Source organism: Sphingomonas sp. PP-F2F-G114-C0414, from assembly GCF_003688595.1.
In the GTDB taxonomy this organism is placed as follows: domain Bacteria; phylum Pseudomonadota; class Alphaproteobacteria; order Sphingomonadales; family Sphingomonadaceae; genus Sphingomonas.
In genome coordinates this window covers 1-115,343 of sequence record NZ_RCWT01000010.1, presented here as the reverse complement: position 1 = coordinate 115,343, position 115,343 = coordinate 1, and the positions used below count along the sequence as shown (strand labels likewise).

Sequence of the window (115,343 nt, the reverse complement as noted above, 5' to 3'; positions counted from 1 at the left end):
TCGACAAACAGTATTTCCAGAACCTGAGCACGACTGCGATCGTTGGTGCATCGCCGTTCGCCTATGCCGGACAATTGGGTACGCCACGCACCGCAGGTGGTACGCTGCGAGTCAACTTCTGACTTGCAGCGCTTTTGGTTCAGAGCATTCCGGCTGTGGTGGCAGACCGATTGTTCACTCTGTCGGCTGTGGGATAAGACCCACTATAGGTCAATTATCGTGCGCTGCCCGTGTCCCAACATCGGCCGTCCCGGAGTTGGGCATCGCGTGATGTCCGGTCCACAGGCCCCCGAGCGCTCGCTGACCGCCGGTAGGAGGCACCAAAGTTGAAAAGGCAAATAGCACGGGGATACTACTTGCTCCGCAGTTGACAGATAACTCTACTTAGATTGAGTAGGAGCATGGGCCGTAATCGTCGACCGTCGAAGCAGATGCTCCTCCTGTTGGAGGCGCTGTCTGCGCACACCCAGCAATGGCGCCACGGCTACGATCTGATGAAGGAAACCAGGCTCCTGTCGGGAACGCTGTACCCTTTACTGATCCGCATGACCGACCAAGGGCTCGTCGAGGCCGAGTGGCGCGAGCCGGAACATCCCGGCCGCCCTGCGCGCCATGCATACCGTTTAACGAATGCCGGCGTGGCATTTGCGCGGGCGGCGATACCTGCCGGTCCGATCACCTTCGCCAAGGCCTCCTTCGCATGACACAAGCTGTGTCGCGGGCTTTGCTGTCATTGGCCAGTCGGTCTCTCGGCTCGGATCGCCGAACGTGGGCGATGGCCATGGAAGCTGAGTTCGAAGAGGCAGTCGAAGATGGCAAGCCAATGATGTTCGCGATCGGCTGCCTGGTCGCAGCGTGGCGCGAGATCGGGAAGCACAGCGAAGGACGCTTGATCCTTGCGAACTACGCGCTCGCCCTGGGGTTACTCATCCCGATGGCAGCTCTGCAGTTCGAGCAAGCAGTTGGCTTCCTGTCCTCGGCAGCAGGTCCGCCTTTCGGCATGCCGGGCGCCGGACCGAATCTCTACCTGATCTGGTCTCAGAACAGCGCCATCCCGATATTGCTGATCACGTGGCTTCTCCTCGGCACGGCGCACCTTTGTCTTGCGTGGCTGCTCGTGGAGGGGGACTGGCCGCGCATCGTGAAGTGCGGCACGCTGATCGGGGCGGCAATGATCACGTTGACGCTGTTCATGAGCGTATTGATGCTCGATTTGTCGCCCTTGAGGGCGCAAGTCGCGGAGCTGGCGATCGAATTGGCCGCGGTGGTTTCTATTTCGCGATGGCACATTCGGGTTTTTGCAGACGTCTCGCGCGAAATGCTTGCTCGGTAGCTTGTAGGCAGCCTGCAATGGTTCATACGACTGGCTGGAAATCTGCAAACCCGCTTGACTCGTAAATCTACATATGTTGCTCTGTGCCCACGATTAGGTAGTCGAGGTTCGAAGCTTAGGCCGACGAAACGCCGGCTGGGCGTGTGCTGGCCGAGACGCGCGCGTCCGACGCAGCGAAAGGGTAGCGAATATGCGGCGTGTTATCAGCATAGGCGTCGTTGCGGCTGGCACTGTCTTGCTCATCGCTTTTCTCGTCTTTCTGCGTAAGCCTATCGTTGACGCCGGTGAGAACGGCATGTTCGCCAACGACTGCTGCGGCACGGTAAAGCTAGCCGACGGCGAGATGCTGCTCAACGGTCAGCGGACCATATCCTACATTGTCGCTAGAGATGCAGATGGACCGTACATCCTGCCCCGCTTTGACGTCGGCGTCGTATCCGATCAGGGGCTCGACGTGGATGGAACTCGCTCGGTGCGCAAGCTGCGCCTCGACAGGCTACCTTCAGCGACAAAGCTTACGTTACATGAGGGTTTGACCCCCTATGTCTTCAAAAGGCTGACGCCACATCTTCGCAACTAATCTCGAAGCGAGGGTTTATCAGCTTGAGTGATCTGGTCAGAGCCACCGTCAATTGACTCTTAGATCTACAGATGTCGTGGATGGCTGCCTAGAGGAGACGGCTATGCTCGCGATCACAGACCTGAGCCATGCCTACGCCAACGGCACGCGCGCGCTCGATCGCGTGCCCCTCTCATCCCTGCGGGCATCTTCGGCCTCCTGGGCCCCAACGGGGGCGGGCAGGTCGGCGCTGATGAGGATAGCGGCAGCGTTGCATTCGAGGGCATCTATGTCCTCAAGGAGCCGTGCGTGCTGCGCCGGACGCTCGGCTATCTGCTGCAGGAATTTGGCGTGTACCCGACCATTGTCGTGCTCCGCCCGGACGCGCTGTTCACTCTTCCACCCGCTAGGCTGCCTGGCTGAATTTATTATTAAGCAGCCCGGCGATACGGCCACTCTCAACCGGCCGACTGAATAGATAGCCCTGTATGTTACCGCAGCCCTCACCCCGCAGCAGGTCGAGCTGCCCGGTATCCTCGACGCCCTCGGCGGTCGTTTCCATGTTCAGCGCGGTCGCCAGGTCGACGATTGCGCGGACGATCGCCGCGGCGCTCGGATCGGTGGCGATGCTGGTGATGAACGAGCGGTCGATCTTGATCTTGTCGAACGGGAAGCTGCGCAGGTAGCTGAGCGACGAATACCCGGTGCCGAAATCGTCGAGCGCGACACGGATGCCCATCGCGCGCAGCGTGTGCAGCAATGCGATCACCGGGCCCTCGCCGTCGAGGAAGACCGATTCCGTGATCTCGATCTCGAGCCGATCGGGCGCCAAGCCGCTATGTGCGAGCGCCTGGAGAATGATCGCCTGCAACCCGCTGTTGCGGAACTGCAGCGGCGACACGTTGACCGCGACGCGGATATGCTCGGGCCAGTGCATCGCCTGTCGACAGGCCTCCTGCATCACCCATTCGCCGATCGCGATGATCAGCCCGGTATCCTCGGCGATCGGAATGAATTCGGCCGGAGGAACGATGCCGCGCTCCGGATGATGCCACCGCACGAGCGCTTCGAACCCGCCGATCCGGTCCGCCTTAAGGTCAAACACCGGCTGGTAGTTGAGCACGAACTGGCCTGCCTGGATCGCCTCGCGAAGGTCGAGTTCGACCTGCCGACGCCAGCGTGCCGCGGCGTCGAGCGCGGGTTCGAAAAACCGGAACACCCCGCGACCGTCTTCCTTCGCGAGATACAGAGCGAGATCGGCATTCTTGAGCAGTGCATCGGCGTCCTCGCCGTCGATCGGGCCGATCGCGATGCCGATGCTGACCGCGGTCGCGATGTGGTGGCCATCGGCCACGACCGGCTGGCGCATCATGTCGAGGATGCTCTGGGCGAGGACGCGCGGGCGATCGGCATCGAACTGGCCCGACAGGATCACCGCATATTCGTCGCCGCCGAGCCGCGAGACCAGCCCGTCGGGTGCGACCTCGCTCAGCATCGTGCCGATCGCCTTCAGCAACGCATCGCCGACCGGATGGCCGAGCGTGTCGTTCACACTCTTGAAGCGATCGAGATCGAGACACAGCACCGCGATCCCCCCGCCGGTGCGCCCCACCTGGAGGATTGCCTGGTCGAGCGATTGGCGAAAAAAGGTGCGGTTCGGCAGGCCGGTGAGGACATCGTGGAACGCGAGATGGGTGATCCGGTTCTCGCGTTCGAGAATGCCGGCCGACATCCGGTCGAAGCTGGCGGCGAGCCTGCTGATCTCGTCGCGCCCCTTCACGACGATATGCGCGCGGCTCCCCTCCTCCAGCGCTCGCGCCGCGGCATCCAGCGCGGCGATCGGTCCGGCGATCCCCATCGCCAGCCGCCGGCTGCCCAGCACGACGAGGATCAGCCCGGCCAACCCGGCGAGCGCGATGCCCGCCTGCAACGGCAGATACGGAGTCAGCGCAGCGTTGAGCGGATAGCGGATCAGGATCGCCGCCTGCGGTCGATTCGTCAGACCGGCCAGCGGCTTGGCGATCGCGAAAGCGCGGCCGGTCGAGAGATTCAGCATGGCGAGCGTCCGGGTCGACTGCGATGCGCCGACCAGGCGATCGACGTCGGCATCCAATCCGATCGACCGGTCCGCCGCATGCCAGCGCCCCGCGCCGTCGCTGCGCATGATCGTCGCGATTAGCGGGATCGCGGACAGCCGTTCGAGTGCATGCATCTCCGTGCCGTCGAGTCGCACAGCGAAGACGACCCAGCCAACCTGTGTCGGCGCCATCACCGGCGACAAGATCAGTCGGTATACCTGCCCCGCCACCACCACGACCGCGTCGCGCCGGTCGTCCGGCACCGCGAAGGGAAACCGAGCGACCGTCGCCGCAAGCGCGCCCGAGGGGCCGGTGACCCGGCCGTCCTGATCGACCACGAACGCGGCGGTAACCTCGGCCCGGTGGCTGATATTGGCGAGCGCGGATGTGATCGTCGGCCGATCCCCGCTGGCAACCGCGGCGCGGAATCCGAAATCTCGCGATAGCAGGTCGGCCGACGCGATCAGCGACTGCGACCTGAGCGTCCAGACCCGGTCGTAGACGCTGCCGCTGGCGATAAGTTCCTGGCGCACGGATTCGCGCGCGTGCGTCCAGATCATCGCCTGCGCGACGATCGCGAGCAGCACCATCGTTACCGCGAACAGGCTCGCGTACAGCACCGACAGCTTGGTCCGGAGATGGCGGAAACGCGGCGCGCGAAGACCCATCACCGGTGCAGCACGAAGGTCGTGGCAAAGCCCGTGGCGGCGACGTCGATCGGCTGCGACGCGGTGCTGCCGGGCGCGCGGATCGAAGGGTGCCAGACGCGGACCGTACCTGTCCCTGCCGGCACGCCGGTGATGCTGACATGCCCCGCCTGGTCGGTCAGTGCGGCAAACGGGGTGGCAGTCACGAACACGAACCCGCTCATCGAGTCATGGATGTTGCAGCCGAGCGGGACCACGCCCGGACGGTCGAACAGGACAGTCCGCGCATCCTCCTGCCCGTAGAGTTTCAAGTCGAACTTCTTGGTCTTCGAAAACGAATAGACGTGGTGACGCACCCGGTCGCGATTGGGGAAGCCGACCGTCGCGCCGACCGGGACGATCAGCACGTGCGGCTGAAACGCGATGTCGCGCTGTTCGATCATGTACGGCCCGCGCACCGTCACCCCCGGCGCCTTGGGCGTCTCGATCGTGACCACCGCGCCCGGCAGTGGCTTGCCGTCGAAGCCGCGGACATCGATCGCCACCGTGGCGGCATGCGCGGCCATGGGTAGCGCAAACGCGACGATCATCGAACTCAGGCGGAGGACGGATGCGTACATATAGCGACTTCTAACGGTCGGAAGATTGCCAATCCGTAAATGCCGCTCATGTCTTTTTCGCCCCGGCTCCGCGTGGAAAGCCGGGCTAGGGAAACCGAGATTTAACCAATGGTCTCCATGAGATACCGGATGATTCGCATGCCATCGACCGTCGCCGGATGCATCGCCAACTTCGTGGTGGCGATCACCGTCGTGACAGCGTCTCCCGCCGCAGCGCGCGATGGTCGCGCAGGCGGTAAGCTGATGCTGACCAACGGCGTTACCACGATCGAGGGCAGTTCGGGCGGAGGCATCTCCACCTGGGCGCTGATCGCCGGCAACGAGACCGTCGACGGGATCGGCGGGTCCGCGCATGTCTCGGTTATCCTGCTGCCGGACTATCGATGGGAAAGCCACGGCGCAGCTATCGGAGTCCGCGACCGACTGGAACTGAGCTACGCCCGACAGAATCTCGACACGCGCGACGTCGGTGCAAAGCTCGGTATCGGCCGCGGTTATACGCTCAACCAGGACGTGTTCGGTGCCAAGCTGCGGGTTGCCGGCGATGCCGTCTATGGCAGCGTCTACCTGCCGCAGATCGCGATCGGCGTGCAGTATAAACACAATCTCGATCCGCAGATCGTCGCCGCGGTCGGTGGACGCCACGCCAGCGGTACCGATATCTATGTAGCTGCCACCAAGCTCCTGCTGCGGCAGAGCATCCTGCTCGGCACCACGATCCGCTACACCAAGGCCAATCAGAACGGCCTGCTCGGGTTCGGCGGCGATCGCGGCGCACCTCGCACCGTCCAGATCGAGAGCACGCTCGGCTATCAGATCTCGCGCCAGTTGGTCGTCGGCGGCGAATACCGGTCGAAGCCCGACAATCTCGGGTTCGCCAAGGAGAGTGACTGGAAGTCCGTCTATGCCGCCTATGCAATCAACAAGAACCTGACCGCGACCGCGGCCTATGCCGACCTAGGATCGATCGCAACGGCCGAGCGCCAGCGCGGCGGCTTTCTGTCGCTCCAGACTGCCTTTTAGGGGACGTTTCCGATGCTCGTGCTTGCCTTGCTCGTCCTCCTCCAGACCGCGCCCGCGCCGCCGGGCGAGGACCCGGTCGCGCCCTATGCGATGAGCGATGCCAATGCCGGCGGCGGTCCGTTCAAGGGCGTTGCGATGCTCGAGGCGTTTCACGGCGTGGCCGGCATCGGCCGGATCGTCGACGATCTGGTGACGACGAGCCAGGCCGATCCGCGCATCGGCGACATCTTCAAGGGGCAGGACATGGTCCGCCTCCGCCGCACGCTGAAGGAGCAGTTCTGCGTCCTGTTGAACGGCGGCTGCCACTATACCGGCCGCGACATGGCGACCGCGCACAAGAGTCTCGGCATCCAGGCCAAGGACATGAACGCGCTGGTCGAAAACCTTCAAGCCGCGATGCGTCGCGAGGGTGTGACGTTTCCGGCTCAAAACGCCTTCCTCGGCAAGCTTGCCGCTATGAAGCCGTACGTGGTCACCCGTTAGAAAACCCGCAGACGGACGTTCGGTGCCCTTCCCCGCTTCCATCTTCAGCCATTCGTTCGTCGGGCTGGAGGGTAGCGCTCGACGGCCGATCCGTTGTCTGGACGGCTTGAAAGGACAGGAAAGCGGAAAGACGGCTGTCGAGAAGGCGGGTGGCAATAGCCGACATTCCGGAGCTACTGCTTTTACCAAAAAGGATCGCGTTTTGAGAAGGTCAGGTACAACGCAATGCGTTGACGAGCATACCATGCGATCTGCACGAACAGCGGACGGACACCGATCCTAACCCGGCATGCGCACATGTACGCCCAAGCGGCAAGCGACACTGCCAACGGGGCAGACATGCCATAATCATCGCCACGCCGGTAGCGACGCGTTGATCCAATGTTCGTTAGGCTTCAGCAGTAAGGTAGCGGACAAGCGACTTTCGGCCCCGCGAGATGGTTCGCCATCGGGGTATCGCCGCGTTGTATTCACGCTCGAGCGTCAGCGGATTGTGACGTTCATCGTGACGCGGCGGTTGACGGGGGCGACTTCCTCGTTGGCGGTCATGTCGAGTAGCGGTCGGCCGTCCGCGCTCCAGTGCGTGCGGCGCACGCGCGCGTTTCGGCCGTCACCGCCGACACCATTGCCCCAACTGTGATAGACGTAGAGGTCATTGCCGTCCTCGTCAGTGGTGAAGGCACCGTGGCCCGGCCCCTGTTCGTAGCGGCGATAATCGGTGACTCCTGCAGGCATCGGCACGCTTTTCTGGAGCGGTGCCGGCCACTTGCGCCACGAACTCGCCCTCGTCAGATCGGCGTCCAGCGCCGCGGAGATGCCGTTCACGACATAGGTCGGACTGACACCGGAACTGGAATAGACGAGCGTCAGCCGTCCGTCGTGCTGGAGTGCGAACGCGCCTTCGGCAAGGTTCTCTTCGACCGAGGTCTCGGGCGCGATGATCGGGGCCGGCTGACTGGCAAGGCGCGTCGGGTGCGTAGGGTCGACCTTGGCGATCCACGTCAGCGGGTCGCCCAGCGCTCCGGGGGCCGACAGATAACGTTGCGACCATATGTAATAACTCTGACCAGCGACTTCGACATAGGACATGTCGAGACTGATATTGCTCGGCATTTCGGCGCGGCCGAGCCGTGCGCCGTGGGTCTTGCGGATCGCCGCCGGTCTCGACCAGTCGGCAGGGTTGGCGGGGTCGCCATCGTCGCGCAGTTGCATGATGTGGGATTCGACCGTGAACCATGCGCCGCCTTCGTTCGACATGGTGTCCCGCGGATTGAAGCAGGGTGCGAACAGGATCGAGAGCTTGCCGCCAATCTCGTGCAGCTCCGGCGCCCAATAGCAGCCGGCGATGACGCGGCCGTCTGCGGTGCGATCGCGGCGGGTGCGGCGGTTGAGCAAGTCGACCTCGCGCGCGCGGCCGCCATTGTCGTCGGCGAGGTCGGCGATCGTGTCGGCGACCCGGATGGGCAGGTGCGCGGAGCCGACGTTGTCGTTGTTCGTGTCGTCGGTCGCGACGAAGAGGTAGCGGACGCGGCCGTTGCGCTCCCAGCGATAGATATCGGGATCGGCGCGATTATAGGCGAAGATCGCCGGATAGCTGCGCTGACGGACGGTGCCGTGGACGACGTAGCGGCCTCGATGGGTAAGGCGCGCGAGATCGGCGGCGTCCCAGTCGACGGCGCGGGTCGCAGTGGAGCCGTCCGAATACCCGAGCGTCACACGTGCGTCGCGCAGCGTAGCGGCTTGGTGAGCGGCGATCACCTGCGGCGCCACCGCGGCGGTGGTGTTGACGGTGCGGCCAAAGCGTTGGGTGAGCACGGTGGCTAGGGTGGCGTCGATCGGGAGCGTATCGTCGTCGGTGGTAACGATGCGGCCGTTGCGGGCGTCGCCGACGTTGCCGGCAGAGACGATCTGCTGACGACGACCACCGGGCTCGAAAGGCGTGTCGCGCCATTCGGTGCGCGTCAGATCGGCGGCTGTCGTCCAGCGCGGCTTCCCGGAGCGATCGGTCCACGACAGGACGTAGCGGCGGGTGGCGGAATCGTAACGCACGCGCGGCTTCGCGACGCCATCGGCTGTGTGGAGGTCAAGAGAGCCCAGTTCGACGAAGTCGCCCGGGTGCTTCAAACCGCTGCGGAAGACGATCGTCGCGGTGGGATCTGGATCTGGCGTGCCGGCCATGTCGACACGTGTCGCGATAACGCCCAACGAGCCGTCGGCGAAGTAGAACAATGACGGGTCGGCAACCCCGCGTAGCGCGACGCGATCCACTCCAACATACTTGCCACGCGCGAACAGGACGCCGTAGTCGTCGTTCAGCCGGACGGTGCTGCCGTCAGTGCCGGTAAGCGCGAGGTGAACGCTCCGCGCCACGGTCGGCTGGTTCGCGTCGTGCGCGGTCGTGGGCCCGCGCGCATAGGACTTGAGGCGGCCCGCCCCGGTGCCGAGCAGGCGGACGGTGAAGTGCTTGGCGACCGTCGTTCCGTCCAGACGCTTCAGGGTTCCGTCGAGATGGACGACGCCCGCCATCGCGTCGCGGTTGATGAGAACGCCGTCGGGCAGCACGCGGCCGTCGACGCGCCATGTGACGAGATGGCCGTCTGGTACCGGCAGGCGCGTACCCGAGGCCAGCACGGGAGGAACCACCCAGCTATCGGCGGCGGGCGCGGGCGCGGGGCGGTTCCAGTACGCAACGAGCCTGTCTCGTTCCGACGCGGTGATCGCCATGACCGTACCGTGCCGCGGCGATGCCGGCAGGCTGAAGGCGCGCGGGTAAGTCCAGGCGATCTTGCCGCTGAGGTCATTCGTCGCCAGCGGGATGTAGCCGACGCCGCCATAGTCATCGACCCACAGGAAGTACTTGAATCCGCTGGTGTCGCCCGGATTGGCGACGAACGCGCTCGGCCCCTCCACCTCCAGCGTGCCGGAGCGCCGGCCGACGCAGCGGTCGACGATCTTCCACGCGCCCGAAGCACCGGACGCGCGCAGTGATGGGGAGACCTGAGCCACGATATCGCTCGACTTGCACCCGCTGGCATCGCTGACTTTGGTGAAGCGATAATATTGATCGCCGACTTTCATGACGGTCGCATCGATCATGCCCTTGGCCTTGACCGCTCCCGGAACGTCGGCGGCCTTGAACCACGGTTTTGGAGAAGTAAACGTTCTGAAATCCCGGGTCATCGCAGTCAGGATCTGCGGCCCGTTGCCGTCCTCGCGCTTGTGCGCGGCATCCTTGAAAAGCGTTGACGTCCAATAGACGACGTAGGCGCCAATGGTGGGATCATAGGTGGCCTCGGGCGCCCAGGTCATGCCGGCGGCAGGCACGTTCACGCGAACGTGGCGCTGCTTGCCCCAATGGATCAGGTCGGTCGATTCCCAGATTTCCAAATGGCGGCTGCCGTGGTCGGTCGCCCCGCCCCAGCCGGTGCGGCCGGTCGAGAGATCGGTCGCCAGCAGGAAGAAACGGTCACCCTCTGCCGAGCGCATGATGAACGGATCGCGCAGGCCCCGCGTACCCTTGGTCGATTCGAGGATCGGCTGGGCGTCGTTCAACGTCTTCCATTGCAAGGCATTGTTGCCATCGGAGATCGCGAAGCGCAGCTTCTCGCCGTCGATCGTATTGCCGGTGAAGTAGACGAAGACATAAGCCGACAGCGGCGGCAGCGGGGCGGGCGCGGCGCCGATTAGGGGGACACCCGCAATCATGAGGAGTAAGAAACGAAGTGCCTGATTCATTCGGGTCCACCCAATCACCACCGGGGCCGGCGAGCTTGCAGGTTCCCTTCCAAAACGGAATATGTCCGACATTTAACAGGCTGCAAGGTTAATCGGAAAGCATCGTCCTTGCCGTGGGTGGCGCGTTCCCATCCCCTGCTTCACCACAGACCGAAGTGAGGAGCGTGGCTCTCCGGCCTATTGCGGCAAGAGAAGGCTTGGTTGAATTGGGTGAATATCTCGAGTTGTGGAAGGCCGGGCGCGCAGCATGGGCCTCGTGTGCTTCGAACCAGCCGCCGCCTCCCGACCGACAACCGTTCCCGGCGAGGTTGTCCAGCCATCAGCAGTCAATGCGACGACCAGATCCACGCAGAAAACGAGCGGATCCTGTGAAACAAACCGGTTCTTATGGTATCCGTCACGCCATCAAACCGACGAAATCGGCACTCATCTGGACTAAGTGCCAAGGATCATTTGCTTAGCCCGCCCGGCATAATCGACTGCCACGCCCCGGCTTACCGACAGCGCAGAGTTCCCAGGGCGCATCAGGTGAGTGCGGATCACCCGACTATTCGTCATGCCGGGATACGTGCCCCGCTGCGAACCCAAGGTGAGCACACCCGTTGCCTGCTTCCACTCCAGCGAAATCCGCGCCGCGGCGCCTTGCTCGTAGCGATAGGTGAGGCCGTCATCTTCGTACAACGAGGCGGTGCCGTCCCGACCCGGATAAACCAGGAGATCGAGCGCCCCGCCAAGCAGCCCGGCCGTCGATTGCCCAACCGGCCCTAGCGGCAGGATGCTACCCGCCCGCACGTGAAGCGGAATATGGTCCAGTGTCATCGGAACGGTGTGCGTCCGCCCGCCCTCACGATGCTCGCCTGTCCAGAAATCGTACCAGCCGCCCTCCGAAACCGGCAAGTAGACGTCCCAGGTCTTCACGCCGGCAGCCAGCACCGGCGCGACATGGATCGCGCTGCCGAACATGTACGCATGAACCTGATCGAGGGCCTTCGGGTCGTGTGGAAAGTCGAACACCAGCGGTCGGATGAGTGGCATGCCGGTCGCCGACGCTTCGGCTGCCAGAGCATAGGTGTAGGGCAGCAAGCGATAGCGAAGTTCGAGGTACAAACGGGCGATGCGCTCCACCGTCTCACCATATCGCCAGAACTCGGTATCGGTCATGTAGCCGTGGACGCGCGTCAACGGCAGGAACGTCGCGAACTGGAACCAGCGGAGGAACCGTTCCTGATAGGCAGGGTCGGTATACTGCCCTTTGCCCGGCCGGAAGAAGCCGCCTGCATCGACGGTCCACCAAGCTTGGCCCGCCGCCGCCATGTTGAGCCCGGCCGGGATCTGCCGTTTCAACGTCTCCCAGTCATGACCGATGTCGCCCGACCATGTCGCGGCACCATAGCGTTGCTGGCCCGGTGCCGCCGATCGGGTGAGGATCATCACACGCTTGTCCGGATAGGCGCGCCGCTGCTCCTCGTACACCGTTCGGCTGACTTGCAGCGGATAGAGGTTACGGCGCTTCTCGCCGGGCTGGGTCCTGCCCGGTGCCGCATAAATCGGTCGTCCGACGAGGTCGTCATTTTCTGGCTCTGTCGCGTCCTGCCACCAAGCGTCGATACCGAGCGAGGCGAGCTTCTGGTTCTGCTGTCGGGCATAGAAGCGGGCGGCGACCGGATTGAAGAAATCGATCCATTCGGTACCCGGAATGTAGAAGCCCTTCGCGGCCACGTCCTTGCCGAGCGCCGTTTCCTTGCCGACCTTGGACCAGACCGACAGCATCAGGCGCATGTCCATCGCATGCAGATCGCGAACGAGGCCCGCGGGGTCGGGATAATGCTCCTCGTCGAAGCGCATGGCGTTCCAGCCGTATTTTCCCCAATATTGCCAGTCCTGCACCATCATGTCGCAAGGGAGTTTTCGCGCGCGAAATTCGCGTGCCGTCGCGATGATCTCGTCCGACGAGTGAAACCGCTCGCGACAATGAATGTAGCCGAGCGCCCAGAGCGGCATCATCGGCTGTGGTCCCAGCAAAGCGTGATAGCCGGCCATGACCGCCGCCGCCGTCGGCCCGGCGATCACGACATAATCGATACCCTCGGAGACGGGCGACCACCAGGTCGTGCGATCTTCGACCGGCGCGAAGTTCAGCACCGGCATGTCCTCGTCACCCGCCCGCACCAGCACGCTGTGCTCTCCAGCGGCGAGTTCGCCGATGAAGCTGGCGGTCGGCGGCAGCCAGAGATTGGTGTGATCCGTCATGGGCTTGCCGTCGATCTCGACATAATGGCGCGACGACATCTTGCGGCCAAGATCGAGCAGGAACGCATAGCGCGCGCCCTGCGGGACCGTGAACTTGCCCGTGAACACGGCATCGCGGCGCTCGACGCGGGCATTGCCGGTGGATGTGGTGACATCGGCAATGCGCGCGTCGCCCGCTGCCGCCTGCCGGGTTAGCACGATAGGCCGGTCCGGCCGGTTCAGCTCCGCCATGCCGGGATTATGCCACAGCAGACCGTAGCCCTTGCTCGACAGCACGAACGGCTGGCTGATCTGCGTGTTCACCTGCGTCAGGCGTCGCGGCAGGCCCCGAATATCGAGATGGCCGTCCTGAAAACAGCCCGTGCCGAAGAGGCGTTCGTCGGCCGGGCTGGCAAAGCCTTGCGTCACTGCCAGAGTCGGCTCGTTTCCGATCGTCGATTGCGCGACATGGCGCGATCCAGAGGCTTCGCTGAGAAGCAGGTTGCCGGTACCGTCATGGAACGAGAGGCATCCAGTCGCTTCATCCCATACACACTGCGCCTGCGGAAGCATCAGGCGCGTTCGGCTGCCCTCCCGTATCCGCTTGGGGATTGGCGGCTTCGCGATGGGCGCCAGCATTTCGCTTGGCGTTTCTAGGGGCGCTCCCACAGGCGTGACGCGGACGCGGAACGCACGATCGCTCAGCGCCGTGACGGCAATCGACAGTTCGCCGGTGCGGATCACGAAATCGGTGGATGCAATTCTGGTTGCGGCGTGTAGCAGGCCGCTCGACACGATCGCCGCCCCCGCGCCGCTTCCCAGCAGCACGCGCCGGGTGATGGCGGCGCTACGCGGCGTTTTCTGATCGGTCACGCAACCTCCCCTTTGCTTTGTTTCCGCACGGCGCGGCCGTCAATCGGATCGTCCATCTTCCTCGATGATGGCCACATCCCACGCAGCAAGCTCGATCGGTCCGCCACGCTTGACCTTGCGCCCCTGCAACAGTTCAGTGCCCGCAGCCGGGGCCGCCATATGCTGTGGCACAGCCGAGTAGTTGAGCACGTACCGAACCGTATGGCCGTTCTTCAGCGTGCCACCGCGCACGATCAGCGGGAAACGCACGCCCGCGACCGATGGCACGACACCTGCGCGCGTGACTTCGGCGGCGACGATCTTCTCGGCCAGCGCGTCGCTCGGCATGAAACCGACATAGCTGACCTCGCCTTTGCCCCAGTGGTTGCGGGTCATCGCGGCAGCAGCCGGCCATGACGGATGCCGATAGCGCGCCACGACCTCGGCGGTGGTGGGCTTCAACATCTCCATCCACCAGCGCGGCGAGTTATCGGCGTCCGAAACCCCGAACGGATTGCCCGCCAGCGTGACCCCCTCGGGAATCGTGAACTCCTGGTAGGTGACGCCAGCCGCTTCGGCGATCGCACCCGGCTGTGACGCATAGCGGACCTTCGTGTTCTCGTCGGTAAAGCCACTCTTGAACGTGTAGAGCAGATGCCCGCCGCGCTTCGCATAGTCGTTCAGCCGCGCGATCTCGGCGTCGCTCGCCGCGTAAAGCGCCGGCACGACGATGAGCTTGTAATCATCGAGCTTCCGCGTGCTGTCGGGCGACACGATGTCGGCCTCGACGTTCATCCGGTAGAGCGCATCGTAGAAGGGGCGCATCACCTGGTTATACTCGATGCCCGTCGGCTTGAACGAATTAAACGCGGTCTGGGCGGCGTTGCTGACATAGACGGCGACCTGATTGCGCTTCGTCATGCCTGCCAGCTTCGGGCCGAGCCGCGCGATCTCGGCACCGATCACCTTTGCCGCCGCATATTCCGCATTGGGCTTGTAGTCCTGCGACAGCAGCCCGCGCCAATAGGTCTCGACCGCGTTGGCGGTGGTCGCCCAGTGCCAATATTCGACCATCTGCGCGCCCGAAGCGAGATGGCTGAACGCCTGCAGGCGAAGCTGGCCCGGATAGGGCGTCCATTGCGGGAACCCCTGCGCCTCGGTTTCCAGCACCAGATAATTCTGTCCATTGCGGATCGAGCGGGCTTCGTCACCACCAAAGGCGATTTCCGCGCCGGTCAGCTTGTCCTGCGTTGGATGATAGATGTCGATGCCGGCGATATCGAGCGACCTTGCCGCCTTCCAGTGATCGACTTCCGGCTGGATGCCGTAGGAGCCATCACGCCAGCCCAAGTCGAAGTTCTGCGTCATGAACTGGCCGGGCCGGGCATGGGCGCGCACGAGCTTGGCCTGCCACGCTAGGAAGTCGGTGACGAGGCTGCGCTGGTAGGCGGCGAAGGCGTTGGACATGCTGGCGTTGATCGAGCCGTTGGTCGACGGGAAGTCATCCCACCGATTGATCCGGTTCGACCAGTAATTGAGGCCCCACGCCTTGTTCAGGGCATCGAGGCTCGGCCATTTCGCCCTCAACGACTGGACAAACGCCGCCTGCACCGCAGGACCGCTGGTGTCATAAGGCTTGGTCTCGTTGTCGAGCTGGTAGCCGATCACCGCGGGATGATCCTTCACATGGTCCACCAGCGCCACGATCACCCGCTCGGCCGCCGCCCGGTAGTCTGGGTCGGTGATATCCATGTTCTGCCGGGTGCCGTATTGCGCGCGTACGCCGTCGGGGCGAACGACGAGAACATTGGGATGCTGGCGCGCGAGCCAGGTCGGTATCGCATAGGTCGGGGTTCCGACGATCACCTTGATGCCTTGCTTGTGCATCGCGGCGAGCATGCGATCGACATGGCTGAAATTGAAGACCCCGGGTTGCGGTTCCAGCGTGCCCCATGTCGACTCCGCGATGCGGACGACACTGATCCCCGCCGCCTTCATCATCCGCGCGTCTTCATCGACGCGGTCGACCGGGGTGTACTCGTCATAATAGGCGACGCCGTAAAGGATGGTATCGGGCACCTGCGCCTGCGTGACCGTCGGCAACGCCACCGTGGCCAATGCGAGTGCTTTCGCGAACCGCTGCATGTTCCTGCCTCTCATCGCCAATTCCTCCCCACGCCGTATCGTTTGCACGCTATCGGCGCGATCCTCGCCGGCTCAGCAGGCGAGCGCAAGCGGTCGATACGGAGCGGCGATCAGTCGCGATGGGCGAGCCGCCCGTATTTCAATCGCGTGGCGCGCGAGCGATCACTGCTTGGGCCGAACGAAGACGAGCCTTCCAGATTTTAACCGATGGGTGCCCCGAAGCCAGGCCGGCAAGCCGCCCTTCGATCTGCGCAGCCTCTCGCTTAGCGGCATCGAGCTCGGTGGCTGTCGGAGCAGGTTGGATATTGGCGCGCGCGCGTGCGCCGGTGCGTCCCTTGCTTTTGGTCATGGACGACGCGATGGTCTTAGAGACGGGATGCCGTCAATGCGGGATGGCATCGAAGACGCCGCGTTTCGCCAGATATCCATAGTCGGCCATTCGCGCCCCCTTCCCCGCTTCCCGACTTCAAACACTCGTTCATTGCCGCGCTGGCCGCTTTTGGCGCCTGTTCGTACGTCATGAATGTCGTGAAGGGAGAGGTCAGCCGACATTCCTGCCAACAAGGAGAAAGGCGTCTTAGCAGTCGATCCGTTCCGCGTTAAGTGATTGCCAAGCTCCTGCTCGTAGTGTGTGAAGGATGGGCAGGATGTCTTTCTTCGCCGGGATGTTTGGCCTTCCGCTGCTCGCGCCTCTGATAATCATTGGCTACCTAACCCCTCGCTACGTACCCAGCGCCTCGCTAGCGAGCGCGGCCGCCTCGACGCCGTGGCCGGAACTCGGGCGCGAACGCATGATTGCAAGCTTCGTCAAACGATGCCGCGGGGACTGGAACTTCGAAGGATTCGACCGCAGCGGTGAGGCGACTCTGTATTCCTGGGAAAGCGACGCCGGTCTCATCGCCCGGACCCGGATCAACTGCATGCCAGGCCGTCGATGCTCGGTCGCAGCGCAGGCGCTCATAAACTGGCCATTCCCGTCACAGTTAGGAGGCAAACCCGTACCTACCCACATCTGGGGCTGCGGTGCCGGCATCCCCGACTGGACTCGGCCCAGCCCTGTCACGTAGCGGGCGGCGTTCGCAGCCCCATGGCGCTGGTCTGTAACCTAAATGAGTACGTCGGATGTGATTACTTTGGATATCTAGCGCCACCGTCGATCACCGTATCCGTAAGCATAAATGCGACGATCATCGAAGTGGCCGCACTCGTGGGCATCTCCAACGCGTTTAACGCCAGAGTCCTCCGCGGCGCCGAGGAGGCCGCGCGCGATTCCACCCGCCGCTCACGACGATCGCCCAACCCAGATGCATGATTGGCCACCGCGCGGTCGAACTGCTGGTAGACATCATGCGGGGCGTCTACGACGTTCTCGAGCAAGTCACGCTCCGCCACGAACTCGTGTTTAGAAACAGTACCACGACTCCGCAGCCTATGATCCGAATATCCACCCGAAAATCCGCGATGCGCGCTGAGCGCGGCAATAGGGCAGGCCCGAACGGCACGCTGGTGATCTTCAGCGCCGGCGATTTCGCGTTCAACCTCTATTGGCAGGCGATCAGCCTGTACCTGTTATTCTACTATATCGATGCGCTGGCGTTGCCGCCCGCGACCGCCGGCCTGGTGTTCATGATCGGCGCGATCTGGGACGGTGTCGCCGATATCCTCGCCGGGGCGGCAGCGGAGCGGATGCGGCTTTCGTATCGTCGGCTGGTCGGATGGGGTGCGCTGCCGCTCGGGCTGACGTTCGTCGCGATGTTCTCGGTGCCGACCGGTGCCGCCGCCTTCGCGCTGGCGACGCAGATGATGTTCCGCACGCTCTACGCGTTCACCAACATCCCTTATGCGGCGTGGACGACACGCGTGGCGCAGACCAGTCGGGATCGCTCGCTGGTCGCCGGGCTGCGCATGGGGTTCGGCTCGGCAGCGGGAGCCCTCGTCGCGCTGCTGCTGCCCTGGCTGGTGGCGCGAGCCGGAAGCTACGGCGTGGCCTCCGCCATCCTCGCCGTCGTCGCGGTGCCCCTGCTCGCGATCATGGCGTGGCGCGTGCCCGAGCCGACGCCGAGTGCCGCACCGGCACAGCGACTCGCGATCTGGTCCGGACTGGCGGTACTCGCGCGCAACCGGGCCTTCGTCGTGCTCAACGTCGCGTCGGCCGCCGGCGGGGCCGCGACCGCGCTGACCAGCCAGTCGGTGCTCTATTTCTTCCGCTACGTTCTGCAGGACGCGCCGGGCGGTCCCCGCGCTCTGGCGGCGATGGCAGTCAGCAGCCTCGTCGCGGTACCGCTCTGGACGGCGCTCGCGCGTACCCGCGGCGCCCGCACCGCATGGTTGGGTGCCGGGGTCCTCGCGCTGATCGTGCCTGCGGTGTTCGCGCTAACCGGTTCGCCGGGCAGCACGGCGACGGCGGCATTCCTGCTGGCGATGCAGGCGGCATTCATCGGCTTCGCGCTCGCCGCCTGGACGCTGCTGCCCGATACCGTCGATTGGGGCGAAGCGCAGAGCGGCAAGCGGGTCGAGGCGCTCGCGTTCGGCACCTACGCGCTGATGCAGAAGATCGCGCTGGCGGGCACGGGCTTCGCGATCGGCATGATCTATCAGGCGAACGGCTTCGTCGCCGGCGCCGTCCAGGGCCCGGCCAGCCTCTACGCGATCCGCTGGCTGATGCTGGCGGGCCCCGCGCTGCTGATCGCGGCAATGCTGGCAGCGGTCCTCGCCATCCCGCTTAGCCGCGATACGATGGCCAGCCTCAGGCGAGCGTAAACTCGCCCGACACCCCCTCGGCCTGCGCGGACGGTGCGATCCAGATACGGAAGCGGCCGGGCTCGACCGTCGGCTTCAGGTCCCTCCCGACGAACAGAAGGTCCGCCTTGCGCAGCGTGAACGAGACGACCTGTAGCTCGCCGGGCTTGAGCATGATCTTCCGGAACGCCTTCAGTTCGCGGACCGGCCGCGTGATGCTCGCGGCTAGATCGTGGATGTAGAGTTGTACCGTTTCCTCGGCGGCCCGCGTGCCCGAATTGGCGATCGTCGCGCGGACCGTCAGTGCCCCGTCCCCGGCGATCTGTCCGGTGCCGAGATCGAGCCTGGCATACTCGATCGTGCCGTATGTCAGCCCGTGACCGAACGGGAACAGCGCTTCGTTGGCGAACTCGCGGTAATGCGCCTTGTATTCGAGGAGCGGTCCGGGCGGGTTCGGACGCCCCGTGCTCTTGTGATCGTAATGATACGGCTCCTGCCCCGTCGCGTGCGGGAACGAGACGGGCAACCGCGCCGAGGGCCCGGTCTTGCCGAACAGCACGTCCGCGATCGCCGGGCCGTCCTGCGACCCGAGAAACCATGTCACGAGGATCGCGGGCGCCGCCAGCACCGCGCCGCTCAGCACCAGGGCGCGGCCGGTGCGGAGCAACACGACGATCGGCTTGCCGGTCGCCGCGACCGCCTCGACGAGTGCGATCTGCGCCGGCGGGATGACGATGTCGACGCGCGACTGCGCCTCGCCCGACATCCGCTGGCTCTCGCCGATCGCCAGCACCACCACATCGGCCGCGCGCGCCGCGGCAACCGCCGCGGCAATCCCACCGGCCAGCGGCGCATCGACACCCGACCCGAGCGTGACGCTGACGCGCGACGGATCGGCGACCGTGGCGCGGACTCCGGTCGCGAGGTCGACCGCCTCGGCGTCGGTGCCGTACACGTTCCACGGCCCGATCAGATCGTGCTGCCCCGCCGCGAACGGACCGATCAGCGCGATTCCCTTACCCTGTCGCGGCAACGGCAGCAGGTCGCCGTCGTTCTTGAGCATCACGATCGACTTGGCGCCCGCCTCCCGCGCCAGCGCCAGCGTCTCGCGCGTGCGGATACGCGTCCGCTCGCGACGCGGGTCGATGCGGCGGAACGGATCGTCGAACAGACCAAGCTGCACCTTCAGCGCCAGCACGCGGCGCACCGCCTCGTCGAGCCGCGCCATCGGCACCTCGCCTGCCGCGACCAGATCGGGCAGATGCTCGATATAGAAACCGCTCTGCATGCTCATGTCGACGCCGGCCATGAAGGCAAGCTTGGTCGCCTCGCGCGCATCGGCGGCGAAACCATGCGCGATCAGTTCCTCGTCGCCGGTATAGTCGGAGACGACCAGCCCGCCGAACCCCCATTCACGGCGCAACACATCGGTCAGCAACCAGTCGTTCGCGGTCGCCGGGATACCGTTGATCTCGTTGAACGATGCCATCACGGTCGGTGCGCCGGCCTCGAAGGCGGACTCGAACGGCGGGAAATAGGTTTCACGCAACGTCCGCTCGGAGATGTCGACCGTGCTGTAATCAAGCCCCGCCTCGGCCGCGCCATAGGCGGCGAAATGCTTGGCGCAGGCGGCGACCGCATCGGCCGCGGCCAACCCATGCTCGCCTTGGAAACCACGAACGCGCGCGGCCGCCATCAGCCGGCCGAGCAGCACGTCCTCACCCGATCCCTCGACACCGCGCCCCCAGCGTGCGTCGCGGGCGATGTCGACCATCGGTGCGAACGTCCAGTCGATCCCCGACGCCGCGGCTTCCGCACCTGCCGCCCGCGCGGTGCGCCGTGCCAGCTCGGGATCGAAGCTCGCTGCTTCGGCCAGCGGCACCGGGAACACGGTACGCAGACCGTGGATCACGTCGGCTGCAAAGATCAGCGGGATCTTGAGACGCGATTCGCGCATCGCGACCGTCTGCATCCGCTTGGCCATGACCGCGCCATTGCCGTTGAACACACCTCCAAGCTTACCGGCCCTGACGTCGGCCAATTGCCCGTCGAAGCTTCCCGCGCCGCCGGCCGGATTGAGCGACGTCGCAGCGCCCCCCGCCCAAGCCGCCGCCATCAGCGTCAACTGCCCCGCCTTTTCGACCAGCGTCATGCGACCGATCAGCGCTTCGACGGAGGCGGGCAGCGCGGCCGTACCGACCTTCGCCTGCTGCAGCAGCGCACGTGCGGGGCTTGCCGCCCAAGCTGCGACCGCGCTTGCACCCATCAGCATCGCCCGTCGGGAAATCGTTGTTGCCGTCATTCGCTCATCCCTTGCCTATGCCTGCTGCAATCCCGTCCCGGCAGGTCGGAACGGCAATCGTCGCAAGGTTCTTGATCCATGTTTCTGGATCATGTAACCGGTTACATCAAGAACAAGATGCCGGTGGCAACACGTAAGACCGGTGCCAGAGGGGACCCTGACGCTTCATGCCGTACGCCACCGTCCGTGATATTGCCCGGGAAGCTGCGGTGTCGGTGGCGACCGTGTCGCGGGCGCTGAACGGGCACAGCAACGTCCGTCCGGAAGTCCGCGAGCACATCGAAAGCGTCGCCACGCGACTCGGCTACGTTCCCCACGCCGCGGCCCGACATCTGAGTTCGGCGCGGTCGGGGATGATCGGCGTCGTGGTCCCCGATCTGCACGGCGAATTCTTCTCCGAACTGTTGCGCGGCATGGACCGCGAGGCGTCGGAGCTCGGCCTCTTCCTCATGATGATGGTCATGCACGGCGACGCGCAGCGCGGCGTCGCAGCGTTGCACGCGATGCGTGGCCGGGTCGACGGGCTGGTGGTCATGGCGCCACAGGTGTCAGCCGGCGAGTTGCTCGCGCACCTGCCGCAGGGCATGCCCGCCATCCTGGTCAATTGCGCGCCCGGCCAAGTCGGCCGTTCGGAGCTGCGCATCGACAATGTCGCGGGCGCTACCGCGCTGGTCGAGCATCTGATCGCGGGCGGCCGGCGGCGGCTGGTCCACATCGCCGGCCCGGAGGGCAACATCGACGCCGAAGAGCGGCTGCGCGGCGCGCGCGATGCCTGCGCCCGCGCCGGACTCATGCTGCACGTCCTGCCGGGTGATTTCCGGGAGCCCGCCGGGGCTAGCGCGGTGGCGACGCTGCTCGACGACGGCACCGAATTCGACGCGATCTTCGCGGCCAACGACATGATGGCGATCGGCGCGATGATGGCGCTGAAGCGAGCCGGCGTCGCGGTCCCCGACCAGGTCGCGATCTGCGGCTTCGACGACGTTCCGCTGACCCGCCTCATCTCGCCGTCGCTGACCAGCGCCAGCATCGACATCGCGAGTTTCGGAGCGGGTGCCGTCGCGCGGCTGGTGAAGGCGATCGCGGGCGAAGACGACGGCCTGATCGAGCACCGCGTCCCGGTCGTGGTCGTCCGCGAGTCGACAGGTCAAATGCTTTTCAATGTCCACAACAAGACACCCGAACAATCGGGAAAAGGGGAACTACGATGAACAAGATGATGTTGCGTGCGGCGGTGGTATCGCTGACGGCGCTGTCCAGCGGGCTGCTGTTCGCGCCCGCGCCAGCTTCGGCACAGGTCGGTCAGGCGTCGTTGCGCGGCACACTCACGGCGCCGTCCGACAATCCGGTGATCGAAGTCGCCGCGGTCGAGATCTCGACCGGCATCCGCCGGGTCGTGCCCGCCGACGCAGCAGGCGCGTATAACTTCGCGTCGCTGCGCGCCGGCACCTACCGGCTCGAGATCAAGCAGCGCAACGGCACGCGCAATTCGGACGCGTTCACGCTCCGCGTCGGCCAGACCGCCGGCCTGGACCTCGATCTGTCCGCCGCGCCCACCCCGACTGCTCCCGCAACCGAAGGTGCCGCGCCCACCACGACACCAGAAGCCGGCACCGATACCGCGGCGGCAGGATCCGGCGGCGAGATCATCGTCACCGGCAACCGCATCCGATCGCTGTCGGGCGGCCAGGTCGGTAGCGTCATCTCGTCGCGCCTGATCGAGCAATTGCCGCAGAACAACCGCAACTTCCTCGCATTCGCCGATCTCGCCCCCGGCGTCCGCTTCATCGAGGACTCGAGCGGCTCGTCGCGCATCCAAGGCGGCGCGCAGGACAGCCGCACGGTCAACGTCTTCATCGACGGCGTCAGCCAGAAGGATTACGTCCTCAAGAACGGCATCACCGGTCAGGACACCAGCTCGGGCAATCCCTTCCCGCAGCTCGCGATCGGCGAGTATCAGGTGCTGTCGTCCAACTACAAGGCCGAGTTCGACCAGGTGAGCTCGGTCGCGATCACCGCAGGCACGAAGTCTGGAACCAACGAATTCCACGGCGAAGCGTTTTACGACTTCACCAATCAAGACCTGCGTGATCGTCGGCCGAGCGAGATATTTCCGACCTATATCCCCAAGACCGACACCAGCAACAAACAGTTCGGCGCCGCATTGGGTGGCCCGATCATCAAGGACAAGATGCACTTCTTCGGCACCTACGAAGGCAAGCGCATCTCCAGCCCGTACGATGTCCGCCCCAACAACAACTTCCCGATTTCGTCCGTCCCGGAGCAGTATCGCGACAATTTCGGGACGTTTGCGCAGCAGTTCAAGGAAGACCTGTATTTCGGCAAGATCGACATCGTGCCGACCGACAACGACCTGATCGAACTGTCCGGCAAGTACCGCAAGGAATCCGGGCTTCAGAACATCACCGGGATCGACGCGGCGAGCACCGCCACGCTGAACAAGGTCGAAGATAAGCGCGGGCTGCTCCGCTGGCAGCATACCGGCGATCAGTGGATCAACGATGTGCGGGTGTCCTATGAGAATGCGATCTTCTCACCGACGCCCTCGACCGATGGCATAACGCAGTTCTTCCAGTCGACCGAACGGTTCGGGACATCCGTCCAGCGGAATGACATCCTGCGGTTCGGCGCGGGCAGCAACTTTCAGTCGAAGGGCCAGAAGGGCTGGACCCTGCAGGATGATTTCACGTTCACCGGCTTCAAGGGCCACACGATCAAGGTGGGCGGCAAGGCCAAATGGGTGAAGCTCAACTCGCTCGAGCAGAACTTGACCAACCCGCTATACACCTACGACGTCAACGCGATTCCCGGCGTTGCGTTCAACGACACGCTGCCCTACCGGCTCCAGTTCGGTGCAACGACGGATGCGTCGGGTAACGCGACAGTCAGGTCCAACAACTTCCAGCTCGGGTTCTACGCGCAGGACGATTGGGACGTCACCAGCCACCTTACGCTGAACCTCGGCCTGCGCTGGGATTACGAGCGAACACCCGCTTATCTCGATTACGTGACGCCGGCGGTCAACGTGGCGGCGGTGTCGCTCGCCAATTATCCGAACCTCAGAAACGCCGATTACGACATCAACGACTTCATCACCGACGGCAGCAAGCGAAAGGCGTTCAAGGGCGCGTGGCAGCCGCGTCTCGGCTTCACCTATCGCTTCGACGAGGCGGGTCGCTTCTCGATGTTCGGTGGCTATGGCCGGTCGTACGACCGCAACCAGTTCGACTTCCTGCAGCAGGAGGTCAGCCAGGGCCGGTTCCAGGTCCGCAGCTTCAACTTCATCGGCAATGACTCGGTCAATCCCTGCACGCCAAGCCAGACCTGCATCGCGTGGAATCCGATCTACCTGACCGACGCCGGACGTCAGCAGTTGCTCGGCGCCGCGACCGGCGGCGGCAGCGAGTTCCGCTTCATGAACAACGATCTCAAAGTGCCCTATTCGGACCAGTTCAGCCTGGGCGTGCGCGGTCGCTTCTCGCCGGTCGAGCTCGAGGTCGGCGTCACCCACATCGAAAGCAAGGACGGGTTCGTCTTCCTCCTCGGCAATCGCAGGACGGACGGCTCGTTCTTCTTCAACGATCCGACCTCGGCGACCGACGTACCGCAATCGCCCATCACCTTCACGCCAAACGGTTATGGCTCGATCATTCTCGGCGGCAATGGCCTGAAGACCAACTCGGACGCTGCCTATTTCAAGCTGACCAAGGTCTATTCGGCGTCCTCGCCGTGGAGCATCGACGCCACCTACACCTACACCCGGGCAGACGAGAACCGGAAGTTCGGCGAGACCTATTCGCTCGATTACGCGCAGATCTCGGATTACCCCACGCTGCGCTCGTCGGCCGTGCCACGGCACCGGCTCGTGATCGCGGGCAGCGTCGACACGCCGATCGGCGTGACCTTCTCGAGCAAGTTCCAGATCGAATCGCCTGCATTTGTAAAGGGCTTCATCGACAATGCGGATCCGTTCGGGCGCATCCTTGTCGGGCGCCAGGTGGATAGCCTGGGCGATGTCTGGGGCCGCCGACAGCTGGATTTCGCGTTCACCAAATATGTGCCGATCGGCTTCGTCAGCGATCAGGCGCGGATCCGCATGCGCGTCGATATCCTGAACGTGATGAACGATCGCAACTATGTCGACTTCAACAGCAATGCGAGCGATCCGGCCTTTGGTCAGCGGTCGTCGTACAGCATCGGCGGCAACCCGCCGCGCACGGTCAAGCTGTCGGCGGGCTTCTCGTTCTGACCCCTTTGGTGGGTCGCGGCCTGTCCGCGACCCACCACGTTTCCGGGCGAAATCTCGCTATCGGAGGACGTCATGATTGATGTCAGGCTGAAGAAGCCGGTCCCGATGCCGACGGTGTCATTCGATGATGTACGCACTTGCGCTGATCGCAATCGCTCAACGCTGAAGCCACTCACTTTCGAGTGACCATCACCGCGCGGGCGGGGGCGTCGACCCATAAGCAGTCGTTTATGGGTAATTAGCGGCGTTCCAACTTTCGCCCTATATTAACGGCGATTGGCTTTATTTTTCAGCAGCTTAGAAAGGCGTTGAGGCGTAGATTTTTCAATGACAGTTTGGCTGTTTGGCGCAGCGATCGGTCTCAAGCCGTACTCGCTCTCTTCGCCTACTGTGCCAACCTAAATCGATGTGCCCTCGCCATGAGGATCGGTGCAGCATAAGACCGCCCGATGCGGATCGCGATCATCGACACGAGCAACACGCGGGCGGCGATCATCTCGGACGGCCTGCGCGAGGCGGGGCTCGACGATATCGTCGTGATCGACGGTACGTTGGGGATGGTCGCGGCGCTCGAGAGGGCGGCGCCCGAAGTGGTGTTGATCAACCTCGAGAACCCCAGCCGCGACGTGCTCGAGGAGTTCTTCGCGGTGTCGCGCGCACTGGCCCGCCCGATCGCGATGTTCGTCGACCAGAGCGACGCGGAATCCACCGCGGCTGCGGTCGATGCGGGGGTCTCGGCCTATATCGTCGACGGGCTGGCCAAGCAGCGGATCAAGCCGGTCATCGACCTCGCGATCCGCCGGTTCCAGGCGTTCGCGCGATTGCAGGCGGAGTTGCACGAGGCACGGAGCGCGCTGGCCGATCGCACCACCGTCGACCGCGCCAAGGCGATCCTGATGAAACGCCGCGGGATCGACGAGCCGACCGCGTACGGCCTGCTTCGCGCACAGGCGATGCGATCCAACCGCAGGATCGCCGAGATCGCCGACGCGATCATCACCAGCGATGCGCTCATGGGAGATTTGTGATGGCGCTCGACCGGGTCCGCATCGGTTTCCTCCCGCTCGTCGATGCGGCGCTGCCGATCCTCGTGCGCGAACGTGGGTTCGCCGAGGCCGAGGGACTGGAGATCGAGCTCGTCCGCGACATGACCTGGGCGACGGTACGCGATCGGCTGCTGTACGGTCACACCGATGCCGCCCACATGGTCGCGCCGCTGGCGATCGCGACGGCGCTGGGGCGTGGGCGGCCAGCGGTGCCGATGGCGGTGCCATTCGTGCTGGGGTTGAACGGCAACGCGATCACGCTGTCGCTGCCGCTCGCCGCGCTGGTGATGGACGGCGATACGCTCGGCGATCCGGTGGTGCTGGGTGCGCGACTGAAGTCAGTCGCAACCGAGCGTGCCGCGACGGGGCGGCGGCTGCGGTTCGGCGTGGTGCATCGCTATTCGAGCCATAACTACATGCTGCGCTACTGGCTCGCCGCGGTCGGCATCCGCCCGGATACCGACGTCGAGATCGTCACGACCAGCCCGACCTTCGCCGCCGATGCACTGGCGGCGGGCGAGGTCGACGGCATCTGCGTCGGCGAGCCCTGGAACGGCGTCGCGGTCGATCGCGGGGTCGGGCGGATCGCGCTGGTGACGGCGCAGGTCTGGCAGCGTGGCGTCGAGAAGGTGCTGGCAATGCGCGCCGAGACGCTGGTCGAGCGCGGCGACGTCGTCCACCGGCTGATCCGTGCGCTCCATGCCGCCGCCGCGCAGTTCGTCGATCCGGACACGCTTGAGGAGAATGCGGCGATCCTGTCTCGCCCTGAGTATCTCGATGCCCCGGTCGACGCGGTGTCGCGGGCGATCGGCGACCGGGTGCGGCTGGTGAAGGACGCGGTGCCGATCCACGTTCCCGACTTCATGTTCCAGTACCGCGAGGCGGCGAACTTCCCTTGGCGCAGCCAGGCAGCGTGGCTGTATTCGCAGATGGTGCGGTGGGACGGCACGCCGTTCTCGGCTGAGGAGGCGGACGTCGCGCAAGGCGTGTTCCGTCCTGACGTATATCGTGCGGCGCTGGCTGGCTCGGGCGCGCCGTTGCCCAATGCGAGTTCAAAGCTGGAGGGGGCGATCGGCGCGGACAGCATCGGCGCGGGATCGACGCAGGGGCGGTTGATCCTCGGGCGCGATGCGTTTTTCGATCGGCGGGCGTTCGATCCGGACGATATCGAGGGATATCTGGCTGGGTTGCCCTAAGCATTGCCTTCGCCCCTCCCTGGAAGGGAGGGGTTGGGGGTGGGTCGGCCAGCTTGAGCCACTGCGGTTCGCACTTGCGGAAGCCGACCCACCCCCTGCCCCTCCCTTTCAGGGAGGGGTGTTTTAGCGGTCAATCGCCCCGCCCAACCCAAATCTGCTGCACATGCGAAATGACGCTTGCGCGATACGGCCACTTCGGTCATCTTCGCATCGTCCGGCAAGGGAGTCGGACACGAAATCATCGCGAAACCGGTTCCAACGACGGGACCTGACCGCGTAGGACGATCCACCGATCGTCCATAGGCAACGAAGCCGCTCCGATGCGTCCGCAAGGTCGCCGTCGGGGCGGCTTTTTCTTTGTCCATCGCAGATGGGGGACCAGCCATGTTGTTCGCATCACCGGGTATCGACGTCACCGCGCCTCAGGCCACACGGATCGACCTGTTCAGCGCCGCCACGCCGCAGATGCGCGCGTTCCACGTTACGTGGCTCGCGTTCTTCGTGTGCTTCTTCGCGTGGTTCGCCGCCGCGCCGTTGATGCCGCTGATCAAGGCCGAGTTCGGGCTGAGCAAAGACCAGATCGCCAACATCAACATCGCCGCGGTCGCGGTGACGATCCTGGTGCGGCTGGTGGTCGGGCCGCTCTGCGACCGGTTCGGCCCCCGGCGCACCTATACGTGGCTGCTTCTTATCGGTGCGATTCCTGTGTTCGGACTGGCGTTCGCGCAGACCTACGAGACGTTCCTGTTCTTCCGCCTCGCGATCGGCGCGATCGGCGCGTCGTTCGTCATCACGCAATATCACACCAGCGTGATGTTCGCGCCCAACGTCGTCGGCACCGCCAACGCGACCGTCGGCGGCTGGGGCAATGCGGGCGGCGGTGCGGCGCAGAGCCTGATGCCGCTGGTCGTCGCGGCGCTCGTCGGCCTCGGTGTCGAGCACGCGTTCGGCTGGCGCGCGGCGATGTTCGTGCCGGGCGTCGCTATGGTCGCGATGGCGTTCGTCTATGCGCGCTACACGCAGGACACGCCGCAGGGCGACATCGTCGACCTCCGCGCGGCGGGTATCGAACTCGACGGCGGCAAGGCGACCGGGATGGCGATCTTCCGCCGCGCCGCCGCCAATTACCGGACCTGGATGCTGGCTGCGACGTACGGCGCGTGCTTCGGGGTGGAGATCTTCATCCATAACATCGCCGCGAGTTATTACGTCGACCGGTTCGGGCTTTCGCTGACGAGCGCAGGGCTGGCCGCCGGGATCTTCGGCGGGCTTGCGCTGTTCGCCCGTGCGCTCGGCGGGATCGCGAGCGACCGGATCGCGCTCGTGAAGGGCCTCGACGGCCGCGCGCTGCTGTTGTTCGCGCTGATGCTCGGCGAAGGCGTCGGGCTGGTGCTGTTCGGTCATGCCGGCAGCGTCACGCTCGCGATCCTGGCGATGACGATGTTCGGGCTGTTCACGCACATGGCGTGCGGCGCGACCTATGCGCTGGTGCCGTTCATCGACCGCAAGGCGCTGGGCGGTGTCGCCGGGCTGATCGGCGCAGGCGGCAACATCGGCGCGGTCGCGGCGGGGTTCCTCAACAAGGCGTCGGCCACCCCGCAGCAATGCCTCATCGTGCTCGGCTACGTCGTCGCAGGCACCGCGGTCTGCGCGCTCGCCGTCCGCTTCTCCGCCACGCACAAATCGAACGAGCGCGCGCTGCTCGACGCGGCGCTCGACGCACGCCGCACCAGCGACCGCTCGGTCAACGACGCGCTCCCCGCATGACCCTCCCTTCCCCGGCTCCAACCCGACTGGATGATCTGATGGAACACCAACCCCCCTTCCCCGACACCGTCTTTTCGAAGAGGCGCGAGCACCTCGTCGTGATCGGCAACGGCATGGCCGGCTGCCGCGCGGTCGAGGAACTGATCGCGCGCGATCCGACCCGGTACCGCGTGACGATCTTCGGTGCCGAGCCGCACGTGAACTACAACCGCATTATGCTGTCGCCGGTGCTAGCAGGCGAGAAGACGTTCGAGCAGATCGTCATCAACAACCACGCCTGGTACGCGACCAACACGATCGACCTGGTGACCAGCGACCCGGTGCAGGCGATCGACCGCGCCGCAAAGACCGTCACCGCACGATCGGGGCTGACGGTGTCGTACGACCGGCTGCTGATCGCGACCGGCTCAGATCCGTTCATCATCCCCGTCCCCGGCAAGGACCTCCCCGGCGTGATCTCGTTCCGCGACATGGCGGACGTCGATCACATGCTGGAGGCTGCGGGCAAGGGCGGCGCGGCGGTCGTCATCGGCGGCGGGCTGCTCGGGCTGGAAGCCGCACACGGCCTCACCTTGCGCGGGATGAAGGTCACGGTGATCCACCTGATGCCGACGCTGATGGAGCGGCAGCTCGACGAGGCGGCGGGCTGGCTGCTCAAGTCGGCGCTGGAATCGCGCGGCCAGGTGATCCTCACCGAGGCGAACACCGCCGAGATCGTCGGCGACACACGCGTCGAGGGCGTGCTGCTGAAAGACGGCACGCTGATCCCCGCCAGCCTTGTCGTCATGGCGGTCGGCATCCGCCCCTCCGTCGCCCTCGCGCGCGACGCCGGGCTCGAGATCGGCCGCGGGATCAAGGTCGACGACCACATGGTCACCAGCGACCCGTCGATCCTCGCGGTCGGCGAATGCGTCGAGCATGACGGCAACGTCTACGGCCTCGTCGCGCCGCTGTGGGACATGTGCCGCGCGCTCGCCGATGGATTGACCGACAGTCACAGCGGCTATCGCGGATCGGTGACCTCGACCAAATTGAAGGTCGCCGGGCTCGATGTGTTCTCGGCGGGCGATTTCTCCGGCGGCGGGGCGTGCGAGGACATCGTCCTGCGCGATGCGTCGCGCGGCATCTACAAGCGCGTCGTGGTCAAGGACGACCGGATCGTCGGCGCAGTGCTGTACGGCGACACGACCGATGGCGGCTGGTATTTCGACCTGCTCAAGCGCGGCGAAGACATCGCGCCGATCCGCGACATGCTGATCTTCGGCCAGTCGTTCGCCTCGGGAGGAGGCACGGCGGACCCTAAGGCGGCCGTTGCGGCGCTCTCCGACGATGCGGAGATCTGCGGCTGCAACGGCGTCACGAAGGGCAAGGTCGTGGCGTGCATCGGCGCCGGCAACGCGACGCTCGACGCGGTCCGCGCGACCTGCAAGGCGTCGGCATCGTGCGGATCGTGCACCGGCCTCGTCGAGACGCTGCTCGCGGTCACCTTGGGCGACGAATATTCGGGAGAACGTTCGGTAAAGACGATGTGCAAATGCACCAGCTTCGGCCACGACGACGTCCGCCGCGAGATCGTCGCGCAGGGTATGCGGTCGATCCCCGAAGTGATGCAGAAGATGAGCTGGTCGACGCCTGACGGGTGCTCGTCGTGCCGCCCTGCCCTCAATTACTATCTGCTCTGCGCTCTACCGGGGGACTATAAGGACGACCAGCAGAGCCGCTACGTCAACGAACGGCTGCACGCCAACATCCAGAAGGACGGCACCTATTCGGTCGTGCCGCGGATGTGGGGCGGGCTCACCAACCCGCGCGAGTTGCGCGCGATTGCGGACGTCGTCGAGAAATACGACGCGCCGATGGTCAAGGTGACGGGCGGCCAGCGGCTCGACATCTTCGGGATCAAGAAGGAAGATCTGCCCGCGGTCTGGGCCGATCTCAACGCCGCCGGGATGGTCAGCGGGCATGCGTACGGCAAGTCGCTGCGCACCGTGAAGACATGCGTCGGGTCGGACTGGTGCCGGTTCGGGACGCAGGATTCGACCGGGCTCGGGGTCAAGGTCGAGCGGATGACCTGGGGCAGTTGGATGCCGCACAAGTTCAAGATCGCGGTCAGCGGCTGCCCGCGCAACTGCGCCGAGGCGACGATCAAGGATTTCGGCGTGGTCTGCGTCGACAGCGGCTACGAGCTGTCGGTCGGCGGCAATGGCGGGATCAAGGTCCGCGCCACCGACTTCCTGTGCAAGGTCGCGACCGAGGAAGAGGCGATGCAGTACTGCGCCGCGTTCATCCAGTTGTACCGCGAGGAAGCGCGCTATCTGGAGCGGACCGCGCCGTGGATCGAGCGGATCGGCGTCGCGTATATCCGCGAACGAATCGTCGACGATGCGGAGGGCCGCGATGCGCTGGCGGCACGGTTCCTGTTCTCGCAGCAGTTCACGCAGGACGATCCGTGGGCGGCACGCGCGGCGGGCGAGCATCGCGAACAGCATGCGCCGATGGCGCGCTTCACACCTCTGGACGCATCGAGGGAAATGGCATGATCGGCGAATGGCTCGATATCGGCTGGGTCGATGAGATCCCGGTGCGCGGCAGCCGCACGGTGCAGGTCACCGGGGGCGACGACATCGCGGTGTTCCGCACCGGTGATGGCAAGGTGTTCGCGCTGGCCGATCGGTGTCCGCACAAGGGCGGGCGGTTGTCGCAAGGGATCGTGCATGGCGGCGCGGTGGCGTGCCCGCTGCACAACTGGCGCATCGCGCTGGATACGGGCGAGGCGCTCGGCGAGGACAAGGGGTGTACGCCGGTTATTCCGGTGAAGGTGAGCGGTGGGCGGGTGTTGCTGTGCCGGACCTCGACGATGAAAGCCGCAGCATGATCCTCCCCGGCACGGGGAGGGGGACCGCCGCAGGCGGTGGAGGGGGGCCTCCACGAAGCGAGACGCCTGCGGAAGGAGGGCCTCAACAAGGGAAGCCGCCTGCGGGAGGGGGGCCTCCACGAAGGGGGACGCCTGTGGAAGCCCCCCTCCACCATCCTTCGGATGGTCCCCCTCCCCGTGCCGGGGAGGATATCCGCACGACGTGCGCGTATTGCGGTGTCGGCTGCGGTATCCTCGCGACGCCGACTGGCGAACGCAGCGTCACGATCAAGGGCGACCCCGACCACCCCGCCAACACCGGCAAGCTCTGCTCGAAGGGCACCCACCTCGGCGAGACGATCGGACTCGAACGCCGCCTGCTCACCCCAATGATCGGCCAGCGTCGCGCATCCTGGGACAAGGCACTCGACCTCGTCGCCAAACGCTTCCGCGACACGATCGCACAGCACGGCCCCAACAGCGTCGCCTTCTACGTCTCCGGACAATTGCTCACCGAGGACTATTACGTCGCCAACAAGCTGATGAAGGGCTTCATCGGCTCGGCCAACATCGACACCAATTCGCGGCTGTGCATGGCGAGCGCAGTCGCGGGCCACCTGCGCGCGTTCGGCGAGGATATCGTCCCCGCAAGCTACGACGATCTCGACGCCGCCGACCTGATCGTGCTGGTCGGGTCGAACACCGCGTGGTGCCACCCGGTCGTCTATCAGCGCATCCGCGCGCGCTGCGACGCGGGCGCGAAGCTGGTGGTGATCGACCCGCGCCGGACCGAGACCGCGGACGAGGCCGACCTCCATCTCGCGATCCGACCCGGCACCGACGTCGCGCTGATGAACGGCTTGCTCGCGTGGTGCCGTGACGCGGGCGTGGTCGACTACGACTATCTCGCCGCACATGTCGCGACGCCCGATGCGTTCTGGGACCAGTTCGACGAGGGCAGCGACCTGTGGTCGGTGGCGCGCATATGCGACGTTCCGCCGCAGGACCTCCGGCGCTTCTTCGAACTGTTCGCCGCGACGCCGAAGACCGTCACTATGTTCAGCCAGGGCGTGAACCAGTCGCTGTCGGGCACCGATCAGGTCAACGCGATCACCAACCTCCACCTCGTCACCGGGCGCATCGGCAAGGCGGGTGCGGCGCCCTTCTCGATCACCGGCCAGCCCAACGCGATGGGCGGTCGCGAGGTTGGCGGGCTCGCGTCGAGCCTCGCCGCGCACATGGATTTCGCGCCCGAGAACGTCGCCCGTGTCGGCCGGTTCTGGGCTGCGCCGAACATGGCGACCAAGCCCGGGCTGAAGGCGGTCGACCTGTTCCGCGAACTCGGCAACGGCCGGATCAAGGCGCTGTGGGTGATGGCGACCAACCCCGCGGTGTCGATGCCCGATGCCGGCCGCGTGCGCGAGGCGCTGGCCGCCTGCCCGTTCGTCGTCGTCTCCGACGTGATCGAGACGACCGACACTTCGGTCCACGCGCATGTCCGCCTGCCTGCCGCGGCATGGGGCGAGAAGGACGGCACCGTCACCAATTCCGACCGCACGATCAGCCGCCAGCGCGCGTTCATGGCCGCGCCGGGTGAGGCGAAACCCGACTGGTGGATCATCGCCGAAGTCGGGCGGCGAATGGGCTGGAAGACCGCGTTTTCCTATGATCGCCCGGCCGAGATCTGGCGCGAACATTGCCGATTGTCGGCCTATGAGAACGGCGGCACGCGGCTGTTCGCGCTTCCTGGCCATGCCGCAAAGGGCAACGCCGAGTATGACACGATGACGCCGTTCCGTTGGGGCGGCGCACCCTTCGCGGACGGCCGGTTCTCGACTCCCGATGGCCGTGCCCGCCTCGTGCCAGTGGCGCAAAAGCCGGTTGCCGCCCCGCTTACGCAATGGCCGATGACACTCAACACCGGGCGCTACCGCGACCAGTGGCACACGATGACGCGCACCGGCCTGTCGCCCAAGCTCGCGCGCCACCGCGAGGAACCGCTGGTCGAGATTCACCCCGACGACGCGGTGCGGCTGGGAATCGTCGATGGCGGCTTGGCGCGCGTGACGACGCCGCAGGGCGATAGCCTCTTCCGCGCAACCGTCGTCGCGACGCAGCGGATCGGCGAACTGTTCGTGCCGATTCACTGGACCGACCGTACCGCGACCGGTGGCCGTGCAGGGCTCCTCCCTCGGCCGCTCGCCGACCCTGTCTCGGGTCAGCCGGGCTTCAAATCCACGCCCGTTCGGGTCGAGCCCGTCGCGACCGAATGGCGCGGCTTCGTCGTGGTCCGCGGTGAACTGGCGACGCGCCCCGATTGCCTGTGGGCGACGCGCGTCGCGGTACCGGGTGGAACGGCGTGGGACATGGCGGGCAACGGCGACGCCGCCGCACTCGACGCGCTGCTGCCGAAGGGCCAGCGGATCGAGGCGGTCGATGCGGCTCGGGGCTCGCGCCGGATCGCGATATTGGAGGGCGGCAGGCTCGCCGCCGTGCTGTTCGTGACCCGGGACGGTGCGCTTCCGCCCCGCGACTGGCTCGTCGCGCAACTAAGCGAGGCCGTCGCCGCGCCCACCCTGCTCGCCGGCCGCGCGCCGGGCGTGCAGATCGACCGTGGCCCGATCGTCTGCGCGTGCTTCGACGTCGGGCTGAAGACCATCCTCGCCGCGATCGCCGACCAGCTGCTCGCCGACGTTCCTGCGATCGGGGCTGCACTGAAAGCCGGCACCAATTGCGGATCGTGCCGCCCTGCCCTCGCCAAACTCCTCGTCACGCAAGGATCAGTCCATGTCGCATGATTTCCCGCCCGGTTCGGTCTGGCTGGTCGGTGCCGGCCCCGGCGATCCCGACCTGCTCACGCGGAAAGCCGAGCGACTGATCGCGGTGGCCGATATCGTGTTCTACGACGCTCTCGTCGGACCGGGCGTCCTCGCACTCATTCCCGACGGCATCGAGCGGGTAAGTGTCGGCAAGCGATCGGGCCGCCATTCGAAGGATCAGGTCTCGATCAACGTCCTGCTCGCCAACGCAGCGCTCGCCGGTAAGCGCGTCGTCCGGCTCAAGGGCGGCGACCCGTCGATCTTCGGCCGCTCGACCGAAGAGCTCGACCACCTCGCCGCGCAAGGCATCACGGTACGGATCTGCCCCGGCATTACCGCCGCCAGCGCCGCCGCAGCCTCGGGCGGCGCCTCGCTGACGCTGCGCGGTCTCGCGCGCAAGCTCACCTTCGTCACCGCCCACGCCCGCGCCGGCGAAGCGCTCGATCTCGACTGGACCGCGCTCGCCGCGCCCGATGCCACGCTCGCCGTCTACATGGGCCGCGCCGCCGCCGGCGAAGTCGCGCGCAACCTGATCGCGGCCGGGCGCGCGCCCGATACGCCGGTCATGGTCGCGGTCAACGTCTCGCTCCCCTCCGAGCGCATCCTGCGCGGCCGGCTATCGGCGCTCGCGTTCCTGGTCGAGACGATCAGCGATCATGATCCGGCGCTGCTGCTGATCGGCGAGGCGATTGCGGTATCGTCGATAGCATGCGGTGCAAACGACGGCGCAGACACGCAACTCGGAGTTCAGGCTCCTAGCGCGAACCGGCCCGTCCGGTTTCCGACTGACGCTGCGTCCGGCGAGCTTTGAGCAAGTCCTGACGCGAGAGGATGCCGACAACCTGTCGCGTATCGCGCGCGATGATCGGCACGCGTCCGACGCCGGATTCGACCATCATGTCGGCGACGACTCCGATCGGCGTGTCAGGATACGCGACGAGCAACGAAGCGTCCGACAAGGTCTCGGTCAGCGACACGTCGGTGCCCGGTTGCATCGTCCGCCAGCGCAACGCGTCGGTCCGCGACACCAGGCCAAGCACGCGACCCGCATCGTCGACGACCGGATAGCTCCGATGCTCGGCGCGCTCCGCGAAAAAGGTTGCCGCGTCTGCGGTCGTCATCGAACCCGGCAACGTCGCGGGCGTGCGTGACATCAACTGCTCGGCCTGCATCAGATCAAGGGGATCGACGCTATACTCCTGCAGGATATGCCGGCCGCGGCGCGCGATCTTCTCGGTCAGGATCGATCGCCGCATCAGCAAGACGCTGGCCGCATAAGCGGCGGCGGCGGCGGCGATGGTAAGCGGCAAGGCATCGAAATGCCGCGTCAGTTCGGCCGCGAACAGCGCCCCGGTGATCGGCGCGCGCATCGCCCCGCTCATGATCCCGGCCATCCCGATCATTGCCCACAATCCTGAACCGCCGGGCAGCACCTGACCGATCAGCGCGCCCGAGGTGCCACCCAGGATCAACAGCGGCGCAAGGATACCGCCGGACGTTCCCGACCCCAAGGCGACCAGCCAGACGATCGCCTTCACGACCAGCAGTGCAAGGATCACCCGCACCGCGAGCGATCCGTCGAGCAACGCCTGGATATTGGGATAGCCGGCGCCCAGGACATGCGCGTCGACCAGCCCGCCCAGTCCGACGACGACCCCGCCGATCGCAGGCCACCACATCCAGTGCACCGGCAGGCGGTGGAACGCGTCTTCAACCGCGTACAGCGCGACCGACAACGTCGCCGCCAGCACGCCGGTGGCGAGGCCGACTCCTGCAGCCAGCGCGATCGGCCAGCCGCCGGACGGGGTCGTACCAGCGAACGGGAACATCGCGCCGCCGTCGAGCAGCACCGGCCGCCACGCGAACGCGACCAGGACGGCGACTACCACCGGTACGAAGCTGCGCGGCTTCCATTCGAACAGCAGCACCTCGACGGCCAGCAGGATCGCGGCGAGCGGCGTCCCGAAGATCGCGGTCATGCCCGCCGCCGCGCCCGCAACGAGCAGTGTCTTGCGCTCGGCGGCACTCATGTGGAAGCGTTGCGCGAACAGCGATCCGATCGCCCCGCCGGTCATGATGATCGGCCCTTCCGCCCCGAACGGCCCGCCGCTGCCGATCGATACCGCGGCGGATAGCGGCTTGAGCAGAGCGACCTTGGCCGACATCCGGCTTTCGCCGAACAGGATCGTCTCGATCGCCTCGGGTATGCCATGCCCCCGGATCTTGTCGGAGCCGTAGCGCGCCATCAGGCCGATGATGAGACCGCCGATAACGGGAATGGCGACCATCCACGGCCCGACGAGCGTGTCGACGATCGCGGCTGACCGCGTGGAAAGTCGACCGAACCAGAAGAGGTTGGTCGCGAGCGCGATGAGTTTGATGAGCATCCATGCCGCAAGCGCCCCGCCAGTCCCGACGACGATCGCCATCGCCGCCAGCATCAGCATCCGTCGGTCGGCGCTATGGTCCGCGAGCCGGTGGTTTTCGATTGCTCGTACCGCTGCGATCATGATGAGAGTCTTTCGCCTCCAAGGAAGGCAGACTATTATATCGTAGTGCGATATATATCAACACGGGCTGACGGGCGATGAGTGATACGGACGCATTGAAGGACGCCGATTATCGGGCATTGGCGGATTTTCGCCATACGTTGCGGCTGTTCACGACCTTCAGCGAGACTGCGGCGGCGGCGGCTGGGCTTGCGCCGCAACAGCATCAGGCGCTGCTCGCGATCCGGGCCGCGCCGGTCGACGACATCACGATCGGCTATGTCGCGACTCGGCTCGTCCTCAAGCCGCATAGCGCCTCGGGACTGATCGACCGTCTGGAGGCGTCGAACCTCGTCGTTCGCTACAATTCCGACGGCGACAAGCGCCGCTCGCTACTCCGGTTGACGCCCGAGGGCGAAACGATGCTTGCGGGTCTGTCATCGGTTCATCGCGATGAGATCGCCCGTCTCCGGCCCATGCTGACCGAAATGCTCGATCGGTTTGGATAAGGCATGCGCCCGTGCCCGGCGGGAAACATCTGTAGCGATACGATCTAAAATGCCAAGGCAGGCCTGCGCGTATCGGTAGCCGCTACGCAAACGACCACAGCGCGGAACGCGGTGGCGAAACGAGGGGGAAATGCAGACGATGGTGACCGGTAGGCGGGGCCTGTGGGCCTTCGTGCTCGGCTGTATCGCGGTGACGATCGGGGTCGCCCTGCACCTGCCGATGTTCCTGATGGCGCGCGGCATGGGCTACCGGATGGCTGGAATGCCGATGGACGTCGGCATGCTGGCCGGCATGGCGCTGATCGTCGGCGGGACCGGCCTCGCCGCCTATGGGTTGCTCCCGGGCGATGCGATGCGGTTGCGGCGGCAATTGACGCATATGACCGTCACCGGGCTGCAGGATGCACCGTTGCGCGCGTCGCACTGGGTCATGATGGGCGCACTGATCGTGGCGCTGGTGATCGACGTCATGAAGCCTGCCGCGCTTGGCTTCACCCTGTCGGGCATGACGAGCGAATATGGCGTGTCGCGTGCCACCGCCTCGCTGGTGCCGTTTGCCGCGCTGTCGGGGACCGTCGCGGGGTCGATCCTGTGGGGCTTAGTTGCGGACATATACGGGCGCAAGGCGTCGATCCTGCTCTCTGCGGTGATGTTCGTCGGCACGTCGATCTGCGGCGCGATGCCGAGCCTCGCCTGGAACATCGCCATGTGTTTCATGATGGGTGCGGCCGCCGGCGGGATGCTGCCGGTCACCTATGCGTTGCTCGCGGAGATGATGCCGAACCGACACCGCGGCTGGAGCCTCGTGCTCATCGGCGGCCTGGGCGCGGCGGGCGGCTATTTCGCGGCCAGCGGCCTGTCGGCGCTCCTCCAACCGATCTTCGGGTGGAGGATCCTGTGGCTGGCCAATCTGCCGACCGGACTGCTGCTGATCCTTCTTGGGCGGCTGATCCCGGAATCGCCACGGTTCTTGGTCGTTCAGGGGCGCACGCACGAGGCGGAGATAGTGCTCGCACGCTTCGGTGGCGGGCGCGTGACGAGACAGGACGCGCTGTCGAATGATGGGGCGAACGTTGCGGCACGGCCGACCTTGCGCAATGCCGGGGCGCTCGTCGCCTTCAGCATCGCCGCGCTAGCCTGGGGCTGTGCGAATTTCGGCCTATTGCTGTGGCTGCCCGCCGATCTCGTCGCTCGCGGTTATAGCGTCGGCGTGGCCAGCGGATTGCTCGCCAAGGCGTCGCTGATCGCGGTCCCCACGATCTTCGTCGCGGCGCTGCTCTACAGCCGATGGAGCAGCAAGGGTGCGCTCGTCGCAGCCATCGCGATGCTCGCCCTGGGGCTCGTCGGTGTATTGTGGGTCGAGCGGCAATCCGGCGCCGTCAGTCCCGTCCTGCCGGTCGCCGCGCTGATCGTAGGCGTCAACGCGATCATCGCCATCTTGCTGCCCTATGTCGCCGAGAGCTTCCCGGCGCGCGTTCGTGGGCGCGCCACGGGATGGGTCGCGGCCTGTTCAAAAGCCGGTGGCCTGGGCGCACAAGGGCTCGCGATTGCAGGTGCGGTCCCGCCGCTGGCGACCGTAGCGGGTCTAGTTCTGGTACCGACGGCCGCTTCTCTCGTACTTGTGGCGTGGCTGGGTCGCGAAACCAAAGGACGAGACGTCGACGTCATCTAGCCGGCCATTTGGATGTACAAATCGTCGCATTAAACAAATGACGGCGTCTGATAATCTTCGGGCCAAGCCAGCATATTTGTAATAAGCCTCTTCAAACTGCCAAACCTAAAGCGAATAAGGTCAGCTACAGATACCACAATCGGACGCTCACGCCCCTTCCCCAGCTTTCCAACTCCGAACGCTGGTTCAGCTTTGCGATAAGACCGATTTTTGAGCCCCGGTTATCCGCTCACGAATGTCGTGATTGGGAAAGAAAGCGGACAGGCAGGTTTCGGCACTTCACGAGTGCTAAACAGACGTAGACTTCGCACCAGAGGAGGCATAGTTCTATGCAGATTGCCGAGGAGATGCTGATGTTTCCGGTTTGGGTCTATTTTGCAGTCGCGCTGGGGATCGCGCTGATCGCCTTCGCTATCGAGCAAGTTGCGTCGGGGATCGGTATGGCCTTCGTGGCGCTCACCTCGACCATGTGGACTGCATACTCGATTTCCCGCGCCAAACGACGTCGACGCTGCTGATCGGCAACTATGGGAGGAAAGCCGACCTTCCGCTTTCGGGCAATAAACGGTCTAGATGACCAGTTGGTCTTTCGATATGCCGAGGGCTAAGATTGTTGGGGGAACCAGCCATTAGGCTGATCCGTGAATCCAAAGTAACCGACACTCCATCCTGTTGGGGTTTTTACGAGATCAAACTCCCATCGTGTAACCATATCTCGATGCTGGACAAAGTAAAATTCTCGAACTGCCATTGTGCCAAGGGTAGTAGAAGATAATTTTTCATATGAGATCACGGGCCCGTAAGCCTTGATGGCCGCGTCGATCTGTCCGACCATTTGCTCGCTAGTTCCAGGTCGCTGCGCCCAAAGCGGGGACGAAGACAGCAGCGTCATGACTGCCTCATTACCTTTACCCGCCTTCAGCGCTGCGAGGAACGATTGGACTTGTTCATCTCCCTGCTTAGCTTCATTCTGCGTGACAGCGCCCGCTGTTGCCAACGAGGGGGTGGAAACTGCTAGTATGGCAAGGGCGATGCGAACCGTTGAGAGCATAAATTTCTCCTAAGGCGTTCTATTTATGCACCCAGTACGTGACGTCAATTCTGAACGAATGGCGCCTTTCGAGTAGCTCCCGTTAAAACGCGACTGTCGTACAATGATCGGTCCTGCAGTGGCAGATTTGCACCGCGACGACCGTGAACAACGCTGCCGCAACACCGTCAGCGGCGCGCTTCGAACCAATCGGTCGCATCCTCCCCGTAAAGCAACAGGATCGCCAACGCTTCCATCGCGAGTTGCAAAGCCGAGGTTGCGATGATCGCAGCATCATGTTGCGCCAGCGGTTGGATCAGCCCTGATCCGCGCAGAAACGCAATGCTCGTCACGACTCCAAGAAGCCAGCGCAGAGCCAGCGCACTGCGAGCAGCGCGCGACGCCGACAAGACCACCAGTAACATCAGGAACAAGGCCAGCCCCAGGCCGACTGCCCGGATAGCCTGGATCCGCATGACCAACGTCGTCATCGCCTCGGGTGCGATCGGAAAGGCGAAGCTCATCGTGCGTGTGGCGTAGTACGCCAGTGCCGCCGAAAACATCAGACTGATCGCGAACAAGACCGCGAACAACCGGATCGAGAGGGATGTCGCCAAATTGCCTGCTCCGGATGCATGGCCTTATGCCACGTTGAAGCGCGGTTTAGCCCCTAAGACCTTCCTAGCCTTTAACAGCCGCGTAGAACGCGCCTTCCCTGCAGCCATCGGACAGTATCGTCGATCGAAGCAATGGACACATTGAGGGCGTTGCCGGGTAGTTGAATTCGACAGTCCGGTATCCCGCTGCACTACCGCCCGGTGCGCACGACCGAAACGCTGTACTGCGGGGTGAGCGCGCAGTCCGAGGGCGCCGTGCCGAACGCTGCGTGATCCAGGCAATTGGCCGCAGATGCGAAGTTCGCTCCAATCGCGGCCCTCACGATCCCGTTGTCGCGCATCGACGCATCCATGCCGCCGCCGCGGGCAGACGTGGTGATCTCTCGATCAAACAAAGTCTGCCCGTTGTCGACCCGATCCAGGCGGTAGTGGAGCGTCACGCTCGTCGTGTTGCCGCTGCCGATGTGGAACGGCGTCTTGTCGCCCAGCCATGACACCACGAGCCGCTTACGCCCCGCTGCTGGCGCGAGGAGATTCATCTGCCGGAAGGTTTCGCGCAGCGCTGCATTGATGCTGGAACGCTTGGCCGCCGCTATGAAGTTCAGCGCCGAGCTCTTTACGGTGGCGGGAAGGCCCTGAATCTCGCCGATCGTGACGTCGTGGAACAGCGGGTGCGACGATCCGACGGGTGTGGGCGCCTCCGGTGCAAAGGGGAGCCCGATGGCCACCATGGAAATATCGTTCGACGATTTGGCGGGGGGAGCATTGATCGGCCCGACGTCGGCGGAAGCCGCCTGCAGGATCGCAAGCGAGACGCTCCGCGCCTTACCCCTATAGACGCTGACGCCCGCCTGCACGGTGATGCCTTTGCCCAGATTCCAGACGCTGAAGTCATCCTTCTTGTAGTCGCCCGGTCCAGGGGCTGCAGCGCCAGCGTTCAACCCCGGCCCAACGGCGGCCGCGATGTCACGGCCGGTAAGGCGAGTACCCGCGGTGCCCGTCACCTGGCAAACGGCGGTGAAAGCACCGGAATTGTCGTGGGTGAGGACCAGCATCATACCACCCTTGCTGAACACATGGGGGAGCATCATCGGCCTGTTGCCGATCATCGCTACCGAGGGCACCGCGCGCTCGATCCACCCGCGCGCGACGGCCGCTTTCGCAATGGCATCGAAGTCTGGAAAGCTGCCGCGGCAGGTCTCGTTGAATGCCTGGAGATAGACGGAAGGACTCGGCTCCGGGACGTCGGCCGCCGCGGCTGTCGCGTAAAGGACCGTGATGGCCGTCAATCGGGATGCGCGCAGCATGAGGGGCATGATCGTCTCCTGTACCTCGGGAGGGCGCTAACCCTTCATCCTTACGATCCGTTGAACGGGCGATCGGTTTTCGCGGCGCGGTCATCGCCACGAAGTAGCGAGACGATGCGTAGCCGCCGAACGGGGCTACGCGGGTTTTGCTTCAATCCTCCAACCACGCGGCTGTGATCTCGCCCTTATGCCCTTCCGGTGCCAGCACGGCACGCAGCGCGTCCAGCAGAGGCGGCAGCGCCTGCATGAAAGCGTAGGGCGGATTGACGATGAAAAGGCCAGCGCCATTATAGATGCCGGGCTGATCGTCATCGTACAACCAATGCTCCACCCCCAGCAATTTGGGCATGCCGAGCTTGCGTAACTCCGCCTTCCACCGCGAATGCGTGGCGCGGTCTTTCAGCGGATACCAGATCACCGTCACGCCGTGCGCCCATTTGCGGTGAGCGGCGGCGAGCGTGGCCGTGATACGGTCGCGCTCGTCGAGCTGCTCGTACGGCGGGTCGACCACCACCACGCCGCGCGCGGTCCGGGTCGGCAGCATCGCCAGCCAAAGCTCGTAGGCGTCGCGCTCATGCACGGCGGCGGATGTACCGCGCATCACGCCGCGCAGGGTATAGGCGTCCTCGGGATGTTTTTCGTTCAGGATGAGGAAGTCCTGCGGGCGCAGAAGCTGCGCCAGAACCCGCGGCGAGCCGGGGTAGAAGTGCGGCTCGGCCCCGACATTCACCGCCTGCACGACGGCGCGGTAGTCGTTGAGCAAGGGGTTCGGGTCGGCGAAGGCCCGTAGCACGCCCTGCGTGGATTCGCCGGTGCGCTGGGCATCCTCGCCGCCAAGGTCGTACAGCCCGCAGCCGGCATGGGTATCGATCAGCGTCAGCGCGCCCGGTTTTTGCTGCAAGGCCCGCACGAGAGCGATCAGCAGGCTGTGCTTGACGACATCGGCACTATTGCCGGCATGAAAGGAATGGCGATAATTCATTGCAACTCAAAATCCTGACGATCTACCTTGATGCGTGCCGCTGGGCGCGGTTGCCGAGCGCGAGGCGACCGAGTACCTGATGCGATGCCAGTATAAAGTCAGGCGGAAACCTTCAACGCACTTCTGAGCGAGGCTTCAAGCCCGCATTGGCGGTCGTCACTAGGGCAGAGAGGCGAGGCCCCGGCAGAGGCGCCGACCCAGTAGCAGACAATCACGCCGCCCTGACCCCAACTCGTTTTGGCGCGGATCAATCGCGACATCGGATACCGCGCCGAACTCCGAAGGCGATTCGACTTGCGTTGGAGGCAGGCAAGTCCGTTGCACGCCGGCTGGTGTTGCCATCAGTCGGCATGCAACGGCAGCCGATCACGCGGCTACAGGGACGGAATAGTCCATCGCGGCAAGATCGGTCAGCAGGTCAGGACCAGTTGGCTTCCATCCCAGCCGCGCCTGCGTCCAATTACTCGATGCGATCATATCGAGTGCGGCAAAGGGCGCCATCCAGCCGAAGTAACGCTCGACCTCGTCGTTTCCGACTGAGCGGACCGGCAGTCCGGTCCCTTTGCCGATCGCCTCGGCGATAGCGCGTGCATCGACGCCCTCCTCTACCGAAGCGTGGTATCTCGCGCCTGGCTCGCCACGTTCGAGAGCCAGAACGTAGAGCTTGGCGACGTCGCTGACGTGCGCGGCAGCCCAGCGCGTCGTGCCCTCGCCTAGATACGCCATCGCTCCGGCACGGCGCGCCTCCGCGATCAGCGGCGTGATCAACCCGGCCTTGGTGGTGTCGTGCACCTGTGGCAGCCGAATGGTGCGTACGTCGATGCGTCGGGCGATCAGCGCCGCGGCGGCGAGCTCGGTGACGATGCGCGGATTGGCGTGGAGCGGGTTGAGTACGTCCTCGGTCGCAGGACCGCCGTTCCGCGGCGTGCCGATGCCGATCCCCGAGGTAATCAGGATCGGCTTGTCGGTCCCCGCCAGCGCATCGCCCATCGCCGTGATGTTGCGTTCGTCCTTTGCCGTGTTCGCGAGGAAGGCCTCGAAATTGTGGTCGAACGCGCAGTGGATGACCGCGTCGGCCGCTGCCACGCCGCTGGCCAGCGTCTCCGGCCGTTCCAGGTCGCCACGATGAACTTCGACCCCGGCCCGCTCGAGCTGCTGGGCACCGGCGTCGGAGCGCGTGAGCCCGAGCACGTGATGGCCGCGGTCGAGGAGCTCGGGGATGACGTGGGAGCCGATAAAACCGGTCGCACCGGTCACAAAAACGCGCATGGGAAATCTCCTTGTTGCCTGGCAACCATATTCAACTCCTCGCCAACGTGTTAAAGTAGTGAGCTTATCGTGGTATAATCTTCAACAGGATCGATCATGGCCAGCGATGTGCCCAATCCGCTCGGGACCTATCTGCGGGATCGCCGTACCCGGCTCGACCCTGCAGCGTTCGGGTTTGCGGGCGGGCGCCGCCGCACGCCCGGTTTGCGCCGCGAGGAAGTGGCGAGCCGCGCGAACATCAGCCCGACCTGGTACACCTGGCTCGAGCAGGGCCGCGGCGGTGCGCCATCGGCCGACGTCCTCGATCGCATCGCGAGAGGGTTGATGCTCACCGAACCGGAGCGCGAGCACATCTACATGCTCGGTCTCGGGCGTCCGCCGGAGGCACGCTACCAGCCTGTCGAAGGGATCACCCCGCGGCTCCAGCGCGTGCTCGACGGGATGGTGCTGAGCCCGGCGATCATCAAGACGGCGATGTGGGACGTGGTGGGCTGGAACCGAGCGGCCGCGGTGCTGCTGACCGACTATGCCAAGCTGCCGAGGGAGGGACGCAACATCCTGCGGCTGATGTTCGGCAGCGACCATGTCCGTGCGCGCAACGCCGACTTCGACAGCATCGCCCGCTTCGTGGTGGGTGCGTTTCGCGCCGATGTCGCACGCGCGGGCGCCAGCACCAGCATCGAGGTCACGAAGCTGGTCGCCGAACTGTCGCGGCTCAGCCCGAAATTCGCGGCGATGTGGGAGGATAACGACGTGGTCGCCCATGGCGACGGGGTGAAGCGCATCCATCACCCGGATGCGGGACTACTCGCGATGGAGTTCTCGTCATTCGCCGTTGAAGGACGCCCCGAACTTGGCATGATCATATACAACCCCGCTTCGCCAGACGATGCCGAGCGGCTGCGCGTGTTGCTGAACGGTGCCGGCGACTGACTGGGATTGAAGACGCCGACGCGGGTCACGAAAACGCCGGCGCTGAGGGATGCGGAAGGTTGGCAATGGAAAAGATCGGCTTTGGTGGCGGGTGCCACTGGTGCACCGAGGGCGTGTTTCAGGCGCTCAAAGGCGTTTACCAGGTGGATCAGGGATTTATCCAATCCGAGGCCCCTTCGGACACATGGGCTGAGGGCGTGCTCGTGAGCTTCGATCCCACGGCCATAAGCCTGGCGACGCTCGCCGAAGTCCATCTCAGGACCCATTCGGCGAACGGGACCTACTCTCCCGGCGGAAGGTATCGAAGTGCGATCTACGTCGTTGATGCGGAGCAGCACGAGATAGCCGCACGGACGATCGCGCGGTTTGCCACAGAGCCGGGCAAAGGTCCCCGGACGCTGGTTCTTCCGTTCATCGGTTTCAGACCCTCTGAAGCACGCTACCAAAACTACTATCAAACTGATCCAGGCAGGCCGTTCTGTCGCCGCTACATCGATCCCAAGCTGGACTATATCCGGCACCATTTCGCCGATGTTGCCCTTCCCGATGCCGCGGGGCACCAGCCATAAGCCGCGACGTGCCGTTCGCCCGGTTCGGCTGTCCCTTATCGCAGCCGTTCCACCGATGCAGGGGGCCAGCGGTGCGATTAACCTGTCGATTGACTGAAATTTAACCCCAAAACGGCATCCATGCGATGCGCTCCTGGGGGGAGCCCCAGGGAGTGATGTTGATGCCGCATGGTGATGGCGTGCTGCCGCGTTGGGCTGTCACGCGCTGGCTGGTCGAGTGTGCTGGTGAAGTTCCGGCTGAAATCCGCCCTTCACTCGTTCAGGGGTTGTATGGATCACTCCCGATCTTTCTGGGCGGGGTGTTCAACACCATTCTGGTCTCCTCGATCGTGGCTACCCGTCTTCCCAAACCCGCGTTCCTGCTCTGGGCAGCGCTGGAGGTCGGCTTGGCGGCATTGCGCCTACCGCTGCTCATCAAAGGAACGCGCGCCGCGAAGAGTGGAGGCCGCGCGCATATCGACCTATACATATTGGCTGCGGTATGTTGGGCTGCCTCGGTAGGCTATGGGTGCTTCATTACCGTGCTGAGCGGTGACTGGCTCGCCGCAACGCTCGTCGTCCTCTCCGCGGCAGCGATGACGGGCGGCGTGGCATTTCGGAACTTTGCGGCCCCTCGGCTCGTGACGACCATGATCCTTCTTAGCCTCGGGCCGTGCGCCATCGCCGGGGTCATATCCGGCGAACTGATCATGCTCGCGACGGCAATTCAGATTCCGATGTACATCTACGCCATGACGCATGCCGCCTATCGTCTGAACGCCATGCTGGTCCAGACCATGCGGTCCGAGCGCGAGAACGGACGTCGCGCGCGGCATGACACCCTGACAGGCTTGTTGAACCGTGCGGGTCTCGAGGAGGTCGTTGCTCGCCGTGCAGGCACGACTACGGGCGCCACGCTATTCTACATCGACCTCGACGGATTCAAAGCGATCAACGACAGGCTCGGCCACGCGGCCGGCGATCAACTTCTCGTCGAAGTCAGCGACCTGATGAGACAGGTGACCCCTGCAACGGACGTCGTCGCCCGGATGGGAGGCGACGAATTTGTCATTCTGGCCGACGAGACGGACGCTGCCACCGCTCGTCAAACCGGACAGCGTCTCATCGACACGCTGTCCAGCACGTCATTCTTGTTGAACGAAACCGCGGTGACGGTCGGTGCGAGCGTAGGCATCGCGATAAAACTGGATGCTCAGTCGGACTTCTCGACCCTGCTGCTCGAGGCGGACAGGGCCCTGTACGATGCAAAGCTAAAGGGACGCTCCTGCGCTGTGCTCGCTCCCGTCACGTCGCCGAGCCTATACCTCGCCGCCGATCGAGGCTCAGACGTCCAATCCAGTAGATCAGCAGCATGCTGAAACGGCCACCTGCGACAGACCACCGCTAACCGCGCGGGCACCCGACGCGCTGAGATCATTCCCGCAATGCTGGCATCCAGCGCCGCAACGCGCGACTGAGCAAGCTTGCGCGCGTTGCGGTCCTTCAGTCTCAGTCCAGCGCTAGGAGTTCGCCCCTCTCATTCAGTGTGAAGCCCGCAGCCTGCGCCTGGCATATGACACGAAGGTGGCGCCCGCCATGATGCTCTTTGCGAGCGTGCATCGGAAAAAGTCACAGGTCCGGTATTTACCGGTCATCGTCGAGCCCGCGCATTGCCCACGATCGGCTCCAGCGTCACCAGCGCGACGTCGTTGCTGCGCATAGGTATTGTGACAAAGGCGCTGCCGCGCGCGTCGATCTTCACCACCTTGTCCTGCTCGGGCAGATCCGCGGTCGCCTGTTGGAGACGACCGAGCTGCGCGGTGTCGAGCGCCTTGGGCATCCCCATGTCGATGTACAGCGAGAGCGGATCGTTGCGCCGATAGCCGGTCTTGCGGACCGTCAACCGATACGTGCCGGGGGGCACGTGCGCGAAGCGGAAGGCGATCGGCTTGCTTGCGGTCGCAGGAAACTGCCGGGTGTAGAACGGCTTGTTGCTGACCGACTGGACCGGCTGCTGCCAGTCCCAGACCAGCGCGGCGATCCGGCGACCATCGGCAGCCGCCATCACATGGTCGTCGGTCACCGCGATCGTCCGACCCTGCAACGCATGCAGATATTTATACGCGAACCACGCGGGCTTGCGGATCCCCTCGCGGTTCATCAGTCCGAAGCCGCCGTGAAACGGTGTCGGCGGTGGCCCCGGTTCCTCGAACAGGTCGCTGTACGTCCAGTAGCTCATGCCCTGCGCATAGCGCTGCGACTGCTTGAGCTTGGTCAGGATGTACGGCGCGCTGATATAGCTGTCGTGGACGAAATCGCGCGGCGTGTAGCTCGTGCTCCACTCGGTGAAGAACAGCGGCAGGCCGGGATAGGCCGATGCCTCGATCTGCGCGCGGACGTTGCGCACGTCGCCGATGACCGCGTCGGGCGACGGCGAAAGCTTGGTATCCTGCTTGCCGTCCTCGTCGAGAAAGCCGCCTTCGACGCCGTAGGTGTGCGTCGTGACGAAATCGATCGGCACGTTGGTCCGCTTGGTGAACTTCAGGAGCTCGGGCACCCAGGCGGCGCCCGCGGTCGACGGCCCGCCGACGCGCAACGCCGGATCGATCGCCTTGATCGTCCGCGCGGTATTTGCGTAGAGATCGAAATACGCCTGCTGGTCCGCCCTCTCCCAGAAGCCCGCGAGATTGGGCTCGTTCCAGACCTCGAAATACCAGCGCCGCACTTCTTCGCTGCCATAGCGCTGGCGGACGTGGCGGACATAGGCGTCGATCAGGTCGCGCCACAGTTTCGGGTCGGGATGCGACGTGTTGCCCTTCCAGTAAAAGATCGTCTGCTCCGACGTCCGCATCGCGTTGGGCGTGAAGCCGAGCTCGACGAACGGGCGGATGTGCTTGGCGAGCAGCGCGTCGTACAGCTGGTCGATCCTGGTCCAGTCGTAGACGATCCTCCCATCGGCCTTGCGCACCGTGCCGAGCACATCGTGGAAGAGGTCGTGGAAGCGGATATAGCGGAAGCCGAGTTCATCGACCGCGGTCTTCAACTGCGCCTGGCTGTCGTTGCGGATCAGCGTGCCGGGAAAGTCGGATCCGACCGACAGGTCGAACGCGCGGTCGACCGGTGCCGCCGCCGTGGCGACATCGATGGTGACGGTCCGCTGAGGCTCGGCGGGTTTGGCCGAGACGCCCGACGGCGATGCAACGACCGCGACCGCCGCCATAAGTGCCCACCGCATATCCAACTCCCCCGCCGTCTTCTGTCGTCTAGCTACGGTAGTGGTAGCGCATTCAGTTGCTCAACTAAGCCAGTCCGGTAAGCCCGTGACCGTCGATCCGCAGGACCGGCACGAACGGGCTGCGACCGCGCGTCAGGTCGACGTGGAGCCCGCCGCGATCCTGGCGGTGCGCGCACGTCCCGCCGCCGAGCAAAGTCACGCGCTCGATCGCCGCCCCCTTCAACCGACCGCTACCGAGCGCGGCGATCGACACGGAGCCTTCGGGTTTGCCGAGGACGATGGCGTAAAGCACGCCCTTGCTGGTCGTGAAGCGGATGTCGCGCGACGTGAACTGGCCGGCACTGCCCTCGTTCTGCATCCCCGGCTGCGTCTTGGTCGGCCCTTCGCCATAGATCCGCCACGGCCGCGAGCCGAAGATCGCCGCGTCGTTGATCGCCATCCAGGCGGCCATCCCGTCGAGGATGCGCTCCTCCTCGCCGTCGATCGAGCCGTCGCCGGGCTGCGGAATCGAGAGCAGGAGATTGCCGTTCTTCGACACCACGTCGGCGAGCCGCTGGATGACCTGTTCGGCGGTCTTGTAGCTTTTGTCGTTGAGGCGCGCGACGTTGTAGAACCAGTCACCGATGCAGGTATCGGTCTGCCACGGCTCGTCCCACAAATGATCGGTGAAGCCGCGCTCGACGTCCTGGACGATACCGAACCGCTCGTTCGGCTTGAGCATCTTGCCCGTCAGGACCACGTCGATCTTGCCGTGCCAGGCGATCGAGCGGTTGTAGTAATCCGCCGCCGCCTGCAGCCCGATCGGACCGAACGGCAGGCCGTAATCGTCGAAATAACAGAAGTCCGGCCGGTATTTCTCGACCAGGTCTGCCTGCCGCAACAGCCACTTCGCGGCGTAGCCCGGATGCCCCGGCGGCCCGGTCTCGACCCATTGCCCGTCATGCGCATCGTGCCACGCGTTCATCGCGGCGATCGTGTCGATCCCGGCGGGGAGCACCGCATGCGCGCCGGTGTAGAGTTGCTGTGGATCGAGCCCGTCCCACCATGTCCCGCGCCCGTCGCTCGCGCGGCGTGTGAACGCGTCGTAGCGCTGCCCCTTGAGCGCGCCTTCGGGGTCGAAGCCATACGCTGTCTGGTACCAGTGCCAGCTATGCGCGGCATGGTTGGAGACACCGAACTTCAGTCCCGCCCGCCGTGCCGCGCCCGCCCAGGTGCCGACGATGTCGCGCTTCGGCCCGACCCGCAGCGCGTTCCAGGCGTGATACCGGCTCTCGTAGCAATCGAGATTGTCGTGATGGCAGGCGAGCGACACGAAATACTTCGCGCCAGCGCGCTTGTACCGGTCGATCAGTGCGTCCGGATCCCAGCGCGCCGCGGTCCAGCGGTCGAGGATATCCAGCATGCCGGTCTTGGTCGGGTGACCATAGGTCTTGAGGTGATGCTCGTAGGCCGGATGGCCCTGCATGTAGAGGAACCGGCCGTACCAGTCGCCCTGTTCGGGCACCGACTGCGGCCCCCAATGCGACCAGAGGCCCAGCTTCGCATCGCGAAACCAGTCGGGGTAGCGATAGTGATCGACCAGCGACTCCCAGGTAGGCTTCACCGGCCCTCGCGCGAGGCCCATCGGGCTTTGCGCCAGCGCGTGCGTCGCCGGGCCGATCGCGGCGAGCCCCGCCAGCACGCCGCGTCGGTCGAGCGTCATGCTCATCGCCCGCCGATCGAGGTACGGACCGCGGCGAGCGCCAGCGGACGCATCACCGCATAGCCCGCAGGCGTCGGATGGACGCCGTCGCTCGCGAGCCCCGGCTTCATCGCGCCGTCCTTGGTCGCGAGCGCGGCATAATAGTCGACGAAGACGAAGCCGTTGCGGCGCGCATAGGCTTGCAGCCACGCGTTCAGCGCGCGGACCTGCGGGACCGGGCGTTTGTCGGGGCTCCACGGAAACGCCGCCGCGGGGGGCACCGACGCGAGGATCACCTTGATCCCGTGCGCGCGCGCGAGTTCGGCCATGGTTTCGATATTGCCCTGCACGGTCGCCATCGTCGCCGCGCCGGTGTTGCCGGCGATGTCGTTGGTCGCGGCCATGATGTGGACCGCACGCGGCTTGAGCGCGATCACGTCCCGGCGGAAGCGGACCAGCATCTGCGCGGTGGTCTGCCCGCCGATCCCGCGATCGACGAGCCCGTCGGTGAACAGGTCGCGATCCGCGCCGATCCAGTTGTCGGTGATCGAGTCCCCCATGAACACCACGCGCACCGGTTTACCCGACGCCAGGACCTCGCGGTTCTGCGCCTGGTACCGGCACAGCTGCCCGAAATCGCGCGTCAGCATGTGGAGCTTCCACGCCTGCCACCCGGCGCCATCGCTAGGCTTGGGATGCGACGGGCACGGATCGGCGACGATCCCGACCGGATCGCTGGCATAGGGATCGCCGGGCACGTCGACCTGCGCGAACGCGGGGCTCGACACCACCGCAAGCGACAGCGCGAGCGTGCGAAGACCGCGCGCGCCGATCATGGCCGGCCGACGATCTTGACCAGCCCGGCCACCGCCTGCCCGGTCGGCAGCGGACCCGATGCGGTCAGCCGCCCGGCGCGGTCGTCCCAGTGCAGCGCGGATTTCACACCGCCACCCGTCTTGCCGGCGCCCTTGCCGTCACGATAGGCGTTGGTCACGCCATCGTCGTCGTAGAGCGTGAAATTGCCGTCCGCGCCCGGATAGACGCGGATTTCCGACAGCTTCTGCGCGGTCGCGGTGCTCGGCACCTGGACGCCCATCGGGATGATCGATCCTGCCCGCACGAACAGCGGAACCCGCGAGATCGGCGCGGCGACGTCGATCGTCTGCCCGCCACTGTGCCGCGCGTTGGTCCAGTAATCATACCAGTCCGCGCCCGCGGGCAGATAGACCGAGCGGTGCGTCACGCCCTGATCGGTGACCGGCGCCACCAGGAAGGCCGACCCGAACATGTATTCGTCGCCCATATTGGCGACCTTGGGATCGTTCGGGAAATCCATGAACAGCGCGCGCATCATCGGCGCGTTGGTCTCGTAGGTCTTCCGGCCGAGCGCGTAGATATACGGCATCAGCGTATAGCGGAGCCGCAGGAAATCGGCGAGCAGCGGTTCGGCCGCCGTGCCATATTCCCACAGCGCGGTGCCGGGGCGCTGGCCGTGGATGCGCAGCGTCGGGGTGAACACGCTATACCCGAACCAGCGCACGAACAGCTCGGGATAGTCGGTATAGCCCGGCGCCATCGCGGTCGCGCCGGCGGGATCGACCAGCACCGGGCGTTCGGCCTTGGGTCCGTTCGGCCATTGCCAACCGCCGATATCGCTGCCCCAATAGGGAATGCCGGTCGCGGTGAAATCGAGACCGGTCGGCACCTGCCGCTTGAGCGCTTCCCAGGTCGCCTGGATGTCCGACGACCAGAACAGCGCGCCGTTGCGCTGCGCGCCCAGATAGGCAGCGCGCGCGAGGATCAGGTTGCGCATCGTCGGGCGATCGCGCGCCGATCCTTCCGCGACGCTGGTGGTGTGCAGCAGCGGGAAGACGTTGTGATAGCGATCGCCCGACCCGATCGAGAAATAATGGCCGTCGGGGACGAGGTCGGGCTCGGTCTCGTCGAGCCAGATCCAGTCGAACCCCTGCGAGATGATGTTGTCGCGGATCCGGTCCCAATACCAGGCACGCGCGTCGGGGTTGGTCGTGTCGATCAGCCCGCCGGTCCGGTCCGAGCGGATCGGCAGGCCGTTGACGACGCTGCCGTCCTTCTCGTGGAGCAGCCAGCCCTTGTTCGCGAGCATATCGAAATAGCGCGATTCGGGCTCGTAGCGCGGCCACACACTGATGATCGAGTGCATCCCCATCGCCTTCAGCTTGGCGTTCATGCCCTTGGGGTCGGGGAAATAGGTGTGGTCGATGTCCATCTGGCCCATCCGGGTCCAGTGGAACCAGTCGAGCACCATCGCGTCGAGCGGCAGGCCACGACTGCGATAGCCCTCGGCGACCCCCAACAGCTCGGCCTGCGTCTCGTAGCGCGCCTTGCTCTGCAACAGCCCGAACGCCGCCTTGGGCGGGAGCGGCGTGGCGCCGGTCAGCCGCGCATAGCCGGCATAGAGCTCGTCGGTGGTCTTGCCCGAGATCACGAAGAACGACACGCGCTCGCCGACGTTCGACTGCCAGTGCGTCGAACCATGGAGACCGGGCGACACGGTGGTCTGCGACGGATTGTCCCAGACGATGCCGTAGCCCTTGTTGGTCACCATGAACGGCACGCAGACCGTCTCGCCCGCGGGCGCATCGTAATTGTGCCGACAATCGATCGTCCGCCCGCGCAGGTCGAGCACGCCCTCCTGGTTCTGGCCGAGCCCGTAATAATGCTCGTCGGTGGGCGCCGCGAACTGCGCACCGACGCGGAACGTCTTCTCGTCGTTGACCGTGTGCGGCGCCATCTCCCAGCCCGTCATGCGGGTCAGCAATGTGCCGTCGGCGCCGCGGACGGTTACCGCGACGGGCGGCAGCGACGGCGCGAAATAGCGCTCCATCTGGCTCGGCGCCTTGGGCCAGGGCTGCGCCTCGACGGTCAGCGCCAGCGCGGACGAGGTGAAGACATCGGCGCCAGCGTCGCTACGCCGCGCCCATCCCGCCGCGTCGGGCTTCGCGTTCGGTCCCGGCCCCGGTGCTGCGGTGGCCTCGGCGCGATCCGTCGAGATCGTCACGCGGACGATGTTCGGCGCATATGCCTCGACCGCGACGAAGCTGCCGTTGCGCTCGACCGTCGCGATCGGATCGGCCCAGGCCGCGGTCGAGACCAGCAGCGCCCCCAACGAGAGCAGGCCGCCCACGCGGCGTGAACGAAACGCGCTCGTCGGCACGGAAGATATCGGTCGCATATGCTTGTCCTCTCCTTCGACGGTAGACCCGCCGACTGGTATCGCTACCCTAAATGAAATTTTCGTCATGCAAAGGCCGCTTGCCGGCGGTTGTGTGCGGTCGCTCAGCGGTAATGGCCCATCGTCACCTTGAGCACCTGCGGCCGGTCGAGAAGATTGAGACCATAGTCGGTCTGGTCGCCGTTCCACACGCGCGCCGTCACCCAGCGACCGTTCTGGAAGCCGCCTTCCTCGACGCGCACCACCATGCCGCCGGGCTTGCCGTCGGCACCGTCGATGTTCACGCGGACATGATCGCCGACCAGCAGGAACTCGTCGGCGGACAGTTGCGCGACCGCGACGCCGCCGATCGGTTCGTTCGCCCAGGGCGCGGGATCAGACTTGAGCCAAGTCCAGTCCTTCATCCCGAACTGCCATTCACCCCAGCTCGCGCTGACCTTCCAGCCGCCCATCCGGGTCGAGACCGCCGCGCCGTCATCGGGCTTGGCGGCGCCCCAGGTCGGCCGTTCGAACGCGATCCGCGCCCAGTCGCGCATGATCGAGCCGAATATCCGATAGGCGAGCGCCAGCGGTTCGAGCGTCTTGTCGTCGATATCGCGCGCGCCGAGCGGGTAGTTGAAATAGCCGGTGTCATCGAGCCCGAACGGCGAGTAGCCGATCGCGCCACGTCCCATCGCCGGGTAGACGAAGCGGTGGAAGTCGCGGGCGTTGCCGATCTCCGGCACCATCAGCGCGTTGTCGGGCCGGGCGTATTTGTCGAGATACTGGACGACGTTGCCGGCGTCGCGATCGTAGATGTCGGGCGCCTGGAAATCGATATGCGGTGCCGCCGCCTTCCAGATATCGAGCACGTCCTGCTGCGGCCCACCGCTCGCGACGCCGTCGGGATCGGGTACGTTCGACGGTCCCGACAGGCTGGCGTTGACGTACATCGGCAGCGGCTTGACCGCCTTGCCAGCCGCCGCGATCGCGTCGACATAGGCGGCGACGTACCAGCTGTTGAACGCGCGGTCGGCCTGCGCGCCGAACGCCTGCGCCCAGGTGCCGCGCTTGCCGGTCGCGCGGGCGAGCGCGGCGGGAATGGTCTGCGCAAACAACGCGTTGCCGGTCGCCGAATAGTCGCGCGGATTGCGATAGCTGCCGGTCTCGTTCTCGGGCTGGACCAGGATCACGGTGTTCTGGCGATCATGGTCGCGCAGATATTCCATGACCTTGACGAACGCGCGGCGGTCGGCGTCGAGCGTCGCCTTGCCGTGTGCGCTGAGCACGCCGTGATCGCTGCCGTCGCGCGTCTTCATCCGCGGGAAGCGCCGGTTGTCGAGCTTCACCCAGTCGGGCGTGTACGCGAGACCAGTATTCTTCCACGTCCCGAACCACAGCAGCACCACCCGCTTGTCATGCCCCCGCGCCTGGTCGAGCAGCGCCTGTAGGAACGACAGGTCGAACTGTCCCTCGCGCGGCTCGACCTGCTGCCACGCGATCGGCACCTCGACGGTGTTGGCGCCGATCCGGTCGAGCACCGGCCACGCGGTCTTGAGCGCGTCGGGATAGTTGGTCGAATTGTTGACCTGCCCGCCCAGCATCGTGAACGGCGCACCATCGACGATCAGCGCATGCCGGCCGTTGCGCGTCTCGATGTGCGGGACCGCCGTGGCCCGACCCGGCGCGACTTGCGCGAGGACGGGATGCGCGACGCCGAGCGCCGCGAGAACGAGAAGTCGCCGGATCATTGAACCTCCTTGGGGTCGCCGTAGAACAGGCCGCGCCCGTCCATGCCGAGATAGACGCGGCCCTCGCGCCGCGGATCGCCCGAGACGACGCGGTAGCGGCCACCCCAGCGATGATCGTCATCGTCGATCCGCGACCAGCTCTGGCCGTCATCGACCGAGCGCCAGACCCCGCGCACGCCGTCACGCGTACCGACCGCGAAGACCGAGTCCTTGCCGAGGCCATAGAGTTCGACGCTAAGCGTCTCGCTGGCAGGGACGAAATTGCTGCCATAGTCGACGCTGCGGAACAGGCGATCGCCCGCCTGAAGCCACAGCGTTCCAGCGTGCCCCGGCACCGCCAGCAACGTGCTCTGTGCTTCGCGCCCCTGCCGGCCGATTGCCCGAAGCTGCGCGGGCAGGCCGTGGCCGGCGACGGGCGTGAAACTGGCGGCGGCATCGCGTGACAGCAGCACCCGGCCGCGCTCGACATCGACCGCATAGAAGATCCGTGGATCGCGCTTGTCGGCGACCGCCCGCGTCTTGCCCGGCAGTCCGCGCACCGGCATCCAAGTGCGGCCGCGGTCGCGCGTCACCTGCGGGATCGGCGTCGCGACCACCATTGTCGCACCATCCGCCGACACCGTGATCGGCCAATCGCCGTTCAGATCCTCGCGTCGGGCGGGCATGCCCATCGGTGGCACCGTCACCATCGTCCAGCTCCGGCCACCATCGTCCGAGCGCCCCAGCGAGCCATCGCGCGGTCGGTCGAGATACAGGCTGCCGCTGCGCACGATCACGTTCGGCGCCATCCCGGCATAGTCGAGCGCGTTCGTGTTCGACATGTACGGGTTCACGAAGGTCGGCCGCGGCGACCGATCAAGGTCGTCGTGGACGAAGCCCGCCAGATCGCCGAAGCCCGAGATCAGCGGCGCGCCACCGGTCGGCGACACGAGCGTGATGATCGCGGTCTGCTCGATGCCGCGAACCCAAGGCGCCCAGTTGATCGGGCCTGGATTGGTCGCATTTCGCGCCGCATAGACGGTCGCCCCGGTCGTATACACCATCCGCGCGGGATCGAACGGATCGATCGCCAGCCCCGAGATCCAGTGCCCGAAATCCGCGCCCTTGCCCTCGTGCAGCAGGAACGGTGTCGCCGAGACGTCGCGCCGGCTGCGCGCCCCCAGATCGTCCCAGCTGCGGCCGTCATCGTGGCTGATCCACACCGAGTCGCCGTGGCGATAGCGATCGACCGAGCTGACCGCGACGGTCCCGGTCTGGCGTCTCGATACCGCGACGCCAAGAAACGCGCCTTCCGCACCGGTCGCACGCCAGGCGGCGGGGGTGACGTCGCGCCCGCGCCCGTCGGGGCCGTAGCGCCATACCGCCCCCGTCGCGATCCCGCTCGGTCCCAGACCGCTCGCATAGCCCACCCACAGCACGCCGCGGCGATCAACCACGCCCTTGCCGGCGAACAGCCGCGGCCCCTCCGCCGCATGCCACGTCAGTCCGGCGTCGTCGGAGCGGTAGAGATTGGCCGCGCCGGGATCCGCTACGCCCGCCCACAGCCTGCGCGACCCCCCGCCCGGACGCCCGCTCGTCGGGTCGATCGCCACGAACGAGACGCCGCCATGCGTTGTCCGCGAAGCCGGTTTGCCGAGGCCCGCGACCGGGAAACCCGCCACCTTCGCCCAGGTCGCGCCCGCGTCACTGCTGCGCCACAGGCCGTCATGACGCGATCCGAAGAACAGCGTCTGCGTCTGGTTGGGATCTACCGCGAGCCGTTCGCCCATGCCCCGACCGTCCTCGTTGCCACCCATCGCGAACGGCACGGGGGTAGTCCGCCACGAACGCCCGCGATCGGTCGACCGCAGGATCGCCGCGGGCTGGCGCGCTCCTACGCCAGCCGCCATGTAGACGATGTCGGCATTGCGGGGATCGGGCGCGATGCTCTCGATCCCCATATAGCTCGACGTCGCGGTGCCGTCCTGCAACGCCGACCACCGCTGCGTCGCGTCGTCCCACCGGTACGCGCCACCCATGTCCGTCCGCAGATAGGCGAGCCCGCGCTCGACCTCGCTGAACACGATATTCGGCGCGTAGCCGCCCGCTCCGACCGTCACGTTGGTCCAGCGATAGGGAACGGCTTCCGGCGACCGGCTCCAGCCCGGCGCGGACACCATGATCAGCAGCGCCGCCGGGAGCCAATGAAAGCCGCGACGGCGGACGGCGATGCGGATCATGCCGCGATTGCCGCCGCGCAATGCTGCGCGATGAACTGCTCGTGCGTCGGCATCGCATCGGCGGTCTTGCCGATCATATCGCGAACATGGTCCATGAACCGCGCGGATTCTTCTGTTGGCAGCGCGGCGACCAGCGGATCGGTCGACGCCGGGCGCACCCCCTGCCCGAGCAGCACCGCGATCCAACCATCGGGCGTGAACAGCTCGCCCTGTTCGCGGAACGTCCGTGCCTTGCCCGACCAGAGATCGAGCTTGGCTTGCAGCGTATCCGGGATCGTCATGGTCCGGCAGTGGTTCCAGAACGTCGAATCCGACCGCTCGGTCGCGTGATAGTGGAGGATGATGAAATCGCGGATCTGTGCATATTCGCGCAGCATCACGCGGTTATATTCGGCGATCTCGACACCGCCGAACCCGCGGTCCGGAAACAGCGTCATCAGCCGCGTGATACCCGACTGGATCAGATGGATGCTGGTCGATTCGAGCGGTTCCAGGAACCCGCCAGACAGCCCGATCGCGACGCAGTTCCGCTCCCACAGCCGTTCGCGGCGACCCGCGACGAACCGCAACTGGCGCGGCTCCGCCGATGGCTTGCCGTCCAGCCCGGCGAGCAGCGCGCGCAGCGCAGCATCGTCGTCGACATGGTCGCTGGCATAGACGTGGCCGTTGCCGACCCGGTGCTGGAGCGGGATCCGCCACCGCCAGCCGGCCGTATCGGCGGTCGCGCGCGTGTACGGCGTCAGCATCCCCTGTCGCTCGCTCGGCACCGCCCAGGCGCGATCGCACGGCAGCCAATGCTGCCAGCTCGTGAACGGCACCCCCAGCGCGTCGCCGAGCAGCAACGACCGGAAGCCGCTGCAATCGATGAACAGCTCGCCGTCGATAAGGCGATCGCCGTCGAGCCGTAAACCGGTGATGAAGCCCGTCTCGGCATCGCGGTCGACCGCCGCTACGCGTCCCTCGACGCGCACGACGCCCGCTTCTTCGGCCATCCCGCGCAGAAACTTCGCGTACAGCGCGGCGTCGAAATGAAACGCATAGGACAGCGTCGACAGCACCGATTGCGGATTGCTCGTCGGGCGCGTGAACCGCCCTTTCCGCGCGGCGACCGCGGACAGGCAATAATCGCCGATCGGGCCCGGATCGCCGCCAAGGTTCGCCTGCCGCAACCACAGCTGATGGAACGAGACGCCCTCGATATCGCGGCCATGCGTACCGAACGGATGCAGATAGGAGTCGCCCAGCCGCCGCCAGTCGCGAAATTCGATCCCCAGCTTGAACGTCGCGCCGGTCGCGCGGACGAGCGCGTCCTCGTCGATCCCGAGCATCCGGTTGTAATCGCGTAGCGACGGGATCGTCGCCTCGCCGACCCCGACCGTGCCGATGCCCTCGGATTCGACCAGCGTCACCGCGACACCGGTCGCGACCAGACGCGACAATGCCGCGGCGGTCATCCACCCGGCGGTCCCGCCACCGACGATCACGACCTTGGTGATGCGCGTCGCCGGCGTACCGGTCACGCGGGTGCCCGCGCGCCGAAACGATGCGTCTGCGCATAATCGACCAGCGCGCGGTTCGACGGCAGGTTGGCGATCGCATACTGCGCCTGCCGCTGCACCTCGGCGAACGCGCGCCGTGCATCCTCGGGATAGCGCAACGCCCCCGCCTTTGCGCTCAGGTCGGTCTTCCAGCCCATCCCGTACAGCACATATTGCCAGCTCGCGTCGGTGAAGATGTCGACCTGCCCGTCGATGTCGAGTTCGTTGGGCGGCCGGAACCGCCAGCGGTCGAGCAGTTCGAGCAGGCTGTCCGGGACTGACGCATCCGCCACGTTGTCGCGCCAGAACGCCGTGTCGCGCCGTTCCGAGATGCAGTAATGCAGCTTGATGAAATCGAGCGCGCGCTCGTAGCGGCGCAGCATGTTCGCGTTGAACTGCCGCGCGGAGGTTTCGTAATCGCCGCCCCAGGGGAAGAGGTTGGCGATCATCCCCGCCGACACCTCGGCAAACGCGATCCCGGTCGCCTCGAGAGGCTCGAAGAACCCGCTCGACAGCCCAACCGCGACGCAGTTCTTGTACCAGTTGACCTCGCGGTAGCCTGCATCGAACTTGAAATGGCGCACCTCTGCCTCGCCGCCGCCAGCGCCCAGATAGCCGCGCAACACCCGCTCGGCGGTCTCGTCGTCGCTGTGATCCGACGAATAGACGTGACCGATGCCGCGCCGGCGATCGAGGCCGATATCCCAGATCCAGCCTGCTTCCTGCGCGGTCGAGATGGTGTACGAGGCGATCGGCTCATCCCGCCGCGCATAGGGCAGCTGTGCGGTGATCGCGCGGTTGCAGAACAGCACGTCGCGACACGATCGGTATGGTATCTTCATCGCCTTGCCGATCAGCTCGGCGCGAAATCCCGTGCAATCGATGTAGAGATCGGCATCGAGCAGACCGTTCTGCTCGGTCCGCAACCCGCCGATCGCACCATCGGCATCGAGCAGCACTTCGGTGACGGTATCGGTCAGATGCCGCACGCCGTTCTTCACGCCCTGCTCGCGCAATAGCCCGGCGAGCGCCACCGCATCGAAATGGAACGCGTAGTTGAGCGGCCCGACATAATCCGGGTTGGTTGCCAGTTTCGGCGCCCGCATCTGGTCCGCCGCTTTCTTCTGCGGGTTGGAAACCTCGTCCCAATTGTCCGGACCGCCATAGCCGAGCAACCAGTAGGGCAGCAGATCCAGCCCGTCGCTCGCATCCGCGATCTGGAAGGGATGCAGGTAATGATCGGTACGACCTTGGCCGGGCTCATGGCGCCAATGGACGAATTTTGCCCCCTGCTTGAACGTCGCACCGCAGCGACGGACCAGTTCGGCCTCGTCGATACCGATCGTCGCCAAGGTCCGCCGAATGGTCGGGAACGTCCCCTCGCCCACCCCGAGAATGCCGATATCGCGCGACTCGACGAGCGTGATCGAGACCCCGCCCGCAAGGTCGGCACCGAGACGCTTGGCCAGATAGCCAGCGGTCAGCCACCCGGCGGTACCGCCGCCGACGATCAGGATTTGCTTGCGCATCGCGCCCTCCGCTCGATCGCCGGCCGACCGCGGGTCGACCGGCGATGCATCATCGTCAGAAGGCGAGGTTGATACCAGTGCTGATCCGGCGATCGGCCTGGAACCAGCTCCGGCCAACCAGTTCGCCACCGGGATAGCCGCCCATCAGCGTACGCTGGGTGGACGCAGTCAGGTTGGTGCCCTGCACGCCGAACGAGAACTGGTCGTTCACCTTGAACCGAATACCGGCATCGATCGACCCGTAGTTGCCGCCATAGATCGGCAGCGCGATCTGGGTCGAGGCATCGGCGCCGCCATCCTGGTTGCTGACGACACCCGGCGCACTGTAATAGGTGTACGTGCCGTTCGTGCCGTTGCTGTTCGTCGACAGCAGGTACCGCGAGCGCCACGAATAGGCGATGCGCAGCGAGATCGGGTTGCGCTCGTAGAGCAACGTCGCGTTCAGATTGTGCTTCGACAGCCCGACCAGCGGCGCATCGTTCCTGACGGTACCGGTGATATCGCGATAGGCGTCGCCCGGATTGCTGCTCTTGATGAACGTGTAGTTGCCCTCGAAGCCGATCCCGGCAAGCGCACCCGGCAGCATGTCGAAGAAGAACCGACCGCCGACCTCGACGCCTTTGACCGTCGCCGCCTTGGTCGAGTTGCTGTAGTCGGTCGCCGACGCCGAGACGTTTTCCGTCGTGCCGTCGGTGAACTGGACCGTCACCTGCCGGGTGGTCAGCGCGTAGATCGGCAGGTTGGTCAGCCGCTTGTAGAACGGTGCGACGTGGAACGACGTCCCCGCACGACCGTAATACTCGAGCGAAACGTCGAAATTGTTCGACAGCGTCGGCTTGAGCAACGGATTGCCGGTGTCCGCGGTGAAGTTGTTGAACGTCCCGAACCCGCCCGGAGTCTGGCTGGCGGTCGTTGCTACGCCGACCGAACCGGAGGCCCGCAACGCGTTGAAGGTCGGCAGATCCATCGTGATGTTGTACCCGCCGCGGAGCTTGATCTTGTCCGTCGGCGAAAATTCGAGATTGATCGACGGCAGGACGCGCGTGAAATCGGCCTTGCCGCCGCGCGCGAGGAAGGTGTTCGCCAGCGTCTGCTGGACGCCGTTGCGGATGAAGACGGTTCCGCCGTTCTGCTGGATGAAACCGCTGCCTTCGTTCTCGATGTGAACGACCCGTACGCCGACGTTGCCCGAGATGCCGCGCGCGTCCCCCTCGGGGCCGAAGCGCACCAGTGCGTAGCCCGCGGTATTCTTGGTGCGGTTCTCGACCTGATCGCCCGGCAGGACGAAGCCGACCGGCCGGATCGCCAAGGTGCCATCAGGATTGAACTGGCCACCATAGCCGGTGACCGGCAGAGGCCCCGAGGCCGAACAGTCGAACTCCCGGCCGGTGCAGAAGCCAGCGGGGGGCGCCGTCACCAGTCCGGTGCGGTTGACGTTGAACCGCGACGCCAAATCCTCCGACGCAAACATCAAATTGCCCGGCAGCGTCGTTTCGCCGCGGAAGAAGTCCTTGAACGCGTGGCTGGCAACGTCGCCCGGTGCCGCATTGGCGTACGTCAGCTGCGGATCGCCATTCCAGCCACGGCCGAGCGCGGTCCAGTTATAGCCGTTCGCCAGATCGCGCTCGGTGCGCTTGGCGTAGCGGCCCCCGACCTTGATCGACCGGAAGAAGCTGTTGTCGAACGTGTATTCGGCATCGAGCTGCCCCGCGTCGAGACGCCCCTTGTTCCGCTCGTTGTGCGGCATCGACGCCGTCCAGAGATAGTTCGCCGGATCGGCGAACGATGCCTGCGTCGCCGGATTGACGCTGACCTGGGGCAGATCGCCCGTCAGGTCCATGCCGAAGCTCTGGCCGAAACCGATGTCCCGGAAGATGTCGATGCGATCATAGATCTGGCGTGAATCGACGCGCTGCAGCGAGCCCTTCAGCGACAAATGGCTGTCGACCGGCGCCCAGGCGAACGACAGCGAGTAATCGCGCGTCCGCGTGTTGCTCTGGACGAAGCCCTTGTTGCCGCTGCTATTGACCGCACCGCCGGTCGGCGCGAACGTGCCCGTGTCGCGGTTGAACAGCGCGTTCGTCTTCGTCAGCAGGCCGTTGCTGTCGAAACTGCTGCTCGACGGATCGACGGCCAGTGTCTGCGAATCGAGCTGCGTGCCGTAGTCGCTCGACTGGCTCTTGTAGCGCGACTGGAAGAAGCTGCCGGTGAAGGTCAGCGACTCCGCCGGCTGCCACTGCGCCGCGCCGTAGATGCCGTAGCGCTTGTACTGGAACGCCTCGTCGCCATACGCGAAGCCGCTCGGGACATATTTGCTGCTGCCGTCGCTCAGCGTCGTCTTGAAATAAGGGCTGACGCGGAGGAACTGCGAGAGCGAACTGAACTGGCTGAACGCGACGTCGCCGAGCAGGCCGATCCGGCCGATCGGCGTCTCGAACGAATCGGTGACCAGCACCGAGCCCGACGGATCGGCCTTGTTCGCCATGTCGCCCAGCGCGAGCTCGCCGGTTCCCGAGACGTGGAACTTGCCGTTGAAGTCGAACGGGAGCTTGGTGCGCAGATCGATCTGGCCGCCGGTGCCGCCTTCGATCAGATCCGCCGTCGATGCCTTGTAGACATCGACTGCGGACATGAGCTCGGGGGTGACGTCGCTCCACAGGATCGCCCGGCCGTTGTTCGCGCTGAAGATCTCGCGGCCGTTCAGGCGCGATGCGACGCCGGTCAGTCCGCGCACCTGCACGCCGGAACCCTGAACCGAATAGTGATCGGGATCGCCGAGCGCGGCGAAACGCACGATCGACACGCCCGAAACGCGCTGCAGGACTTCCGTAATCGAATTGTCAGGCAACTTGCCCGCATCGTCGGCGACAACCGAATCGACGATCGTCTCGCTCCGACGTTTCCGTTCGTCGGCAGCTTCGAGCGCGGCGCGGCGACCAGTAACGACAATATCGCCGCCCGTTTGATCAGCCGCCGGATCGCCAGGGGCGTGTTCCGGTGCCGCCGCTTGGGTTGTGTCAGGCGATATGGCCTGCGTTTCAGCCTGGGCCCAGGCATTTCCGCTGAAGCCGGCAGCGATCAGTGCCGCTGCGGATACGCCAGCGCGCATCGCAACCATGGCATTCCCGCGGCGATGAGAACCGATAACAAACATGTTCATAGAACCCTCCCCTATGCACGACGCGTTTTTACGCACCGCCCCCAGTTAAGCCGCACCTTATTATGGTACTGCCTCGCCGGCGTGGTAGCCTTACCATGATTGTACGACAATTGAAAAATTCGTTATTTTTTTGAGGGTTGCCTTATGGCGAGACGGAATAACCAGACGGGCCTCTCCTGCGCCGGGAGACTGGGAAGATTGGGCGCAAAAGCGCTACCAGTGCGGGGCGCCTCTGACCGGTATGAAGGTGCGGGGACTGCTCCAGTATGATGGCGACCGTCCAAGTACCGGCATACCGACGGTCGGGTCTACTGCCCGCCGTTGCGTCACGGGCTTGCCGGCGCCAGGCTGCGCAAGTCCAATACGCCTTCAGACGGATTTAGAGTCGATGGTTCACCAGATCGATTCTCGATTAAGGACTATCACAAACCAACGATTGCCGTTTCGACAAGCGGAGAGCCGATTAGGTGGAAGCTCTGGGACAGTCAGGTTTTTAGGTATCGGCAAAAGTGAACGGTAAAACGGTTCGCTAACGTTCCGTGCGGCCGAGAGCGAGCCGACGACAGTGTGAGCCGACAGCGAACGGACCACGGTGTACCATAGTCTTGGACGAGATTTGATCGCGGAGATTACCATCACTAGTCAACAGCCATATAAATCAGTTATCTATATGACAGAACATTTTCCATCTAGAAAAAGTAATTTCAATAGATTGCCCATTGATTACATTTAGCTTTGTCGATGAACTATTAATTCAGAAACTACACCTAAGTCGAACAATGACATTGGACGTTGCGATCATAGGCTATTGAATTGGGACGATATCTAGTTTTGTTTCTGATTTGAGCTGACCGGTGAAATCTTCGCAAATATGATTAGGTGCAGATCTTGTATTGCATTATTTGGGGCAACAACATGGATGGCGAGAGAAAAGCAGTACTCCATATCGCTCGCAATCAACACCCCATTTCAGCCATCGGTCCAGCTTCGGAGAAAAGGCATAGCGTGAGATTTACTTGCCAGATTCAGGCCCGATGAGGTCAATAAACTTGCCATCTGAGTCGAGCATGATCCCGACGAGAAGTGTGCGATCGGGATAGACGAGCGTAAACTCGTCGAAGCCGAACCCATTGGGCCGTCGAAAGCGGATGGCCTGCGGAATGCTGAGCGGTTGCAGCCGGCGGTGCGTGGCCGTCAGCGCCGCGCGGCCTGCCTCCGAGGCGTCCGGTTTCATCAACGTGTAATCAGCCTCAGACGCGGTACGGCCGGCAAAGAGGCGGCGCAGCATCGCCTCCCCGCCCTTGAGCGCCACGGTTCGCGGCGCGAAGGCTGAGACGGGGGATGCCGCTTCGATCGTAGCGGCAGCGGGCACTTGACCGAGGCGGCGCAGTGCCGTGGCAAGCGCATCCGGGGCGGGGACCTTGAGATCGGGCTGTACGCCACGTCCTTCCCAGTTCGATCCGGTAACGGGGCTCTCCGCGCGACCGGTCGGGATAAACGCCATGACACCGTGTCCAATGGAAACACGCTCCCCGGGGTTCGCGCCGCCCCCGGTCACCTCGCCGACAACGGTGCCGAGCTTCAGCGTCTGCATGTCGTAGGCGAGCTCCTCGCCACCCGAAAAGGTATTGCTGCTCGTAAGGACATAGGCAGGCACACCGGCGAAACTGACCGGGGTCGGCTCGCTGAAGAAGTAATCGCGCTTAAGCTCGGTGGTCCCTGCCTTGCGCTCAACGATGCTGTTGATCTTGGTCCGCTTGCCCGCAGGAATAAGATAGCTGACCAGGTAGCTTACCGATGCCGGATCTCCGCCACCGTTGCCGCGCATGTCTAGAATCAAGGCGCGACTGCCCTTCAACCCCGCCATCGCGCGTTCGAGCGCTGGTTTGAACGCCCAGGGGTTGGCGAACCCGTCGATTTGGAGATAGTCGATCCCACCTGGCAGTCGATCAGCGCGGACGATCCCGGCCTCGCCGGCTGGCATCGACGCAACGCTAGACGCTGGCCGGTTCGTTGTGTCGAACACCATCAGGTGTTTGTCGGTCATGACACTGCGGAGGTCCTTGGTCAGGCGCGTGGCGAACGCGGGCAGATCCACAATCCGATCGTAGGCGCCCGAGGCTGCGGCGGCGGTGATCGCGGCGGCCCCCTTCTCGCCGACCACCGGATATATGTATCTGCTGCGCAACTCGGTCGACAAGCGCGCCACGATCGCTGTGCGAGCGGCCGTGTCGAGATTCGAAGTCCGTGCAGGCGTGGCCGAAGCCGTGGCGGTTTGAGCGCCGGCAGACGGTGGCTTGGATAACGCTAAAAAAGGGAGGAGCAGCATGAGGGCATGGCGACGACAGGGCATCGATTACTCCTTGGTCGATTTGAGAGCGGCGAGGCGCATTGAGATCGATGACGCATCAAGCTGGGCGTCAAAGCGATCGAGGACTGAGATCAGAGAAGCGTCGATGTCCGCAAACAGGCCCTCAAACAAGGCGTTGAGGTCCGCGTTGAAAGCCTTGAGCGCGGCAGCCTCGTGACGCGCCTTGTCCGTCGGGCTTAAGACGCGTCGCCGGCCATCGGACGGATCAGCGTTGACCTCGACCAAGCCACGCTCTTGAAATTCCCTTGCCATGCGGACGATGAGCGGGTGCGACAATCGCAGGCGTCGCGCGATTTCTACCACCCCGATCTGTTGGTGCTCAACGATCAGTAACAGCATCGAAGCGCCACGCGGTGGAACGTCGAGGCCTAGCTGGAGAAGAACGCCGCTTATCTGGTTGACGATACGGTCCGACGAGCGGCGCAGTCGATGCGCTAGGAATGCGCTCCCATGTGACTCGATGAAGTCGGCCATAACGGAAAAGTGTTCAGTAACAGGTTACGTGTCAAGTTACGTATGTGGCATCGTGAAGGCCATCCGCCACTACCCGCTTTCGTGATCAAATTCCAATATCGAACGGTACTTCACGTGCCGGAGCTTTTTGAACAGAAACCTGTTGCGGAACAGTTGCTTGGGCGAGCGTGCGGAATGCCGGTCAGGGCACCTGCTTTCCCAAATCCGTTCCCAACTGCTCTTTCCCGAAATGGCCTGTCCGTTCCGGAGAAACGACAAAGATCGCGCTTAACGAATTGCCGTTATTTAGGAATTCGGATGGTCAGCTTGGACGTCCACGTGTGGACAGCGTCCCTGCCCTACGACTTCTGACCCGTCGAACGACAGCCGAGCGTTCAAGGGCCATGCCGCCTCTCCAACACCTGTTAATGTGAAGTCAATACGTTGCGTCGAGCGTTCAGTACTATCACAGAGTCAATTCGAATGAGACTCAGGTAACCGTTGCCGATCAATTTAGCCGGTTGCTGGCAGCACCCCCGATTTCGTGGACACTGAATGACGTACAGCTTGTTCTACGATTTTCGTCGTAACCTGCAGGGATACGATCGCGGCGGGTAGCCTGCATCAAACGGTTGAGACTGCCGAAAGACGGCCGGTGCAGACGGTACGCAGATATAAGATCAGGTCGAGCGCGAAGATATACCGACCTCCGGGCCACCGCCATAAAGTTCTTTTTTATCCGCTATTTTCCGAAGTTGGCGATTTCTTGCGCTCTGGTCAGCAGCATTGCTGGAATGATATAATTTCACGGTCTTGTGGATTCCAAGGCCGCGCTCGGGCGTTTGCTTGACGCTTCCGTTATGACCGGGCGCCCTCGCATTCTGACGCTAGTCACATGGCCTCGGCAAAGATAGTCCCACAATCCGCTTCAAAGATCTCGGATCAATCCGGACATCTGGATGTCAGGATTGATCCGGTTCATCTGGTATAGATTTTAAACGGCATCGAAGAATCGTTCCGTCGTCAGTCGTTCTGCTCATCGATCGATTTGAACCAGACCATGTCGGCCTGCCAGCCGCGTTCGGCGGCGAGCGAGACGAGGCGGTCGCGCCAGTCTGCGCCCCGCGCGCCGAGCGGCGGCGCAACGACCGCCGGGTCGAGCGGCGCGCGGCCGGTGATCAGCAGCAAGCCCGACCAGCCCTGGTGGTCGAGATCGATCTGGAGCCGATACGTGTCACCGCCGAGATCCGTAATCGGCACGCCGTTGCGCGAACTCGCGAGTTGCGCGCGGAACGCGGCGCGATCGGGGATCAGCATGTCGATCTTGCCCGAGGGTTCGAGCCCGACGAGCGTGAAATCGGTTTTGGGATCGCGCACCGCGATCTTGACGATCGCACTGGCGGCACTCGTCCCGGCATAGGCGGAGTCGCCCGTCTGGCGGCGCATCTCGAACTTGCGTTGCGCGACCGACAGGCGGGTGTCGTCGGGGGCACCGATCTGGCGATAGGCGTCGAGCGCGGCGCACCCCGCTGGCGTGATCGGCGCGACCTCCGAGAAATCCAGCACGGCCCCCTTGCCGCCCTGCGACGCCAGCGCGTGGCTGATCTCGGCCTGCGCGGCGGACGGGTTGCCGGCGACCCCGGTGAGCGCGATCTGCGGCTGGTCGCGACCCTGCGTTACGCTGACGATCCGCAGCCACGTACAGCTGACCGACGGCAGCGCCGAGGCGACGGCGCTGCGGACGTCGTCGATGCCGTCCATCGCGGGCCTGGCGGTTGCCACGGACGCGGTCGCTGGAGCCGAGCGATGGCGGGTGGCATAGACGACCAGCGACGCCAGCAGGATGACGGCGACGATCCCCAGCGCGATCCAGCGCACCGGGAAGGTCGCCGGCTTTTCGACCGGTACCGGCACTGCCTCGATCTTCGCGATCTCCGCCAGCACCTCGACCATCGAGCCGATACGTGCGGTCGGATCGGCCTTCGTCATGCGCGCGAGCAGCGGCCGCAGAACCTCCGGCGCAGGCGACAGGTCCGGTCCCGCCCGCCGCTTGTCGACCGCATCGACCAGCGACCCGCCGAGCCCGACGTCGCGCCCCGCCGCGACCGCCAGGATCACCAGCGCCAGGCTGTAGACATCGGTCCACGGCCCCAGCCGGCGATCGAAGTCGCCAAGCTGTTCGGGCGCGACATAGCCGAGCTTGCCCGCGAACCCGTCGCCGACGATCGTCGCGGTGCCGGGGTCGAGATCCTTGGCGATCCCGAAATCGATGATCTTCGCGCGCGCAAGATCGCCGCCGCCGAGCAGGATGTTGTCGGGCGAGATATCCCGGTGGATCGCGCCGAGCGCATGCGCCGCCTGCAAGCCCGATGCGAGCCGCCGCAGCAGCGCCACCAGCGCTTCGGGCGAGGCCTCCACGGTCTTCAGCACATCTGACAGGTTGGTGCCGTCGATATATTCGGTGACGATGTAGAGCACGCCGAGCTGCGGCTCCTGCGCCAGCACGCGGTACTGCACTACCGCCTCGTGATGAAGATGAGTCAGCGTCCGCGCCTCGCGACGGAACAGCGTGATGACGTTCTCGTCGGCGGCGAGCGCGGGCAGCATCACCTTGATCGCGACGCGTTCGTCGGTGATGATGTTGGCGCCCTCGAACACTTCGCCCATGCCGCCGCGCGCGATGAAGCGCTTCACCTCGAAGATGTGGTTGAGGACATCGCCGACCTTGATGCCCCGTGCCGCCACGCGCGGTGCGATCGGGGGGAGCGGCGGTGTCGCCGATCCGGCTTCGAAGACGGTGGCCTGGTCGGGCTGCTGCGGCACGAAGACGGTGCGGCCATCATCGACAGGACTGCTATCGATCGGGCCATCATCGATAGGGCCATGATCGATAGGGCGGCCATTGATCGGCGGGTCGCTCTCGTCGGTCACGCGAAGCCCCCCGGCATCGGCGACAGCGACAACAAGGTCGGCTCGCCCGTGGTCACGACGATCACCGTGACGTTGTCGGGGGCACCGCGCTCCAGCGTCAGCGCGATCAACCGGTCGCGAATCGCCGCCTTGCCATCGGCCGCGGCGAGCATCGCGGTCAGCTCGGGATCGCCCACCTGCCCGGTCAGCCCGTCGCTGCACAGCAGGAAGACGTCGCCCGCCTCCGCCGCGTCAACCACGACATCGACCTCGAGCGTCGCGGTGACGCCGACCGCACGCGCCAGCACGTGCGACCGCGGATGCGCGGCGGCCTCATGCGGTTCGAGCAGGCCACGGTCGACCATCTCCTGCACCTGCGTGTGATCACGCGTGAGTTGATAGAGGACGCCGTCACGCAACAGATAGGCACGGCTGTCGCCGACCCAGACCACGCCGAACCGACCGTCGCGCACCAGCAAGGCGGCGACCGTGGTGCCCATCTGCTGCCCGCGCGCCTGCGCTTCCGCCCAGATCCGCGCATTGCCCGCATGGATCGCCGCCGCAATCTCCCGACAGGCCTCGTCGAAATCGTCGGGTAGCGCAGCGTCCGCCAGCGCCGTGGTCAGGACCTGCGACGCCCAGTCGCCGTGCGCATGTCCCCCCATCCCGTCTGCGACCGCCCACACGCCGTCCGCGCCGCGATCGCAAAAGCTGTCTTCGTTGGCGCGGCGGACCATGCCGACGTGCGACGCGGCGACGCCTTCGGTGCGCAACGTGCGGCCGTTCACGACGCAACCGTCGATATGGCGGGGGTCAGCATCGCGGGAATCAGGTCGGCCGGATACGCAGCGGACCGCTCACCGGGCGCGAACGCCTCGCCGCCCAACGTCCACCACCGGCAGGATCGTTCCGCCGGCTCTCGAGCGACCATGAGCATGTCTGCCTGCTCGACCAGCGCATCGGCGGTCCAGCCCCCGGCGATCGCGTCGTACAGCAAGCCCTCGCACGCCTCCGCTATCGCAGCGTCCGCTGCTCCCGTCACCCCGACGAAGACCGGAAAGCGTCGCCCGACCGCATCCTGCGAGGCCGCGAGCGCACCCGACAGGCCACCTTCGACGACGTCGAGGACGCAGCGCCACGGCGGCGCGCTGTCGAACCGCTCTTCGAACGCCGCACCGTGCAGCGTCCGCGCGTCGGCCAGCGACGTCGACAGCCAGGCATCGAGCGCCTCCCGCTCATCCGCACGCCAGCCGCGCGACACGAAGTCGCCATGCGCGGGCAGTTTGCCAAACAATCGCGCGGTTCCCGTCACAGCGCACCGGGGCAGCGGAACGACCACAGGCCACCGCGGCTGAACGGGTTGCGGTCGCTCGGCAGCCCGACCAGCAACGTCGCCGCACCGCCGCCGTCGCCGAACCGCGCCTTGATCGCCCGCTGCCCGGCATTCTGCTTGTCGGCCTTGTCCATCACCCGGAACAGCGCCCAGGGGCCCTCGGCGTTCCAATGCGCGATCTCGGCGCCGGGCTTGGGCTCGCTGGTCGGATCGGCCTGCGCCGGGCCGGGGCGATAGAGGACAACCGACGCTTCGGGCAGGCCACCGCTCGCCGACCACAGCAACGGCTTGGCACCGTTGATCGACGGCGTGAAGCGATAGCGCGTGCCGCCGCTCGCCACTTCGACCATGCCGACGTCGCTGCCGAAGCTCGCGACGGAAATCTTGATCGGCAAGCCGCCGACGAGCAGGTCGCGCAGCTGCCCCGCCTTGGCGAACGCCTCCGGGCTCGACGGGTTGAGCGACGCGGTGATCGGGTCCTCGCTGCGCCAGCGCCAGACGGGGCCATCGGTCTGCATCAGCGCCTTCAGCCGCGTCTGGACGAAGCCGTCGATGACGCCGCCCATCCCGAACACGCGCAGCGCATCAACCATCGACGCATCCTGCGCCGACGCCGCGAAGAAAGGGTAGTGCTCCTGGGCAACCTCCTTGCAGGCCGGCAGGACGGTCTGCGCATAGGCATCCGCGATCGCGCCCTTCGCCGCGCCGATCTGCGCCGACGCGCCGCCACCGGTCGCGCTCGAGACGAACCCCTGCAACTGCGGTGGCGCGCCGGCTGCGGCGGCCTTCACCGACGCCATCGCCGTCGCCATGCCCGCCTGCGTGGCATCCGCACCGCCGCCGCCGCCGACAGACTGCGCGGCCATCACCGCCTGCCCCGCCTCTTTCAGCGCGGCGACGAACTCGTCGACCGGCGCCGATCCGCGTCCGTCCCCGGCATAATCCTGGAGCGGCTGGAAATACGCGGCGATCTCCTCGCCCGCATCGATCCCGGAGGCCCGGTCGCGGTTCGCTTCCTGCGCAAAGCGCCCTAAGCGCGATCGATTCAGGCCATAGCGGGTCGCCCGCGCCAGCCCCGCTTTCGCACCGCCCTCGAAGATGGTGTTCTTGCGCAGTTCGAGCAGCACGCGCTTCAGCGGCGACGGGCTCTTGGTGAACGCCCCGAACGCGACCGGATCGCGGAAATACGGGCCGGGCTGCAACGTCTTCAGCACGCCTTCCCACGCGGCGATATAGTCCTTGGCATAGAGACCGGCGACCCCCGGCCGGACGTTGCTCATCTCGTCGCGAACGCCGCCGTTGCCGGCATCGCCGCCCAGCACCCACAGGTCGCGCTTCAGGTCCTGCTGTACCGTGGCCAGCCCGACCATGTACGCGCGCTCGTAGCCGGCGCGCGTGAAGAAATACGGGATGCGCGCGGTCAGCACCTGCTTGGGATTGGCGAAGGCGAGCGCGTCGCCCTGCGACAGGATGTTCGCCATCTCCCACGGCGCGCCGGCGCTCGCCGCCTTCTGCCGCAGCACCGCATAAGCGCGATCGGCGAGCGACAGCGTCTGCACCGCCGCACGTGCCTGCGCGACGAGCGCTCCGTCGAGCGGCGGCTTCCGGTTCGGCCAGACGCTCGCCATGTCGGTATCGCCCAGCAGCGCATCGAGATGCTGCGCCAACTGGTCGCGCTCGCCCTGGCTGTCCGCCCCCGGATAGACCTGAGTCGCCCAGTCGTTCGTCACCCAGGCCCGCACCGTCTTGGCATCCATCGGGCCCTGCTGGCCGAGCATCAGATACACTTTGAGCGGTTCGTACAGCCGCATCGGATCCGCGCCGTCGGTGCGCATCGCCGTCTCCAGCCGCAGCAGCAGGCGCGGCAGCATCACGCGGCGAAGAGCCTCGCGGTACGTCTCCTCCGCCTCGCGGCTGAGGCTCGACTGATACAGGCCGAAGGTCATCGCGAGCGGTGGCCCGCCGGCGACGCGCGCAGCGTATCCGCGGGGCAGCGCGCGCAACGCATTCAGCCCCGGCAGCGCCGCGCGCAGGTCGGCATCGCCGTCGCGGACCTGGCGCAGATCGACGCCGGCGTCGCGGAGTTGGGCCTCGGCTGCTCCCGCCTTGGTCGCGAGATCGGCCTGGAAACTGCGGTTGCGCGCATAGCTCACGCCCCATGCGACAAGCACTAGCGCGACGGCGATCCCCAGCCCGGCGATCGTCCCGATCAGGCGGCTGCGCATCCGCGCCTTTGCCCGCGGGTCGGTGCTGACCAGCCCCGCCTCGGGGAACATCAGCTCGCCGAGCAACCGGTTGAGAAAATACGCGCGCCCGCTGGACCCCGATGCGGCGGCGGGCTGGTCGTAGACCTCGGCCATGCTCGCCATGATCCGGTCGAGCGGCGCGCCCTCCTGCAATCCGCTCGTCAGATAGAAGCCGCGCAGGACGCCGCCGGGCTCGTCGCCCGACACGAACGCTCCGTCGAGGAACCGCATCAGTCGTGCCCGCAGCGAGCGCATCTGCGCGGGCAGCCCGAGCATCAGCGCACGGCGGCGCGGGTCGCTCTCGTCGAACAGCCGCTTGGCCTGACGGTCGGCGATCGCCTGCGCGATCTCGTCGAACGCCTTCGCCAGCGTCTCGGCATTCGCGCGGCCGTCGCCGAAGGTGAGCGTGCTGCCGAGCACGGCCCGCCTACCCTCGACATCGAGGTCGTCGAAGAATTCGGTGAAGCCTGCCAGCAGATCGGCCTTGGTCAGCACCACATAGACCGGCGCCGCGACCTCCAGCGTCCGTCGCAGCTCGACCAGCCGACGACGGACCGCGCGCGCGTGCGCATCGATCTTCGCGCAATCGCTGCGGACCAGTTCGTCGATGCCGATCGCGACCATGACGCCGTTGATCGGCTGGAGCGGGCGATGTTTCCGCAACAGCGACAGGAACGCGTTCCACCCGGCGGAGTCGACCGCATGGTCCGAGTCCTGCGTCGTGTAGCGCCCCGCGGTGTCGACCAGCACGGCCTCGTCGGCGAACCAGAAATCGAGATTGCGCGTCCCGCCGACGCCGCGCACCGCCTGTTCGACGAACGGAAATCGCAAGCCCGAATTGAGCAACGCGGTGGTCTTGCCCGATCCCGGCGGGCCGATGATCACATACCAGGGCTGTTTATAGAGATAGTCGCGCCGCTTGCCGGCCGCGCCCTTCAGCCGTGACAGCGCCTCGGTCATCCGCTGGCCGAGCGCCTTGCCCTCCTCGTCGACCGCGTTGGGACCCGCGAGTTCCGCCGCGATCGCATCCGCCGCGCGCCGCGTTCGCCGCCGCCGCAGGAACGCCGCGAGGCCCCAGATCAGCGCGACCGCGACGACGCACGCTATGCGCACCCAAAGCGGCCGCATCGCGCTCACGAACAGCGGCAAGCCGAACGCGAGCAACGCCGCGAGCAGCACCGCGCAGGTGATCGTCACCGCCCACCAATTGCCAAAAAAGCGCCGCATCACTGGATATCCTGTCAGTAGCGCCGCGGCACGACGATCTCGACGCGCCGGTTCTGCGACTTGCCTGCCGCATCGTCGTTGCTCGCGATCGGCACGGTGTCGCCGAGCCCCTTGGTGGTGACGCGCCCGGTCTCGCTCAGTTCGGTGCGGACGATATCGCCGACCGTTTCCGCGCGCGCCTGCGACAACGCCATGTTGTCGGGGAAGGCGAGCGACGCGACCCGGTCGCTGTCGGCATGGCCTTCGACGAGGACATCGCCCTTCTCGTCCTCGATCGCGCGGCCGATGCGGTGGAACAGCGGCTCACGCCCCGGCTCCAGCACGTCGGAACCCGACCGGAACAACTGGCCCACCGTGGTGCGGACGCGCACCGTCTGCGCATCCTCCTCGACGACGACCAAGCCTTCGCGGATCTCGGGCTCCAGGAACCGCTTGAGCTTGCTCGCCTGCGCGCTGTCCGCGGTGGCGATCGCCCCACCCGGCCGCGACAGAGTCAGCCGCGCCTCGGGCCGGAGCGCACCGAGCCGCTGGCCGGGGGTGTCGCCGCTCGACATCAGCATGAGGCGCAGCACGATGAACACCAGCAGCAACAGCCCCGCCGCGATCGCCGACGCCAGCGCGATCAGGCTCCAGAAGCCGAGCTTGCCGACCGGCGCGGTCTCGCCCCGCCAGCGCGGCGACAGCTCGGTCGCGGACTGCGACCGGACATGTGGCAACGCGCCCTGAAGCCGCGCCATGATCTCGTGCAGCCGACGGCGGCCATCGGGCATGACCCGGAACCGGCCTTCGAACCCAGCGGCGAGGCAGGCATGGTACAGCTCGATCAGCGCGTAATTATCGTTCGGGACGCGCAGCATGTCGTCGACCAGCTGCCAGAACCGGTCGCCGCCGATATTCTCCTGGAAGAACTGCACGACCATCGAGCGGCGCGCCCATTCGGCGCCGTCGGTGCCGATCGCCGGCAGGTTCTGCGCGACGTCGTCGGTGGTGGCGCAGACCGCGTATTTGGCACGCTGGCGCATTTCCTCCGAATAATGCGGCGCGATCGCCTGGTCGAACCGCGCGATCGCCTGGCTCGCCTGCCGGTGGAACTCGGGCATCGCCAGCCGCACCCGCCCGCTGCGCACGCTCGCTACCAGCGCGAGCACTGGCTCGGCTTCCGCCAACATGATGTTGCGCACGACCCGCGGTGTCGCCGGCAGCGGCACATCGTCCTCGGCCAGCCGCGACGGGGCGAGGCCGCCTCCGGTCGACGGCATACCAGTCCGCGACAATGGCGGCGGCGTGCCATAGCCCGGATCGGCAGGCGGAAACCCCGCTGGCCCACCGCCCCCGGCTGGCGCGAATGGCGGCGGCGGGAATGACGGCGCCGGTGGCGGCGGCGGGGACGCGCCCTGCTTCAGACCCTGAAGCGGCGACGGGCGAAAGACGGTCTTGCCGCCATTTCCGTCCTCGACGCTCACCTTGCGGCTCGCTTCACACACCACAGCTCCATCCGGAGCTGCGGCCAATCACCCGCGACATGCAAACCGAGCGCGGGCGCGGTGGCGAAATCGCGCCAGTCGGGAACGCCGCGATCCAGCTCAAAATAGACATGCCCCGGCAGCACGCGGATCTGCGGCGGCGGCGTCGGGGTATGCCGCAACGGGACGCCCGGCAGCGCGGAGTCGACGATCTGCCGCATCTTCTGGACGGTGCCGATCTTGGCGATCGACGGGAAGATGCTGCGGATTTCCTCGACCGGCGACGCGGCCGACACCGCGAGATAGAAATAGCCAGTCTGAAACAGGTTATGGTCGGTGATCTTCGAGACGTACGCCCCCGGCCCCGCTTGCTCGAGCGGCAGCTGCACCGCGGACCGGTCGAACATCGCCGACAGCATCGACTGGAGCAGGTCGATCACCGGCTCGAAACAGGTCTGCGGATTCTCGTGATCGTACCGCGGCAGCGGCGGCGGCCGCCGCTCGGGCCGGATCAGCGTCGCGAGTTCACCCGCCATCGCGATGAAGGATTCATACAGTCGTTCGGGATGCACCGTCGGCAAATGCTGGAGATGCGCCAGCACCGGGATCCAGCGGTTCAGCGCCTGCAACAGCAGGAAGCTGACGAACGTGTCCGATCCGCCATCGGTCGCCTCGACCGCGCGCAATGCGAGTTCCTCGGCGCGCTGGTCGGCACGGCCACCGATATCCGCGAGCGCACCGCGCAACCGCAGCGAGGCGGCGATGTCGAGCGTCGGCGGAATGAAGCGGTCGTCGAACATCAACCGCCGGTTCTGCACCTCGCGAACGCGCGCGAGGCCAAGCGTGACCCGACCGTAGAGCTGGTCGCGGGTCACGCCGAAGCGGAGATTGGGGCTGCCGAACTCGATCGGCTCCGACGTGCGATCGTCCGAATAGGTATCGGACACCTCCGCCTCCGACACTAGGAAGCGCGCCTCGAGCGCACCGCCCTCGGCATCGCGGAACTGAACCGCGCCCGACTGCTGTGCTGGCAAGGTGAGTGCGATCATCGCGTCGCGCGCATCGGCGGGCACGTCGAGCGGCGGCGGCGGCGGCAGGTCGTCGGGGATCGAAAACGGCGTTCCGTCCGGCATCACGCCGGAGGCGCGGACGACTCCGAACTTGCCGAGCGTCGCCAGATCCTCATCGAGGACCAGTTCGGTGAGGCCCCATGGCCAAGGCCGAACCGAATCGACCCGTGCCCGAATCAAGCCATCGATGAACCGATCCTGCGCCTGAAAATGCTGCGGCCGCAGGAACATACCTTCGTGCCATGCGACACGGTTCTTGCCAGCCAATGATCCGCCCCCGTTTCGTTACGTCAGGGCACACGGTGCGCCACTAGGAAACACTTGCGGTTATTGCGCCCGCGAGGCTTTCAGACAATAACTTTCTTTGCACGCGCAGTTTTGAAGGCGATTTGGATTGAACGACAGCGACGATGACGACCTGTCGTTCGATCCCCGAAGCTGGGATATAGGCCGACCAACTGCGCCGCCCGTGCCGCCGCCCAGGTCGACGCCCCAGTCCCCCTCGTTCGATCCGCGAAGCTGGGGAAAAAGCGATCCTCGGCCCGCGCCGGAACAACAGCCGACGCCACTGTCGCCAGCGCCGGCGCACGCCTTCCCCAAGGCGGTAGCACAGTTCGCTCCGGCGATCCTGGCGGGTTTCGCCATCGCGTCGGGTGGCGCGGTCTGGGCGATGCTGGATCGCCAGCCCGCACCGGGACCGCAATCGGTCGCAGCAACCACGGCGCCCGCGAACCCCACCGCGGTTGCCGCCAGTCGTCGCATCCTGACCGTCGCCGGTGCCGACGCGATCGGCCCGAGCCTCGTCGCGGCAGGGGTCGACGCGACCGAAGCCAACGACGCCGCGACACGCGCGCGCGGTCCGCTGGGTGCGGGGAGCGACGACGTCCGCCTCGTGTTCGATATCGAGTCCGGCCATCTCATCCATCTCGACGCCACCCGCGAAGACGGCGCGGGAATCGCGTTGGCGCGCGGTGCCGGCGGCTTCACGCAGCAGATCCTGTCCGCGCATCTGGTGCAGCGGCTGACGATCGTCCGCGGCGAGCTCGATGCGCGCGATTTCTACAGCGCGGCAGTCGCGGCGGGGATCAACGACACGCTCGTCAGCGACTTCGCCAACGCCTTCGCGTTCGATTTCGATCTCCAGCGCGAAGTCGCGCCCGGCGACATCTTCGAGGCGGGGTTCGAGCAGCGCTACAATGCGGCGGGAAACCCGGTCGGCGTCCCGGTCCTCGTCTACGCCTCGCTCGAGACCGCCGCAAAATCGCGTGCGCTATATCGATTCGCGCCGCCGGGGCAGAAGGGTGCACCGGGGCAAAAGGATGCGACCGGGCCGAAATGGTACGACGCCAATGGTCGCAGTACGGTCCGCACGCTGATGCGGACGCCGATCGACGGCGCGCGGATATCGTCGCCGTTCGGTATGCGCGAACATCCCGTGCTCGGCTTCATGAAGCTGCACCGCGGTACCGATTTCGCCGCGCCCACCGGAACGCCGATCTTCGCCTCGGGCGATGCGGTGGTCGAGTTCGCCGGCTTGAAGGGGCCCAACGGTAATTTCGTGAAGCTGCGCCACGACAATGGCTGGGAGACGCTCTACCTCCACATGAACCGGATCCTGCCCGGCATCATCGCGGGCGCACGCGTCGTGCAAGGGCGGCAGATCGGCGAGGTCGGCACCACCGGCCGCTCGACCGGGCCGCATCTCCACTATGAGGTACATATCGACGGCCAGCCGACCGATCCGCTCGCACTCCAGATGGGCAAGAGCAGCGAGACCCTGACCGGTGCGGCGCTGAAGGCGTTCGACGCCCTGCGCGACCGCGTCGATGCCCGTCGAAGCGCCGCCAACTGACGCTCAGGTCCAACTGAGGTTCAGGATTGTGTGGGACGACGGCGAGACAGTAGGACCAGCGGCACCAACAGCGAAAGGAGGCCGATCGTCATGGCGACGCTCGCGTTCAGCCCGGCGTCCGATCCCCCCCACAATGCCTTGCCGACCAGATCGTAATCGACCAGCGCGCCATAGCCACCGATACCCGGATTGGGATCGAGCCCGAACCCGAGCTGCTCCGCACCATTCCACGCCAGATGCGCGCCGATCGCACCGGCCAGCCCGGCACCGCGCGCTGCCAGGATGCCGAACACCAGCCCGCCAACAAACAGGTTGAGCAGTTCGATCGGTCCGCGCAGGCCGCCCGCCACGTGGAGAAGGGCAAAGCCGATCGCGACCACCGGCACTGCGATCCGCATCCCCCAGGCGGTCGCGACCAGAGGCTGGAGCCAGCCGCGAAAATAGGCTTCCTCCGCACTGACCTGGACCAGGACGACGACCGCCCCGATCACCAGCGACGCGACCGACAGCGGCGCTCCCGCGCCCCGAACGAGCGTTCCTGCGATCGCCGCGTAGCCAACCGCGAGCAACAGGCCGCCGAGACCGATCGCTGCACCCTGCGCTAGCGTCACGCCCGGACGCTTGCCAAGGTTCAACGTCGCGATCCCCGTCAATCGACCGCCGACGATCGCCATCACGAGCAGCGGCACGAAGATCGCCAGCGTGAACACGGTCTCGCCGTAGACCCCGTCCGCCCCGATCAGTCCTGACGCGGCGATCAGCTGGGGCCCGAGACCGACGACCAGCGCGGCCATCGCCAAGCCGGCAGCCGCCGCCGTCGCCACTCTCACGGGCGAGCCTTTCGCTGCACCCGGAACGCTCATCGCTGGGCGGTGATGATCGGCGCGCGCACCGGTTGGCCAAGCGGCTGCCCAGCCGGCGGCGACAGCATCGTCTTGCTGCCGTCACCGACGAGGAAATACGGCGCCCAGTAGAAGGGGTGCGAATAGGTCGGCTGGCGGATCAGATCGCGCTGCGCGTCCTGGAGCGCGACCCCGATCGTCTTGGTCCGCGCGGCACCATAGAAGACCTTGATGAACTCCTCGCTCTCGCGCTCCGCCGACACCTGCCAATAGGTGGCGAGCACCGATCGCGCATTCGCGGTCAAAAACGCGCGGACCAATCCTTCGAGCGTCGAGCCAGACTCCTCCTGACCGGACCGGCGCGCGAGTTCCTGATCGCGGACGCCGCTCGCGGTATCGCAGGCCGACAGCACGACGAGATTGGCGTCGAGATGCAGCCCGGCGATCTCCGAGAAGCTCAGCAGGCCGTCCGACTCCGCATCGCCGAACGACGTGACCAGCGCCGGCGGCGACATCGCACAGCCCCATTGCCCTTCCTCGAGACCATGCGTCGCGAAGTGCAGCACCTCATACTGATCGAGATCGGCGCGTGCCTCGACGCCGGTATCGCTGAACGCCGCGCCAGTCATCTGCGGCGCGCCCGGCACGCCCAGCGCATCGGACGCGACCGTCAGTTCGTGATCGCTGATCGGCTTGATCGCCTGCGACAGCATGCCGAGCTGGCCGGCGCCGACCGTGCAGCCGAAGCCGACCTTGATCATCCGCCCCGCCTCGCCGAGCCCGAACGCGGTCGGGCGGTGCTGGCCGAACCCGAGAAACGGATTGTGCGCGCGCGACGGCGGCAACGCACGCGCCACCAGGAACGATCGCGGCGACAGCGCGGTCGAGATCGCCGTGTCCGCCGCCAGGAACGCGGTGCGCGAGAAATCGAACGGCGTCTCGCGCACCGCCGCCTTGTCGTAGCGCTTGACCAGCACACCCGCGGGCAGCCGCTCCAACGGCCCCGACGGATCGACGACGAGCGCCCGTGCAGACGCCAGGATCGGCTCGGCCGGTCCCGCGATCAGGCGGAACAGCGCATAGGCGGCCGCATCGTCGAACGGCACGAGCTTGCCCTGCGACAACGCCCCGTCGATCGATCCGCGAACCTGCGACGCCAGTGCGTCGACCGCCTGCTTCGACGCGGCGTCGGCTGCGACCGCGTAGATATAGGTCCGGTCCGCGCTCACGATCATGCCGTAGATCCGGCGATTGAGCGTCGTCAGCTTCAGGAACACCTCGCCGGGCTTCAAAGCCGCGCGCACCGCCTCGATCGTGACCGGCTGATCGTCGACCGTCCGATAGCGCGGATCGCTGGCGAGCTTCGCCTCGACGTCGAGCAGCCGTTGCTCGGCGGCGGCGCGCGCGGCGCCCAGATCACTCGACGGGGTTTTCACGCCGGCGTTGGCGCCGGGCACGGCCACATCACTCGATTTCGCCGAGATCGCATAGCGAAGCCGCGTGACCTCGCGCTCCAGCTCGCCGCGTTCGCGGACCAGCGCACCGGTGGCAGGATCGGCGGTCACCACCGTCTGCAGCTGGCTGACCTGTCGTGCGATCGCCGGCTCGCCGGTCGCCTGCACCGCACGGAAGAACCGGGCGAACGTATCCGCCTGCGGCGTGGTCGCGGCTTCCCGGACCAGCAGATCCAGATATTCCTCCATGCCGTTCGACGTCGCCAGCGTGTCGACATCGGCATCGATCATCGCGTCGATCGCGTGGGCATATTCGGTCCGCACTGCCGCCCGTGGCGCGCTGGTGCGCGCGAACAGGCTTGCACGTTCCAGTTCGGCCTGTGCGATCGCAGGCTCGGCACCGGTACCGCCGGTCGCCAGCGCGCCGCGCTTGAGGTTGACCAGCGCGGAATCGAACGCGTCGAGCGCCGCGCCCGACTTGCCTGCCCGCGCGAGCAGGCGCGCGCGTTGGCGCTCGATCCGCGCGCTCAGCCACAGGATCTGCGACGGATTGATCCGCTCGTTCTCGAGCGGGCGATAGGACCGCGCTGCCGCATCGATCGCGGCGAGCGCCCCCGCATCGTCGCCCAGCGCCAGCCGTGCGACGCTGAGCGCCCATTTCGCCTGGATATCGAGCACCAGCTGCGCCAGGTCGGCGGTATCGGGTACCGCGATCGCGCTGACCGCATCGGCAGCGTTCGAGCGCGGCTGGTTCAACTGGCGCAGAGTCGCCGGATCCAGCAGCGGATCCTTCGCGGCAACCGCTGCACCGGTCGACTGACTCAGCATGTCGGCGGCTTCGCGAAAAGCATGACGGTTAATCAGGTCGAGTGCGCGGTACGCATCGCGCTTGCGCATCAGGAACAGCGATCGGTTGGCCGGCGACGCCGCCATGACCGCATCGGCCTCGTCGAAATGCTCCTTGGCCGCGTCGTTGAAGCGGATGTTCGAATCCGCCAGCCCGGCCTCGAGCAACAGGTCGACCCGCATCGCCGGATCGGCGGTGGTCGATACGCGACTGAGCGCGTCGTTCAGCACGCGCGACGCTTCGACATGCAGACCACGGTGGTTGAAGCCGATACCCTCGCCGAGCGCGGTCGCGGGATCGAACACGCCCGCGGTGGTCGTGGTCGACGCCACCGACGATGTCGTGCGCCCCGGCGCAACCCCCGCGAGATCGATCGTCGGCGCGATCGGCCGCATCGCGTCCGCGCTCGGCCGCTTCGTGCCCGCCAGGATCGCAACCGCTTCCTCGAGCTGCCCGAGCAGCGACGGCGGCGCATCCGCGACCAGCATCGTCTCGCCCACCGGCATGTCGATCCGGACCGTCGCGGTCCCCAGCGCGCGGTCGTTGCAGCGCCTGACCTGCACCGCACCGGCCGCGATCGTCATCGGCGAGACCGGCCCGCAGTCGAGCACCGCATCGATAGGTTTCATCGCCGCCGCGGTTGCCGGGACGATGCGGATGCTGCCGACCGGACGACTGGCGGTGACTCCGCGACAGGTGATGGCATAGGCCCGCGCGAACGGATCGGGCACGGCAGGATCGGACCAGTTGCGCGATGCGACGCAAGGCTCGCCGCTCGGGTTGCGACCGAGGGTGACGACGTCCGGTCGGTCTGGCGCGCGCACCGTCGCGCACGATGCCAACAACATGGCAACGCTCGTCAAAGCGGCGCCCGCCACAAGACGCGGGCGCGCCATCGATCGGATCACTTGCACGACTCCTTCTTGCCGGCGACGCAGCCATCGGTATCGGGCTTCGGCGCCAGTGCCGCCAGCCCGGTCAGCAGTTCCTCGTTCGAGCCGCCGACGAGCGGATCGAACGGCACCGTCAGATCGGCGACCGATCCGAACAGATCGGCCTGGCTCGCGGAGAACACCTGCAAGGTCGGCTGGATCACGATCGCGGTGAGACAACCCGCGCCCGATCCTACGACGCAGCCGTTGATCCGGGTGGCGGAGACGTTGGCGTTCCCCAGCGCCACGGTGTCCGGCCCCAGCAGCGCCGCCGCGGTCGCGCCGACGCCGTTGATCGTGCCGAATGCGGCGAACGTGTTGGACGCGGTGGTCGGGCGCAGGCTGAGCGCCGGATTCACCGGTGCGGTGGGGGTGCCGCCCAGAACGATACCCGTGTTGGTGCGCGCGACACCGGTGTTCTGGAACAGCGCATAGTCGCCGTAGCGCACCGTCAGGCTGCGGGCCGAGACCGTCGTCGGCGCGGACGGATCATAGGTGCCGCCGCCGAGATTGGCGTTGTAGAGCGCCGAATTGGCGTTCCCCACCAGCCCTGCGACGACCTGCGTGACGGTGGCATCGTCGTTCAGGAGGTTGAGGAAACCCGCGCCAAGCCCGACCGCGATCCGGTTGCCGCGCAGATCGAGATCGGCGGTATCGAACAACAGCCGCCCGCCCGCCGTGCTCGTCGCCGCGACGTGGATCGCGGACGCGGTATCGGTCTCCGACGTGGTCGTGCCACCGAACCGGAACATCCGCCCCGCCCCTGCACCACTGACGATGCCGTCGATCGTCATCCGCCCGGTCCCCAATACGTCGACCGTGCGGCGGCCCGCATCGGCGTCGAACGCCAGCGTGCCGATCTCGACCGCGCCCGTGCCCTGCCGGAAGGTCAGCGCATCGGCCTCGACCAGCTTGATCTCGGCATCGGACAATTGGAAGCCGTCCGCGGCGGTGCCGTCGCCGAGCCGCAGCGCGCTGGTATCGCCCGTGCGGTTCTCGAACCCGACCGCGGCGGCGCGCTGGATACCCGACAGCCGGGCGTCACTGGCCTTGATCGTCAGGCTCGGCCCGGCGATCATCTGGCCGAGCGTCGCGATCCCGACCGCGTCGATCGTCGCGGCACCGCTGGTGCGGCTCGACGCGAGCGACACGTCGCCACCGCCGGTCACCGACAGCGCGCCACCGGTATCGATCGCGCCCGTCGCCAAGGCGGCACCCGCTTTCAGGCTGGTATTGCCACCTGCCCTTAGCGCCTGCGCTGTCAGCCCGTTGGTCGCGGTCAGCGACAGCGTACTCCCCGCGGTTGCGTCGCCCACCGTCAACGCGGTGCGCGCCTGCACCAGCAACGCGCGGGCGGCACTCAGCCCGCCCGACACCCGGACATCGCTACCGCCGATCGTCGCATCGCCTGCCGAGGTCGCCCCAGCCAGCGTCACCGCGCGGTCGCCGGTCACGGTGAGATCGCCGGCCGTGCTCGCCAACGTCGCGCCGGCCCCGGTGCGCCCACCGATATCGTCCGCCGCCTTGAGCGTGAGGGCGCTCGCGGTCGCCGTGTCGAGCCGGATACCGCCGCCGGTTGCCGTAATCGTGCCAGCACCCTTTGCGCCAAACTCACCGATAGCCACCGCACCGCTCGCTGTGGCTGTTGCCCCGCCACCAGCGACAAGCCGAGTAATGGCAACGTCGCCGGCGCGCGCCGTCGCCGTCACATCGCCCGTGTCGGACGTCAGCCCAGCCAGCGTAACCGCCTGTCCGGCCACCGACGCCGCGCCGTTCACCGCGTAGGTGCCACCCGAAACGCCGCCCCCTGCATCCACCGCCAGTGCGCCCGCTGTCAGGCCATTCACCGTAACCGCGCCGGTTCCGATCAGCGTCGCCAGACCGCCGGCCGTCACTCGGCCGATCGCCAGGTCGCCGCCGGTCGCGGTGGCAGTCAGCGATCCTTGCGTCGTCGTGACCCCGGTCAGCGCGATCGACTGCCCGGTCAGCGATGCCATACCCGCCGTCGTGAAGTCGCCACCCGACAGTGCACCGCCCGCCGTGGCGGTCAGCGTATTCGCCGTCAGGCCGCCGATCGCGATCGTACCGGGTGCGGTGAGTGTTGCGCCGCCTCCTGCAGCGAGCCGATCGATCGCAATGCCGTCCCGTCGAGCCGTCGCAGTGATGCTCCCGGTCTCGGACGTGAGACCCGCAAGCCGGATCGATTGCCCGGCAACCGACGTCACGTCCTTGATGGCATAGGTTCCGCCCGTAACCGTACCGCCGGCGTCGAGCCTTAGCGCGTTCGCCGTGATAGATCGGACACCGATCGCACCGGGTGCGGTGAGCGTCGCAGCGCTACCCGCCGCGACCGTGGCGATCGCCATGTCGCCGGTGCGCGCAGCCGCGCTCGTCGACCCGAGACTGGCGGTGAGGCTGGTCAGTCCGATACTGCCCGCCGCCACGCTGTTATCCCCACGCGACACGTACGCGCCACCCGCCAGCACGTCGCGTGCGTCCACCGCGAAGGTATCCGCGGTGATCAACCCGACCCTGATCGCGCCTGCCGCCGTCGACAATTGCGTCGCCTGCGTCGTCGTCACAGAATCGATCGCGAGATCGCCCGCCGACAATGCGATTCCCAGATTCGCCGCGCGGATCGTACCGGCCGTGAACGCCGCGTCATTGGTAAACAGCGTCGAGACCGAACGGCTGCCATCCGCGGCCGTCGCGATGCCGCCGACGAGCCCGGCATCGATATCGCCGAGCGTCACGGTCTTGCCCGATCCCGCGCGCAACCCCAGCGCGCCACCGTTGCGGGCTGAAATGCGCGAGCCGAGCAGGTCGATCGCGCCCGCTGCATCGAGCAACATCGCATCGCTCGCGACGCCGTTGCCGCTGTTCGCGACCAACGCAAGCCCGTCGCCTGCGCCGATATTGCCACTGGTGGCGGTGATCGCGATACGGCCGCTCGCTTCCTGCGTAACGTTGCGCCCCAGTAATACCGTCCCGCCGGTGACCAGATAATTGCCCCCCGCCAGGATCGCGCCGGGCGATGCGGCGACGCCTGCCGCGCTCAACACGATGTCGCCGCTCGCGGAGCCGCTGTCGAGCCGTGCATCGCCGGCCGTCGAGGCCAGGTTGGCGCTGCCGCCGGACACTGTGACCGCCCCCACCGACAGGTCGTCGCCGCGCGCGAGCGCGCCGATCCCGGTGACGGCGGTCAGATCGCCGGTCACGAGCTTTCCCGACACGGCCTCGAGCGTTATCGCGCCGGTGGCACTGGTCAGGTCGCCGACCCGGAGCGAGCCGCCGGTCAGGTCGATCGCGCCGGTGCTCCGGATCGCGCCGCCGGTGATCGCACCGCCCGAGTTTGCCGCGACCGACAGTCCGCGGATGCCGCCGAACGACAGCCCGTCGGTGCTGGTCAGCGTGACCGCATCGCTCGCGTCGATCAGGCCGCCGACCGAGACCGCGCCCGACGCGCGGAGGTCGACCAACCCGGCCTTGATCCCGTTGCGGATAGTGAGATCGCCGCTGTCCGCGAACAGCTTGACGAGGTTGGTACCCACACTGATCGAACCGATCTCGATCGTATCCGCGCGCAACGAGACCGGACCGCCGGTCAACGCGCCGAGCCGCACCGCGCGCCCGACGTCCACCGTATAGCCGCCATCGACGCCGGTATTGAGCTCGATCGTCGTGCCCGGCAGATACCCGGTGACGTCGCCATTGGGGGCGCTGAGCGAGAGGCTGCTGCCGGTGCTGGTGATGAACGGTGCGCGAATGTCGCGCGTGGAGGCGATCGTGACCTTGCCGACCGCGGTGAGACCGTTGACGATCAACACGTCCGCCGGATTGGTCAGCGTCGCCAGGTCAGCCGTGCCCCCGGCATCGACGCTAGCGAGGCGGATCTCGCCGACCGAGTTGATCGTCAGGTTGGATTTCGTGGTGATCGCGCCGGTCGCGACCCCACCGATGCCATCGATCGCGGTGATCGTCACCGGCCCGCTCGCGTCGATTCGTCCTCCGGCGATTCCCGTTGCGGAGGTGCCGACCGATCTAAGATCGACTGCATTGGCATTGATCGTACCGTAATCGATCCGCGATCCCGACACCGCCAAGTCGCCGCTGAGCGCCGCACTGCCGAAATTGACCACGCCGTCCACCGCGGTGATCGCCAACCCGCCCGACGAGACAGAAACGTCGCCGAGACGGATTCCCGCCGCGCCGCCGGTGATCGACAGGCCATCGACCACTGCGATGTCGCCCACCGTCAGCGCCCCGGTCAGCGGTTGCCCCGCATTGAAGACCAGCGATCGACCATTGACGTCGCCGAGCGTGATCGCGTTCGCGCCGCCATCGACGGTGACCGCGCCCTGCTGTGCCGGACCACCATTGATCACGCTATTCGCCGCGAACCCGATTCCACCGGTTGCCGACAACGCAAGCGATTGCGCCGTCCGGCCATCGCTTCCCGACGTCAGCGAAAGTCCGGACGCGCCGGTCAGCGTGCCGGCCGTCGCGGCAATCGAGACCGCACCTACCGCCGCCTGCACGCCGCCGAGCGTCACCGACCCGCCCGAAACACGGTAATCGCCACCTGCGGTCACTGCGCCCAGCAATCGCGCCGCACCGACATTCGCCACGACAGTTACGGGGCCGGCCGTCGCGCTCAACGCTCCCGCGACATCGACATCGCCACCGGTCGACGTCAGCGTCACGCCCGTGACGCCGCGTGCCGATGCGATCCGCAGATTGCCCGCAGCTACGGCGGTGGCGGCGTCGGCGGTGCTGATCGCACCCGTCGTCAGGGTCGACGAGGAGGTCAACGTCACAACCCCGCCGGCGGTCAGCGCACCGGTGGCAAGCCCCGCACCAGACAGCGACAAGGGGCCGGTGAGCGTGGCGTTACCGAGCGAGAGCGCGGATGTACGCGTGAGACCGCTGGTCGCGGTATCGGTACCGACAGCGCCGAGCAGGTTGCGCGCAACGACGTTGCCGAGCGCGACACTCCCCTCCGCGACGCCGGAGCGGATCACGACGTCGGATTGCGAGGCCGACCCACCCCTGAGTGTCGTTCCCGGCGCGAAGGCGATCGCGCCATTCGTCGTGTCGGCGATCGCAAGCTCGAGCGCTTCACTGCCCGTACCGTCCGAATTGGACTGCAAGGTCAGCCGGTCGAGCCCGATTATGCCCCCCGCGCCCCCGCTGATCGTCACCGCGCCTCGGGCGGCCTGCGTGACGACGCCGATCAGTCCGGATCCCGTCGTTCCTAGCGAAACCGAGCCGCCGTTGACCGCATAGTTGCGGCCCGCCGTAACGGCGCCCGAAACGATCGCCGCCGATCCCCCCGCGTCGACGATGACGTCGTTGCTGCCGGTCAAGCTGCCCGCCGTCACACCGCCGCTGCCCGTCAGTCGGAGAACACCGTCGTTCGCGGTGCCGCTCGCCACCGTTACCGCGCCGTTGGCAGCCGTCGCGCTCAAGGCGCCACCAGCGGTCAGGCGTACGCCGACGGGCGCAATCCCTGCAATCCCTGCAATGCCGCCGCTCGTCGCCACGAGCGCGAGATCGCCGTTGGTGCTTGTCACGGCGTTCAGCCCCAGACTCGCGCCGGTAAGTGTTACCGTATTCGCAGCGGTGATCGCCCCGGACGAGGTGAACGCGCCACCAGCCGTTGCGGTAAGACCACCAGTTGCCCTCACCGCGCCGCCATAGGTCTGCGCGCCGCTGGTCACGACACTGATATCGCGTGCGCCGACCGCGCCGCCGATCGCGGTCGACTCGGCGGTCGCTGCGGTCGTGCCGATCGTCAAAGTGCCACCCGCGGTCACCGCGCCTGTCACCGCGAAGGCGCCATCGCGTGCGATCGCAATGTCGCTGGACGCTCCCCGGCTGACGAGGCCGCTCGACACCGTAGTTGCGCCACTCCCGTTCAGCGCGATGTCACCGCTCGCATCGACTGCCGCCAGGACCATCGCGCCGGTGCCGTTCAGCGTAACGGCGCCCCCTGATGTCAGCACGCCGGCGGTCAAGCTGCCCCCCGAACTCAGCGACAACGCCGACCGCGTGGTCACATCGCCAAGGTCCAGCGGGCCGCCGACCGACAGCCCGTTGGTATAGGCGCCGCCGCCGACCGCCCCGAGCAGGCCGCGCGCCGACATGTCCCCGAGCGATATCGCGTTGCCCGCCACCCCGACGCCGATCCGGACGTCGGAGTCGAGGTTAGGACCACCCTCGATCGACGAGCCCTTGGCGAAGACGATATCACCGCCTGCCGCGCCAGCCGTCGACAGCGTCATCAAGTTGTTGCCCGCACCATTCGCGTTGGCGCGAAGCGTCAGTCCAGCGCCGCCGGACAAGGTCCCATTGGTTGAGGTAATGTCAACCACATCAACCGCAGACTGCACGACCGACGTGGAGCGCCCCAGCGTGACGCCGGTCCCGGCGACGCGGTAGTCATTGCCTGCCGTGACCGCGCCCGCCACGCTGGCGAGCCCCCCGGCGTTGACGACGACGTCGCCGCCCGACCGTAGCGCGCCGGTCAGCGCCACTGCGCCGTTCGCGGTCAGCGTCACATCGTCATTGATCGCACGCCATGCGCCCGACCCGCCGATGCCGACCACACCGCCGGTCTCGGTCGCCGTGCTGCCCACGGTCACGCCGTTACCGCTGCGCCCCGCCGACAGCACGATGCCGTTGTCGCCGTTCGAGGCGCTGGTAACGGATGCATCGACGCTGAGCAGGGCATCGGTGACGTTCGCCTTGGAGGCGAGCGCGAACACGACGTTCCGGCCGCTCACCGACCCGGTCACGAGCTGGCTGGTGCCGCCGACCGACGTTCCCTTGTCCAACGTCACCGACAAGGGACTGCCGGCGGCGTAGTTTAGCGTCACGTCGGTCGCGGTAACGAAGGCGACGTCCTGATTGCCCGCGGTCAGCGTGCCGGCCGAGGTGATCTTGGGCGCGACCATGATCAGCCCGCGGTTGCCGCTCGACAGCGTGATCGTCGCGCCCGACTGGACGCGGATATCGCCGGCGGTGCCGCCTTCTTTGCCGAGGCCATAGCTGCCGCCGAGATCGTTACCGGCGAGAAAATTTGCCTGATCGGGCTTCAACGTCGTCAGGACGAGCGACCCGGTGTTGATCTTGGCGCCCGATCCGACGAGGATGCCGTTGGGATTGAACACCCAGACCGCGACGTTCGTATCGGACTTGAGCGTGCCGAGGATTTGCGTGCCGGCCGTCGATCCCGATACGTCGCGGTTGAGTACTGCGATGTTGCGCGCAAGCGCCGCCCCCCGACCGTCGGTGAACTCCGCCGTCGCTCCGGTCGGCACGTTGAAGCCGTTCCAGTCGATCACCGTGCTGGTGGCCTTGAGATCGACCGACAAGGTCGAGCCCGAGCGCGTCACGGTCGGGTTGCCGCCGCCGGGCGACGTCATCACCGCCGTCACGTCGCTCGCCCTGGGCAGCGCCTGCGCCCATCCGACCGCGGGCACACAACCGCTTGCGAGCACGGTGCTGATCGCCAGCGTGCGGCGGATATGGCGACGGTACAATGGGATGGACATCGAAGGCTCCCCTAAACTCGGTACGGCGCGCGGGTCAGCGCGTCTTGTCGCGGAATTGCGCGGTCAACGACACCAGCACGCGGTTGGGCGGGCGCTTCTCGTCCAGCTTCAAAACCCGATCCAGCGGGTGCGCATACATAACCTCGAGCACCAGCAGCCCCGGCAACGAGAAGCGGGCGCCCCCGCCATAGCTGCGATAGGTGCGCTTCGGCTCGATCGCATTGCGATCGAGATTGCGCAGATAGACATGGTCGTAGAAACCGAACAGCTGCGTCCCGAGGCCGGTGATCAATGGCAGCTCGGCGCGGACTTCGCCGCGACCGCCGACCGCACGATCGCCGGTGCTCACGCCCGGATCGTAGCCGCGACCGATCGTCAGATTGCCGACCGAGAACTCCTCGTAGTTCAGCAGCGGATCGTTCGTCCATTGCGCCTGGCCTTGGCCGGCCAGACTGAAGATCGGACCGACCCCGATCACCGTGTCGACCGTACCACGCACCACCAGAGCGCGCGAATTACCGTCGATCCGCGAGGTCTGCCGACCGTTTGCAAAGCCGATATCACTCGATCCGAACACATCGACGCCCTTGCGGACCTGCAGCGAACTGGCGATCGAGAATGCGGTCGCGCCGTCGTACCGCACCGTGCGATAGTCGCCGTCGATACCGATAAAGCCGATCCGCAGCTTATCGAGAGTCAACGGCACCGACCCACCCTCGGTCCGCACCACCGAGCGCTGGTCGACATAGTCGAAGCCGCCTGTCGCCCGCAGGTTGGCCCGCAACGACCGGATCAGCGGCCGCGCCAGATCGAACCCGGTGATCAGCGTATTGGTCCGCAGGTCGAGGGCACCAAGGTCGGGATGCGACCATGCATAGGTGAAGCGCGCGCCCAACGTCGTGCCGTTGCGGTCGAGGCCCATGATGTGCCCCGCTTGCACGACGCGCTGTTCCTTGAAGTCCGCGGTTGACGACACGCCGACATAGGTGACGTCGGACAGCCCGGTCAGCCCATAGATCTCGGCCCGCGCATAGCCCGTCTCGCGCCCGGTCAGCCGGCTATTCTGGTTCTGCACGTTGGCGATCACCGCGAACCGGCGGAACGCGAGCGACAATTCGCCGATCACTTCGCCCTGTCGCGTTCCTGCCGGGCGCAGCGACAACTGCACCTCGAGCCCCGGGATATCACCCGCCAGCAACAACAGCCGCTCGGCCTTCTTCTCGTTCAGCGGATCGAGCGCCTGGATCTGCGCGATCCGCTCGCGCAGGATCGAGTCATACGGCCCGGCCGATCCCCGCACGCGAACTTCGACGATGCGCGCGGTCACGACCTGCAGTTGCAACGTTCCGCCCGTGATCTCCTGCGCAGGGATCTGCACCGACGCTACCCAGCCCGCATGTCGCAGCGCGGCGTTGGCACGGTCGCGCAGTGCGCAGACGACGCTGATCGGCTGCTCGCCCTGCGGCACGTCGATGCCGGCCACCGCTTCGGCGATCTCGGGTTGCAACGCGCCGCCATCCGGCCGCACGAAGCTTAGCGTGGTCAGCGTGACCTTGAGCGACGACGTCTCGAACGGACAGGCGGGCTGTTCCAGCGCACGACTCGAATCGACGCTGACCGCCGATTCCTGGCGCGTGTCAGGTGCGGGTGGCGTCACTTCCTGACGGGAAGGCAGAACTACTTGCGCCCCAACAGGCTGCGCAAGAAGCGCCCCCCCTGCGACGCCAGCCATCATAAGCACGTATGAACGCCATACTTTCGATGTCATCAATCCCCCGCGCGTTGCCGATAACGACGTGCGATTTGCAGACAGACAAACTGTCGCTCTCCTTTGGGGATACGCACGACGCCTTGAAAGGCCCGACGGACCATGACGACATTTTTACGCCATGCATAGATGCGAAGTCGCTGTGATCTTTCGAAGACTATGGTTAACCTCAAAAAACTTCTAAAACCGGCTGGAGATCATTCGCTTTCGATCTATTGTAGTCGCCGCACGACCGGGCCCGTTGCAGGCTGGCTCACCCGCTGCATTGAGGTGCAAGCCTGTGGAATTGGGTAGTATCCACGACCAGGAGACAGGAACGATGGCGATGTTACGCGTTGGAAGCCGTGGCGAGGACGTCCGAAATCTACAGACGCTGTTGCGCCAGTACGACCCGCAGCTCGGCGCCGATGGCGTCTTCGGTCCGCAGACCGAGCGCGCGGTGCGGCTGGGCCAGCGGCGCAACGGGCTCTACCCCCCCGACGGCATCGCCGGCCCGATGACGATGGGCGTCTTGACCGGCAACGGTGCCGGCTACGCCAGCCCGGCGCGCGGCATCCCCGCCGGCACACCGACGCGCACCGTCGCGATTCCTGGAACCCGTTCCGCCGCCTTCCAGAAGGCGCAGACCGCAGCCAGCGCGGCAAGTGTCGGCAAGGGCGATCCCGGCCCCCTGAAAGCCGCCGTCGAACCCGCCCGCGAACGCGCTCGCACCGCGGCGATGCCGGCGGGGGTGACAAAACCTGTCGCGACCATGACCACATCGCGCGCAGGCAGCCGATTCATCATCGCGCACGAAGCACAACGCGGGGTCAGCAATCGGCTTCATCATCCATCGGCCGGCAGTGGCGTCACCATCGGTCCCGGCTATGATATGAAGGACCGGACACAGGATCAGGTCGAAAGGGACCTTTTGGCGATACTTGTGCCACGCGAAGCGGCCGCAGCAGCAGCGAAAGGAGCACGATTGTCCGGGGACGCGGCCGGACGGTTCGTTCGCGAGAACAAGACGCTTCTCAATCTCAGCCTGACCCAAGAAACCGATCTTCTCGGCCACATAATCGGCCATTACGAGGCCATGGTGAAACGTGCGATCAAGGTCCCGCTTCATCAATACGAGTTCGATGCGATGGTTTCCTACGCGTACAACCCCGGCGGCGGCTGGCGAAAAACGACGAACCTCGTCAACGAGAACAAGAATCAGGCGGCAATGCTGGAAATCAAACGTCACGTCCGATCGAAGGGCGAAATCATCCGCAGTCTGGTCGTTCGTCGCGAAGCTGAAAGCCGCATGTTTCTGTATGGAGAATATAAATGATTAGGTCTCGCCTATCGCTCGCGGTGTCAGTGCTGATGCTTTCTGCATGCGGCAGCAATGCCAGCGAAGCGTCAACCAATGCCGCCAACGCCACCTCGGCCAGCGCTGAAGGCACAAGCGAGGTCGTTGATCAGCCCGGAGATTTCGGAAACATCACACGTGACGCCGCCCCGACCGCTACTGCGGGCTCACAATATACCGAAGACCAGACGAACGCGACCGGAGTGGCATCGCTGCGTCGCGAACTGATCGGGGCGGCCGCAACGCTGGATGGCCAGCCGATCACCAACGTCAAGGCAGTGTCGCGTTGCCAGACGGTGTTCACCACCAAATCCAATGCAACTGTTACCGTGCACTGGAATAAGGTGGGCAATTTTGCCGCAACCGTAGATCACGGATCGGCGACAATTCCGATCGATGACGGTGCTGGCGTGCACAATTTCATTTTGCCCGAAGGCGATGGTTTCCGACGGGTCAACGGTACGATGGGACATCTCGCCGATGCCTGTGAAAGCGAGAAATAAAGTCTCGGATATTCGTGCCTGCCCGAACTGACATCGGTTACCCGTTGCACGCGCAAATACGAGACGGCATTTGTCGCCATGCGTCTCTAAGATCACAACCATGGATGGCACCAAAACAGTGAACTGGTCAAAAGTGCAGGACTGGGCCGCGCGCGATGAGAATGAGCGGACAATAATCGAACTGAATGACGGGCGCGAAACCAGCGTCGTATCCGTACCGACGAAACCCCAACCCGAGCCGATCGGCAACGCCTTCGCCCGCGTCGAAGGCGGTTTCATAGTTCTTGCGGAGACGTGTTCGAAGAGGCCGTGACAGGAAACCGCGGGGCTTTTATCAACATATCCAAGACACCTGAGCGGTACGACCCGATCCGAACGGCGACAGGATCTGGAATAGTGGAAGATCCGATTGAGGTGTTTCGCCGTAGATGGCAGATCAGGTGTAACACACGGAAAATACGGCGAGCGTAACCTTGAGGTAATAATGATAGCACATTTGCACGAACGCGAGCGTTGGGGCCGCCCTGTATTGCGAACCGCAATACTACACCGTGTTGGACGGCTCGTCGTACCGCTGTTCGCCTGTGCGATGTGGTCTTCCGCCGCGTCCGCCACGTGCGTCTGGACCGATCTCATCCACTCGCAGACGCGCGCAGCCGCGATAAACCGAACCACACCGCGGGTCCATTTTGTCCAGGATACCGGTCCAGGATGCCCCGCTGCCGGTGCGGCTTGCCAGTCCCGCGCCTATGTCACGACAGGCGATATCGTGCTCGCCGGCAACACCCGAAACGGTTACACCTGCACGGGCTTCCAGGGGCCGCGCGGTAGCGGCACGATCGGCTGGCTGCCAAGCGCGGGGCTCAACATGCTGCCTGCTGCAGCGCAGATCCCAGCCGACTGGGCGGGGCATTGGTACGCGCCCGAACAAGATATCGTGATCAAGGCAGCCCCCGGCGGAATGCTGTCGGTAAAGGGCGACGCGACCTGGGGCATGAGCGCCTGGCGCGCTGAACACGGGAGCGTGCACGTCGGCACGCTCAACGGCATAAGCCGCCCCGTCGGGGGTGTTCTTTCCTTCACCGAGGGAGAAGGTCGCACCCTGCCCTACACCGGCGGAGACGAGTTCAGTTGCAAGGTCCGCATGATCCGGCGCGGCCCCTATCTGCTGGTACGCGACAACGACAATTGCGGCGGCGCAAACGTCAGCTTTTCAGGGTTTTACGCCAGAAAGCCCTAGTCGCACGCACGGTGGGCTCTCGGGCCGGGCGCCGCGATAGGCCGGATCCGCAATCGCCCCCGGTCGCCTATTCGCCCGCCTCCTATTCGAGCGCCTCGCCGAGCCGCTTGCCTTGCGCGGAATAGAACCGTGCAGAGGCGAGATTGCCGGTTGCCCGGTAGCGCCGACTGGCTTCGTTGGCGCCGGCGACGGCCAAACGATAAATGTCGATGCTCGCTTGCCGATCGCCGCTGGGGTCGTCTTGGGCCTTGAGACCGGCGTCGAACCGCCACGCCGGTCGCCAGTCTCCACGGTCGGTCGGCATGACCCCACTGAACGGACGACCCCTGACCATTTTTCCGAAGAACAATCCTGGCGATCCGCCACGCCGCGCCACGCGCAACGTGCCGACGCCCTCCGCCATGCCGTTCGCGCACGGCCCGATCCACGTGGCCGTGCCGCTCGCGATCGCCGCCGGCGCGACGGCACGGCAGGTCGGTGCCGCCCTCGCGCCGCAGGCCGACAGGGCGATGACTAGTGCCAAGCCGAGCTTACGCATGGAACGTCGCCAACAGATCGGCACCGCATTCGAAGTGATGGGGATCAGGCGTCGAAAACGTCGCGCCCCAATACCAGCCATGTCGATTGAAGATCGGTGCCAGCAACTGAAGTCCCAGATTCACATGCCGCGCCTTGCGGGGTACCAGTTCGCCGTCGATCTTCATGTCGATCGCCGTACCCCAGGCGTGATTGGAAATCGACCGGGACGATCCGCGGACGTTGCGACAGCACATCATCCCTGCGGTCCCCAGCCTGGTGTGCAGGTCGGGGTGCAGCCGTCGCACTTCAAGGAAGATCGCCGCCAAGCTCTCGACAGCCGGACGCAGTCCCGTGACACGAAACGGCCCGACATCGGTCGTCACGACCAGTTTCTTGAAGGCTTGGTTGGTCGGCGGCTGGCAGTCCTGCGTGAAACTCTCGCGTGGTGTTCCCAGGCGCGCGATGACAGCGTGATTGGACGGCGACCGAATCCCGACGTTGACCGACCCGCGGGTCGGCAGCGGCAGGTGATCGGTATACCGCAATCCGCGACTGGACGTCGGCGGCGCAGCAGGCGCCTGTGACGCAGAAGGAGCCTGTGACGCAGCAGAGCCCGCGCCGTGGCTTGCGGCGGTCCGGTTCGCGATCGCCGGCGCCGCGCGGCTCGCCACCGTTGCTGCGGGCCGGCTCAGCGACCGCCAGGTGGGGCCAAGCACCTCGACCAGTCCATCGGGACGCGCCAGAAGCCGTTGCTGCGCGGCGACGATCGCGCCGATCGTCCGCCTACCGCACAGACCATCGATGGGACCAGGCGAATGGCCCGACGCCCGCAGAGCCTCCTGCACATGTGTGACGTCGACCTTGCGGTTGAGTCCGTGAAGTCCGACCGAACCTTGCAACTGCGCCATGAACAACTCCTTGCCAGAGGCTTCGCTAACGTAAGTGCTTCTCTACAACTCACCGCCCATCGACGGACCAATGCGGCGGATCCGACAACAGTTTCCTGACGCCGTAGCTTGCGCCGACCGTATGCAGCGTCGCGTTGTCGTTGCCATTGCGCGGCTGGTCGATCGGCTGTGTCGCACCAGCGGCATCGACGATCTCGATCGGGCCCGACCAGCTGATCGTCATGTCGATCGCCAGCCCGGCGATATGGTTCGAGGTCAGCGACGGCTTGAAGCGGATCGCGAACAGCGCGACCATTTCGGCCGCCGCGGCGATCGAGCGGGTGTCGTCGCCGTGATCCCAGATGATCCCCGCCGTCGGTTCGTCGGGGACGTCCGCGGGCGCGACCGCCCCGTGCGAGACCTGCCACGCATAATGCATCAGCCACGCCCGGATGCGGTTGCGCCGGGTGGAGGATATCCGAACGATCGTCCCCGCGTTCGCCAGCGCGGTGAGGAACTGGGTCACCTGCGCGGCGAAGGCCGGCGCGAGATCGGCGACCCTGTCGCTGTTGGGAAACCGCGCCTGATTGCGGCGAAACCAGTCCGCCCCGCTCAGCTTCGCCGATGCTTCCCGCGCCCGCGCCTGTTCGCGCAACAGGTCCGAGGGCGACTGCTGCGCAAGCGCGGTCACCAGGTCGCCGCGGGACGAGCTGCGGCCCATCACGCGCGAGGCATAAGTCCGCATCGCTCGACTGGTCGCACCGTCGAGCACGCCATCGGTCCTGAGCGGCGTCATCCCCAGCGTGCTCGCGCGCAGGTTGAGCAACCGCTGAAGCTCGGCGGTCTGCGCAGGCGTGGCGGCGGGTGCCCTGGCCATGGTCTATTCGATCCGCGCGTCATAGGCGGAGAGCGCCTGCATCGCCGCGCGGTCGCGGTGGTGAGCGCGCTTCAGCCGCGCGAGCGTCGCATCGGTGCCCGTGCACGTCGCGCGCATCCGCCGATCGAGGTCCGCCGCACGCGCTGCATCATAGGGCTCCTCGCCCCTGAAGTGATCGCATTGCGTCCGCTTGGCGACGAATGCGCGAACGTCGGCAGGCATTCCCGCTGCCGCCGCGCGAGGCTGCGCGCTGCACCCTGTGGCGAAGACCGCCGCAGCGACGATTCCCGGCAGGAGCGGCGCCCGGATCATACCGCCTCCACCGTCGGCTCGGCCGCGATCGCGCGTTTCACGGGCTCGCGTGCGCGGAAGTCGTAGACGAAGTCGCCGTCCTCGACCCGCATCGTGATCGCCGCCACCCGCTCGCCGCGCATCTGCCGCTCGAGCAGTGCCACCGACATCGCCGGCAGCATCGTGTTGGTCAGGATCGCATCGATCATCCGCCCGCCCGACGCCACTTCGGTACAGCGCGCGACGATATGCTCGACCACAGCCTGGTCATAGTCGAGCGCGATGTCGTGATTGTCGAGCACCCGCCGGACGATCCGGTCGAGCTGCAACCCGACGATCCCCGTCAGCATCGCCGGGCTCAGCGGATAATAGGGCAGCACCAGCAATCGCCCGAGCAGCGCAGGTGGAAACACCTTCAGCAGTTCGGGCCGCAACGCGGTCGCGAGGCCGTCAGCCTCGGGCGCCATCTCCTCGTCCTCGGTCAGGCTCATGATCAGGTCGGTGCCGACGTTCGAGGTCAGCAGGATCACCGTGTTGCGGAAATCGATATGCCGCCCCTCGCTGTCGTTCATGAACCCCTTGTCGAACACCTGGAAGAACATCTCGTGGACATCGGGATGCGCCTTCTCGACCTCGTCGAGCAGCACGACCGAATAGGGCCGGCGCCGCACCGCCTCGGTCAGCACGCCGCCCTGACCATAGCCGACATACCCCGCCGGCGCGCCCTTCAGCGTCGAGACGGTATGGGCCTCCTGGAACTCGCTCATGTTGATGACGATCATCGATTCGTCACCGGAGAACAGCAGTTCGGATAGCGCGTGCGCGGTCTCGGTCTTGCCGACCCCCGACGGGCCGCAGAGCATGAAGACGCCGACCGGCTTCGACGGATTGTCGAGCTTGGCGCGGCTGGTCTGGATGCGCTTGGCGATCGCATCCATCGCATGATCCTGACCGACCACGCGCGCCTTCAGCTTGTCGGCGATGGTCAGCACGCTGGCGATCTCGTCCTTGACCATCCGGCCGATCGGGATGCCGGTCCAGTCCCCCACCACCGCGGCGATCGCGTCGCCATCGACCACGCCGAACACCATCGGCGCATCGCCCTGCACCGCGCGCATCGCCGCCAGCGCCGCATCGAGCGGATCCGAGGACGCCTCCTCGGTCAGCGCATCGCGGGCTGCGCGCACGGCGTCGAGCGCATCCTTCTCCGCCGCCCATTTCGCCTCGACCGCCTCGACATCGGCGCGGGCCGCGACGATCGCCTCGTCGAGTTCTCCCAGCCGATCATCCTCGCGGTACCGCCCCGTCGCCTCGCGCTCGACGACGCCACGCTCGACCTCGAGCAGTTCGAGCCGTCGCCTGCGATCCTCGACCGGCGCCGGCGTCGCGTGCTGCGACACCGCCACGCGCGCGCACGCCGTGTCGAGCAGGCTCACCGCCTTGTCGGGCAGTTGCCGCGCAGGCACATAGCGCTGCGACAGCGTCACCCCCGCCGCGACCGCCTCGTCGAGCACGACGACCTCGTGATGCGCCTCCATCATCGGCGCGACCGAGCGCAGCATCGCGATCGCGGTATCGATCTCGGGCTCGCCGACATCGACCGTCTGGAAGCGGCGGGTCAGCGCCGGGTCCTTCTCGAAATACTGGCGATATTCGGCATAGGTCGTCGCCGCGATCGTCCGCAGCCGCCCGCGTGCCAGTGCCGGTTTCAGCAGGTTGGCGGCATCGCCCGTCCCCGCCTGCCCGCCTGCCCCGATCAGGCTGTGCGCCTCGTCGATGAACAGGATCACCGGCGTCTCGGACGTCTCGACCTCGTCGATCACCGCGCGCAGGCGTTTCTCGAACTCGCCCTTCACGCCCGCGCCCGCCTGCATCAATGCGATGTCGAGCGAGCGCAGCGTCACGCCTTGCAACGCCGGCGGCACGTCACCGTCGACGATCCGCCGCGCAAAGCCCTCGACCACCGCGGTCTTGCCGACCCCTGCCTCGCCGACCAGAATCGGGTTGTTCTGCCGCCGCCGCAACAGCACGTCGACCACCTGGCGGATTTCGGCATCGCGCCCGACGATCGCATCGATCTCGCCGGCGCGCGCGCGCGCGGTCAGGTCGATCGAATACGCCGCCAGCGCTTCGCCGACCTTGCCGCCCGCGTGAGGAGAACCGTCGCCAGCCTCCGCAGCGACCGGCGCTTCGTCGGTCTCCGCCGAGGCGCCGACGATCGTCGCGAAGTCTTCGCCCAGCCGGTCGGCCTGCACCTTGCGCCACTCGCCGCTGATCGCGAACAGCGCGTTGCGCAGCGTCGGCGTGCGGACCATCGCGTACAGCAAATGCCCGCTCCGCACGCGCCCGGCGCCGAACTGCAACGAGGCATAGACCCAGCCACGCTCGATCGCCTCCTCGATCTGCGGCGCGAAGTCCGAGATCGCAGTGGCGCCACGCGGCAACGAATCGAGCGCGGCGGTCACGTCGGCGGCCAGCCGCGCATCGTCGATCGCGAACGCGGCGCGGATCGCGGCCACGTCGTTGCGTGGATCCTGGAGCAGGACGTGCACCCAGTGAACCAGCTCGACATACGGATTGCCGCGCATCTTACAGAAGCTGGTCGCGGTTTCGATCGCCTTCCGCGTGGCGGTATCGAGGCGGCCGAACAACGCGGTGCGGCTGATCTCGGTCATTACATATCCCCCGTAGTCGATTGAGCAGTCTGTCTGCGTGATGCGGCGCGGCGCGTGAGCCGGGCGTCGGCACGGACCCGGTCGCCCTGCCCCGGTGCCAGCCACCCGGTCCAGCCGAGCCGCGCGCGTCCGTCGAGACGGGCGGGCCGTGCGTGGCGCTCCTCCATCTCGATCATGATATCCCATTCCAGATGGCTCGGCGCGAACGCATCGAGTGCCTCGGAAGCGATCCGGAACCGATCGCCGCCTGGCAGCAACGCCTCGAATTCGTGCAGAGAATTGGCGCGCACCACGACGCGGAACGCATCCGACGCCACCCGCACCCGCTGACCGATCATCATGTCGGTGCCGAGCCCGCTGAAGCCGCGCCCCAGCCGGCTCTGGTCGTCACGCTCGACGTCGCGCCAACGCGGCTGATATTCGAGAACGTTGACGCGCTGGCGCAACAGATGGCTGAGCGCATCCTCGATCCCGACCGCACTGCGCCGCGACGCGAACAGCCCCGCATAATGCAGCCGCGCGCGCGCCGGGAACGCGGCATCCTCCGCCACGCCTTCGCCCGTCCCGGTCAGTTGCGCGAGATAGCGCGCGAACCGGTCGTCGAGCGGCCGATCCGCCTGCGCCGCTGGCTGCGAATCCGCCCATACCCGGTAGAACAGCTGCAACATGCGGTTGGCGAGCAGGTCGAGCCAGCGCCCGAACGGCCGCGTCTTGGCATAGCGGCTTTCGAACACTGCGAATTCGGTCAGATGCGCGGGCAGCGGCCCCATCGGCCCGGTCAACCCGAGCCAGAATCCGGACACGCGCGCACGATCCCCGGTGACCTCGACCGAATCCAGTGTCGCATCGGGAAACGCCAGCGTCGGCACCTGCGCCAGGTCGGCGATGCTCTGCGACGGACGGCGTGCGTGGCCGATCCGCGGCAGATGCGGCGCGCGCGCCTCCGCCCCACGCGCGATCGGGAACAACCCGAACCGGCGTGCATCGGCTGCTGCGTCCCGAAGGAAACTCAGATGGTGTGTTGGCGGCCTATCCTCGGCGGCCATTTGGCGAACTCCCCCTCGGTGGCACTGGTGAAATGAGTCTCGGTAAACGCATTGATGCTCGCAAATTCAGCCAGGAAGCGTTCGAGCACCGCACCGAACAGGAACATCCGGCCCTTGTCGAACGCCGCATCGTCGAGCCTGATCGTGATGCGGTGGCCACGCGCGATCGCCATCCGGTCGAGCCCGGGCACGCGCCGCGCCACCTTGGTCGAATGAATCCCCAGCACGCCGTCGATCTGCCGCCGCAGACCCGCATCGTCCTGCCAACCGTACAGCGCGAGGTGATCGCGCAGCACGTGCGGATCGTCACCATCCTCGGGCGCGAGCGTCATGTAATTGGGGGTCAGATGCCCGATCACGCGCCACGCCGCATCGCCCAGCCCAAGCGGTGGCCGCGGCCGGGTCGGCGCGCGCAACACCGTGACCGCACGCGCCGGGACGCCCGATACGACGAAGTTCGAATCACCGCGGAACGTCAGCAGTTCGGGCAGCTCGCGGTTGGTGACCAGTGCGCGGACGCCCAGTTCATGCACCTCGTCGAGCCGGGTCGCATCGCCCGGCGCGGTCAGGCTGACCCAGGTTTCGGTGCCGGTATATTCATGCCGTCGCCGCAACCGCTGCTCGCGTGTCGACAGCCGGCGCGGGCGCAGCTGCGTCGCGTAGAACAACGCCTCCTGCCAGTCGTAGAGCAGCGCGCCGAACGCATAGAGCGGCGCGACGGTGCGCGAATCCACCTTGTCGCGGGCATAGGCCTTCACGTCGAGGATCCGGAACACCTCGAAATCGAGCGGCCGCGTCCGGTCCGGAACGACGTGATGCTCATGGTCGAACCGCGACACCTGGACGCGGCCGAGCTGCTTCTCGAACAGGTTGATCGCCGGCGTCGCGAACAGCTTGAAGTTGGCGGGTTCGAGCGCGTTGTTCAGCACCGGAGAAGACCGCCCGAACAGGATCACGATGTCACACGCGCGCGGCGACTGTTTGAACGCCCGCGCCAGGTCCTTCAGGTCGACGAACAGAAAGCGCTCGGGACACGCGAAATACTCGGCGAGCAACCGGTAGCCGCGGAACGACCGCTGCTCCGACGGCAACAGTGACTCGCTGTCGCCGAACCCGACCTGCTCGGGTTGCGGCAACCGCAGCCAGCCCTCGGGCCCCGCCGCCGCGTCCGCCGACCGGCCGATCACCGCCAGGGTCTCGCCGATGATCTGGCGGTACAGTTCGGCGGGCACCGCTTCCGATCCGGCGAGATAGATCGGCAGCGACGCGGGCAGCACGGTCGGCAGGTCGAAGCCGCCGGTCGACTCGAACCGCAGCCGCAAGCCGGCCTCGGCGCGCACGCCGGTCGCCGACACGAACGGCGCCACCGCGGCGCGGCTCGACAGATATTCGACCTGCGTGATCTTCAACGGCCACAGCGTCACGTCGTGCCCGGTGCGGAACTGCACCGGCGCGTTCGCATGATCCGCCGCGGTCGCGGTCATCTCGGTCCCGCGCGGCACCTTGTAGCCGTCGAGCAGGATCGGATCGCCATCGCGCGGTTCGAACCCGGCGATGCAGATCGACGGCATCGGCGCGAGATAATGCGGCTGGATTGCGTGGAGCAGATGCTGGGTGAATTCGGGATACTGATCCGCCAGCTTCAGCTGGACGCGCGCGCCGAGAAACGCGACGCCCTCCAGCAACCGCTCGACGTATGGATCAGGATCGGTCGGCGTCTTCAGCCCGAGACGCCCGGCGACCGCCTCATGCTCCTGCCCGAACGCCACCGCCTCCTCGCGCAGATAGGCGAGTTCGTCGTTGTAGAATCGCAGCAGCCGCGGATCGATCCCGCCGCTCATCCGCGCCGCCCCCGAAGACTATTCACGGACGTTCACCGCCGTCGTCTCCGCCTCGACCTCGGTGCGGAACTTGACCGGCATCAGCTGCGCTGCGGACGTGATGTCGCCCTGGATCACGAACGTCAGCGAATGCGGCTGATCGGGATCCTCGACCGGCTCGACCGTGAGGCTGTCGTGCCGGATGCGCGGCTCGAACACGCGGATCGCCTTCCGCGTCTCGCGCGCCCGTGCCAGCACCGCGCGCCGGTTGAGCGTGCGCCCGGCCAGATCGGTCAGCCCGTAATTCAACACCGAGGCGCGCACGTGCGGATACGCCTCAAGGTCGACAAGCGACTCCAGGTTCGTCGTGTTCAACAACCAGGCGAGATCGCGACGGATGGTCGCACGCAGCGCGGTTTCGTTGAAGCGTTCGAGTTTGGGCACCGAATAATGCCGGAATTTCTCCCGCGCGATATCGGGCGCGTCGTCGCTCATGTCGCGCATCCCCGAAATCTCGATGTCCGCGACCAGCTTGTCGAACAGGGTCGGCGTCAGGCGCTGCGTTACGGCCATGACGGATCAGGCGAAGACGAGCGCGCGCAGCGACAACAGGCCGTGCTCGGCGCCGTTCGACAGCGACCAGAGATGCTGCCCCGATCCGACCGATCCCGCCGCGCCGTCCCGCCAACTCGTCGACCGCCCAAGCCGTTCGGCGGAATCGCCTTCGGTCTCGGTGCCTGGATAGCGCGCCGGCAAAAGCGCCGCGACCGACTGCCCGGTACGAAACGTAATCTGAACCGGATACCAAATGACGTCGCGAAGATCGAGTGGTCCCTCGCTCACGATCCGCTCGATCTGGTCGAACGCCTGCAATCCGTATCGCCCGCCGATGATGGCCTCGAAGCACGGCCCGAACCGACCATCGGCATCCGCAATCCAGTCGAACGCCGCCCCGTCGAGAGTTCCGGCGGTGTCCGGTGCTGCATCGAAAGCGACATCCCGCGCCGCTTCGCCCTCGGCGACGCGACCCTGGCCAAAATGCTGAAGTGCCTCGATCACGCCCTGCATCCAGTCGGACGCGACGTGCTGGGCGGCCAGCGTTCGCCCCGCGATCACGTCGGCCCGCTCGCGCTCGGCGGCGATCGCCTGCCCGTACACGACGGACAGCATCTGCGCCTCGGGCGAGATTTTGGCCAGCGCATCGAGTTGAATTCTCGCCTTGTCCCATTCGCCGGCCAGCGCAAGCACCTGGAACAGGAACATCCGCGCCGACGCATCGCCGGGGGACGACCGAACGGTCTCGACGAGTGCGCGTCGCGCACCGTCGAGATCGCCCGATTTCACGAGTTGGTCCGCATCGCGCATCATCCGCTCCACGGACTTCCCCTCGGTCTTCAAGATCAACCGGCTTCGTTCTGCCGGATGTCGTAATACGCGGTGACGACGCCGCCGTCCTTGCCGCCCTGCGCGTTCTGCGCCTGGTAGTCGAACGTGACCTTCGCACAGTTGAACGTCACCGATTCCATGATCGAATCGCCACCCGACGAACCCGAATTGTGGATGTCGGAGACGATGATGTCTTCGAGCTTGATCTTGTAATAGGTCAGCGGATTGGAGCCATCGCCCGCCTTCTGCGAATAGATGACAGCTTCCTTGATGTGCTTGCCCGACGCGCACGCCTTGAAGAGCATCGGCGACGACTTGTCGACCTGCTTCTGGATGCGGATGTCGGAGATCTCGGCCTTGCCCGAGCCACCGCCGGCACCGCCGGTGTGGAACGAGCCCTGCTGGACCGCACCGAAGTCGAACGAGATGATATCGATCTCGTCCTGGTGGTTCTTCTTGCGCGATTCGCCGTTAACGCCGTCAATCTTCAAGAACAGATCTACTGCCATGATACTTCTCCCACATCATGAAAACAGCCATCGTCACGAGACGTTACGATGGCAGGATTTGGCTCAGCCGGAAGTCTTGGGAAGCCTGGAAACCATGCTGAGTGCGATGTCCATGCCTTCCAGCTGATAATGCGGCACGAACATGAACTTCCCAAGATAATAGCCCGGATTGCTTTCGTCCGGGATCACGTCGATCGCGGCATTCTTGAGCGGCAGCCGCGCCTTCGTCTCTTCGCTCGACGTCGACGGCGAACCGTCGACATATTGCAGGACCCAGTTGTTCAGGTCGCGCTTGAGCTGATCGGCCTCGCGTGTGCCGCCGACCCAGTCGCGCACCATGCACTTCAGATAATGCGCAAAGCGGCAGCTGGCGAAGATGTACGGCAGTCGCGCCGACAGATTGGCGTTCGCGGTCGCATCGGCCAGTTCGTAGTTCTTCGGGCGGTGCAGCGTCTGCGCGCCGATGAACGTCGCCTGGTCGGTGTTCTTGCGGTGGATCAACGCCATCAGACCGGCGCTCGACAGCTCGGCCTCGCGCCGGTCCGAGATCGCGATCTCGGTCGGGCACTTCAGGTCGATGCCGCCATCGTCGGTTGGGAAGGTCGCGGTCGGCAGATCCTGCACCGTACCACCCGATTCGACGCCGCGGATCCGCGTGCACCAGCCATAGGTGCTGAACGCCTCGGTGATCCGGGTGCCCATCGCATAGGCCGCATTGAGCCACAGATGCTTGTCGTGCGACCCCGTCGAGCTTTCCTCGAAATCGAACTCGTCGACCGGTTCGGTCTTCGCGCCGTACAGCGGCCGACCAAGGAAACGTGGCATCGCCAGCGCCATGTAGCGGCTGTCCTCCGACGCGCGGAACGTCCGCCATGCGGCATAGTCGGTCGCGTCGAACAGCTTGCCGAGATCGCGCGGATTGGACAATTCGGTCCAGCTCTCCATCCCGAGCAGCGACGGCGCCGCCGCGGCAATGAACGGCGAGTGCGCCGCCGAGCCGATGCGCGCCAGCCCCTTCATCACTTCGAGATCGGGCGCGCTATGATCGAACGTGTAGTCGCACACGAACGCACCGTAGGGCTGGCCGCCGAGCTGGCCGAATTCGGACTCGTAGATCTTCTTGAACAGCGGGCTCTGGTCCCACGCCGCATCGCGGAACTGGCGGAACATCTTGCGACATTCCTCCTTCGACATGTTCATCACACGTATCTTCATGTCCTTGCCCGTCGACGTGTTCATGACGAGATAGTGAAGACCGCGCCACGCCGATTCCAGCTTCTGGAATTCTGGGTTGTGGATGATCGCGTTGATCTGTTCGCTGAGCTTGGCGTCGATCGCCGCGCGCATCGCGTCGACCGTGGCGAACACGTCGCCGCCGATGATCGCCGCATTCGACAGCGCCTGCTGCGCCAGCGTCTGCACCGCCTGCTCGATCCGCGTCTGCCGCGCGGCATCGGTCGGCTTGAACTCCTTTTGCAGAAGCGCTGAAAATTCGTCTAGCGCGACCTCTTCGCCATGCGGCTGAGATGGGTTCTGCTGAAGCGCGTCTTGCGCCATATCCTCGTTCCAATCCGCTCTGGGTTTGTGCTTATGCAGCGCCGTTGGTCGGCGCGTCCGGCGCGGCGTCAGCCTCGGCCGCCTTAGCCTGCTTCGCTGCGGACAGCGCGGCGAGAAGGTCAGGATCCTTCAGCACCTTGTCGAGCAATTCCTGCGCGCCGTTCTTGCCGTCCATGTACGACAGCAGATCCTCGAGCTGCGTCCGCGCTTCGAGAAGCTTGGCGAGCGGCTCGACGTTGCGCGCCACCTGGCCCGGCGAGAAATCCTCCATACTGCGGAACGTCAGATCGACGGCGAGCTTGCCGTCGCCGCTGAGCGAGTTGTCGACCGCGAACGCCGCCCGCGGCGCGATCGCTTCCATGCGCTGGTCGAAATTGTCCATGTCGAAATCGACGAAGTCGCGCTGATCGGTCGCCTTGCGCTCGACATGGCTCTTGCCCGACAGATCGGACATCACGCCCATCACGAACGGCAATTCAACCTTCTGGCGCGCGCCATAGGTTTCGACTTCATATTCGATATGGACGCGCGGCGCCCTGTTTTCGCGAATGAACCGCTGTCCGCTCTTGATCGCCATTCCCCGTCCTTTTCAACTCAGACTAGCAGCTTAGAAAGCTTTGACCCCCTGTTTCGCTCCAACCGAAACGAAAAAGGCATGAAGTAAATTCGATTATACAGCGTTACCAATTCGTTGCGCCGTCTTCCTCTACTCTCGTCAACAATACCGTTCCGGCATCGGCGACGCTGTTGGGCGCAATATCCTTAATAATTGCCATGAAATCCAGCCCGATCCAGCCGCGGACGCGCCGCAACGCCACCGGAATCGGGCTCGAAGGCTCGCGACGCTGGTAATAGTCGCTGATCGCATCGAGCGCGCGCATCACGTCTTCGCGGCTGTCGACCCGACCGACGGCTGTGCCCTTCGAAGGCGGCGCCTCGATATCGCTGGCGGGTTCTTCCATACGATCCGCAACCGCCTCCACCTCGACACCGGCGTGCGGCGCGACTGCGCGACGGATTGCCGACAGCACCTCGAATGTCGGCGCAAAATTGGTGCCCGTTTCGTCGGCAGCCGCTGCCTCGCGGGTCAGGATCGCATCCGCTTGGCGCAGCGATGCCTCAATCTGGTCGAGTCTGCCGAGCACCGTCTCCAGTACGTCGAGCGGCGTGTCGTTCAGCGCAGCGCGAAACAGGCCATAGCCCTCCGCGGCATCGCCATCACGTGCGAACCGCGCAAAATCGTCGCCCGAATAACTACCCAGTCGCGGATGTGTAAGCAGCACCGTCCGCTGCAACGGCCCAAGGAATTCGGCGATCCGCGTCAGCGATTCACACGGCCCCTTTCGTCCCTGGATACCATATTCGTCCAGCGTCGGATGGACGCTGTCCCAGTAACGATCGAACAGACCGGCGAGCATCGCGCAGCCCGTCTCGACGATTTCCAGCGACCCCGTCCGTGTCCCCGCGCGTGCCAGATAGACTGCCAGCCACACGTCCTTGGTACGCCGACTCTGTGCCTCGATCAGCGCGATCGTCTCACGCCAGTCGACCGCCTCCGACACGTCCGCCGCAAGCGAGGCGACCTCGAATGCCTCCTCGATCCGTTGACGCTCGGCGTCATAGGACAGGTCCTCGCCCGCCGGCGCGTCCGCGGAAACGGGTTCGAGAAGATCCTCGACCGTCACCTACGCCTCCGCCGCGATGCGATTACCGCCACGGGGCCGGCATGAGTTTCGACGAAACGCACCATGATCAGCGCCTTACGGCACCAACTCGGCTTCGACACGGCGATTTGCCGGATCCCCCGGCTTATGCCCTGGCAACGGCACGCTCGCGCCAAACCCGCGCGTCACGAGGCGTGACCGATCGACCCCCTGCGACGCCAGGAAGTCCGCGACGGCCTGCGCACGCCGCGCCGACAGCGACGTATTCAACGCCTGGCTGCCGCGCGAGTCGGTATGACCTTCGATCCGGAAGCGTGTTCCGGAAAGTTCGGGACGGACCAGCGACTGTGCGAAGACCCTCGCGGAGGCGAGCCCCTGGCGACTGATCCGTGCAGAGTTGAGATCGAACCCGATCATGAGATCGGCACGACGCTGCCCCAACGATTCGACGTTCGCCGCGGCCGTCGCCGTGACACCGTCAGCGCGCGAACCCGCAGCCGCCGGGCTTTGCGCACCGCGCCATGCCTGACGACGTCCGGTGCGGGGCTGCTTCGCGGTGGAAGGACGGACATACCCACTGGATGAGGCGGAAACCGCCGATGCCTTCTGAGCCGAACCGGCCTCGCCCGCCGGACGAGCCAGACGGAAACCCTTGGTCGCAGGCGCATCGCGCGTTGCCTGCCCGGCGTCCGTCTGCGCCCCGCCGCATTTGCCCGCGAACGTGCAAAGATAGCCTTCGACGCTAGGCGCGCGCTTGGCCGTGTCCTGCGCAACCAATGGCGTGGTCACCATCCCGATCAGGGCAACCGTTACGCCAACTCGATGAAACCGCATTGCTAAACTCTCCCGAGAAGTCGCGTCCGGACGTGCGTCTACTGAATTTCTAGTCGCGGTTTACGTACAAAGATCCAGTATCGCAAGGCGCGATGGTTAACACTGCTGTCGCATATCTACGTCCATTTTCGATGTAACATCCAAGTTGCTGAATTGCAGACCCGGAAGGATTTCTTGGGATTGATCCGTCCGACGATCCGGCTATTTATCGGCCTGCCGCCTGCTACGGGCCGTTCAAAAGGCGAGGAAGACCGATGGCGTCGGGCGCTCCATCCCGTTTAACTCAGATGTCGATCGATGTCGGCGACGAACAGGTCGTGCTCGAACGCATCGACAGCGTCGAGACGCTCAGTCGACCCTTTTCGATCACGGCGGATATTATATCGCCGCTCGAAATCGATCTGCAGCCCCACCTCGGCAAGCCGACCGCGCTGGCCGTGCTGGAGGACAGTCAGGTCGTGCGTCGTTTTCACGGCCTGATCACGTCGGCGGCGTACGATCGCGAGAGTACGAGCGGGCATCATTACCGGCTGACGTTGCAGCCCTGGACGTATTTCCTCGCGCAGAACCGCGACATGGCGATCTTCCAGGATCTGACGGTGATCCAGATCATCAAGCAGGTTACCGAAGCCGCGGGCATATCCGACATCGAGTATTCGCGGCTGTCACGCACGCGCATCCCACGCGCCTATTGCGTGCAGTACAAGGAAAGCGACTTCGCGTTCATCTCGCGACTGATGGAAGAGGAAGGGATCTACTACTTCTTCCGTCACGATGCCGAGCGTCATGTGATGATCTTGTGCGAGGGGCCGAAATGCCACTTGGCCGGTGATCCCGCGACGCTCGAATTCAACCAGAACGCGGTGTCGGTGTTCGCCTCCGAATCGAAGGAGCGGTTCGCGAAACCCGCATCGCATCTCCAGGCCTGGACCGAGCGCGTCTCGACCGGTGCGGAATCGCGCGTCACCTACCGCGACTTCGATTTCGAATCGCCCGATCAGCCCTTGGTCGCGGTGCATGATTCGGAAGGCGCACACCCGCGCGACGACCGCGAGGTGTTCCACTATCCCGGCCGCTACACGCGCGAGAAGACGGGCCGCGAGGATCAGCAGAAGACCGGGCAGGAACGCAGCCAGACCGTGCTCGACGGGTTGCGCGCCGGGCGTCGCGTGTTCACCGGCACGTCGCAGGCGGCAGGGCTCGCCTGCGGGACGCTGGTCAATGTCACAAAGCATCCGGCGGCGCGGATGAATGCCGCGTACATGGTCACCTCGACCTATCACAGCATCGCCGCCGAGACCTATCGATCGGGCAAGCAGGGCGACGAGCTGTCGTTCAACGTCCGCTTCGACGCGATCCCGGCGGACACGACCTATCAGGCGATCCAGTCGACCCCGCGCCCGGTGGTCCAGGGGCTCGAATCCGCGGTCGTCACGGGACCGTCCGGCGAGACGATCTACACCGACGAATATGGTCGGGTGAAAGTCCGCTTCCACTGGGATCGCAAGGACACGCCGGGCGAGAAATCGACCTGTTGGATCCGCGTGTCGCAGACCGGCGGGCTCGGCAATCTGATCCTGCCGCGCGTCGGCCACGAAGTGCTTGTCGATTTTCTCAACGGCGACCCCGACCGCCCGCTCGTCGTCGGGCGCGTGTTCAACAAATCGAACATGCCGGTCTATCCGCTGCCCGCGAACAAGACGCGCGTGCTGTGGCGCACGCTGCGCTACGGTCAGGCGGGGGCGTATCCCAATGCTCGGCCGCTCGACACCGGCGCGCCGGGCGCCAACGAGATGCGATTCGAGGACAAGGGCGGCCAGGAGGAGATCTTCGTCCACGCCGAGCGCGACATGAACACGCGCGTGCGCTTCGACGAAACGCATCACGTCGGCCACAACCAAGGCGAAGTCGTCGGGTACGACCGCACTGCCGAGGTCGGCAACAACGAGACGGTCAAAGTCGTCCACAACCGCAAGACCACGATCGGCGATCACGACAAGCTGATCGTCGGCAAGACGCTCGAAATCAGCGCGACCGACAGCATCTTGCTGAAGGTCGGCCAGTCGCACGTCTTCATCACGCCGACGGGCATCAGCATGACCGCGGACACCGTATCGATCCACGGCAAGGTGAACGCGATCTTCCGCGGCATGGATACGCTGGTGAAGGCTGGCGCCAATCTGATCCTTAAGGGCGCACAGACGTTCATTAATCCATGAGCCGCTGGCCCATCGTGAAACTGACCCAGGCGCGCCAGGTGTTCGCGCTCATGGACGTCGACGAGGACGATCTTCCGCCCGCGGCGGACGATCTCCATGCGCGCTATGACTCGCTTCGTCGCGGCGACGCCCCAGCCGATGCGGTCGACTATATCGCGCACGCGCTCCCGCGCCAGGAGGCGGTCGCCTGGGCCGCACGATGCCTGCACGATCATGCCCGCGATTGCAGCCTGCCGATCCGCGATCAACTCGCGCTGGATCATGCGATGCGCTGGATCGACGAGCCGAGCGATACCAATCGTCGAGCGACCCACACCGCCGCAGAGGCGGCCGGACAACGTAGCCCAGAACGTCTGCTGGGGATGGCCGTGTTCTATTCAGGCGGATCGATCGCGCCCATGAATGCCGCCCCCGTGCTCGCGCCTCCCGAAGCCTGCCTGCGCTATGCTGCCGGCGCGGTGAAGGCATCGGCCTATCGCAGCGGGACGCCCGATGCGGCGATGGCCGAGGCGCTCGCGCTCGCCGAACAGGTTGCGGAACGCGGGGTTCAGGCGCTGGCGAAACCATGACGCTCACGTTGACGATCGGGAATGTCGCACGACTCGACAATGGCATGCCGACCGAGTTCGTTCTCAGCCGCCGCGGTGCCGTCGTCGGGCGCGCGGCCTCGTGCGACTGGAGCCTGCCCGATCCGCGCAATCACATCTCGTCGCGCCATTTCGAGATCATGTTCGACGGCAGCGGCTATATCCTGACCGATGTCAGCACCAATGGCACATATCTGAACGGCGCATCGACGCGGCTGCCGGCGCCACACCGGATCAAGCATGGCGACGTGGTGCAGATTGGCCATTACGAGATCGCCGCGCGGCTCACCGGCGACAGCGCGTCGATCGCGGCGGAGACCGCCGAACTGCCCAAGTCGGCTGAATGGCGTGGCTGGGACAATGGTCTCGCCGCGACACCTGAAGCTCCTTCGACGCCCGATCCCTATGGCGCGTCGGGCTACGGGGCCGCGCAACATTGGGACAGCACGCCGATAGCGGCGGCGGCAGGGTCGAGCGGACGGTGGCAGCCGCAGATCGGCCCTGGCCTCGCACGGCAGGAACCGCACCGGTCGCCGACACCCCTTGCGCCGCCAACCGCCACGGGCGGTGGCTGGCATGCAACGCAGGCCGCACCCGACGTACCGGTCGCTTCGGCGTGGACCGCGCACGTTCCCGCACCGGACCCTGCATCGGGCTGGTCGAGCGCAGCGCCCGACCGCCCTGCGACGCCGTCGCCCGACGATGTCTGGGGTCGGATTGCGGAAGGCAATGTGGTCGATTGGGCAAGAGGCGGCTTTGGCCAGCCCGTGGAGGCACCGTCCGACCCGCTCGGTCTTTCGCGGCCCGCGGCGCGTGATGCGCTCCCTGCGGCGGCGCCGCAAATGACTCCGTCGGGCTGGGACGCACCGCCGTCGAGCCCCGCCCCTGCCCCTTCCGCACCGCCGGCATCGTCCGCGCCGCCTGCATCGCCTGCATCGCAGCCGCGAGGAGACATTGACGCTTTCCTGACCCAAATGGGATTGCGTAAGGAGCAGGTGACCGACGAGCCCAGCGTTGTACTGGCACGAAGCGGCCGCCTGCTGCGTCGGCTCGTCGCCGGGCTGGTCGTCATGGTCGAGGCCCGCGCCCGTGCGAAGGCGCAGTTAGGCGCGGAGATGACCGCTTTCACCCCCGAGGGCAACAACCCGATCAAGTTCGCCCGCACGCCCGAAGAAGCGATGGCGATGCTGCTCAATCCCCCCCAACGCGGCTTCATGGACGCTGAAAACGCCATCGAAGACGCGTATGTCGACCTGCAATCGCACCAGATGGCGACGATCCGCGCCATGCAGGGTGCCTTGCGAGCGACGCTCGACCGTTTCTCCCCGACCGCGATCCGCACGCGCGCCGAGTCGAAAGGACTGCTCGAGCGGATCCTACCCGCAGCCCGAGACGCCGCGCTATGGCAGGCGTACGAACGGGAGTTCGGCGGCGTTGCGCACGGTTCAGACGAGGCGTTCATGGACGTGTTCGCCAAGGAATTCCGGGAAGCCTACAACGCGCAGGCGAAAAGGCCACCGCCGTGATCATGCGGGATACGCCAAACATATGGACAGCCATCCAAAGTCGCGTGAATGCTCCAGGGGAATGTTTATAATTTAAAACCGGCGAGCGAGCAGTTACGGGGCAAAGCTTTTTATGAAGCGGGGGGCTATCCGGGAAGAACAACGCCAATCAGGCAGGGGGAAGGAGGTCGCTGCTGCGGAGCAAGTACTTTCTTGGCTCTCGAACGTTGCACAGCCCTTAGTGCCGCTCGGCCTGCTCGTTCACGCTGCTGGCCGGTTGTCATCTAAACGCCGCGAAGCCGCGGGCGAAACCCGACGATGCGATACAGCGGATACGCGAGCAGGTGGAAGGGCAACGTCAATGCGCACCGCTATTGTCTGCCACATCCCCCATCGAGTTTAGCGCCGAAGCTCTCGCCGAGCCACGCATAGACGCTTTGGTGGCCGCTGGCCTTGTACGGCGAGTGCGTCTCGACCGCGCCGACGCGGGAGGCGATTGCCCCCGAGTGCGCATTGAACCGAAATCAGCCGGTATGCAATATATATGGTTCCGCCAGCTCGATCCGGCCAGCGGATTTGAATCGATGCTGTGCTACGATCGTAAGCATGTCGTGGCTGTTCGTACCGGTCAGCAGAACGATGGCTCGGAGACTGGCCCCGTCGAGCCGACTAAGATCGTCCGATACGACTACCGGATAGTACAGATACCGTCTTGGACGAGTCGCGGAGACATCCGGTCAGCTTTCCCTTTCTTGGTAAGGGAACTGAACCGTACTCGAACCGCCGGGCAGGCGGCAAGGCGGGTGGGAGATCGATGAACGCTCGCATCCGATACCGGCCCAGACGCGGGCGCCGAACTTGCCTTGAGCGAGGCATTCTTCCCGTAGCTGGCCCGCTCTCGGCTCTAAGGTGCTCCTGAAATCGTGCGATGGTTGTTTAACGGCTTCCGACCGCTTCGTGAAAGCGCGAGGATTGCGTACTTTCGAGCCCCTGCCCTGCCCCCCCCGGAACGAACGGCTTTTTACGACGATCGCTGATAGCGGCCGAGCTGCTTTCCACCAATTTTGCCGTTGCGCTCGCACCGCAACGGAGTCTAAGCTGGCCAAGATCAATGAGGCTAAGGCAGACATCGTCGATGCCATTGAGAACGGCCGCTACAACGAGACATTGATGGACCGCATGCTCGCTGGAGAAAGTCTTGAAGG

At 65.7% G+C, this 115,343-nt stretch carries 79 protein-coding genes and 1 pseudogene (1 of these 80 running past the window's edge); 31 read left to right on the top strand and 49 right to left on the bottom strand.

The window, feature by feature from the left end:
* The 4 genes from C8J47_RS05640 to C8J47_RS05625 form a co-directional block, all read left to right on the top strand.
* A protein-coding gene (locus C8J47_RS05640; RefSeq protein WP_183129030.1) for a TonB-dependent receptor crosses the window boundary here: on the top strand, positions 1 to 122 show its end. The gene continues 2,131 nt to the left of window position 1, outside the view; the window shows 122 of its 2,253 coding nt (coding positions 2,132-2,253); its start codon lies beyond the left edge, outside the window; the stop codon is at positions 120 to 122.
* A 309-nt stretch (positions 123 to 431) separates the two neighbouring features.
* On the top strand, positions 432 to 704 hold the full coding sequence (locus tag C8J47_RS05635) for a PadR family transcriptional regulator (protein ID WP_121885344.1): 273 nt from the start codon (positions 432 to 434) through the stop codon (positions 702 to 704).
* A 77-nt stretch (positions 705 to 781) separates the two neighbouring features.
* The gene (locus C8J47_RS05630) at positions 782 to 1,333 is read left to right on the top strand and encodes a hypothetical protein (RefSeq protein ID WP_220683343.1); all 552 of its coding nucleotides are present in this window, start codon (positions 782 to 784) and stop codon (positions 1,331 to 1,333) included.
* Between the two features lie 190 nt (positions 1,334 to 1,523).
* Positions 1,524 to 1,913 carry a hypothetical protein gene (locus C8J47_RS05625; protein WP_056049798.1) on the top strand — a complete coding sequence of 130 codons (390 nt, stop codon included), beginning with the start codon at positions 1,524 to 1,526 and terminating at the stop codon, positions 1,911 to 1,913.
* Positions 1,914 to 2,298: 385 nt separating this feature from the next.
* Here C8J47_RS05625 and C8J47_RS05620 read toward each other — a convergent pair whose 3' ends face one another.
* A complete protein-coding gene (locus tag C8J47_RS05620) occupies positions 2,299 to 4,638 on the bottom strand; it encodes a bifunctional diguanylate cyclase/phosphodiesterase (RefSeq protein ID WP_121884827.1) in 2,340 nt (779 codons plus the stop codon).
* The gene (locus C8J47_RS05615; RefSeq protein ID WP_243645519.1) at positions 4,638 to 5,237 is read right to left on the bottom strand and encodes a methylamine utilization protein; all 600 of its coding nucleotides are present in this window, start codon (positions 5,235 to 5,237) and stop codon (positions 4,638 to 4,640) included. Before C8J47_RS05615 ends, C8J47_RS05620 begins: the two co-directional genes overlap by 1 nt.
* A gap of 138 nt (positions 5,238 to 5,375) precedes the next feature.
* On the opposite strand from C8J47_RS05615, the gene C8J47_RS05610 reads away from it, so the two are divergent.
* Together C8J47_RS05610 and C8J47_RS05605 are read left to right on the top strand one after the other, a co-directional pair.
* Positions 5,376 to 6,260: a DUF3034 family protein gene (locus tag C8J47_RS05610; RefSeq protein WP_121885342.1), complete on the top strand. Its 885-nt coding sequence runs from the start codon at positions 5,376 to 5,378 to the stop codon at positions 6,258 to 6,260.
* Between the two features lie 12 nt (positions 6,261 to 6,272).
* Positions 6,273 to 6,743, top strand: a complete 471-nt coding sequence (locus tag C8J47_RS05605; protein ID WP_121884826.1) for a group 1 truncated hemoglobin — start codon at positions 6,273 to 6,275, stop codon at positions 6,741 to 6,743.
* 483 nt (positions 6,744 to 7,226) lie between these two features.
* On the opposite strand, the gene C8J47_RS05600 is transcribed toward C8J47_RS05605, so the two are convergent.
* From C8J47_RS05600 to C8J47_RS18860, 4 genes are all read right to left on the bottom strand, one after another.
* The gene (locus C8J47_RS05600; protein ID WP_220683342.1) at positions 7,227 to 10,448 is read right to left on the bottom strand and encodes a family 43 glycosylhydrolase; all 3,222 of its coding nucleotides are present in this window, start codon (positions 10,446 to 10,448) and stop codon (positions 7,227 to 7,229) included.
* A gap of 465 nt (positions 10,449 to 10,913) precedes the next feature.
* Positions 10,914 to 13,580: a TIM-barrel domain-containing protein gene (locus tag C8J47_RS05595; RefSeq protein ID WP_121884824.1), complete on the bottom strand. Its 2,667-nt coding sequence runs from the start codon at positions 13,578 to 13,580 to the stop codon at positions 10,914 to 10,916.
* 39 nt (positions 13,581 to 13,619) lie between these two features.
* Positions 13,620 to 15,704, bottom strand: coding sequence for a beta-galactosidase (locus tag C8J47_RS05590; RefSeq protein WP_121884823.1), 2,085 nt, complete (start codon positions 15,702 to 15,704; stop codon positions 13,620 to 13,622).
* 139 nt (positions 15,705 to 15,843) lie between these two features.
* Positions 15,844 to 16,053 (bottom strand): hypothetical protein, encoded by a 210-nt coding sequence (locus C8J47_RS18860; RefSeq protein ID WP_147454288.1) that lies wholly within the window; start codon positions 16,051 to 16,053, stop codon positions 15,844 to 15,846.
* A 929-nt stretch (positions 16,054 to 16,982) separates the two neighbouring features.
* Here C8J47_RS18860 and C8J47_RS19140 point away from each other — a divergent pair.
* A pseudogene (locus C8J47_RS19140) lies at positions 16,983 to 17,108 on the top strand (LacI family transcriptional regulator); the annotation flags it as partial.
* 27 nt (positions 17,109 to 17,135) lie between these two features.
* Positions 17,136 to 18,464: an MFS transporter gene (locus C8J47_RS05580; RefSeq protein WP_310886124.1), complete on the top strand. Its 1,329-nt coding sequence runs from the start codon at positions 17,136 to 17,138 to the stop codon at positions 18,462 to 18,464.
* On the opposite strand, the gene C8J47_RS05575 is transcribed toward C8J47_RS05580, so the two are convergent.
* Entirely contained in the window at positions 18,451 to 20,745 is a 2,295-nt protein-coding gene (locus C8J47_RS05575; RefSeq protein ID WP_121884820.1) for a glycoside hydrolase family 3 N-terminal domain-containing protein, read from the bottom strand. The genes C8J47_RS05580 and C8J47_RS05575 overlap by 14 nt on opposite strands.
* 167 nt (positions 20,746 to 20,912) lie before the next feature.
* On the opposite strand from C8J47_RS05575, the gene C8J47_RS05570 reads away from it, so the two are divergent.
* The 9 genes from C8J47_RS05570 (at position 20,913) to cobA (ending at position 35,508) form a co-directional block, all read left to right on the top strand.
* Positions 20,913 to 21,956, top strand: a complete 1,044-nt coding sequence (locus tag C8J47_RS05570) for a LacI family DNA-binding transcriptional regulator (RefSeq protein WP_121884819.1) — start codon at positions 20,913 to 20,915, stop codon at positions 21,954 to 21,956.
* A complete protein-coding gene (locus C8J47_RS05565; RefSeq protein ID WP_259467376.1) occupies positions 21,953 to 25,015 on the top strand; it encodes a TonB-dependent receptor domain-containing protein in 3,063 nt (1,020 codons plus the stop codon). Before C8J47_RS05570 ends, C8J47_RS05565 begins: the two co-directional genes overlap by 4 nt.
* A gap of 449 nt (positions 25,016 to 25,464) precedes the next feature.
* The gene (locus C8J47_RS05560; RefSeq protein ID WP_121884818.1) at positions 25,465 to 26,043 is read left to right on the top strand and encodes an ANTAR domain-containing response regulator; all 579 of its coding nucleotides are present in this window, start codon (positions 25,465 to 25,467) and stop codon (positions 26,041 to 26,043) included.
* Positions 26,043 to 27,257: a CmpA/NrtA family ABC transporter substrate-binding protein gene (locus C8J47_RS05555; protein ID WP_121884817.1), complete on the top strand. Its 1,215-nt coding sequence runs from the start codon at positions 26,043 to 26,045 to the stop codon at positions 27,255 to 27,257. Before C8J47_RS05560 ends, C8J47_RS05555 begins: the two co-directional genes overlap by 1 nt.
* Before the next feature lie 384 nt (positions 27,258 to 27,641).
* Positions 27,642 to 29,024: an MFS transporter gene (locus tag C8J47_RS05550; RefSeq protein ID WP_121884816.1), complete on the top strand. Its 1,383-nt coding sequence runs from the start codon at positions 27,642 to 27,644 to the stop codon at positions 29,022 to 29,024.
* 38 nt (positions 29,025 to 29,062) lie between these two features.
* A complete protein-coding gene (nirB, locus tag C8J47_RS05545) occupies positions 29,063 to 31,564 on the top strand; it encodes a nitrite reductase large subunit NirB (RefSeq protein WP_121884815.1) in 2,502 nt (833 codons plus the stop codon).
* Complete coding sequence (gene nirD / locus C8J47_RS05540; protein WP_175518279.1) at positions 31,561 to 31,899, top strand: nitrite reductase small subunit NirD; 339 nt, start codon at positions 31,561 to 31,563, stop codon at positions 31,897 to 31,899. The genes nirB and nirD overlap by 4 nt, the downstream gene beginning before the upstream one ends.
* 134 nt (positions 31,900 to 32,033) lie before the next feature.
* Positions 32,034 to 34,676, top strand: a complete 2,643-nt coding sequence (locus tag C8J47_RS05535) for a nitrate reductase (RefSeq protein WP_259467375.1) — start codon at positions 32,034 to 32,036, stop codon at positions 34,674 to 34,676.
* The gene (gene cobA, locus C8J47_RS05530; RefSeq protein ID WP_121884814.1) at positions 34,666 to 35,508 is read left to right on the top strand and encodes a uroporphyrinogen-III C-methyltransferase; all 843 of its coding nucleotides are present in this window, start codon (positions 34,666 to 34,668) and stop codon (positions 35,506 to 35,508) included. The genes C8J47_RS05535 and cobA overlap by 11 nt, the downstream gene beginning before the upstream one ends.
* On the opposite strand, the gene C8J47_RS05525 is transcribed toward cobA, so the two are convergent.
* Positions 35,453 to 37,210: a chloride channel protein gene (locus C8J47_RS05525; RefSeq protein WP_404969263.1), complete on the bottom strand. Its 1,758-nt coding sequence runs from the start codon at positions 37,208 to 37,210 to the stop codon at positions 35,453 to 35,455. The genes cobA and C8J47_RS05525 overlap by 56 nt on opposite strands.
* Before the next feature lie 74 nt (positions 37,211 to 37,284).
* Between C8J47_RS05525 and C8J47_RS05520 the strand changes: the two genes are divergently transcribed.
* From C8J47_RS05520 to C8J47_RS05510, 3 genes are all read left to right on the top strand, one after another.
* Positions 37,285 to 37,695 carry a MarR family winged helix-turn-helix transcriptional regulator gene (locus C8J47_RS05520; protein WP_121884813.1) on the top strand — a complete coding sequence of 137 codons (411 nt, stop codon included), beginning with the start codon at positions 37,285 to 37,287 and terminating at the stop codon, positions 37,693 to 37,695.
* 130 nt (positions 37,696 to 37,825) lie between these two features.
* The gene (locus C8J47_RS05515; RefSeq protein WP_121884812.1) at positions 37,826 to 39,367 is read left to right on the top strand and encodes an MFS transporter; all 1,542 of its coding nucleotides are present in this window, start codon (positions 37,826 to 37,828) and stop codon (positions 39,365 to 39,367) included.
* A 329-nt stretch (positions 39,368 to 39,696) separates the two neighbouring features.
* A complete protein-coding gene (locus tag C8J47_RS05510; RefSeq protein WP_056049842.1) occupies positions 39,697 to 39,885 on the top strand; it encodes a hypothetical protein in 189 nt (62 codons plus the stop codon).
* Positions 39,886 to 39,971: 86 nt separating this feature from the next.
* Here the strand turns inward: C8J47_RS05510 and C8J47_RS18850 are convergent, their stop codons facing one another.
* The 5 genes from C8J47_RS18850 to C8J47_RS05490 all read right to left on the bottom strand — a co-directional run bounded on the left by C8J47_RS18850 (position 39,972) and on the right by C8J47_RS05490 (position 44,572).
* Complete coding sequence (locus C8J47_RS18850; protein ID WP_147454286.1) at positions 39,972 to 40,418, bottom strand: hypothetical protein; 447 nt, start codon at positions 40,416 to 40,418, stop codon at positions 39,972 to 39,974.
* Positions 40,419 to 40,585: 167 nt separating this feature from the next.
* Positions 40,586 to 40,978: a hypothetical protein gene (locus C8J47_RS05505; protein ID WP_259467373.1), complete on the bottom strand. Its 393-nt coding sequence runs from the start codon at positions 40,976 to 40,978 to the stop codon at positions 40,586 to 40,588.
* A gap of 227 nt (positions 40,979 to 41,205) precedes the next feature.
* Complete coding sequence (locus tag C8J47_RS05500; protein WP_147454285.1) at positions 41,206 to 42,330, bottom strand: hypothetical protein; 1,125 nt, start codon at positions 42,328 to 42,330, stop codon at positions 41,206 to 41,208.
* 142 nt (positions 42,331 to 42,472) lie between these two features.
* Positions 42,473 to 43,303 (bottom strand): 23S rRNA (adenine(2030)-N(6))-methyltransferase RlmJ, encoded by an 831-nt coding sequence (locus C8J47_RS05495; RefSeq protein ID WP_121884809.1) that lies wholly within the window; start codon positions 43,301 to 43,303, stop codon positions 42,473 to 42,475.
* Positions 43,304 to 43,669: 366 nt separating this feature from the next.
* Positions 43,670 to 44,572 carry an SDR family oxidoreductase gene (locus tag C8J47_RS05490; protein ID WP_121884808.1) on the bottom strand — a complete coding sequence of 301 codons (903 nt, stop codon included), beginning with the start codon at positions 44,570 to 44,572 and terminating at the stop codon, positions 43,670 to 43,672.
* Between the two features lie 96 nt (positions 44,573 to 44,668).
* Between C8J47_RS05490 and C8J47_RS05485 the strand changes: the two genes are divergently transcribed.
* The 3 genes from C8J47_RS05485 to C8J47_RS05475 all read left to right on the top strand — a co-directional run bounded on the left by C8J47_RS05485 (position 44,669) and on the right by C8J47_RS05475 (position 47,432).
* On the top strand, positions 44,669 to 45,505 hold the full coding sequence (locus C8J47_RS05485; protein WP_121884807.1) for a helix-turn-helix transcriptional regulator: 837 nt from the start codon (positions 44,669 to 44,671) through the stop codon (positions 45,503 to 45,505).
* 65 nt (positions 45,506 to 45,570) lie between these two features.
* A complete protein-coding gene (locus C8J47_RS05480; RefSeq protein ID WP_121884806.1) occupies positions 45,571 to 46,074 on the top strand; it encodes a peptide-methionine (S)-S-oxide reductase in 504 nt (167 codons plus the stop codon).
* A gap of 155 nt (positions 46,075 to 46,229) precedes the next feature.
* On the top strand, positions 46,230 to 47,432 hold the full coding sequence (locus C8J47_RS05475; protein WP_220683341.1) for a diguanylate cyclase: 1,203 nt from the start codon (positions 46,230 to 46,232) through the stop codon (positions 47,430 to 47,432).
* A gap of 272 nt (positions 47,433 to 47,704) precedes the next feature.
* Here C8J47_RS05475 and C8J47_RS05470 read toward each other — a convergent pair whose 3' ends face one another.
* From C8J47_RS05470 to tssK, 17 genes are all read right to left on the bottom strand, one after another.
* Positions 47,705 to 49,288 carry a GH39 family glycosyl hydrolase gene (locus C8J47_RS05470; RefSeq protein ID WP_121884805.1) on the bottom strand — a complete coding sequence of 528 codons (1,584 nt, stop codon included), beginning with the start codon at positions 49,286 to 49,288 and terminating at the stop codon, positions 47,705 to 47,707.
* A 64-nt stretch (positions 49,289 to 49,352) separates the two neighbouring features.
* Positions 49,353 to 50,990: an alpha-L-fucosidase gene (locus tag C8J47_RS05465; RefSeq protein ID WP_121884804.1), complete on the bottom strand. Its 1,638-nt coding sequence runs from the start codon at positions 50,988 to 50,990 to the stop codon at positions 49,353 to 49,355.
* 2 nt (positions 50,991 to 50,992) lie between these two features.
* Entirely contained in the window at positions 50,993 to 51,805 is an 813-nt protein-coding gene (locus C8J47_RS05460) for an SGNH/GDSL hydrolase family protein (RefSeq protein ID WP_121884803.1), read from the bottom strand.
* Positions 51,802 to 54,183, bottom strand: coding sequence for a TIM-barrel domain-containing protein (locus tag C8J47_RS05455; RefSeq protein ID WP_121884802.1), 2,382 nt, complete (start codon positions 54,181 to 54,183; stop codon positions 51,802 to 51,804). The genes C8J47_RS05460 and C8J47_RS05455 overlap by 4 nt, the downstream gene beginning before the upstream one ends.
* A gap of 104 nt (positions 54,184 to 54,287) precedes the next feature.
* The gene (locus C8J47_RS05450) at positions 54,288 to 55,913 is read right to left on the bottom strand and encodes a DUF5597 domain-containing protein (RefSeq protein WP_121884801.1); all 1,626 of its coding nucleotides are present in this window, start codon (positions 55,911 to 55,913) and stop codon (positions 54,288 to 54,290) included.
* Entirely contained in the window at positions 55,910 to 58,132 is a 2,223-nt protein-coding gene (locus C8J47_RS05445) for a hypothetical protein (protein ID WP_121885337.1), read from the bottom strand. Before C8J47_RS05445 ends, C8J47_RS05450 begins: the two co-directional genes overlap by 4 nt.
* Positions 58,129 to 59,652 (bottom strand): tryptophan halogenase family protein, encoded by a 1,524-nt coding sequence (locus C8J47_RS05440; RefSeq protein ID WP_121884800.1) that lies wholly within the window; start codon positions 59,650 to 59,652, stop codon positions 58,129 to 58,131. Before C8J47_RS05440 ends, C8J47_RS05445 begins: the two co-directional genes overlap by 4 nt.
* Positions 59,649 to 61,199 (bottom strand): tryptophan halogenase family protein, encoded by a 1,551-nt coding sequence (locus tag C8J47_RS05435; protein WP_121884799.1) that lies wholly within the window; start codon positions 61,197 to 61,199, stop codon positions 59,649 to 59,651. Before C8J47_RS05435 ends, C8J47_RS05440 begins: the two co-directional genes overlap by 4 nt.
* A 55-nt stretch (positions 61,200 to 61,254) precedes the next feature.
* A complete protein-coding gene (locus C8J47_RS05430) occupies positions 61,255 to 64,317 on the bottom strand; it encodes a TonB-dependent receptor (protein WP_183129029.1) in 3,063 nt (1,020 codons plus the stop codon).
* A 1,054-nt stretch (positions 64,318 to 65,371) separates the two neighbouring features.
* Positions 65,372 to 66,688, bottom strand: a complete 1,317-nt coding sequence (locus C8J47_RS05425) for a S41 family peptidase (RefSeq protein ID WP_259467372.1) — start codon at positions 66,686 to 66,688, stop codon at positions 65,372 to 65,374.
* A gap of 27 nt (positions 66,689 to 66,715) precedes the next feature.
* Positions 66,716 to 67,204 carry a MarR family winged helix-turn-helix transcriptional regulator gene (locus tag C8J47_RS05420; protein ID WP_121884796.1) on the bottom strand — a complete coding sequence of 163 codons (489 nt, stop codon included), beginning with the start codon at positions 67,202 to 67,204 and terminating at the stop codon, positions 66,716 to 66,718.
* A gap of 1,002 nt (positions 67,205 to 68,206) precedes the next feature.
* Entirely contained in the window at positions 68,207 to 70,114 is a 1,908-nt protein-coding gene (locus tag C8J47_RS05415) for a serine/threonine-protein kinase (protein ID WP_121884795.1), read from the bottom strand.
* Positions 70,111 to 70,881, bottom strand: coding sequence for a PP2C family serine/threonine-protein phosphatase (locus C8J47_RS05410; RefSeq protein WP_259467371.1), 771 nt, complete (start codon positions 70,879 to 70,881; stop codon positions 70,111 to 70,113). Before C8J47_RS05410 ends, C8J47_RS05415 begins: the two co-directional genes overlap by 4 nt.
* Positions 70,878 to 71,387, bottom strand: a complete 510-nt coding sequence (gene tagF / locus C8J47_RS05405; RefSeq protein WP_183129027.1) for a type VI secretion system-associated protein TagF — start codon at positions 71,385 to 71,387, stop codon at positions 70,878 to 70,880. The genes C8J47_RS05410 and tagF overlap by 4 nt, the downstream gene beginning before the upstream one ends.
* Positions 71,388 to 71,401: 14 nt before the next feature.
* Positions 71,402 to 74,899 (bottom strand): type VI secretion system membrane subunit TssM, encoded by a 3,498-nt coding sequence (gene tssM, locus C8J47_RS05400; protein ID WP_121884793.1) that lies wholly within the window; start codon positions 74,897 to 74,899, stop codon positions 71,402 to 71,404.
* Positions 74,900 to 74,913: 14 nt separating this feature from the next.
* Positions 74,914 to 76,383, bottom strand: a complete 1,470-nt coding sequence (gene icmH / locus C8J47_RS05395) for a type IVB secretion system protein IcmH/DotU (RefSeq protein ID WP_259467370.1) — start codon at positions 76,381 to 76,383, stop codon at positions 74,914 to 74,916.
* A complete protein-coding gene (gene tssK / locus C8J47_RS05390) occupies positions 76,359 to 77,699 on the bottom strand; it encodes a type VI secretion system baseplate subunit TssK (RefSeq protein WP_121884791.1) in 1,341 nt (446 codons plus the stop codon). Before tssK ends, icmH begins: the two co-directional genes overlap by 25 nt.
* Before the next feature lie 127 nt (positions 77,700 to 77,826).
* Between tssK and C8J47_RS05385 the strand changes: the two genes are divergently transcribed.
* Positions 77,827 to 79,284, top strand: a complete 1,458-nt coding sequence (locus tag C8J47_RS05385) for a M23 family metallopeptidase (protein WP_121884790.1) — start codon at positions 77,827 to 77,829, stop codon at positions 79,282 to 79,284.
* 20 nt (positions 79,285 to 79,304) lie between these two features.
* On the opposite strand, the gene C8J47_RS05380 is transcribed toward C8J47_RS05385, so the two are convergent.
* From C8J47_RS05380 to C8J47_RS05365, 4 genes are read right to left on the bottom strand one after another with little or no spacing between them, the layout of a single operon-like run.
* A complete protein-coding gene (locus tag C8J47_RS05380) occupies positions 79,305 to 80,114 on the bottom strand; it encodes a CPBP family intramembrane glutamic endopeptidase (protein ID WP_147454284.1) in 810 nt (269 codons plus the stop codon).
* A gap of 29 nt (positions 80,115 to 80,143) precedes the next feature.
* Positions 80,144 to 83,275 carry a CHAT domain-containing protein gene (locus C8J47_RS05375; RefSeq protein WP_147454283.1) on the bottom strand — a complete coding sequence of 1,044 codons (3,132 nt, stop codon included), beginning with the start codon at positions 83,273 to 83,275 and terminating at the stop codon, positions 80,144 to 80,146.
* A 56-nt stretch (positions 83,276 to 83,331) separates the two neighbouring features.
* Positions 83,332 to 90,915, bottom strand: coding sequence for a filamentous hemagglutinin N-terminal domain-containing protein (locus C8J47_RS05370; protein WP_121884787.1), 7,584 nt, complete (start codon positions 90,913 to 90,915; stop codon positions 83,332 to 83,334).
* Positions 90,916 to 90,949: 34 nt separating this feature from the next.
* Positions 90,950 to 92,572, bottom strand: coding sequence for a ShlB/FhaC/HecB family hemolysin secretion/activation protein (locus C8J47_RS05365; RefSeq protein ID WP_121884786.1), 1,623 nt, complete (start codon positions 92,570 to 92,572; stop codon positions 90,950 to 90,952).
* Positions 92,573 to 93,002: 430 nt separating this feature from the next.
* On the opposite strand from C8J47_RS05365, the gene C8J47_RS05360 reads away from it, so the two are divergent.
* The 4 genes from C8J47_RS05360 to C8J47_RS05350 all read left to right on the top strand — a co-directional run bounded on the left by C8J47_RS05360 (position 93,003) and on the right by C8J47_RS05350 (position 95,762).
* Positions 93,003 to 93,998 carry a glycoside hydrolase family protein gene (locus C8J47_RS05360; protein WP_121884785.1) on the top strand — a complete coding sequence of 332 codons (996 nt, stop codon included), beginning with the start codon at positions 93,003 to 93,005 and terminating at the stop codon, positions 93,996 to 93,998.
* 29 nt (positions 93,999 to 94,027) lie between these two features.
* Positions 94,028 to 94,522 (top strand): hypothetical protein, encoded by a 495-nt coding sequence (locus tag C8J47_RS05355; protein WP_121884784.1) that lies wholly within the window; start codon positions 94,028 to 94,030, stop codon positions 94,520 to 94,522.
* Between the two features lie 100 nt (positions 94,523 to 94,622).
* The gene (locus C8J47_RS18845; RefSeq protein ID WP_147454281.1) at positions 94,623 to 94,835 is read left to right on the top strand and encodes a hypothetical protein; all 213 of its coding nucleotides are present in this window, start codon (positions 94,623 to 94,625) and stop codon (positions 94,833 to 94,835) included.
* A gap of 456 nt (positions 94,836 to 95,291) precedes the next feature.
* Entirely contained in the window at positions 95,292 to 95,762 is a 471-nt protein-coding gene (locus C8J47_RS05350) for a hypothetical protein (protein WP_121884783.1), read from the top strand.
* Between the two features lie 82 nt (positions 95,763 to 95,844).
* Here the strand turns inward: C8J47_RS05350 and C8J47_RS05345 are convergent, their stop codons facing one another.
* The 14 genes from C8J47_RS05345 to C8J47_RS19455 all read right to left on the bottom strand — a co-directional run bounded on the left by C8J47_RS05345 (position 95,845) and on the right by C8J47_RS19455 (position 109,827).
* On the bottom strand, positions 95,845 to 96,300 hold the full coding sequence (locus C8J47_RS05345) for a hypothetical protein (RefSeq protein ID WP_121884782.1): 456 nt from the start codon (positions 96,298 to 96,300) through the stop codon (positions 95,845 to 95,847).
* Entirely contained in the window at positions 96,293 to 97,189 is an 897-nt protein-coding gene (locus C8J47_RS05340) for a M15 family metallopeptidase (RefSeq protein ID WP_121884781.1), read from the bottom strand. The genes C8J47_RS05345 and C8J47_RS05340 overlap by 8 nt, the downstream gene beginning before the upstream one ends.
* A gap of 49 nt (positions 97,190 to 97,238) precedes the next feature.
* The gene (locus C8J47_RS05335; RefSeq protein WP_121884780.1) at positions 97,239 to 98,045 is read right to left on the bottom strand and encodes a hypothetical protein; all 807 of its coding nucleotides are present in this window, start codon (positions 98,043 to 98,045) and stop codon (positions 97,239 to 97,241) included.
* 3 nt (positions 98,046 to 98,048) lie between these two features.
* Entirely contained in the window at positions 98,049 to 98,357 is a 309-nt protein-coding gene (locus tag C8J47_RS05330; protein ID WP_121884779.1) for a hypothetical protein, read from the bottom strand.
* The gene (tssH, locus tag C8J47_RS05325; RefSeq protein ID WP_121884778.1) at positions 98,354 to 101,011 is read right to left on the bottom strand and encodes a type VI secretion system ATPase TssH; all 2,658 of its coding nucleotides are present in this window, start codon (positions 101,009 to 101,011) and stop codon (positions 98,354 to 98,356) included. The genes C8J47_RS05330 and tssH overlap by 4 nt, the downstream gene beginning before the upstream one ends.
* Positions 101,011 to 102,057: a type VI secretion system baseplate subunit TssG gene (gene tssG / locus C8J47_RS05320; RefSeq protein WP_121885335.1), complete on the bottom strand. Its 1,047-nt coding sequence runs from the start codon at positions 102,055 to 102,057 to the stop codon at positions 101,011 to 101,013. Before tssG ends, tssH begins: the two co-directional genes overlap by 1 nt.
* A complete protein-coding gene (tssF, locus tag C8J47_RS05315; RefSeq protein ID WP_121884777.1) occupies positions 102,021 to 103,898 on the bottom strand; it encodes a type VI secretion system baseplate subunit TssF in 1,878 nt (625 codons plus the stop codon). The genes tssG and tssF overlap by 37 nt, the downstream gene beginning before the upstream one ends.
* 18 nt (positions 103,899 to 103,916) lie before the next feature.
* Positions 103,917 to 104,450: a type VI secretion system baseplate subunit TssE gene (gene tssE, locus C8J47_RS05310; protein WP_060525593.1), complete on the bottom strand. Its 534-nt coding sequence runs from the start codon at positions 104,448 to 104,450 to the stop codon at positions 103,917 to 103,919.
* A 6-nt stretch (positions 104,451 to 104,456) separates the two neighbouring features.
* Positions 104,457 to 105,281, bottom strand: a complete 825-nt coding sequence (locus tag C8J47_RS05305) for a type VI secretion system accessory protein TagJ (protein WP_259467369.1) — start codon at positions 105,279 to 105,281, stop codon at positions 104,457 to 104,459.
* Entirely contained in the window at positions 105,278 to 105,772 is a 495-nt protein-coding gene (locus C8J47_RS05300; protein WP_060525594.1) for a type VI secretion system tube protein Hcp, read from the bottom strand. Before C8J47_RS05300 ends, C8J47_RS05305 begins: the two co-directional genes overlap by 4 nt.
* Positions 105,773 to 105,835: 63 nt before the next feature.
* Positions 105,836 to 107,329, bottom strand: coding sequence for a type VI secretion system contractile sheath large subunit (gene tssC / locus C8J47_RS05295; RefSeq protein WP_121884776.1), 1,494 nt, complete (start codon positions 107,327 to 107,329; stop codon positions 105,836 to 105,838).
* Positions 107,330 to 107,360: 31 nt separating this feature from the next.
* Entirely contained in the window at positions 107,361 to 107,906 is a 546-nt protein-coding gene (tssB, locus tag C8J47_RS05290; protein ID WP_060525596.1) for a type VI secretion system contractile sheath small subunit, read from the bottom strand.
* A 103-nt stretch (positions 107,907 to 108,009) separates the two neighbouring features.
* Complete coding sequence (tssA, locus tag C8J47_RS05285) at positions 108,010 to 109,014, bottom strand: type VI secretion system protein TssA (protein ID WP_121884775.1); 1,005 nt, start codon at positions 109,012 to 109,014, stop codon at positions 108,010 to 108,012.
* 75 nt (positions 109,015 to 109,089) lie between these two features.
* Positions 109,090 to 109,827 carry an OmpA family protein gene (locus C8J47_RS19455; RefSeq protein ID WP_121884774.1) on the bottom strand — a complete coding sequence of 246 codons (738 nt, stop codon included), beginning with the start codon at positions 109,825 to 109,827 and terminating at the stop codon, positions 109,090 to 109,092.
* Positions 109,828 to 110,114: 287 nt separating this feature from the next.
* Between C8J47_RS19455 and C8J47_RS05275 the strand changes: the two genes are divergently transcribed.
* The 3 genes from C8J47_RS05275 to tagH are packed head-to-tail and all read left to right on the top strand — an operon-like array spanning position 110,115 to position 114,159.
* Positions 110,115 to 112,046: a type VI secretion system Vgr family protein gene (locus C8J47_RS05275; protein WP_183129026.1), complete on the top strand. Its 1,932-nt coding sequence runs from the start codon at positions 110,115 to 110,117 to the stop codon at positions 112,044 to 112,046.
* Positions 112,043 to 112,615, top strand: coding sequence for a DUF6931 family protein (locus C8J47_RS05270; RefSeq protein WP_121884772.1), 573 nt, complete (start codon positions 112,043 to 112,045; stop codon positions 112,613 to 112,615). Before C8J47_RS05275 ends, C8J47_RS05270 begins: the two co-directional genes overlap by 4 nt.
* Positions 112,612 to 114,159 carry a type VI secretion system-associated FHA domain protein TagH gene (gene tagH / locus C8J47_RS05265; RefSeq protein WP_121884771.1) on the top strand — a complete coding sequence of 516 codons (1,548 nt, stop codon included), beginning with the start codon at positions 112,612 to 112,614 and terminating at the stop codon, positions 114,157 to 114,159. The genes C8J47_RS05270 and tagH overlap by 4 nt, the downstream gene beginning before the upstream one ends.
* A gap of 915 nt (positions 114,160 to 115,074) precedes the next feature.
* On the opposite strand, the gene C8J47_RS19325 is transcribed toward tagH, so the two are convergent.
* The coding region (locus C8J47_RS19325; RefSeq protein ID WP_220683340.1) for a hypothetical protein at positions 115,075 to 115,343 on the bottom strand (269 nt) is incomplete at its 5' end.

What these genes read in the sequence shown, in the direction of transcription:
- C8J47_RS05335 (WP_121884780.1), bottom strand. Translation starts at nt 98,045, where the DNA reads ATGGCCAGGGCACCCGCCGCCACGCCTGCGCAGACCGCCGAGCTTCAG.
- C8J47_RS05565 (WP_259467376.1), top strand. Translation starts at nt 21,953, where the DNA reads ATGAACAAGATGATGTTGCGTGCGGCGGTGGTATCGCTGACGGCGCTG.
- tssC (WP_121884776.1), bottom strand. Translation starts at nt 107,329, where the DNA reads ATGGCGCAAGACGCGCTTCAGCAGAACCCATCTCAGCCGCATGGCGAA.
- C8J47_RS05550 (WP_121884816.1), top strand. Translation starts at nt 27,642, where the DNA reads ATGTTGTTCGCATCACCGGGTATCGACGTCACCGCGCCTCAGGCCACA.
- C8J47_RS05625 (WP_056049798.1), top strand. Translation starts at nt 1,524, where the DNA reads ATGCGGCGTGTTATCAGCATAGGCGTCGTTGCGGCTGGCACTGTCTTG.
- tssG (WP_121885335.1), bottom strand. Translation starts at nt 102,057, where the DNA reads ATGGCCGCCGAGGATAGGCCGCCAACACACCATCTGAGTTTCCTTCGG.
- C8J47_RS05605 (WP_121884826.1), top strand. Translation starts at nt 6,273, where the DNA reads ATGCTCGTGCTTGCCTTGCTCGTCCTCCTCCAGACCGCGCCCGCGCCG.
- C8J47_RS05580 (WP_310886124.1), top strand. Translation starts at nt 17,136, where the DNA reads ATGATCCGAATATCCACCCGAAAATCCGCGATGCGCGCTGAGCGCGGC.
- tssM (WP_121884793.1), bottom strand. Translation starts at nt 74,899, where the DNA reads ATGCGGCGCTTTTTTGGCAATTGGTGGGCGGTGACGATCACCTGCGCG.
- C8J47_RS05630 (WP_220683343.1), top strand. Translation starts at nt 782, where the DNA reads ATGGAAGCTGAGTTCGAAGAGGCAGTCGAAGATGGCAAGCCAATGATG.
- C8J47_RS05445 (WP_121885337.1), bottom strand. Translation starts at nt 58,132, where the DNA reads ATGATCCGCATCGCCGTCCGCCGTCGCGGCTTTCATTGGCTCCCGGCG.
- cobA (WP_121884814.1), top strand. Translation starts at nt 34,666, where the DNA reads ATGTCGCATGATTTCCCGCCCGGTTCGGTCTGGCTGGTCGGTGCCGGC.
- C8J47_RS05475 (WP_220683341.1), top strand. Translation starts at nt 46,230, where the DNA reads ATGTTGATGCCGCATGGTGATGGCGTGCTGCCGCGTTGGGCTGTCACG.
- tssE (WP_060525593.1), bottom strand. Translation starts at nt 104,450, where the DNA reads ATGGCCGTAACGCAGCGCCTGACGCCGACCCTGTTCGACAAGCTGGTC.
- C8J47_RS05600 (WP_220683342.1), bottom strand. Translation starts at nt 10,448, where the DNA reads ATGATTGCGGGTGTCCCCCTAATCGGCGCCGCGCCCGCCCCGCTGCCG.
- C8J47_RS05435 (WP_121884799.1), bottom strand. Translation starts at nt 61,199, where the DNA reads ATGCGCAAGCAAATCCTGATCGTCGGCGGCGGTACCGCCGGGTGGCTG.
- C8J47_RS05330 (WP_121884779.1), bottom strand. Translation starts at nt 98,357, where the DNA reads ATGATCCGGGCGCCGCTCCTGCCGGGAATCGTCGCTGCGGCGGTCTTC.
- C8J47_RS05370 (WP_121884787.1), bottom strand. Translation starts at nt 90,915, where the DNA reads ATGTCCATCCCATTGTACCGTCGCCATATCCGCCGCACGCTGGCGATC.
- nirD (WP_175518279.1), top strand. Translation starts at nt 31,561, where the DNA reads ATGATCGGCGAATGGCTCGATATCGGCTGGGTCGATGAGATCCCGGTG.
- nirB (WP_121884815.1), top strand. Translation starts at nt 29,063, where the DNA reads ATGGAACACCAACCCCCCTTCCCCGACACCGTCTTTTCGAAGAGGCGC.
- C8J47_RS05275 (WP_183129026.1), top strand. Translation starts at nt 110,115, where the DNA reads ATGTCGATCGATGTCGGCGACGAACAGGTCGTGCTCGAACGCATCGAC.
- C8J47_RS05480 (WP_121884806.1), top strand. Translation starts at nt 45,571, where the DNA reads ATGGAAAAGATCGGCTTTGGTGGCGGGTGCCACTGGTGCACCGAGGGC.
- C8J47_RS05575 (WP_121884820.1), bottom strand. Translation starts at nt 20,745, where the DNA reads ATGACGGCAACAACGATTTCCCGACGGGCGATGCTGATGGGTGCAAGC.
- C8J47_RS05635 (WP_121885344.1), top strand. Translation starts at nt 432, where the DNA reads ATGCTCCTCCTGTTGGAGGCGCTGTCTGCGCACACCCAGCAATGGCGC.
- C8J47_RS05345 (WP_121884782.1), bottom strand. Translation starts at nt 96,300, where the DNA reads ATGCGTAAGCTCGGCTTGGCACTAGTCATCGCCCTGTCGGCCTGCGGC.
- C8J47_RS18850 (WP_147454286.1), bottom strand. Translation starts at nt 40,418, where the DNA reads ATGCTCTCAACGGTTCGCATCGCCCTTGCCATACTAGCAGTTTCCACC.
- C8J47_RS05570 (WP_121884819.1), top strand. Translation starts at nt 20,913, where the DNA reads ATGCCGTACGCCACCGTCCGTGATATTGCCCGGGAAGCTGCGGTGTCG.
- C8J47_RS05340 (WP_121884781.1), bottom strand. Translation starts at nt 97,189, where the DNA reads ATGGCGCAGTTGCAAGGTTCGGTCGGACTTCACGGACTCAACCGCAAG.
- C8J47_RS19455 (WP_121884774.1), bottom strand. Translation starts at nt 109,827, where the DNA reads ATGCGGTTTCATCGAGTTGGCGTAACGGTTGCCCTGATCGGGATGGTG.
- C8J47_RS05495 (WP_121884809.1), bottom strand. Translation starts at nt 43,303, where the DNA reads ATGAATTATCGCCATTCCTTTCATGCCGGCAATAGTGCCGATGTCGTC.
- C8J47_RS05430 (WP_183129029.1), bottom strand. Translation starts at nt 64,317, where the DNA reads ATGGTTGCGATGCGCGCTGGCGTATCCGCAGCGGCACTGATCGCTGCC.
- C8J47_RS05490 (WP_121884808.1), bottom strand. Translation starts at nt 44,572, where the DNA reads ATGCGCGTTTTTGTGACCGGTGCGACCGGTTTTATCGGCTCCCACGTC.
- C8J47_RS05360 (WP_121884785.1), top strand. Translation starts at nt 93,003, where the DNA reads ATGGCGATGTTACGCGTTGGAAGCCGTGGCGAGGACGTCCGAAATCTA.
- C8J47_RS05560 (WP_121884818.1), top strand. Translation starts at nt 25,465, where the DNA reads ATGCGGATCGCGATCATCGACACGAGCAACACGCGGGCGGCGATCATC.
- C8J47_RS05420 (WP_121884796.1), bottom strand. Translation starts at nt 67,204, where the DNA reads ATGGCCGACTTCATCGAGTCACATGGGAGCGCATTCCTAGCGCATCGA.
- C8J47_RS05610 (WP_121885342.1), top strand. Translation starts at nt 5,376, where the DNA reads ATGCCATCGACCGTCGCCGGATGCATCGCCAACTTCGTGGTGGCGATC.
- C8J47_RS05590 (WP_121884823.1), bottom strand. Translation starts at nt 15,704, where the DNA reads ATGCAGCGGTTCGCGAAAGCACTCGCATTGGCCACGGTGGCGTTGCCG.
- C8J47_RS05460 (WP_121884803.1), bottom strand. Translation starts at nt 51,805, where the DNA reads ATGATCGGCGCGCGCGGTCTTCGCACGCTCGCGCTGTCGCTTGCGGTG.
- tssH (WP_121884778.1), bottom strand. Translation starts at nt 101,011, where the DNA reads ATGACCGAGATCAGCCGCACCGCGTTGTTCGGCCGCCTCGATACCGCC.
- C8J47_RS05450 (WP_121884801.1), bottom strand. Translation starts at nt 55,913, where the DNA reads ATGATCCGGCGACTTCTCGTTCTCGCGGCGCTCGGCGTCGCGCATCCC.
- tagH (WP_121884771.1), top strand. Translation starts at nt 112,612, where the DNA reads ATGACGCTCACGTTGACGATCGGGAATGTCGCACGACTCGACAATGGC.
- C8J47_RS05485 (WP_121884807.1), top strand. Translation starts at nt 44,669, where the DNA reads ATGGCCAGCGATGTGCCCAATCCGCTCGGGACCTATCTGCGGGATCGC.
- tssB (WP_060525596.1), bottom strand. Translation starts at nt 107,906, where the DNA reads ATGGCGATCAAGAGCGGACAGCGGTTCATTCGCGAAAACAGGGCGCCG.
- tssF (WP_121884777.1), bottom strand. Translation starts at nt 103,898, where the DNA reads ATGAGCGGCGGGATCGATCCGCGGCTGCTGCGATTCTACAACGACGAA.
- C8J47_RS05470 (WP_121884805.1), bottom strand. Translation starts at nt 49,288, where the DNA reads ATGCGGTGGGCACTTATGGCGGCGGTCGCGGTCGTTGCATCGCCGTCG.
- C8J47_RS05455 (WP_121884802.1), bottom strand. Translation starts at nt 54,183, where the DNA reads ATGCGACCGATATCTTCCGTGCCGACGAGCGCGTTTCGTTCACGCCGC.
- C8J47_RS05375 (WP_147454283.1), bottom strand. Translation starts at nt 83,275, where the DNA reads ATGTTGTTGGCATCGTGCGCGACGGTGCGCGCGCCAGACCGACCGGAC.
- C8J47_RS05615 (WP_243645519.1), bottom strand. Translation starts at nt 5,237, where the DNA reads ATGTACGCATCCGTCCTCCGCCTGAGTTCGATGATCGTCGCGTTTGCG.
- C8J47_RS05270 (WP_121884772.1), top strand. Translation starts at nt 112,043, where the DNA reads ATGAGCCGCTGGCCCATCGTGAAACTGACCCAGGCGCGCCAGGTGTTC.
- C8J47_RS05515 (WP_121884812.1), top strand. Translation starts at nt 37,826, where the DNA reads ATGCAGACGATGGTGACCGGTAGGCGGGGCCTGTGGGCCTTCGTGCTC.
- C8J47_RS05520 (WP_121884813.1), top strand. Translation starts at nt 37,285, where the DNA reads ATGAGTGATACGGACGCATTGAAGGACGCCGATTATCGGGCATTGGCG.
- C8J47_RS18845 (WP_147454281.1), top strand. Translation starts at nt 94,623, where the DNA reads ATGGATGGCACCAAAACAGTGAACTGGTCAAAAGTGCAGGACTGGGCC.
- C8J47_RS05620 (WP_121884827.1), bottom strand. Translation starts at nt 4,638, where the DNA reads ATGGGTCTTCGCGCGCCGCGTTTCCGCCATCTCCGGACCAAGCTGTCG.
- C8J47_RS05510 (WP_056049842.1), top strand. Translation starts at nt 39,697, where the DNA reads ATGCAGATTGCCGAGGAGATGCTGATGTTTCCGGTTTGGGTCTATTTT.
- C8J47_RS05425 (WP_259467372.1), bottom strand. Translation starts at nt 66,688, where the DNA reads ATGCTGCTCCTCCCTTTTTTAGCGTTATCCAAGCCACCGTCTGCCGGC.
- C8J47_RS05465 (WP_121884804.1), bottom strand. Translation starts at nt 50,990, where the DNA reads ATGACGCTCGACCGACGCGGCGTGCTGGCGGGGCTCGCCGCGATCGGC.
- C8J47_RS05555 (WP_121884817.1), top strand. Translation starts at nt 26,043, where the DNA reads ATGGCGCTCGACCGGGTCCGCATCGGTTTCCTCCCGCTCGTCGATGCG.
- C8J47_RS18860 (WP_147454288.1), bottom strand. Translation starts at nt 16,053, where the DNA reads ATGACCAAAAGCAAGGGACGCACCGGCGCACGCGCGCGCGCCAATATC.
- C8J47_RS05300 (WP_060525594.1), bottom strand. Translation starts at nt 105,772, where the DNA reads ATGGCAGTAGATCTGTTCTTGAAGATTGACGGCGTTAACGGCGAATCG.
- C8J47_RS05500 (WP_147454285.1), bottom strand. Translation starts at nt 42,330, where the DNA reads ATGCCCCTCATGCTGCGCGCATCCCGATTGACGGCCATCACGGTCCTT.